The following is a 115,343-nucleotide window of genomic DNA, read 5'->3' as shown; positions in this document are numbered from 1 at the left end:
TATAGTACCTCGGATACGATGGAATCTGGCCTTATGGTCATATTTCCAGTGGCTTCGGCCATGGGTATTGTTGACGAATTTGAACTGAAGTAGGCACCATAAGGGCAGCCTCGTTTGCATCGGTTTCTGTACTGACAACTAATCCTTCCTGCCCCGGGTTTTGTGCCTTCGGTAATATGTGCCACTCTCCCGATAGTTAAAACACGATCATCATAATTTTCTGAAATACCTTTTTTCAAATGTTCTTCAACACAGTTCAACTCCATAGGCTTTAAGAATACACTATCGGGCAAATGAGGTAGCCCTAAAGCTTCACCACTAACACCAATATGTTTTTCTACATGGGCATACCAGGGCTCAATATCTTTGTAACGTATGGGCCAATCAACCCCAATGCCATCCTTGGCATTGGCTTCAAAATCCAAATCTGACCAACGATAGGTTTGTTTTCCCCATATCAGGGACCGGCCACCTACCTGTGTACCTCTAATCCAATCGAAACGTTTTGCTTCGGCATAATCATATTCCGAATCGTCATTAAAGAAATGCCGGGTAGTCTCATCAAAGCCCCAACGGGATTGTTTTGGGTATTTTGCCTTTATATTTGCAGGGGTCTCCCCGGCATTGGGCAGATCCCAAGGATCAAGGTTCATAGTGGGATAGTCCTGCACGTGTTTTACCATTCTTCCACGTTCCAAAACCAAGGTTTTAAGACCGTTCTCGCATAGCTCCTTTGCAGCCCAGCCGCCACTTATTCCTGTTCCTACTACAATGGCGTCAAAAGTATTTGTATTCGATTCTACTGACATTCTCTTTAATTAAATGTTATATGTATGGACCTGTTACAGTTTAAATTCACTAGTAATAGGTAATTTAATCAATATTTTAATTGTTTATCATACCCGCAAAGAAGTTTGGTATGAAAAGCGTTTCAATATAGCATACAAAATAAAAAAGCGCATCCTGCTCTGTACTGCTATGACGGGTTATACTTTATTTGAATGATGTGGGTTCCTAACTTAATTTCCAAGTTAGGGCTTAAAGAAATCACGCTGCTATTGAAATAGGGTTTTACAGATGAACATAGAATTGCCTGAACTACATATGGTCCTATGTTTTACTCAATTTTTGTTTCCACTATTTCACTGGGCACAAATCCAATCCTATAAGCTTGAGCGATTAGAACACTTCCCGCAGGAACCTCAAATGGTTTTTGATAAACCGACCATACTTTTGGGGTAGTGCCATCCTTATCTATTATTTTATACCCTATAGAAGCTCCATCAGTAGCACATTCAAGTGTTGTTTTATTGTTGGATGAGGTTATGTTGGGTGCTGAAGTTATTGGTTGGGTTTTGGCACCATTCCAAAGATTGGCTATCAATTCTGCTTCAGGAAGGTTGGGCACATCCCCAATTTCATTTAGCCACCGATCCATTTCGGCTCGTAATTCTTCCATTTTTGAACTATAATCCGGGTTTTGTGCCAAATTATGTAATTCATGGGGATCGTTAATGCAATCATACAATTCTTCCGGATCCTTCTGTTCCCTAAACCAAAGTGCTTGTATGCTATCCAAATTCCCTTCATCGCGCAAACGCAACAATTCCTGCATGGTAGGAATCCTTTCCCTATATTCCACTGGTAAATAATATCCTTGTTCCGGCCTATAATTTCTAATATACTTAAATTGGTCATCGCGAACGGCACGGATGGCATCGGTAAATCCGTCAAAACGATCCGCTGCACCATGAATATATTTGCGCTCGTTTAAAGCCTTATATTCCCCTAAAAACGCCTGTCCTTGCATATAGGGGGGAGGCTCAATTCCTATAAGGGATAAAAGGGTAGGGGCAAAATCTACAAAACTGAGCAGTTGGGTATCTTTTGTCCCTGCAAGTTGTTTTTTTGGAAACCTTATGATCATTGGGGTGTTTAAACCGGAATCATAGATCAACCGCTTTTCCCTGGGCAGGGGTCCGCCATGGTCACCATAGAAAAAGATGATAGTATTTTCCAATAGCCCCTCCTCCTCCAACTGCTTTAATACGGCCCCGACCTGCTTGTCCATTTCCGCCACATTATTGTATAGCTTCCACATATCCCTCCGTACTTTGGGAGTATCCGGAAGGTATGGGGGAATATCAAACTCTGTATCTTTTGGCAAATGTATTGGCGTTTCCTCTTCTGCCATACGATTTCCATCCCATTTGTAAGATCTATCCCCCTCGTGATAATGCCTTGTTTCTATATTCCTAAAACCATAGGGCTCAAAAAGTCCCGACTCATGTGTTTCCGTAAAATTGAACACTGAAAAGAAGGGTTGATTTTCATCACGATTGCGCCAATGGGCATAGGGACTACTTTCGTCCCAGGCTGTTTTAGGGGCTTCAAATTGATAATCTTCCTTATAATTATTGGAGCAGTAATAACCGTTCATACGAAGTAGTTCACTAACCATACGGGCTTGAGGTGGGGGTACTGCCCCGTATGAGGGCAACCCGGTAACCTCGGTATAGGACGTGGTGCGCATATGGTTTGCCCCAATACTGGAAGGGTACATCCCCATTATAATGGCAGCCCTACTGGGAGCGCAAACTCCTGAAGTAGAATACAAATTTGGATATACCACACCTTCTGCAGCCAAGCGACTTAAATTAGGTGTCACAATAGTGGAATCACCAAAAGACGGAATGTAGGGTCCCATATCTTCTGTTACCAACCACAAAATATTGGGTTGCTCCCCCAATTGGATCGGGCTTGCTATTGCAATTTCTTTTTCACTATTCTTGGGCCCTGTTTGGCAACCGACCATCAGTATTCCTACCAAGTAAATAATTACTGAAGGCCTAGTATTTGTTTTGAATAAATTCATCTTATCCGTCTGTATTAAGTTCTCAGTTAATTGTTGTTTTAAGTACTATTGGAGCCCAGCTTCGTTTTTAATCCAATCATGAAATTCCAAAATAGGACGAATATTAATGTCCTGCATAAAGCAATCCCCATCCACTTTGGCCACTTTAAATATACCCATTGAATCTCCATGTCCTATGGAGGCTTTATTTTTACCACGTTCATCCTGTTTATAGTTCTGTGGAAGGCTTTTTACTGAAGGTTCATTTATGCCGGTCCACACTATCCATTGCGATAGGGTTCGGCCCAAAAGGGGTATCCATTCATTATATTTCAATTTTTTTATGGGAAGGTCGATATCAATTTGTCCAAAAGGATTAGGACTGGTATTGGAGATTAAAAAAGCTACATCTATAGTTGTTGTTAAATACTGCACAGCATACTCGTTTAATGGTTGGCAAGCTTAAATGTTCGTTGCCTAGGTTCTTGTGCTGTTGGAAAATCGATTGGGATGACTTGCGATACCTTACCCGATGCAGCCCATTCCGTTCCCCGCAAAAAGGAAACGATAAACCCAACATTTTCAAAAGAATCGGTATCGTGGCCCAAAGCGTTGTGAAATATACGTCCCTTGCCATATTTTATGGTCATAAGCACAGGTTCTTGACGGTCCGTAGGGGCATTTTCACTTAAGTCCTTACCGGTGGCCAATACCGTCATATTTTCGGCCGGACCACGTAATTTGGCATAACATTCATCAATACCGGTCATCCACACCTTGGGCATACCCTTGGTTATTGGATGGTCTATATGTTGAACGGTAACTGGAAAATGGTGTCTGTCCCCATGGGCACCGGCCGCTCCCTCGCTTGTGTCGATCACCTTATTGCCCACATTGTCATAATAAACATAAGGGCCGTCTTTTTCGGTCCTATCTCCCCAACCCCCTAAGCCTATCATCTTATTATAGGCCTCCCATTCTGGAAAGGAGTTGTTGGCGGCATGGACACTTACAAATCCGCCTCCATTTTGTATATAGACTTCGAACGATTTTTGGGTTTCCATGGGCCATGGAGCTGCCTTCCATCCGAAGTTGGATATGACCACATCATACTTTTCAAAATCAGGACTAAATGCCGGGTCTGTTTTGGGTTGTTCCAATATTTCACTTTTTCCAGTTTTTGCAAGGGGTAAATAATCCGTTTCCCGTTCTGCCTTCCACAGGTATTGGGTACGTTGGATATCAACCTCAAAAAGGCCTGTTTCTTCTAGATATTGCTTCATCATAATGGTAGATTTGGGCCAAACAAGATGATTGTTTTGACCGTCAACGATAAGCACTTTCATTTTACTTTGTGCGGTAATCGATAGAGATAATAGTAGTAGGAGGTAAGTGAGGTATAATTTCATGGCATTGCTAATATATTAGGGTTATAAGGTAATGTTTGTTCAATGATCTTTGGAATTTTCAATAAAGTACAACAATATTTTTTTAATATCATTAACGGTGCCCAAAGTAAGACCGCCATTGGTGGCCCCTGTAATCCAATACAATACCATACCGGCATCTGAACAGTCCCACTTTCCTTTTTGAAATGTAACGACATCGTCAACCTCTGCAATTTTTCCTTGTATCCAGACCCATTGCACTCTAGGATCCGGGTGGTTTTTTGCCCAATCCCATTCCGGTAATGCTACTTTTAAGTTTGTGTTTTGGTCCGGGATGCGAACTTCTTCAACCCCAAAATCCAATATTTGCTGCCACGTATAAAAATCACCGGCATCATCATTTGCCGGGTGATGTGTTATCACTTTTACATATTTGTGTTTGGATTTTTTCGATGCTGCCAATGCCATTCCAATAATATCCGGCTCACCAGCTTCAATAATCCATAAGGGATCTTCTTTGGAAGAAGCATTAATGGCTGCACTCAGATCCTTAACAGTTTTCTCTTTTTGCCATTTTGCATCCAAGAAAGTTAGTCCATCAAAACCACCCCAGCGTCTAGCGGTTACATCGCAGGCAGCTTGCATCAATGCATGTCTTTCCTTTTCAGCCGCTTCTGAAATCCTGTTGTCACCTGCCAAATCACAACTGTGTGAATAATGAACCAGTCTATTTTCCAGTCCCGAAGCCCGTAGTAAAGCAATTGAAACTGCGGTTCCGCCAAGGTCATCCGGGTCTGGCGAATTGCCATCGGCCACAATGGCAATACGTCCCATTGGAGGTTTAATGGTTAATTTTGTTATTTCCGTTTCTTCAGGAGATGGGTCAAATGGTGTTTGCTGTACTTCTTTTCCTTTCCCCACGGGAGTGAAAATTATTCCAGACCAGCGGCCTCTTGCCCACTCTTTACCATCCTCACTTCCAATTATCGACTTTACTGAAATTTTGTCTCCTTTTTTTAGGCTAACGTTTTCCCACAATGCATTATAATTTTTACCCTCTTCAAATATTTTCTTGGCCAATGGAGGGGAATATGACCCTAGTTCTTTGTCATTAATGCGTATCGTAAACTTTGATCGTCCATCATTTTCACCTACGGCAACCAACAAAATGTCATAATTGGCACTTTTAAAATTAAAGGTGGTAGTTGTTTGGGCTTCTTTATTTTTTTCTGGTTCTATGGCGAGCCATTTACCGTCTGCATCCCTATAAAAACCGGTTTCACCAATTGGAAAATCATCCACAGGTAGTGTCTTGTTCTCTAAAACGGTGGAGGAAATGGTCTGGAAGTAAGTTGTCACGGGTAACGAAGCTGACACTGCGGTCCCTTGTTCTTTTGGGATATAATCAATGTCGTTTGTCATGAGAAATTTGTCAAATACAAAACCGTCCTCACGCATACTAAACTGAATATCGTGTATACCACTTTTCTCGATGTTCAAATAAATTTTATTAGGTACCCCACAATGCACGTCTTTTGTTCTTTGCTTACTTTCCCAAGTCCATTTATTCTTGCCTTCGCACCATTGCATTCTTTGCCCATGGACAGGCCACTCATTATTTAATCCGACATGTATGCTGTTATCTTCGCTACCCGTACTGAATGCCCTTGCCCAAATATAATAACGCCCTGGATTATTTATTTTTACTTTATAATGAACTATGGCTGCTTTTCCTGGGTCATTGGAGAAGTTTTCCCCATGTATCAGTTTATCAGAATGGTTGATCCTGGTATCGGGCAATATTTCAATATAAGCATTATTGCTGGCACTATTTAAAGGATTTTCCTCAACATCTTGACCCAGCTGTGGGGATTCCAATTTTGAAGTTCTGTACCATTGTCTCTTTTCATAATTACTTTGCTTGTAAAAGTATTCTGCTTCAATAATTACGAGGCCTTCTTTTTCTTCATAATTATTTTCTTCACCTACAACGGGTTGCGTAAATTCGGATTTTTGGGCGTTTAAGACTAAACTAGTTGCACTCAGAACTGTAGTTAATATGAACAGGGTTTTAGTTTTCATCTTTCAAAAGTATGTCTCATTATATAAAATTCATTCAAAGGAGGCGAGGTAAAAATGGATTTGGGAAAGTTATTCCAACTTTGCGTATTATCTATCCTGTACCATCCAGTTTCGGTTTTGCAAAGGAAAAAATACACTTCCAGTGCTGTGATAAATAGAAGACAAAATCTATTAGCTTATCCCTGTCGCCATGGTTAAAAGTTCAACCTGTGCATCTCCAAAACGTACATGATATATAGTGTCTTAATATTATCTTGGAGGTCGAATAGGCCATTTGACCTTAATTGAATAGGGTGAAAAAAATGGGGCAAAATAACTTTTTGCCCCACCTCACCAACTAATTCAAACTAACCAAAAATTTATATTTCCAAACCGAATAATGCTTGGGAAACATTATTATTTGTACCTCCTAACGATATCCATTGTTCGTTGGGTCAGCATCCAATAAAGCCGGATTTAATTCCAGTTCTTGCAAGGGAATGGGCAATAATACATGATACGGTTTAATGTTTTCATTTGGTTTCCAGAATCGGTATTCTAGATTTTGTACAACATTCAAGAGAATCCCCCATCTAATTAAATCATATCTTCTAAAGCATTCACCAGCCAGTTCCCATTTACGTTCGTCATAAATGGCTTCCCTAAACTCTTGCTGACTAAGACCAACCAGTTCCCACTCTGCTTGGGTATTATATGCACGTTGTCTAATGGGGTGAATATACTGATATGCGTTAGCCGGACCATTAATTTCGTTTTCACATTCTGCAGCCATTAAATAAACATCGGCCAAACGAAAAACAAGTCTGTTGTCCGAATGGTTGAATCGCGGGGAGTTATTCACATCCAAATTCCAAAATTTGGGCATATAAGGAAAATTCAATTCAAAGCCTAAATAGGTGTCCGCAATATTCAAAGGCCTCCTTAAGTCGTTCAAGGGAAACTTTTCAGCAAAATCCTTAGAAGCTACTTGGAGACCGGTTCCATTAAATGCTTCACCTCGTTCATTTAGTGCTGCCGCCAAGGCACTTCGTTCACTTGAGTTCTTGGGCTCATCCCTTAAACGGGGGCTAAACATACTAGGTCTCCAGTTACCATTACCAAATGCGGCCGGCAGTGTGCCGTCTTCACGAACCGTACCTTCTTCAAACTGACTTCTGATATCTTTTGCAAAATCCAAGGACCAAATAATCTCGGAATTATATTCATTGGAAGGATCAAATACTTCCGCATAGGTTGGTAAAAGTGAATGTGGGGATTGATTTATAATTTGTATGCATTTGTCCAATCCAGGCTGCCACTTTTTTTGCTGCATATAAATTTTAGCTTCTATTATTGCCGCTGCCCATTTGGAAGCCCTACCACTTTGATTCCCAGTATAAGAATCCTGCAAATTGGCTTGGGCAAATTGTAGGTCTGCCAAAACACCATTTACTATAGTTTCCTTATCGGTTCTTCCCAGTACCCTAACTTCATCTATTGTTAGTGGTTCTGTATAATAGGGAGCTGCACCCCAAAGGTTGGTGATATGCCAATAACACAAAGCACGTATAAATGTAGTTTCGGCAATAATATCTATTTGTGCATCCTGACTTATAGCGGTATTGCCAGTAACCCTATCTATTATAATATTTGCACTGAAAATGATTCTATAAAGATCCTTCCAAGTATCTGAAACACTCATTTTTTGAACGGATACATCTGCCAAAGCCTCGTTCATTGAATAATTTCCTATGGGTTCTACGAAATTTGCAGAACGGTTAGGTTCAATAATGTCAGCTCCATTGTCATAAAAGTGGTCAAGTCCTACCTGTCCATAAATGGAATTATTCTTTAAAATACCATATATACCATTTACCGCTTGTCTTGCGTCATTTTCTGAAGCAAAAAAGGTTTCTGGGGCAATAAGGGCTCTAGGTTCTTCTTCCAAAAACTTCTCACAACCAAGGAAGGAGAAAATCATCAAAATGTATAAAAATATGTTTCTTGTTTTCATCTGTGTTTTTATTAAAAGGTTACGTTTAGACCAACTGTCAACACTCGTGGATTAGGATATTCACCATCAGAATAACCTTGAGCTATATTACCTAAGCCATTTCTTCCGAAATTACTTGTTTCTGGATCTATCAATCTAAAATTGGAGAATAGCAGTAAATTACTTCCGGAAATATATAGACTCATGTTTTTTACACTGTCTCCCCAACCCATTTTTTCTACAGGAAAATTATAGGCTATTCTTGCTGTTTTAAGGCGTAAATGCGATCCGTCCTCTACATATTCCGAGTTACTAGGAGTGTTTGTTACGGAATCTGCCCCTGCCCTGGGAATGTCAGAAGTAGGGTTGTCTAGAGTCCAGCGATTTCGTAAATCTCCAAATTTTGTAGTTTCCCCTCTATTAAAATAATGGTTCCGAGTTCTTAAATTGAACACTTCATTTCCCGTAGTACCTTGAAAGTAAAATGAAAAGTCCAAATTCTTATAGGAAAAGGAATTTTCGAAGCCATAGATCAGATCTGGTGTGGGATCTCCTAGAACAACATTATCTTCTGTAGATATTATCCCATCTCCGTTTAAATCCTCAAACCTGGATCCACCTACTACTTGGGGATCCGTTAAACCTGAAGCGTCGATCTCTTCTTGACTCTTCCACGTTCCCAAATACCTAACTCCTGTAAAGACAGGTACAGGTTCACCTACAATTAAGCGCGTGTTCCCCGAACCCAATATTGCATCTACAGTAACATCAATAAAATCTACCCCGCCAAGATCTAATATTTTGTTCTTGTTGGACGACAATGTTAAAGTGGTTTTCCAGTTAAAGTTGGCATTGGATATATTGGTTGAGTTTACTAAAAGCTCCCATCCTTTATTTTCTAAGGATCCAACGTTTTGCAATTGGCTGGTAAACCCTGTTTGCCTAGGGATGGTAACATCCAATAACAGGTCATTGGTCTCTTTTTGGTAATAGTTGAATTCCGTAAAAAGCTTACCGCCAAACATGGATGCTTCCAATGCTATATCCAGAGAAGTAGTTGTTTCCCATTTTAATTTAGGATTTGAAGGTCTTCCCAATGTTAAACCTGGTACTTCAGCACCATTGAGAGAAGTGTTGGCCTCTGTGAGTAAACCTAGCGTCCTGTAAGGCCCAATGGCTTGATTACCGGATTTACCGTAGCTGGCACGAAGTTTTAAATCGTGAAAAAAGCTCTGGTCCTGCATAAAGGCCTCTTCGCTGATTTTCCAAGCTCCTGCTATGGACGGGTAGAATTCATATTTGTTGCCTTCTGCAAATACCGAACTACCATCTGTTCTACCTACCAAGGTAAGTAGGTATTTGTCCTTATAACTATAATTTAGCCTTCCAAAAAACGATGCTACTTGAAAGCCGTCATAGTCACTACTTACTACTGATCTGGTAGGGTCAGAAAAACCCAGGTTGTTAAAACCTGTAGCATCACTGGTAATACCAAAAGCTTCTGCTTCTGCAACTTCTGTATATACTTTTTGAAATGAAGCACCAGCAAGTGCCGTCACGTTATGATTTTCACCCAAATCCGATTGATATTGTACAGTATTTTCATTGTTCCAACCAGTGCTGGCAACGGTGCGTACACTAGCCCTGCCAAGGTCGCCTACTTCCAATAGATCCGGACTTTGGCTAGAGATAAATCTGTTTTGTTTGATGTTGTTAAATTCCGGACTAAATGTTGATCGTATCATCCACTTCTTCCATGGACTATACTCTAAATAAACCGTTGCCAATAAATTATTGGTGAATGTCTCATTCGTATTCAACTGTGCATTTGCTATTGGATTGGACCATGGTGCACCAATAACTTCATCAAATCCATTAAATGTGCCATCTTCATTATAAATTGGTTGTGTTGGAAGGTTGGCGAAAACATTTCCAAAACCAACAACACCGTTATCTTGATTGATTCTGGAATAGTTGATACGGAAACCTGTTTTCAATTTATCACTTAACCTCAGATCCAAGTTTGATCTGAAAATATATTTTTCAATACCAGAACTTATGATTAGTCCATCTTGGTTGAAATAGTTTAATGAATTGTAATAATTGACATTGCCGTTTTCTGAAGTACCGGCTATAGAAACATCTGCATTATAAATTGGTGATGGACCCATTAACAACTCATACCAATCGTTGTTGGGATAGGTAGATGGATCATTGGGAAATGGTAATGCCGCAGATCTAAACTGTGCACTTTCGTTTGTGAAAGCTATTTGTTCTGCTTGAGAGAGCATATCTGGTTGCTCTGGTACCATTTGCATACTGGTGTACAGGTTTACACTTACCTGAGGTTTTCCCACCCCGGCACCGGCACCATTTTTGGTGGTTACCAGAACTACACCATTCGCACCTCTGGAACCGTAAATGGCAATAGAAGAGGCATCTTTCAATATTTCTATGGATTTAATGTCGTTGGCGTTAATGTTGTTCAAGTTGAAATTGGTTCCAACAACAATACCATCAATGACCCAGAGTGGTTCGTTACTTCCTGTAATGGAATTACCACCCCTTACCCTAATAACTGTACCTGCGCCTGGCGCACCACTAGTTTGTGTTACTTGAACACCGGCAGCCCTACCCTGTAAAACCTGATCCACCCTAGAAGATGGAACTTGGGTAATATCTTCAGAGCTTACGGAGGCTACAGAACCTGTTAGGTCGGATTTCCGCTGGGTACCATAACCAATTACCACCACTTCGTCCAAGGCTTGAGTGTCTTCAAGTAGGGTAACGTTTACTGTGGCCCTATTACCAACGGTCTCTTCTAGGGTCTGATATCCTAGGTAAGAGAATACGAGAATTCTGGCGCCATCAGTAAGGTTTATAGAATAATTGCCATCAAAATCGGTGACAACCCCATTTGTGGTCCCCTTCTGAACGATATTCACCCCAGGTATCGGCATGCCGTCCGATGCCTTTACCGTACCCGAAACACCGGGGTCTTGGGCTATTGCAGAATAGCTGTAAAGGCTTAACGCAAATAGTGCGAAAAGCAACTTCGATTGTTTTAAAATCTTTTTTTTCATGTTTTATGAGTTTAGTTTAGTAATTATTGATCTAGATAAATTTGGTGGATTTGTCAGTAAGAACTATTGTAGTCCAAACGCCTTTGTCTAGAATCGTCAATGGATTTTAACCTTTGATTTACAACAAGATTAAAGTCTAAAATTTGGAGGCCTATCCTGTACTGTGCTGTTAATTTCCGGTTTTGTACGATTTTACTCTTTTAATGAATTTTTGTCCACCTAAGATTTAATGCCATGTTTATATTAGGTTATTTTATGATGTAAGAAAACGATTGATTGTTCAGTATCGAAACTTGATATGTGACGGAAATATGTAGGTTTTGTTCGCGATAGAATTATGGTCTTTGATTTTTAAAGTAAAAACGTAAAAGCGCGTTGAAATACTCACTACATCTATTGGCTTATAACAAGCCCTGAAAATTTTGAAGGATAAACAAATTTCAATGGAACACTGTGCAGAAAGTTATTCTGGTTCGGTAACGTATTAATAATTAAAGGTGTGCTGTTTTCTATGTTCCATAAATTTAGAGACATTAATGGATTTCTCTACTGGACACTTGAAATATTCAAAAAACCCAGGGCTAGTTTACGGTTACCACTTTATAACTTTCTATCATTGTTGGACCGCGCAATTTTTTAATTTGGGACTTGTCAATTGTAATAGACAGTAAATATGGAAATAAACCTTTGAGTATACAGATAATTGGGCCAAGGCGGAAGCATTAGAACGTTATGCAAATGAAATTTAAAACCAAACTGTTTCAAACAATCAAATAAATATAAATTCCATTCAGTACTTGTAATGAATAAAAAAAAGTGATAAACAGGTTGAATTCTCTAACCGTCATAAATCGGTCAAAGCAGCAAAGCCGCCGCATCGTCAAGTACGGTACTGCCCAATTCTTTTAAATATACTTGGGTAGTAGTTAAGTCTTTATGCCCCAGTGATTCGCCGATAACATCTGTAGCTACTCCTTTTTGTTTTAAACAATTGGCAAAACTATGTCGGGCCACATAGCTGGACAAGGATTTGTTTATCCCACAGAGGCTGGCTATTTCCTTTAAGTCTCGATTATATTTGGCTAGGGTCTTCTTTTTGCGATTATCAATTTGGGCCGGAGTTAGACCATCCTTTAAAAGTATGGGAAACACGTATTTAGTAGGCAACGAATGTTGTTTATAATAATTGAGGATTTCTTGTACTGGCGGAAGGATAGTAATAACAAACCTGCCCTTGGTTTTATTTCGAATATAAGAAATGGTGGTTGCATCAACATCTTGCCATTTGAGAACCATCATATCCGTATAATTCATTCCTCGGGTATAAAAGCTGAACACAAAATAATTTTTGGCATCCTCTAAATGTGGATATTGGGAAGTGTCAAAGTTGATGATTTTAGTTACCTGATCAAAGTCCAATGCCTTTTTGATACCCTGACCCTTTAGTTTTGATATCTTATAGGTTTTGAATGGATGGTTGGTGTCTTTTATGATGTTCCGTTCAATTGCCTTATTGTACAACGCTCTTAATGTGCGTTGTTTTATACTGATTCCGCCATCTGTTCCACCTCGAGAGCGGAGCCATGCTTCATATTTATTTAAGAAGGTATTTGTAATTTCCTGAAACCTTATTTTTTTAAATTTGCAAAACTGTTTTATAGATTTCATGGTTTCTTCATACATGGTAGCATTTCCCATCCTACCTGCCAGTTTCATTTCTGAGATTATCTCCTCCCAAAAAGGAAATACATAATCATTTTCCGGATTGTTATCTACTCGGAAACGTTTACTAAAATCGTCAAGATTAAAATACTCTTTTTCCATCTGAAGATCGGAATATACTTTTAAGGCACGATCCTTAAATTTGAGCAACAATCTATTATTTTGAATGTAATTTGAATTCTTGCTGTTAAAACAACCGGAAGAATAATTCCACTCAAGTTCGGTTGATCTAAATATGGTGTAAAAATATTTTGTTTTTCTATTTTTGGTCACCCTTAGACATACTGGAAAGGTGCCATCAGAAAATACTTTTTTTCTTAAAACTGTTTTGATACTTGCCATAACAATTCAATAATGGGTACAACATAGGTACAACAAATGGACACTTAAAGTTATATATAATGAAACTGGTTGCAAAACATAAAAACATAAAATACTGATAATCAGATTATAAGAAAATAAATAGTGTTATATGAAAAGGCAATTTAATCGCCTGTCACGCAGGGGGTCGCGGGTTCGAGTCCCGTCCGGACCGCTTAGTAAACAAAGGCCTTCAAGAGATTGAAGGCTTTTTTTTTTCGCCTTAAAATTACTAATTACGCGCACTTTCGGCTCACTTTTTTGGCATATTGTGGAAATAAAATATTATGACAATGTACATAAATAATTAATATTCAATTAGTTATTGTGATTATTGGAATGAGTTGAAGTTGGATTTCAGAAATTTAAAAGCAAGGGGTCATTAGTTTTAACTCTGTCTTTATTAAAAATGAAAAAATATCTCATTTTTTCATTTGGACCATGATTTAAAGTGTTATCATTTCAAATGATATCTTTTGGGTTCGTTTTATTTCAAAGTGTAATTCTGTTGGAAAAGAATGTTTTTGCAGTTTAGGGCATTGTGATTTATGTATGGTAATCTAATACTACCATGAATGTAGACCTGCAATCAATATTGCAAAGATTGTCGGACAATATTCAGAAGAAGCGAATCTAAATTTGAGGACTACGTTTAAGGATTATACATTTTTTCAATGGTCCAAGGATTACAATTTCACTTCTAAATGAAATTCCAAGAGGAAAACCGTTAATCTTAAAAAATGCCTTAATTTTATAACCGGGTATTTTGAACTAAATGGTTTTTGAATTTTCTTGTTAATTTGTCATTAAATTTCAGTCGGTTATTTTCACCGTTTTCTAATGTTTAAATTATTCTAATTTATAAATAGGCTTGATTCAGTTAATAGGGCTGTTGAGTTTACTCCATAAATCAGTTATCGTGTAATGAAAGTAAAAAAGGAAAAAGAAGAAAATAAAGGGTCCAAACATAGTGTTCCCAATTTGGAGCGGGCCCTTAAAATATTGGAGTTGCTTACGAAATATCCTGAAGGGTTGAATATTACGGATATAAGCAATCATTTGGATATACCTATGAATAGTACATTTAGGATAACTTCTACCTTGTTGGATTTTGGGTATCTTTATAGGAACGAGGGCTCAAAGGCTTTTACAATTACCGGTAAATTGTTGTCGCTAGGATATTCTGTGTTGAATGAGCAAACCTTAATTGAAAAATCTATCGATGTTATGCGATTATTAAGAGATGATATTAAGGAAACGGTATTGTTGGGAATAATGGTCAATCATGAGGGAATAGTATTGGAATTAATACCAGGTTTGCATTCTATAAAATTTTGGGTAGATATTGGTACCGTTTTTCCTTCGAATGTTGCGGCCCCTAGTAAAGCTATGATTGCCTTTATGCCACCTAATCAGCAGAAGGAAATATTGGATAAAATGGATTTTAAGAAGTATACAAAGCAGACAATTACCAACATTTCTGACTATAAAAAGATATTAAAAGAAGTTCGAACCATTGGTTTTTCTACGGACAGGGGAGAGGAAGTTACCGGAGTCCATTGTATCGGAGCTCCAATTTTTAATAGAAATGGTTCCCCTATCGCGGCAATATGGGTTACTGGCCCCGAGGAAAGGTTACCGGAAAAATCATTTAATGCAATAGGTGTGAAAGTTAAGGAGCATGCTAAGTTGATATCGGAGCGTTTTGGCTTTTATTCTGAGTTATAACTAGGGAATTAGAATATATTCTATTTAGGTAAAAGGAGTTTTCAGACTTGAGAAAACTCCTTTTTTTATTTTCTTAATTTAAACCCCATTATTTTAAGGTATAATTTGTTTTTTATTAAAATATTAAAGTTTTATCAGTAACTACTTGTTTGTAAAATTAATTATTCTATATTTGGAATAAATAACCATATATAGAATAATATGAAAAATAAAATGTTACATGTTTTTGCCTTGTTGTTCCTGTGCAGTAGCTTGGCAAATAGAGTCCATGGAAAGGTCGGAGGGAATCCTTTGTTGGAGCCTGATTATTTATCAAATAGTCAGATAGTTGTTACGGGACAGGTGTTTTCAAAAGCTGATGGTAGCCTGCTCCCAGGAGTGAACATTGTTGAGAAAGGAACTACCAACGGAGTTGTGACCGACTTTGATGGTAACTTTTCCATTAATGTCAATGATGGTAATGCGGTTTTGGTAATTTCCTATATTGGCCATGCAACTTTGGAAGTTCCTATAAACGGAAAGACATCAGTGACCGTTTCTTTAGTAGAGAGTGCTACAGGGTTGGATGAGGTCATAGTGTTGGGCTATGGTTCGGCCAAAAAAAGTGATTTAACGGGTTCGGTTGGTCAAGTGAGTGGTGCCGAATTGACAAAGTCTTCAGGAGCAGTACTTCAACAGGCATTGCAAGGAAAAGTGGCCGGTGCTCAAATTACTCAAACAAGCGGTTCACCGGGAGCTGATTTACGAGTAAGAATCAGGGGCAGTAACTCTGTCTATTACGGGAATGATCCATTGTATGTTATAGATGGGGTCCCTGTGTCGGACGGATCACTTTCGTATATCAACCCGAATGATGTAGAATCAATATCTGTACTTAAGGATGCTTCAGCCACAGCTATTTACGGAGCTAGAGGGGCTAATGGCGTTGTCATGGTAACAACCAAAAAAGGTAAGGAAGGAGCTACTGAGGTAAGTATTGATTATTACTCTGGTGTTCAAACTGTGGCCAAAACACTCGATGTGCTAAATGCTGAAGAATGGGCTACCACTGCAAGATTATTTTGGACTCGGTTTCGTAATGGAGGTCTGCTTAGCCGTGCATTTTCAGAGGAAGAAATAGCCAACATGGGTGAAGGAACCAATTGGCAGGATGAAATTTATAGAACTGCGCCAATCCAAAATTATGATATAAGCGTGCGTGGAGGAAATGACAAAACGAAATTTTTTGTGTCGGGAAATTATTTCGACCAACAGGGAATTGCCATAAACTCCAGGTTCCAGAAAGGAACTTTAAGGGTAAATTTGGATCACACCATTAATGAGAAATTCTCAATTGGTCTACACTTAACACCTAGTTTTATTGTAAATAAACCTATAGATTCTGATATCATTTATCAGGGAATTGTTCAAAACCCTGTACTACCTGTAAGAAAAGATGATGGTTCATATACGTCACAAGCTCAAATTTGGAGGACAACCGGTGTTTATATGTCCCCAGAGCATCAAAATCCAGTACAAATGGCATATGAAAGAAAAAATATAGTCGAGCGTAGTCGTTTATTAAGTGATTTGTCCATAAATTATAATATACTTACTGGTCTAAGTTATAAGTCAACATTTGGCTTATATCTTGACAATAGGACGGGTAGTTCCTTTACTCCTTCATATTTTGAATCTGAAATAACTAGAGGGTCAAATGGTTCGGCGAATCGTAATCAAACTAGCAAATTCAATTGGCTACATGAGAGTGTTTTAAATTATAATAAAGATTTTAGCAATCATCATTTAGATGTTACTGCAGGATTCTCCGCCCAATCGGACAGGGATGATTATTTTTCTACTACCACATGGGAGTTTGCAAATAATAGTACCGGTTATTACAATTTAGGTGCAGGCAATGAGCCTCAGAACCCAAGTTCATATAGGAATCGGTCCTCATTAACTTCAGTACTTGGTAGGGTGAATTATAGTTTTGATCAAAAATATCTATTAACTGTTTCAGGGAGGTATGACGGGTCAAGTAGATTTGGAGGTAATAATCAGTTCGGGTTTTTTCCATCCGCCGCTTTGGCATGGAGGGTAAATCAAGAATCTTTTTTAGAAGATGTGGAGTTTATAAGTAATATGAAATTAAGGGTAAGCGCGGGACGAACAGGTAATCAAAGCATTCCACTCTATCAAAATGTTCAAACCTATGGTATAGGTTCACCAGTAATTTTTGGAAATGCTGAATATACTAGCATAGTACCAGGTTCCTTAGTAAACAATGATTTACGTTGGGAAAAAACTGATCAATTTGATTTAGGATTGGATTTAGGATTTTTTGGTTGGGACAGCAATTTCGATTTCACTGTAGACTATTATTATAAGAAGACTACGGATCTTTTATTAAATGTCCAAATTCCTAGGCAAGGCGGGTATTCATCACTTTTGAAAAATATCGGAAGTGTGGAGAACCAAGGACTGGAATTGTCAACAGGTTTGGATCTTAATTTGGGAGAGGTACGTTGGAACATAAACGGGAACATCTCCTTTAATAGAAACAAGGTCCTTCAGCTTTCTGGTTCAGATAAATATTTTGGAAGTAGTATTAACCAGCGTAGAGTTGGGGTTGTTCAGAAAAATGGAGGTGCTGCCAGTGTTGTAATGGAAGGGCAGCCTTTAGGCGTTTTTTGGGGCAATATTTTTGACGGATTATGGCAAACCCAAGAAGAGTATGATAATGGACATATGGCCAATGATTCCAATTCAGGACCCGGCTTTGAAAACTGGCGGGATATCGATGGGAATGGTGTCTTTGAAGAGGGTATAGATGAAACGGTTATAGGCGATCCAAATCCGGATTACACCTTTTCTCTTTCAAGTGATTTAATGTATAAGGATTTTGATTTTGGGTTTTCTTTTTATGGTACTCAGGGGAATGACATTCTAAATGCCTATAAAATTGAAGGGCTATCTCAGGTGAACAATCAAAATGTAATCTCCTTGCTAAAGGAGGCTTGGAACGGCCCAGGTACCGGCAACCTAATTCCGATTGTAGATAGACCAGCCGGTCGTAGTGGAACATATCCAAATAGGGCGGCAACTAATTACATAGAGGACGGATCTTTTATCCGATTGCAAAATGTCACCTTGGGCTATACCTTTAAGAATTTGAGCTTTTTGAAAAATGCAAGACTTTATGTCACTGGGGAAAACCTATTTGTAGTGACCGGTTATTCAGGATATGACCCTGAAGTCAATTCAAGAGGAAATGACAATACTGTGCTAGGCGTAGATGATGGTGTATATCCTAAAGCTAGAACAATTCGAATTGGTGCACAATTAAAATTCTAATATTAAAATTATGAAAAATATTTATAAAACAATCTTAGGTTTATCCATAATTACATTAATTAATTACTCCTGTTCCGATTTTCTAGATGAGGCTCCTTTTTCTAGTATTAGTAGTGAAAATTTCTATAATACCAAAGACGATGCCAGTGCGGGTTTAAATGCCGTATATGCAGGATTTAGAAGTTATTATGGTTCGGATATTTTCCAACATGGTGACGTTTCAGCCAATTTAGCTTCTAGCGGAGAGGGTACCGGCGGTATTAATGAATTGGATATTAATCCTACTCAATTTCAGGGTACTTGGGGCAATCTATATAGAACGATAAATTATGCAAATACATTGATCGAGAATATAGCGCCAATAGAAATGGATGAAAATTTAAAAACGCGGTATATTTCTGAAGCCAAGGTACTTAGGGCTATGACGTATTTTATTTTGGTTCAGTCTTTTGGCGATGTACCATTGATAACTAGGCCTACAACGGACGAAGAAAACAATTATCTTCCGAGAACTGATAAGGAGCAAATTTATAATTTTATTATCGGGGATATGACCGAGTATATGGAGCATTTGCCAACGGAATATTCTTCAAGTGATATAGGTAGGGTGACAAAAGGAGCCGTCCAGTCTCTTTTAGCAAGGATTCATTTATTTCGCAAGGATTTTCCAGCGGCTAGGGATATGGCTTTAGAGGTGATCAATTCAGAAATTTACGGTTTGGAAACCAGTTTAATGGATCTATATGATGTTGATAAAGAGAATGGAAAAGAGCATATTTTTTCTATTCAATATACAGCCGGGACTAGGGTGCCGAGTACTCTTACACAGATTTACGCCTCTAGAAACCCCGTTATTATTACCGGAGGAATTGGTCAACTGGCAGGAGCATCAATAGCAGCGGAACGGGATTTTTATGAAAGTTTCCCCGATCATTATCGAAAGAAGGTTATTTTGCTTGACTCTATTCCCGATCCTTTTTGGCCACAAATTATTCCAGAAAATGGGTCTGGAACTGGAAAGTTACAGGTGGGCCCAAGTTGTATGAAATTTTACGACCCCAATTTGGAAGCTATTTCGGACGGAGACGCCAATTGGCCGGTTATTCGATATGCTGAGGTTGTATTAATTTTTGCAGAGGCTGAAAATGAAGTCAATGGCCCAACTACTGACGCTTATGATGCCATAAATTCTATCCGAAAAAGAGCCAGGGATTCCAATGGGGATGGTATAGATGACCCGAACGATTTACTTGAGTTACCTGATTTGGAGGGTCTTTCTAAAGATCAATTTAGGGAAGCCGTATGGAGGGAACGGGAATTGGAACTTTGTTTTGAAGGGCATCAGCGTTGGGATTTGTTAAGACAAGAACGCTTTATTGAGGCAATGACTTCAAATGGCAAGAATGTTCAGGAAAAACATAAATTGTTTCCTATTCCTATGCTGGAAATTGCGGCCAATCCAAATTTGACACAAAATCCAGGTTACTAAACCTTTTTATAGATTAATTTGAAATATTGTCCTGGCCAAGTTATTTTCTTCCAGGCCAGGACATTATCTATGATTAGATATATAGGACTTTTCCATTTGGTGTGCAACATTGTAAGTGTTTATTTGACCCGACTTTTGGTTCCGATCGGTCCTAATTATAGTTTAAAATAAAATATACACCTAAAAGGATAGGTTTTGGGAATGGCAATCTTATTGGAAATATTGGATCTGCCTTTTAGAAATTCTTACTTCCAGTTATTTTTTGAGCTGGAGTAAATGGTATAATAAGACAAATGAAAAAATTTGATAGAGAATTCATTGTTGCGGAGCATGACCATAGGCATAATAGAATTATTCATTTTGCCAATGGCAGGTTGATAAAATCATTTAGTGTAGACCTTCCACTCGACATGGATTTGTTGCGGAATGGAAATCTATTACTTAGTTCCAATAGGGCCATTATTGAAATCGATAAAAATTGGGAAGAAGTCTGGAAATTGGAGTCTGCCCGTCTAGCCTTTTTTTCTTGTCACGAAATGCGGAACGGAAATATCTTATTTGGTGATGCGTCCAAAGCCATGATTTTAGAAGTTGATCGAAACAAAAAAGTAATTAGATCCTTCGATTTTCCATATGTGAAGGAACCTTGTGATTACTTGTATGCTTTTAGACTAATACGTGAGGTAGCCGATAACAGAATTTTAATTGCATGTTATAGTTTGAAAAAGTTGGCCGTATTTGACTGGGACGGGAAAGTTCATTGGGAATGTGATTTGCCAGGGAGTCCTTATATGCCGGTTCAACTCGGCAATAGTAATATTTTGGTCAGTCTCGGTGAAAATGGAAAAATAGTAGAGATTAATAGCTCTAAGGAAATAGTTTGGGAGTATGATATGGTAAGGGATAATCAGCTGTCGTTAGGGTGGATTGCCGGTATTTCGGTTTTGGAGAATGGGAATATAGTCTATTCTGATTCAAAATATGATCGACTAATAGAAATAACCCATGATAAAGGTTTAGTGAGTATTTATAAAGATAGAAATGTACTCCTTCATCCTTCGACCCATATTATTTTGTAGCATGGTATAAGTGGTTGAATACGCTTAAAATTTCATAACTAAATGGATGGTTCTAAAAATGAAATATTGATATGAAGACGTTCGCTTTATTAATTATAATGTGGATTATGGGGATTTGGCAGCTACATTGTCAATATTATGATGTCTCTATAAAGCCGGTTAAACAGGATTTATACATTTCTGCCAAATATCGCATATGGATTCCAGAACCGGTAAGAAAAATACGAGGTATAATTATCCGGCAACATGGATGTGGTATAAACGCAAAGGACAATGGTCTTAACCATGCAAATGATCTGCAATGGCAAGCCTTGGCCAAAAAATATAATATGGCCTTACTCGGAACAGAATTAATTGGAAAGGAGGCCTGCTCGGAATGGTTCAATATTGAGGGCGGTTCTGGAAAGGCTTTATTAAAGGCCCTAAAAAAGTTGGCTAAAATTAGTAATCATTCAGAATTGGAGGAGGTGCCCTGGGCTCTGTGGGGACATTCGGGCGGAGCTTATTGGTGTACGGATATATTATTTGAATATCCTGAGAAGGTGTTATGTGCTATTCCTCGATCAGGAGGCCTGGCGTTTACCAAGCTTTGGAATCCTTTGGTTAAACAGGTGCCAGTTTTGTGGATGGCGGGTGAAAATGATCTTGTGGACGGATTTGATTATGTTCGGGAAATGACCAAGAAATCTTTTTACTCCTATAGACGGTATGGTGCCATTTGGAGTATAGCTATCGATCCAAAAGCCGATCACGGAAATAGGAAGGGTAGGAGTTTTGCCATTCGATGGATGGACGCTGTTCTTAGTATGAGATTGTCCAATAATGGGAACAATCCGATCCAATTGGATTCTCATGGTCATTGGCTGGGTAATTTGGAAACTAATGAAATTAAGACAGCTCTTGAAGTCAAAAATGAACTTTCTGATTGGGGCTGGTTACCTAATGAAGATATAGCCAAAAACTGGCAAGAATTTGTTCAAACAGGTTGGGTATCAGATAGTACCCCACCACCTATTCCCTTGCAGTTAAAAATAGAAAGATCGGAAGGCAGGTGTATTTTGAGCTGGAAGTCGGAAATAGACATTGAGAGTGGAATAAAGCAATTCAATATCTATAGAGATAATGAATTGATGGGAATTGTTCATGGTCAAGAACATAATTTCCATGATGCACCTGAACCGGTGGATATTAAATTTGAATTTATTCATGATTTAGAAAATAAAGATGGCCAAATAACCATAGAATCAGAGAATTTTCAAGGAATAAAGGGCTTTAGGAGCCAAGGGGTTTATGACCAACATAACTAATTGCATTATGTCCATAAAACTGGCACTCTTATTTAAGCATCATTTTAATCCTTTTGAATTGGAATCAAAATATTTATATTCTATATTTGGAATTATTATCTATATATAGAATTACATAAAAATTACGAATGCCTTTACTGCAGATGGGAGCAAAGATACAAGTCAATCGAGAGTGAGAAATTTAAAAGGCAACAGCTAAGGGCATATTTAGAGATATACAATTAAGTAATAATTAAGGTAAATAGAAAATAAAATGACTCACATAAAGAATTTAATGGTTATGGTAAAAGGGATTCTCCCAAAGTCCGATACTAAAAAAATATCATATTTTGGTTGGGCCAAGGTCTTGGCCCTGTATGTAACATTAAGCTTGCTTACTGCCTGTCAAAGTGGACAGGAATTGCATACACTTTATGTCGCTCCTGGCGGGGACGACAATGGTAAGGGAATATCTATGGATAACCCCCTTCGAACATTGGAAAAGGCTTTGGAAATAATTCAGATCGGTTCTTCAATGGAGGGTTACGGTTCATTTGAAATTGTACTAGGTGAAGGTAGATACGAACTATCCAAATCTATAGTCATTGATAATGGACATAATCTTAAATCTTTAAGGATAAAGGCCTATAAGGACGAGGAAGTCATTCTTAGTGGGGGCAGAATTATAGACGGCACATGGATATCCAGAGGTGATAATATTTGGGAAATACCCTTTCAGGGGCAGACCAATCAAGTGTTTGTCGAGAACAAAAGAATGATCAGGGCCCGCTGGCCAAATCTTGACGAATATCTACACCCTGAGGAGGTAGACGTAGCTAAAAAATGGATGTCCTTTGCCGATTCTATTCCTGTGGATTTTAAGGTAACGGACCAAACGGAACTATTAGCTACCGGTGCCTGGCATTTTATTAGACAGAAACTGCAAAATATTGATTCAGAAAGCAATTCGATCACTACGAACACTGAGATAGGTCCGGAATGCAGTAGTACCAAGGTTAAGACATTTGATAGGATTTATTTTGAAAATAATATAGATTTTTTGGATAGTGAAGGAGAGTGGTTCCTGAATGAAGATACCAAAGTTTTGTCTCTTTTTACCTCTTCCAATCCAAATGATACCGTGTTTCACTACCCTGTTCTGGAAACACTTTTTGAAATTAAAGGAGACAAATCAAAACCAATGACCAATATTACTTTTGAAGGACTAACCTTTCAATATACTACTTGGAAGTTCCCTGATGAAGAGCGCAAAGGAATACAAGCTGGATTTTGGGGCACTCGGATCGGGGAACCTGTATTCTCACCAGTTGCAGCCATAATGATGTCCTATGCCGAGAACTGTGAAATAGTTGATTGCAATTTTGTCAATTTAGGTGAAGGGGCCATAGCATTGGAGAACGGTGTAAGCCATATGAATATCGAAAACAATACTTTTCAGGATATTGGTTCGAATGTAATTCAAATAGGAAGAATTAGTAATTATATAGGCGAGGGCCATCCGCTTCACCTAGATTATAAGGATGAACAGGATGCCCCTGCATTCAATTCGGTGATCAACAATCATTTAAAAAATATTGCTACTGTTGATAAAGGAGGAGTGGGGGTATTGATTGCCTATTCCAACAATAATAAAATAAAAAATAATTTGATTGAGGAAGCCCCATATACGGGTATCAGTGTTGGCTGGAGATGGGGGGATGACGGTTTATTGACCAATGCCCATCATAATGAAATATCATATAATGAAATTAGAAAATGTATGCAATACCTCAGTGATGGTGGTGCAATATATACGGTAAGCAATCAGCCAGGTACCGTAATCAATAACAATTGGATCTATGACATTGGAGGCGGTGAATTTATGGCCGAAGGTATCTATGCCGATGAAGGGAGTGGAAGTATGGTTATAAGCCATAATTATGTCCATGATATTCAAGATCATGATTATAAAGGGCATCGAAACCTTTGGGAAACAATGACCGTTGAGAACAATGGATGTGATCAATGTGTGAATACGCTCACAAAAAGGGACGAAAGAGTGAAATATTCTGATTTTCCGGATAATAAACCCTCAAATACGAATATTTATGGAGTGCAAAACAAAAAATAAAAACTCCGGTACCATTTTGTTATGTTGGCCAATTGCAATATTAATATTAGTAGTATTAGGTTCAACTATAATGTACGGTCAGCATAATGATAGGCCCAATGTAATATTAATTTTTGCGGATGATTTGGGATGGGGAGATTTGGGAATTTACGGGCATCGTCAATTAAAAACTCCGGCATTGGACCAATTGGCCAAGGAAGGAAAATTGTTTACCCAGTTCTATGTAAATAGTCCTGTTTGTTCACCAAGTAGGGCTTCGCTAATGACTGGTAGATTCCCTGCGGAGTTAGGTATTCATGGACATTTCGCTACTCTTGAATCCAATAGAGATCGTGGAATGCCCAATTTTTTAGATCCAAATATAAAATCAATAACCAAAATCTTTAAGGACAATGGTTACGCCGTGGGTCATTTTGGTAAATGGCATCTAGGTCATAGTCCAGATTCTCCATTGCCAACGGAATACGGAATAGATGTCGCCAAAACAAATACCAGTAATAGTAGGGATGATTTTAAATTATGGTACCCTTCTAAGAGATCTATGGCTACAAAATTGATACTGGATGAAGCTACAGGGTTTATAGAGGAGAATAAGGAGGGGCCTTTTTATGTTAATGCTTGGTTGGTGGATCCACATGCAATACTCAATCCTTCGGAAAGGCAAATGAAGAATTATGAATCCTTGTCCCCCAATTCATATGCAAAAAAGCATTATGGACAAAAGGTGAAATTTCATGGTGCGCCCCAAATTTACTATGCAACTGTTACCGAGATGGATCGACAGATCGGAATTTTCCTGGACAAGCTCGATGCCTTGGGATTGAAGGACAATACGATCGTAATTTTTACAAGCGATAATGGTCCGGAAGTAATGCAGATATCAAATGCGGCACATAGTGCTGCTGGGAGTCCAGGTCCATTTCGAGGTTTCAAGCGGAGCTTGTACGAAGGAGGGATCCGAGTTCCATTATTGGTTAGGTGGCCAAACCATATAAAGGAGAATACGGTAGATAGTATTTCAGTCGTTAGTTCGGTTGATTTTATGCCAACACTTGTCACAATGTGCGGTCTATCAAGTAACAATTTGGAATTGGATGGAGAGGATATGTCAAGTGCTTTGTTGACAAATCATAAGAAGCGGGCCAAACCTTTATTTTGGGAATGGAGGTTTGGAATTTTTGGCAGGCCTTTGGATAAAAGTCCTATGCTGGCGATGAGGAGGGATAGGTGGAAATTATTAATGAATCCGGACAAGAGTAGGGTTGAGTTATACGATCTTATCAATGATCCGTCCGAGCTTGATAATAAAGTGATGGATGAACCCGACTTGACCAAGATTATGTCTACTGAACTTCTTTCCTGGAAATCAAAATTGCCGGACGGCCCTTCGGATAAAAATGCCGGAACCAATATGTATAACTGGCCAAAATAAAATTGTAAATAAAAATAAATTAGTATATGAAAATAGGCCTAGGTTGGTGGGGTTTTAGGGAATTGCCCTTTGAGGAACACTTGAACATTTGTAATCAATTTGGATTTAAGATTTTGGAAATAGGTATAGGTGATGAGTTGCCTTCAACTTTTTCAATAGGATTGGATGAAACGGTAATAGGAAAAAGTATGTCGCTCGCGAGTCGATTTGGGATTAAGTTGCCCTATGCAACAGTGGAAAATGATTTTACCCTGACCAATTTGGAAGACCATAATAATATGATCGAACATGTTTACAACGCTATAGAACAAGCAGCATTATTTAAGGTATCGCATATTAGGTTATTTGTTGGATTTATGCCAGCTGAAGATATTACCAATAAAATATATTTTCAAGTAATCGATGCTATGAAAAGGTGCAGCCAAATCTGCAGAGAATATGATATTTCCATTTCTATTGAAACCCATGGGAGAATTATTCATAAAAATGGTATCGCCTTCCATTATAATACGATGAGTACCGATCCCAAATTTCTTGAAAGGCTGATGAGGGATCTGCCAGGTAATGTCGGCTTTAATTATGATCCCGGTAATATAAAGGCAGTGCGACCTGCGGATAAAACTTACTGCTTGGATATAATCAATGAACGAATAAATTATTGCCACCTAAAAGACTGGAAAAGGAAACAGGGCGGTTGGGAAGCAGTGGCTATTGGGGATGGTGATTTGGACTATACTCGAATTTTCGAAAAAATGAAATTCGACGGCATATACTTAATTGAATATGAACCTGTTCAAGATCTAAAAAATGGTATAAGTCGAAGTTTAAATTACCTTGATAATATTGGAGTCAATTACATAATGTAATTAGAGATCGAGTATTATGAAAGCAGGAGTTTGATGGTAATTTGGATAATCGAGGGGCTAGGAGTTTCAGTCCCCAAGTGTATTTTAAAAACATGGTGACAAGGTAGCCATTAACTATTTAAAGAATCGTTCAGAAGCCAGGCAAGTTATATCATCCATAGAAAAATGGGGTATAGCAAGGCTAAGTGCCTATGGCATAACAGAGGAAATTAAAAGGGATTGTTTAAATATAGAATTGATTGTAAACAATGCGAATGGCCACTAGCTATTATCAATATAGAAAGTTAAATATGGAATGACAATTGTTAGAGTAATTGATTTTTTTGTAATGGCGCTTATTTCACATTTAAACAAGTTAGAGAATAAACAAGTATATACAACTGAAATACAATGCTATGGAAAAAAATCTGACTTGAGATACTCTGGGATAGGCCGAAACAAAATTAATAATATGTTATAATTATGGAAATATCAAATTCATTAGTATGGTATAAGCTATTTAAGCATCCAAGGTATGGAACATGGGATTTTCATATTAGGGAACCTAATGTGTATAGAAATTGATAAGGGCTCATTTATATTTTGATTTCAAAAATTTATACTAATTATTTAATATTATTACTTATGTCCAATTTAAACCGCTGCGGAGTTTTTATAAGTATTCTCATAATTGGGTCTTTTACCATAAGTTCTTGTAAACAAAAGGATGAAAAATCCTTAATACATTATGATGAACTTTCCGATCAAGAAAAAAGGCTACCACAAAACGCAATGGCATCAATGAATGTGGCAAAAAATTTGAAGATGAATTTGTTCTCGTCGGAACCTACGATTACGAATCCTACAAATATGGCTATTGATGCCAATGGCAGGATTTGGATTTGTGAGGGGCGAAACTATAGAAATTTTCGAAACCCTAAAAACCCTTATGAGAAAAAGGGCGACCGCATTATGATTTTGGAAGATACAAATCAAGATGGGGTGGCGGATACCTCCAAAGTATTCTATCAAGGGGAGGATATCAATTCTGCACTAGGGATATTGGTATTGGGGAACAAGGTTATAGTCTCCGTGAGCCCAAATATTTTTGTCTTTACCGATGAAGATGGTGATGATGTGCCCGATTCTAAGGAAATTATGTTTAGCGGTATAGCTGGTATAAATCATGACCATGGTGCACATGCTTTTATTTTTGGCCCTGATGGACGATTGTATTTCAATTATGGGAATGAGGCGAAGCATCTTTTAAGTAAGGAAGGGGATACAATATTGGATATACATGGTCAGAAAATCAAAAATTCTGGACGGCCATATTGGGAGGGTATGGTATTTCGGTCGGAACTGGACGGATCCAATGTTGAAGTGTTAGGACATAATTTTCGGAATCCTTACGAACTTGCAATAGATTCATACGGTGGGCTTTGGCAGTCGGATAATGATGATGACGGTAATCGAGGTGTACGAATTAATTTCCTAATGGAATACGGGAACTATGGCTTTAGAGATAAGATTACGGGGGCCGGCTGGCAGAAACGTAGAGCTGGATGGAGTGATTCCATTCCCAAAAGACACTGGCATCAAAATGACCCAGGTACGGTACCCAATCTTTTGCAAACAGGCTCAGGGTCTCCATGTGGAATGATTGTATATGAGGGTGATATGTTGCCTGGTAAATTTAAAAATCAGTTGATTCATGCTGAGCCTGGTCACAATGTTGTTCGTTCCTATATTATCGAGAATAATGGAGCTGGGCACAAGGCCCATATCGAAAACATTATAACAAGCAAGGACAATTGGTTTCGACCCGATGATGTTGCAGTTGCACCTGATGGCTCCCTCTTCATATCGGATTGGTATGATGGTGGGGTTGGTGGGCATATGGCAGATGATGTTGCTCGAGGCAGAGTTTATCGCCTGTCTACTATGGATAATTACATCCCATACAAGCTTGAGTTGTCTACAGCGGAAGGAGCGGCAAAAAATTTGATTTCTCCTAATATGGACGTTTTTTACCAATCATGGCAAAAGCTTCATTCAATGGGAGAGTTAGTGGAACCCTATTTAAGCGAATTAATCAAAAAAGATGGAATTGCAAAAGCAAGGGCTTTATGGTTAGGTGCAAAAATACCTTCCAAGTGTCTAAAATATATTGATATGGCATTATCAGATAAGGATCCAAAATTTCGTATGCAGGGAATCCGGATGGCCAAGTATGTGGCAATTGATAAGTTGACGGACTTTATTGTTAAAGTAGTAAATGATTCTTCGGCACAGGTACGAAGGGAGGCTGCAATTGCACTAAAATATATAGGGACTAAGGATGCAGCCAGACTTTGGGCCGATTTGGCCGTCCAACACCAGGCGGGTGATCGCTGGGAATTAGAGGCGTTAGGTATAGGGGCGGATATTTATAGTGATTTATATTTTGGAGCCTGGAAGAACAAAGTTGGCGATAATTGGCATAACCAGGCTGGAAAAGATATCGTATGGCGGGTAAATGCAGAAGCCACTGTACCTCTATTAATAAAACTAATAAAGGACAAGAACATTTCCCCAGATATAATACCATCATATTTTCGGGCCTTCCACTTCAAAACTCATCCGAAAAAAAACCAACTGCTCCTTTCCCTATTAACTTTGAATCACCCCCATAGAAAATTAATACAGACGTATGCAGTTGGTGAATTGGACGAGGCATTTGTAAAGAATTCCTCAGTGTACACCCGGTCCGTTAAAAAGATTTTACCTCATATCGAAGGTACCCCAGAGTGGTTGAGGGCTATAAAAAACTTAAAGGTAAAGGGTCAAGAGAAGGCATTGTTTCAATTGACAATTAGCGATACCGATATAGAAATACGCAAAGAGGCAGCTGCTATGCTCTTTGATGTTGGTGGCAGTAATTATGTTACAGAATATTTTAGATCTAATGGGTCCGATTTGTCTAAACTTCAATTGATGGATGTTTTAGGAGGAGTGGGCCAAGGGACTGCAATCGACTTTTTGGAAAAGTGTCTATTGGAAAATAAATTCTCTACTTCATTAATGCGTAAGGTTGTAGAATCACTTGGCAATACTGGAAATGGCCAAGCAAAATTATATGATCTTTTGGTAAACGGTATGATCAAAGATGAATATAAAATTACTGCCGTCCTCAAGCTTATGACAAGTAGAAATGATGAAATCAGGAAAAGCGCTCCCAATTATTTGGCACCCATCGGGGAGAACAGTATTGACATATTGGCTCTGGAACAAAAGGAGGGTGATGCTGATACAGGTAAATTGGTCTATAATACCTATTGTGCCTCTTGCCATGTGGCAGATGGGGCTGGTATTGATTTCGGACCAGGTTTGTCAGATATTGGGAACAAACTTTCTAAAAGCTTTTTATATTCCTCAATAGTCTATCCAAGTGCTGGTATCAATTTTGGATATGAAGGATACAATATCAAATTAAAGGATGGTAGTGCACTTATGGGATATATTATAGGAAGATCAGAAAATACCATTACTTTAAAAATGATGGGGGCCTCAATAAAGGAAATATCTCTAAAGGATATTGAAAACATGGAGGAAATGGATAAATCTCTTATGCCGGAAGGTTTGGATAGGGTAATGGAGGAAAAGGATTTGATAAACTTAGTAGCTTATTTGGAAACCTTGAAAATACAAGAGTAGGCAAAACAAAAACTTATCAAAAACAAATATTGCTCATAAGTATGAATACAGAAGATTATACTATGCGGTAATTAGTAATAGTATGGAATTTTGTGCTATACCATCAATGGGAGTTTATAAATATGAATTTTAAAAGTGTTCTATTAATTTAATCTGAGCATTCTAAAATGTCATACTCCAGAAGTTATGTTATTAAATTGTTACTGGTTTAATATTATATAGGTCACTATACTTTGTTTGCCTATAAAGCATGTCAATTATGACATTAAAAATATATAAGCTCATGAAAAATCTAAATGAAAAAGTGGTATTGGTCACCGGAGCCTCCAAGGGACTTGGTGCTTCGATAGCCAAATGTGTGGCAAATAACGGTGCTAGAGTAGCCCTTAACTATTTAAAAGATCATTCAAAGGCCGCTCAGGTTGTTTCCGAAATCGAAAAAAAAGGAGGGATGGTAAAATCATATGCCTATGATATAACTGAGGAAACTGCCGTAATCAAAATGGTAGAGGGAATAGAAAGGGATTTTGGGGAAATTGATGTAATCGTAAACAATGCAACGGGCCCACAACATATGATTAAATTAGAAAATCAAATATGGGATGACTATTTAGGACAATTAGATTTTTTTGTAAAGGCTCCGCTGCTTTTACTTAAAGCCAATCTTGATAAGATGAAGCAAAGGAGGGCAGGAAGAATTATTAATATTGGCAGTGAGGTGGTAGAGTTAGGGAGTAAGGAATTTGGACATTATGTTGCAGCTAAAGGTGCCATGCTCGCACTAACTCGTAGCTGGGCAACGGAATTGGGTCCATTTGGGATAACATGCAATTTGGTTGCACCAGGATGGATCCCTGTAGAGAGGCACTTAGGGACATCCGAAGAGGATTACAACTTATATAAAGCTAATTTGCCTCTTGGTCATCAAGGTTCCCCAGATGATATTGGACAGGTAGTAGCATTCTTGGCCAGCGAATCCTCAAAGTTTATTACAGGTCAAAAAATAGCAGTTAATGGTGGAAAAACTTTTTTATGATTATGGTTCAAGCATAGTTCTTGACAAGCTTGATTATTTATTAATAAACTTATTATTAAAATATATTATTTAGATATGACAAAATTATTATCGAACAAAACGGCTATTGTAACTGGGGGTTCCAATGGATATGGATATGGAATTGCCAAAAAATTAAAGGAAGCCGGAGCAAATGTGTGGATTACCGGCAGGAGTATAGAAAAACTTAAAACTGCCGCATCTGAATTGAATATAAATTATAAAAGAGCGGATGTAACTAGTCCAGAAGATTGGGATGAATTAGTAAAAGCCATTATTGAGAAACATGGTCAATTGGATATTCTTATAAATAATGCGGGGGGTGGAATTGCTATTGCGGATATTACAGCGCAATCCGATTTGGATATTAAATCATCAGTTGAATTAAATTTACTAGGGGCAATATATGGTAGCAAAAGAGCTGCCGACCTTATGGTAAAACAGAAATCGGGTACAATTATAAATATATCTTCCATTTGCTCCACCCAGGCATGGCCAGGATTCAGTATATATGCGGCAGCAAAGGCCGGATTGGAACAGTTTAGTAGGTCATTGTATGTGGACTTAAGACCACATAGCGTTCGAGCAATGTGCATTACTCCATCCTGGGGCAACACTTCTTTTAATGAGGCTACCGGTCTACAAGGATTTGATGAAGAAGTAGCGAAAAAAGCTATTCAGCCGGACGACATGGGAAAAGTGGTGGTGGATGCATGCTTATTACCTGATCATTTGATTATCCCGGAGCTTACAATAATGCCAATGGTTCAAGAAATTATCCCTTATTAAAACAAAAAGTATATGTTCGATTACGATGTTGTTATTATTGGGGCAGGAAGTGGTGGAATTGGAGCCGCACTGTCAGCTGGAAAGTATGGGCTTCGAACCCTTCTTTTGGAAAAAAACAATGAGATAGGAGGTAATGCGGCTGTTAGTGGTGTTTCTGTATGGGAAATGGGCGCAGGGGGTACAGGAGTTCCCTTTGATATTTACAAAAGAATGAAGAAGGTTCATAATGCTGTGGGTATATATGAATTCAACCGTCATTGCGCATGGAAAAACGAATCAGGTGAATCACAGTTTCCTGCCGGGGCAGATCTTACAATATCTCCGAATTTTAAATATGTTGATAGCCTACGCCGATTTGGATCGGGCTCTTTAGCTACAAGTGAGAATTTCGTTCGAAAGTACTGGCATGGCGTGCCATTTGAACCTATTATTTATCAGCATATTGTTGAAGAAATGCTAAAAGAGTATCCGAATATCGAATTGTTAAAAAACACATCATTTGTAAAAGCCGAATATATAAATGGTAAAGTAATTTCTATTAAACTATCCAATAAAAAGGATATAAGAGCAGAATATTATATAGATGCCACAGATGATGGTTATTTAAGTAGGGCTTGTGGGGGCCAAACTCTTTTCGGTCAGGAATCAAGGAGTATGTTCAAAGAACCTAGTGCACCATTAAGCCCCACTAAAAAACTAAATGGTGTCAGTCTTATTTTTAGAATTTCTCCAGCAGATAAAAATGAGGTACAACCTTTACCAGATGATATTTCATCAGAATGCTGGTGGACATCAAAATTTCCACTTACTAGTTTGGTACAATATCCAAATGGAGATTACAATGTTAATATGTTGCCAACTATGTCCGGGGACGAGTTTTTTAATTGGGTTGATACCGAAGTATCTGCTTATGAGGAATGCTTAAGGAGAAGTTTGGCTCACTGGCACAATCTACAAACTAATTATCCAATTTTCCAATCCTTTAAAATAACCTCTCGTTTTATTTCACTGGGAGTTAGGGAAACACACCGTGTATTTGGTGAGTATGTCCTTACTGAAAATGACTTGGTTAAAGGGCTAAAACAACAGGGTCATCCTGATATTATAGCTATCTCTGACCACCCCATGGATGTTCACGAAGAAGGTAGGTCTGGATGTACGGAATTGGATTTCCCTTATGGGATACCTTACCGCTGTTTGATTCCTAAGGGATTTAAAAATGTACTAATGGCCTCGAGGGCGGCAAGTTTTAGTTCATTAGCTGCGTCAAGTTGTAGGTTGTCTAGAACTATGATGCAATTGGGGCAAGCGGCAGGTACTGCAATTTATCTGGCCAATAGGGATAAAGTGAATGTAATGGCAATTGCACCTGAAGAACTTCGTTCGGAATTAAGGAAAAATCACGTTCAGTTGGAGTGGCCAATGTCCAATGATTTAAGGGAATATTTAGAAAAAGAATAGTTATAAAAAAATAGATTTTGCAGACAAATTTAAACGGATTCGATTTTACGGTTATATTTTTTTATTTACTGGGGTTAATAATTTTGGGCTTTTGGGTCGGTAGTAATCGAAAAAGTTCAGAAGATTATTTTCTTGCAGGAAGGGATTTAAATTGGAAAATTATTGGCTTATCTATTTTTGGGACCAATATAAGTCCGATGATGTTAATAAGTTCTTCTGGGGTTGCCTATGCCTATGGGATGGTGGCAAACAATTTTGAATGGCTAGCCTTCATTTTCCTTATTCTTATGGCAATGGTTTTTCTTCCTCATTATTTGTCAACGCGAATTAGTACCATGCCTGAATTTATTTATAAAAGGTTTGGGGCTCCTAGTAGAAATATTCTTTCGTGGATAATCTTTGTGCAAATTACCATAGGGGTAGGAGCGGTATTGTTTGCAGGGTCAATATTAATGGGCCAATTAATGCAATGGCCGCTATGGTTGTCATTGCTTTTAATGACATTCATCTCCGCAAGTTTTACAATTACGGGTGGTTTGAAAGCAGTAGCTATTACTGATGCTTTTCAATCAATATTAATGATAGTGGCATGTGCAATATTGACTGGGGTTGGCATCAATGAGATTGGTGGTTTTGGAAAATTGTATGATTTAGTTCCAGAGGATCATTGGAAATTGTTTAGGCCGGCGGATGATTCGGCCTATCCTTGGCCAGCTATTGTATTTGGGTATCCTGTGATGGCTATTTGGTATTGGTGTACCAATCAAACAATTGTACAGCGGGCACTGGGGGCAAAAAACCTTGAGGAGGCACAAAAGGGTATATTATTTACAGGGTACTTGAAAATTTTAGTGCCGGTTATATTTTTTCTTCCGGGCATAATCTGTTTGGCATTACACCCTGATTTAAAGGATTCCGATGACGCCTTTATGACAATGGTGGACAATTATTTGCCTAACGGAATGATAGGATTAATAGTAGCCATGTTGATGGCAGCCCTTATAAGTACTGTCAACTCAATGTTAAATTCGGCAAGCACTATTTTTACCTTGGATATATATCAGAAGAAAATTAATAGGGGAGCTAGTGACAATCAATTAAAGAAAATGGGACAATTAGTTACCGGTCTGGTTGCTTTTGTTGCAATTTTCATAGCATATGGTCTTGATTCGGTAGACGGAATGAATCTTTTTGATCTTATTAATTCTATTTTCTCTTTTTTAAGTCCTTCATTGGCAGCTGTCTTTATGTTGGGTATATGCTGGAAAGGTGCTACACCCAAAGCAGCATTTTATACGCTTATAATTGGTAATATTCCTAGTGTTATAATTGGATTTTGTTATTTGTCGGGTTGGCCTTCCAAGGAATACTGGCCTCACTTTTTATTAATTACCTTTTATCTTTTTGCCTTCTTAATGGTGTTTATGATTGTTATATCACTATTCACAAAAAAGACTTCACCATCGTCTCCATTACCTACTTTATTAGAGGCCTACGCATCTTTTGGTAAAAAGAATAATAGAAATATATGGATTGGATGGGCTGTGTTATCATTAATCATGATTGGTTTGTATCTCTTTTTTGAATTGATATTATGAAAATTAGGTTCTGGGAATTGAACATAGATATAATTGCTTACCAAGCTTTAAAAACAAAACAATTAAACGAACCAAAATTAACCATTGAAGAGTGATGGATCGGAAAGACATTTTAAATAATTTAAGAAATTTAAAAGAAATATCAGTATTGATTGTCGGGGCTGGAATTAATGGTGCAGGACTCTATCGGGAACTTACACTTCAGGGTGTTCCTACCATATTGATAGATAAGAATGATTTTTCTTCAGGTGCAAGTGCTGCATCCTCTCGGATGATTCATGGGGGCCTTCGTTATCTAGAGAATAATGAAGTAAAACTTGTTAAGGAGAGTCTTTCGGAACGGAATAGATTAATACTCAATGCTGCCCATTATGTTAAACCATTGCCGACTACGATACCCATATTTAGTTGGCTTTCAGGAACCATTAGTGCTGTACCAAAATTTTTTGGTAGGCCTACACGGAATGTTGGTCGTGGAGCTTTAATTGTCAAATTGGGTTTAAGCCTATACGATTTTTATACACGAAAGCAACGAATATTACCAACACATAATTTTACATCAAGAAAAAAAGCACTAAAAAATAGGCCGGAGTTACATCCGAATATTGTTGGTACAGCAACTTATTTTGACGCATGGATTTCATATCCCGAACGCTTGTGTCTAGAACTGATAAAGGACTCTAATTCAATAGGGAACAATTCGTTGGCTGTTAATTATATGGGTTTAGAGAACTGTAATTATGACTCCGTAGTTGTAAAGGATACTATTACGGGGGAATGTATAACTCTAAAACCAGAAATTGTTGTTAATGCCACAGGTGCTTGGATTGATATAACAAATAGGACATTAGGGAAAAAATCCCATTATATAGGGGGTACAAAAGGTTCTCATTTGGTTATAGACAATGTGGAGCTTACAAAGGCTACACAAGGTCAAATGCTATTTTATGAAAATGAGGATGGTCGAATTTGTATACTTTTTCCATTTCAAGGGAAGGTGTTAGTTGGTTCAACAGATATTAAAATTGATAATCCAGAGGAGGCGATCTGTCATAAAGATGAGGTAGCATATATGTTAAATGCCGTGAAGCAGATCTTTCCTAAAATTGAAATTCCAAATTCTGATATAGTATTTCAATTTTGTGGAGTTAGACCATTGCCTAATTCTAATGCAGATGTCACAGCACGGATAAGTCGCAATCATAGTATAGAAATTATACCAGCTTCAAAAACCAATAAGTTTCCTATTTATAATTTGGTTGGAGGAAAATGGACAACATTCAGGGCTTTTTCAGAAAAGACAGCTGATGAAATCTTGAAAGTCTTGAATTTTTCAAGAAAAATAGATACCTGGGATATTTCGATTGGAGGGGGGAAGAATTTTCCTAAAAATAAAACAGAAAGAAACAACTGGCTTGATAAAATACAAAGTCAAACAGGGCTGTCAGTTCGTAAACTAGAGAAACTTTTGGAACGTTACGGGACAGAGGCCGAAGCAGTAGCTTCATTTATGGTTAAAGATAATGATCAACCTCTTGATTTTCACACGGAGTACACCTTTAGGGAAATGATGTATTTAGTTAAAAATGAATATGTAGTCCATTTGGATGATCTTATCCTAAGACGAACCACAATTGCTTTAAAAGGTGAGCTGACTTATTCACTACTAAAAGAAATAGGATCCATTCTGGGAAAATTGAATAATTGGTCAGAAAATACTTTGGAAGAAGAAATAAATAGAACTTTAGAAATATTAAGCCGTAATCACAATTTAAAATTAAAATAAGAAATATTATGTATATATCTCCTAAGGTCAGATTAAAGAGGATGTTCAACAAGTCAGGAAAATGTTTGGACGTTGCTATAGATCACGGAATTTTTAATGAATTTAGCTTTTTGGATGGGCTCGAAAATGTCGAAAAAGTTATTGGGCAACTAGTGTTGGCTGGTCCGGATGCTATTCAAACCAATTATGGTCAAAGCGATATTTTACAGAATATCCCGGGCAAGAATAAACCAGCTTTAGTAATGAGGGTGGATGTAGGGAACCCTTATAATCCTGAAATACATAAGGTTATGTATAGTGCTCTTCAAAATGAAAATGAACCTTTACTTGAAGCTCTCCGAATGGATGCTGCTTGTGTTGTCTGCAATTTATTGCTTCTTCCCGGGGAACCAGATTTACATCGCCTAAGCATAAAAAATATTAGTAGAATCAGATCGGAATGTGATAAATACGGAATGCCATTAATGATTGAACCTTTGGTTATGAAGAGTAATAATAGTAGAGGGGGGTATCAAGTAGATGGTAATAAGAAATTAATAGTTCCTCTTGTGAGACAAGCACGAGAGTTAGGAGCGGATATTATAAAAGCGGATCCAACAGAACACGTGGAAGATTATCATGAGGTAGTGGAGGCTGCTCGTTGTCCTGTACTGGTGCGAGGTGGGGGAAAGGAAGAATTAAAAGAGATTTTTAAAAAAACTTATGGATTTCTTCAACAAGGAACCAAGGGATTGGTTTATGGAAGAAATATATATCAACATCCTAATCCAGCTCAAATTGTAAAGGCTTTTATGGCCATGATTCATAAGGATGCAACACCAGAGGAAGCAATGGAAATTTATAATAACAATATAGAAAAAGCATAGTATGAGTACTTTAAAAATTAAGATTCCCGAGTTTGTACCCTCCTTATTCGGGTGCAAATGGAGGGTTTCGCAAGCAGATAACTATCAAAACGTTTATAATCCATCTACCGAAGAGGTTATTAGTAAAACTCCGATGGGTAGTTCTGAAGACGTGGAAGTAGCTGTGGAATGTGCCAAAAATGCATTTAAAACATGGTCTGAAACTCCTGCAACTCGGCGTGCCGACATTTTATTTAAATATCGCTCCTTATTGGAAGATAGATTCGAGGAGCTAAGTGAATTGATTTCTCTGGAAAATGGCAAGACTTTGGATGAGGCTAGGGGCGATATGCGAAGAGGCTTCGAAGTAGTAGAATTTGCATGTGGTATAGCGCATCTTAGTAAAGGTGAAAGTTTAGGGCAAGTGGCCAACAATATAGATGGCGTTACAATGAGGGAACCATTAGGTGTTTGTGTAGGCATAAGTCCATTTAACTTTCCAGCAATGGTACCTATGTGGATGTTTCCTTTAGCCATAGCTTGTGGCAATACATTTATACTAAAGCCTAGTGAAAAGGTCCCTCTAACTGTTGTAAGACTAGGGGAAATTTTTATGGAGGCAGGTTTACCTGATGGAGTTTTGAATATTGTACATGGCGGAAAGGAAATTGTTGATGCCTTTTGTACACATCCTAAAATTGCGGCAATTAGTTTTGTTGGATCCTCCCATATTGCCAAATATGTTTATTCCTTGGGAACAAGTCATGGCAAGCGGGTGCAAGCTGGGGGTGCTGCAAAGAATGTTCTACTGGTTATGCCAGATGCGGAGCAAGATGCTACCCTAAGGGCAATTATGGGGTCGGCATTTGGTTGCGCAGGTCAACGCTGCATGGCCGGTTCATTACTTATGGGAGTTGGTGAAAGTGCCGAATCATTAAAAGAAGGCGTTGTCAGGGCAATGGATGAACTTGTTTTAGGGGATCCATTACGCAATGAAGCTACTCAAATGGGGCCAGTGATAGATTTTAATAGTAAGGAACGGATTACGAATATTATAGAAAATACAAAAAGGACGGGTGCCAAATTAGTAAGGGACGGTCGAAATGGAATTCCAGAGAAAGGTTTTTTTGTCGGCCCCACCTTATTTGAACATGTTACACCGAATATGTCAATTTTCAGTGAGGAAATTTTTGGACCCGTGTTGTCAATGCTGAACCCCAAAAACATAGATGAAGCGATTCAATGGCTCAACGGTTTAAATTATGGAAACGGAGCTACTATTTTCACAAGTAATGGTGGTGCGGCCAGAAAGTTTACCGGGGATATTAAGTGTGGTATGGTAGGAGTCAATGTCGGTGTACCGGCACCAATGTCATTATTTCCTTTTTCTGGTTGGAATGATTCCTTTTACGTAGATCTTCATATGCAAGGTACGGAAGGGATAATGTTTTACACTCGTCAAAAAGTAGTGCTTTCAAGGTGGGATAATATGTATCAAAGAAAATCAGGTTGGTAAAGGAATTGAAAATGATAAATACTTTTAGTACTGCTAATAGAATAATTTCAGGGGCGGGTGCGAGTGGTCACATTTTGGAGGAAGTAAACCGAATAGGGGCAACAAGGGTTCTTTTTATTACGGATTCCTTTATAGAGAATATTGGTTTGATTGACAAATTATCTGCTGGATTTAAAGAGGCAGGAATATCAAGGGAAACCTTTAGCAAGGTGCAACCCAATCCTACAGTCCATAATGTTGAGGAAGGATTACGTATACTTATCGAATCTAAAGCAGATATGCTTATAGCTGTTGGTGGTGGCAGCCCTATTGATGCTGCCAAGGCAATAGCGATTGCTATTAACAATAAACCTCCCCTTTCACAATATATGGGTTACCAAAAAATCCCGAAACCAGGAATCCCAGTAATAGCAATACCGACCACAGCTGGAACTGGAAGTGAGGTTACTAAGGTTACGGTGATATCAGATACGGAAACTGATGTAAAGATGATGATTTTTGACGATTATTTATTGCCTGAGGTAGCATTAATTGATTATGAACTAACACTTACGATGCCTGCTGCTCTTACTGCTCATGTCGGTATTGATACGTTAACTCATGGGATAGAGGCTTATGTATCAAAAAAATCTTGCGCAATGACCGATGCCCTTGCTCTTTCTTGCATCCGTCTGGTAGCTGAAAATTTAGAAATTGCTTGGAACGATTTAAATAATAAAACTGCGAGAGAAGGTATGGCAATGGCTGCCTGTCATGGAGGAATGGCGTTTACGAATAGTAGTGTTTGCTTGATTCATGGTATGAGCCGCCCTTTAGGAGTACAATTTCATTTACCACATGGTCTTTCCAATGCGGTTCTATTGCCCACGGTAACAAAGTTTTCAATATCCGGAGCAGCACATAAATATGCTCAAATAGCCAGAGCAATGGGGATGGCCAAAAATACAGATACTGATGAAGCTGCCAATCTAGACTTGATCATAGGTTTAGAAGCATTGAATCGGCGCTTAAAAGTACCTCGATTAAGGGATTGCAAGGGGATCGAGAAAGCAAAATTTCATGAAGTACTCCATAAAATGGCCGATGATGCCTTAGCTTCTGGAAGTCCGCAGAATAATCCTATTGTTCCTAGCAAAGATGAAATAATAAAACTCTATCAGGAAGCTTGGTAAACTAAGTGATCATCGTAAAAGAATAATTTTAAAGATATGAAAAAGTTTCTTTTGGGTATAGATAACGGTAACACCGTTTGTAAAGCGGTTATTTTTGACTTTACTGGATGTTTGGTTGCACAGTATTCCCAAAAGATAAGAACTATTTATCCTGTACCAGGTTATAGTGAAAGAAACTTGAACGAGCTTTGGAAGGTAAACGCAGAGACAATTAGACAAGTCATTCAAAAGTCCGAAATACATCCAAAACAGATTGCATGTGTAGGTTCAACAGGTCATGGAAATGGGTTATATATTTTGGATAAAAAAGGACAACCATTAAAAGGGATACAATCATTGGATTCGAGAGCACAGGCTATATGTGAGCAATGGAATAAAAATGGCTTGGATAAAAAGGTTCGACTCTATACCTATCAAAAATTTTGGGCATCCCAAACCAATACTTTATTAAAGTGGATACAACAATTTGAACCGGAATTATATCAAGAGATTGGTTCAGTATTGCTTTGTAAAGATTTTATCAATTATTGTCTTACCGGTGTGATAGGCTCTGATTATACAGATATGGGCGCAACTAATTTGTTGGATATTAATAAGGTAGCATACAATTCGGAGATTTTTGATCTTTATGGAATAAATGATATAATTTCTAAATTACCACAATTACAAAGCTGTACTAAAGTTTTGGGTAAAGTGTCAAAAAAAGGGGCAGCCTATACTGGATTGTTAGATGGAACGCCTGTGGTAACTGGCATGTTGGATGTAGACGCCTGTATGGTAGGGTCTGGGGTAATAAAAACGGGACAGGCAAGTGCTATCGTGGGCAGTTGGAGTGTTAATACTGTTGTTACCGATTCTCCAGTTCTTAATAGTGATTTGGCAATGTCAACTACCTTTGCAGTTCCGAACCTGTGGAAATCAGTTGAGGCAAGCGCAACATCAGTTTCTAATTTAGAATGGTTTATAAGGGAATTCTGTTATAAAGAACAGCTGGAGGCCCAAAAAAGAGGTGTATCGGTTTACGTTGTATGTGATGAGTTGGTTAATACCGTTTTGGATGATAAGAGACCATTAATTTTTCATCCTTATTTGCACGGGTCGGGAGATAGTGGAAATGCAAGAGCAGGATTTTATGGGCTTGCTGGTTGGCATAGCAAAGCGGATATGTTAAATGCAATTTATAAAGGTATTGTATTAGGTCATTTAGAACATATAGATAAATTGAAGCGTGGCGGCTCTGACTTTGAAAAGATTAGACTTACCGGGGGAGGATCTAGGAGTCCGGTATTATGTCAGATGTTTGCCGATGCATTAAATATGATAGTTGAAGTACCCCAAAGTCTAGAAACCGGAACTTGGGGCGTTGCCATGGCCGCAGGAATTGGAGTGGGTGCTTTTATGAATTTTGAAACAGCTAGCGATTCAACCGTAATAATTGGAAAAGTATATATCCCAAATAACCAAAATGCTTCATCATTTGTGACTCTTTATCAAGAGTACAAACATCTTCAGAATAATTTGAGTGAGTTTTGGTCTCAAAGAGGGAGTCTAAGAAAATAGAACGTTTAGCATCATTCAGCCCCAGTTCAATTATAATAAAAAGGGGTTGAAAGTTTGGTGTATTCAATAACTAATTACTTCGTGATATAGTTCATTCGCTCAACTGGTTAGATTAAGATGAATAGCTTAAGAAACAATTATCTGATTCGCCTCATCCAACACTGTATTTGTGAAGCTTTTCAAATAGATTTCCGTTGTCCTTAGGGAATTATGGCCCAACCCTTCACTGATTATTTCTGTTGATATTCCCATAAATTTGGCAATGGTGGCCCAGGAATGACGTATATAATAGGTCGTAAATTCACCCTCTATCCCTGCATCCTTTGCAATGATCTTAAGACGTTCGTTCATTCTCCTCCTTTGCGATTTGTACTTTTGAAAATGCTTGGTGCTGCCGTCATAGTTAGTAGGAAGCAAATAATCTTCAGGTCGTTTTCCCTTAAGGTAGAACTTCAAGATGTCTTCCAGACTTTCGGTAATCCTGACCGAGAAGGGGTCGCCCGTTTTGCTCCTTCCATATAGAAGACGGTCGCCCTCGATATTCTTTACCTTGAGCTTGACCAGATCTATAAAGTTCATTCCCCTGCAGTAGAACATGATCAGGGCATAGTTTTTGGCGTGCCAAAGTGGGCTTTCCTGCTCGTATTCCAAATTCTTTAGATCCATGATCTTGACCTTTGCCACGGCCTTCTTTTTGGTCCTTGCCTTCGAAGGCGACCTATAATGATCGAACGGATTTTTTATCGGAACAAATTGGTCTTCTTTGATGGCACTATTGTAAATGGACCGGATCGCCCTCATATACATGCCAATTGTATTCTTCGAATTTCCCTTCTTCAGTTGTTGGGCCTCGAAGTCCCTGAGAAATGTAAGGGTAATATCGTACAGCATCATATCCTTTCCATTATTGAATTTGGTCATGGCATCCACGCCGCTTTGGTACCATTGTGCCGTTCCGGGAATGTTCGCTGCCCGTTTTCTTTTTATCAGCACACTTCCCCATTGGGATAGGGAAATATTGTTGTCAACCTTCTTTTTTATCTCAAAATCCTGTTCGGTATCCCATCTTACCTTGATATGGTCCAGAAGGAGGTCGACATCCAACTGGTCGATACTATCGCCAAGTTCGTATACCACTTGTTTAGCCCAATGGAACTTATCTCCAAGTTCGGCGTTAATCTTTTGGCAGTCCAGCCCATTGTTTGCTGCTGAAGATCTGCGCAGTAGATGGTTTTTTGAATCCCATCCGGCGGGGGAGGTGTAGTGGCCAAGTCGGAGCATTCGGTTCTTTTTGTGGAAGACTTTAAGGACTATGGGATACAGCCCGGTATTCCTGCTTTTGGATTTCTTCCTTGTATCGAGTATCAGACTTACCTTGGCCATGGATTTATTGGTATTATAAGTAAAAGGTAAGAAATAAAAACGCTCACTTTACGCGCACTTTTCCTTGATGTCAAATGGCTACAAATGACTACAAATTAGGCCATAATGATTTAAAGTATTGATATTCAGGTAGATATTATGTGTGTATAACATGTTTTGATGTAAGGTCTAATAGACTGTCACGCAGGGGGTCGCGGGTTCGAGTCCCGTCCGGACCGCTAAAAGCCTTCAACGCAAGTTGAGGGCTTTTTTCATTTTGGGGGACGAATCTGGGGATGAATAAGGGATCAAGTTGAGTTCGTTTTGTGTTCCTAAACAGAAATACATTACATTTTAATGGGTTTTTTAGGTATTAGTCTACGTTTTAAATAAATTGACGATTGTTTTTATTCAGCCCTAATTTATGCGCAGATTTATTATTGCCGTGACTACCTTTATTTCAATTGTGTTGCTTTCTTGTACAAATGATTCTGAATCCGAGAAAATACCTGATGTTACAGCTCCTACAGTAGCTTTTTCAATAGCAGGTATGCCAAATACGCCAGAAGATGGAATAGTGGTGGTAAGCACTTTATTCGTTGTCAATGTGGAAGCAAAGGATGAAGGAGGAATCGCTAAAGTGGAGGCGTTTATAAACGATGAAAAAGTAGGTGAGGAGTCGAAACCACCTTACAGTATTACCATTGATTTGACGTCTTTCGTTTCAAAGGTCGGTAAAACAGAAGGTTTTGATGATTACATTCTTAAGATTATAGTGACGGACAGCAGCGGTAATTCTTCCTCGAAGGATCAAAATATACGTATTGATGCTCAACTACCTTCTATTACCAATGTTTCCATAACAAATGGCTTAATTATTGGAGGTGGTACAAATCCTGTGACATTTGATGTTAGGGATAATGAAGAACTTTCTTCAGTATTGGTGTATATGAATGATGTAATCATTGCAAATATCAATGATAAGAACTATGAATTAAATATTGACACCGCAAATCTTAATGAGGGGGATAACAACTTTAAAATTGAGGTAAAGGATATTGCCGGAAACATAGGTAATCATAGTGTGCAGTTTATTGTTGATAATTCTGGGCCTGAAATAACTCTCGAAGCTATACAGGATGGGCAATTGATTGATCAACTTACAACTCTTGATCCCTCCATACTCGATGCATATTCCGATATACGTTTGGTCGAAATATTCTACGACGACAGAACAATCTTTTCCACAGATGAAGTACTAAATGTGAAATTTGACTTTAACCCGGAAAACTATCCAGCTGGAGAAGCTATTCTAAAAATAAAGGCTGTTGACATCTTGGGCAATGCAAATGAAGTGCTTTTGAATGTTAATGTTTTGAGATTATTATTTACTTTGAACATACCTGAAGGATATCTAAGTCCAAATATTTCTATTAATCATTTTTTGTTTGCTTCTGAGTTGGACGGTAATTTGATTGATATGAAGGAAATTATCTTCGAGACGCGAGTGGTAAAACTATATGCTACTGGCGAATTTGAATTGGGAAGGGATTTCACAATTACCTTCGCTTCTTTAGGAAGAAATGGAGTGGCCTCATACCTAAATAGTTTTTCCCATATTAATCGTCAGAACCTTAATGAAATGACATTAGTAGTACCCAACCGATATTCGGGTTCTAGTTCAAGTATTGTTAGTGTAAATGGTTTTTCAGACTCGACCCAACTGTTTGGTTATGGACGCGATTATCATTTTTCCAGTACCCAGTCAGGAGAAAGGCAAATCCAAAGTTTTGTTCCTTCAAACCATATGGCTGAATCTGGTCCTATTTACATTTATGGTTTTAATCCATTGAACAATTTTTATAACTATCGGCTTCTGGATAGGCCGATCCCTGCCAATTTGGAAATTAATTTCTCGGATTTAAGTGTAGAAAACTTAGTGGAAAAGGAGTTAAGGACCAATCCCGAGGAGTTCATCAATAGCGACCGTTATTTTACATTATACGGATTTCGCAACCAACAGGATTTAGACAACGATTTATACCATAACATATGGTCTTATGGTTATGGACAATATATACGTTCTCCTTTTTATTATAAGTTAAATACGGAATTCTATGAATATGCTTATGAATTAAATATTGGAAATTATAGAGAGAAAGGAATAGGTTTGCCTAAGGACATTATAGTAGTTCCCAATTGGTCAATTGATTACACTTTTGAGAATAAAATAGTCTCGTTGACAAAATCTGGGACTGGGCATATAGTAGGGAGTATTTATTTGGAAGGAGGATATGATGTAAGCGCCCCATATGAATGGAACGTGTTTTTCGATAGTAACAAGGACGGAAATATAGCATTGCCAAAAATCCCTGTTGTACTGCAAAATTATCCTATTTACAATCATTACCAGAACAATTATTTAGAAGTTGTAAGCGTGGGATTGAGGAAATATGATAATATGGAAACCTATGAATCATTTTTGGAGCAAACTTTAAAAGGGAATAAGGCTTTTCAAAAATCATGTCCTCCATATCAAAGTATATTTACAGGAGAAAGACCCCAATCATTTTCAAGTCCGGGCTATTTTTATACTTGGTGGTAGAAATACGGGAAAGCGTTCTTAAAATTGGATTATTACCTCTATTCTTTTATCATTGGAAATTGTACGTTCCCAATTAATTCCTAATTCTCCTCAAATTATAGACTTTGTATATTTCTTTAGGTACCGGGGCCGATTCCTATTTTGGCTCGGCAACTTGAATTAAAACACCGTTTAAATTCCTGTATGAAATTCATAAAGTAGACCATTCTTTTTCTTGCCAATTCTGACTTGTGCGTAGATTACAAATTTTAGTCGGTTGGAATATTCTGTAATATCGAGTGGATAATAAATCTTACTTGCCTTATTATTTCATGGATAATACTTGATTTGGAGTATAGTCAATTTGCGGATTTACCAATATTTTTAATTTCAATTTTTGGTAACCCCGTTTTCTCTGTTTCTTATTTTTTCGAAGAATTCAATTATATTTAGGCAAGACAGGCTAAGAATTGAAAATCCTTTCCTTAATTTTTTCATTCCCTCTTAAAGGAAACCAAGGTGCTGCAATAGGAAATTCCGTTGGTAAATATTGAAAAAGTACCAGCATTTGAAGTAATTGTCATGGATTTGTTTTGCTATGGAAAGGTAAATTTGTGAAACATGCCATCACTTATAAAGATTATATGAATATCAAGGACCAAAAAAGAACCGAGGACTTAAGGGATAAACTAAATGTTTTTTGGAAATTATCAGGCCAAAAGATTTTAGCAATAGATAAGAATTACGATACTTCCAAGGGCTCCCCTGTGTTTACGATCAATGGAAAATACACGACTAGGGGCTGGACGGAATGGACACAAGGCTTTCAGTACGGTTGCGCCGCATTGCAATTTGATGTGACTGGCAGGGAGGAATTCCTAACAATGGCCCGTAGACATACCTTAGATAAAATGGCCTCGCATGTAAGCCATTTTGGAGTACACGACCACGGTTTTAATAATGTGAGTACGTATGGGAATTTACTCCGAATAATGAACGAGGGTAGAATTCCTGAACGGGAATGGGAACGTAATTTTTACGAGTTGGCCCTTAAGGTTTCCGGGGCGGTCCAGGCTAAAAGATGGACGCCCATTAAGAATGGAGGGTTTATGTATTCCTTTAACGGCCCCCATTCCTTGTTCGTGGATACTATTAGGACGGTTAGGGTCCTAATGGTGGCCCACAAACTGGGTCATGGACTAATGGGGGAAAACGATGAAAGAATTAGTCTCCTTCACAGAGGGGTGATACATGCCCTGGCCACGGCCAAATATTCAGTTTATTACGGCGAAGGAAGGGATAGTTATGATACCGAAAGTAGAACGGTCCATGAATGTGTTTTTAATACCAATGACGGAAATTTTCGTTGTCCTAACTCACAACAGGGCTATACTGGTTATAGTACTTGGACCCGGGGCCTAAGTTGGGCCATGTTGGGCTTCGCAGAGGAATTGGAGTTTTTGGAAACTGTAGGGGACGACGAATTGGATGGCTTGGGAAGTAGAGAGGAAATTGAGGCAATATTTTTGAAAGCGGCCAAGGCAACTTGCGATTGTTTTATTGCCAAGACCGCTTCGGATGGAATTCCTTATTGGGATACTGGTGCCCCATTGCTATACAAATTGGGGGATGATTATTTGGAGAAACGCTCCAACCCCTATAATACCTTTGAACCCGTAGATAGCTCGGCAGCCGTTATAGGTGCGCAAGGCTTATTGCGATTGGGGAAATATTTGTTGGACAAGGGCGATAAAGAGGGCGAAAAATATATTCAGGCCGGACTCCTTAGCTCGGAGTCTATTTTTAGCGAGCCTTATTTGAGTACCGATCTTAACCACCAAGGTCTGATATTGCACTCTATATACCATAGGCCCAACGGCTGGGACCATGTTCCTGCAGGAAGTACAATACCCAATGGTGAATCCAGTATGTGGGGAGATTACCACGCCATGGAACTGGGCTTGTACCTGCAAAGGTTAATGGACGATCAGAAATACTATACGTTTTTTGGAAGCACTGAAAGGGCATAAATATGGCAGATCTATCTAAAATGTGCATGCATACCATAACCACCAAGCCTTGGAAATTGACTCAGGCTGTGGAGCATTACGCCGAATCTGGGGTAAGGGGAGTTTCGGTATGGCAGGATAGCGCCCAGGAATTGGGACCTTTAAAAAGTGGAGATCTTATACGGGAAAATAACTTGGAAGTAGTGTCCTATGTGAGGGGAGGTTTCTTTCCCCATTCCAGCAAGGCAAAAAGAGACAAGGCCATTCATGATAATAAAAAAATGATCGACGAGGCTGCCGAACTGGGAGCTCCTATGCTAGTTCTGGTCTGTGGAGCGGAACCCAATTTAGATCTTGAGGAATCGCGTAAGCAAATTCAAGGAGGAATAGAAGATATTGTTCATTATGCCGCAGAAAACAAGGTGCAATTGACCATAGAGCCCCTTCATCCAATGTATGCCGATACCAGATCGGCCATAAACACCTTGAGACAAGCGAATGTCATGGCAGAAGCTATAGCTTCCGAATGGGTAGGAGTTGCGGTAGACGTCTACCATCTGTGGTGGGATCCCGACCTGGAAAAAGAGATCTATAGATGTCAGGAACATGGCAATTTTTCCGCTTTCCATATTTGTGATTGGAACGTTCCGACTACTGACCTTTTGTTAGATCGAGGTTTAATGGGGGAGGGATGCATTAAATTGGATCAAATAAAAAAATGGGTGATAAAATCGGGTTTTGAAGGTTTTCACGAAGTGGAAATATTTTCTGAAAAATTTTGGAAGCAGGACCAAAAGAAATTTATGGATAAGATTGTTAAAAGCTATTCCGATTATTGGAGAAGCTAGGTTTAAAATTTATTGAAATTAAAATTGGGAATTATGAAAGTACATAAGGTAGGCATTATCATGAATGGGGTTACGGGAAGAATGGGTACCAATCAGCATTTAATGCGTTCCATGGTGGAGATAATCAAGCAGGGTGGTGTAAAGGTCAATGAAGCCGAAGTTATAATGCCCGATCCAGTTTTGGTAGGGAGGAACATGGCAAAATTGGAACATCTAAAGTCCATATCCGGGGTAGAAAAGCTTACGACGGATCTTGACAGTGTACTGAGCGATCCCTACTATCAGGTGTATTTTGATTCCCAAACTACCGGAAGAAGGGCGCCTGCCGTTAAAAAGGCCATTAAGGCAGGAAAACATATTTACTGCGAAAAACCCGTGGGGATATCTACCGAAGAGGTATTGGAACTATACCAACTATGTAAACAGAAAAGCCTTAAGAACGGTGTGGTTCAGGATAAGTTATGGCTTCCTGGGATGCTGAAAATTAAAAGACTCAAAGAGCAAGGGTTTTTTGGGGAGATTCTTTCCGTTCGTGGGGAATTTGGATATTGGGTATTCGAAGGGAATTCCATTGCGGCCCAGCGACCGAGTTGGAACTATGTTAAGGAGAAAGATGGAGGTATCATAGTAGATATGTTATGCCATTGGCGGTATGTACTGGATAATCTTTTTGGTAAGGTTAAAGCGGTTTCCTGCTACGGGGCAACACATATTCCAGAACGCGTGGATGAAAATGGAGATAGCTACCAATGTACAGCCGATGATTCGGCATACGCCACTTTTGAATTGGAAGGTGGGGTAATAGCCAATTTTAATTCTTCCTGGACGGTCAGGGTACGAAGGGACGATCTTTTGACCCTTCAGGTGGATGGTACTAAGGGGTCCGCTGTGGCAGGCCTCCGTGATTGTTATATACAGCATTATGGGAGTACACCAAAACCGGTTTGGAACCCCGATATTAAACAGCCTATAGATTTTTATGAGGATTGGAGCCTGGTGCCAAAACAAGAGGATTATGATAATGCCTTTAAGGTGCAGTGGGAATTGTTCTTAAAACATATTGTAAAGGACGAGCCCTTTCCATGGTCTATACTAGAGGGGGCAAAAGGTGTTCAATTGGCCGAAAAAGGCTTGGAAAGCTGGGCAAAAAGAGCTTGGGTAGATATCCCGGAATTATAATCATACACTTAGTAAGTTTATTATATGAAAGCGAAAAAATCAGCCTTGGTTACCGGAGGTAGTAGAGGAATAGGACTTAGTATTGCGAAATATCTGGCAAAAGCTGGTTTTAATATTGCTATCAATGGCATGAGGCCCACAACAGAGGTAACTAGTGTATTGGAAGAGTTGCGGGATTTTGGGGTTGAAGCAATTTATTGTCGCGGCAATGTAGGGGATAGTGAAGATAGGTTGCGAATAATACAACAAATTCAAAACAATTTTGGACAGTTGAACGTCCTGGTCAATAATGCTGGGGTCGCCCCTTTGGAAAGGAAGGACATCCTTGAAACCACTGAGGAAAGTTTTGATAGGGTTTTGGGGATCAACCTAAAAGGTTCTTTTTTTATGACCCAAATGGTGTCCAATGGGATGATAGCGCATCAAAAGATCGATCCTGACTTTCGTGGATGTATCATAAACATTTCTTCGGTTTCTGCCACCATGGCTTCCGTTAATCGTGGGGAATATTGTATCTCGAAAGCTGGATTGAGTATGGTGACCCAATTGTTCGCTGTGAGGCTCGGGGACTTTAATATTCCCGTATACGAAGTACGTCCTGGAATAATTAAGACCGATATGACAGCAGGGGTGCAGGCCAAGTACGATAAATTGTTCGAAGAAGGTATTGCCGTTCAGAGGAGGTGGGGAGAACCTAATGACGTGGGTAAAGTAGTTGCTACCTTGGCAAAAGGAGATTTTGCGTATTCCACTGGACAGGTAGTTTTGGTGGATGGGGGACTATCCATAGGACGCCTATAAAACTATAGGTTTCTTTGGGATTTTCTATAGCTTTCAAAATTGTTTAAATCTGCAGGGCATTTGGATGAACTGCATTAATTAGGGCTTTTTGGCCCCTAAAAATAACCTATCATGAAATCTACCAAAGAAAAATTATGGCTGTTATGTTGCATTTCGGCCTTTTTGATTATCGCATTTGGTCTTAGCCCTTTGGCACTGGCAAGCGATACTTTTGATCCAAAACTGTTTGGAATGCCTTACGTGCTTTGGGTTAGTATAACTTTAAGCATCCTCCTTATTCTATTAACCGTTCTCGGAACTTTGGTGCATCCCGGAAGTGATAATTCTACGGAAGAATGATAACAATCTTTATAGTAATAGCAATAGTTTATTTAGGGGTGCTGGTCACTTTCTCCCTTATTACCAGACAGAAGAATAAAGATTCTACTTCCTATTTTTTGGCAGGTTCCAAGGTGGGCTCCGTACTTGGTATTTTTACTTTGGCGGCCACCCTTTTTAGTACGTTTACCATGATCGGAATGCCCGATTTTTTTAGGACCCATGGGGTAGGTTCATGGATATTTTTGGCCTTTTCTGATGCAGCAATGGTCTTTGGGATTATTTCAGTGGGATATTATCTTAGAAAAAAAGCCAGGCGCAAAGATTTCAGGGGGCTTTCGGGCCTAATGGTACAATGTTATAAAAACAAATTTGCCGGCTATATCACTTTTGTGGGCGCCTTTATTTTTTTGGTTCCCTACGTAGCTATACAGATTAGGGGCATTGCTATTTTTTTGAACGCCACGTTTCCCCAGGCGATGCCTATATGGGGATGGGCTATTTTAATAGTTCTTATTGTGTTGATTTATAGTGAGGTGGGAGGGTTGAAGGCCATTATTTATAGCGATATGCTACAGGGGATTATTTTATTATTGGTCATTAGCGTCATTGCCTATAACTGTGTTTCCTATTTTGGAAATATGGAGAATTTATTTGCGAAAGTGGAAGAGGTAAATGAAAAGCTGCTATCGGTGCCTGGCCCCAATGGTTTGTTCACTACCCAATTCCTTATAGCTTCGCTTATTGCCATTACCATGATCCCTTTTACCCAGCCACAGGTGGTGACCAGGATCATCATTATGAAAAATTATAGATCGTTGTTCAGAATGGCCATAGGATTGGGCATTTTTGCCTTGATCATTATTTTTGCCACCTTGTGTATAGGAATGTATGGGGCGGTAAATTATCCCGACCTGGATACGGCCCAATTTATTCATGCCGTCATAATTACGGACCAATCAAATTTGGTGGCCGCCTTTGCCGTTCTGGGATTAATAGCTGCGGCACTTTCCACTTCTGATTCACAAATTTTTGCATTGGGCGGGGAACTGAGGTCCCTTTTGACAGGGGAGGATAAAAAAATGCTGGGCATAACACGGGTGGCTATAGTCTTCTTTGCAATGGTGGTCTTTGCTTTTTCCCTATTGGCATCCAATGAGCTTGTGCTATTGGCCCGTACGAGTTTTACGGGTACGGCTTTAATGGCGCCTATGATATTTACGGCCCTCTTCAGTACCAGAAAATTGAAAATGGTAATGCCCGTATTTACCCTGCTGTCGATGTTGCTCTTTATAGGCTCGCTATTGAACATTATCCCTAATATGGTTTTGGGGCTTCGCTTGGATTTGATGTTGATGCTACTTTTGGCCTTGCTTGGCCTTTTCACCTACCATTTTTCTCCAAAGGGAGACCTGGACAGCGGAAAAGTCTAGTTTGCCATGGCTTTAAAAAGAATATAAAGAGGGTAAGGTTCACTTCCTGTCTTTCCTTGAATTAGTAAAAATACTATAGGGCAATTACCTGCACCTTTCAGTTTTTTTTGGTATACCAACCATGTTTCTCCTAAAAAATCTTAAATTTCATAAAGAATTAGTCGCGTTTTCTAATATTTTTAAGTGGGAATGAACAAAACACCCTTGTACTCAATTGAAGGAGAAAAGGAATTGGATGGTATTTTTAGGCTTTATCGGTTTAAGGACCAAAATACGACGAATACACCCCTTCCCCATGTTCCCTTTCCTACCAATCATCCCCATAGACATAATTTTTTTGAAATCTGTATTTTTATAGAAGGATCTGGGAACCATATTCTGGATTTTGAGAATTATGAAATTTCTTCCAAAAGTATCCATGTCATCTCGCCAGGACGTACACATCTTATGAATATAGAGAATTATTGTAATGGGTATATTCTGGCTTTTAACAGGGAATTTCAAGCGTTCTATTACCGACAGACCCCCAACATCCTTAACAGTACCTTCTTTTTACATAGGGATATTCCGCCAATTTTGAGCCCAGGGGAGTGCCAGTTTGAAGAACTACTTGGGGTGTTGACCAAGATAAAGGAAGAATTGGCAAAAGGCACCAAGGATGTACACCTGATCATAAGGTCCTATCTTAATATTTTTCTATTAAAGTTGGAAGAGCTATTTGTAGATAAAATTTTCGTCAAGGGAAGTCCAGTGGTGAACGAATTGTTTGTTGAGTTTAGGGATTTGGTAGAGGAAAATTATGGCCGCGTCAGGCAGGTAAAGGAATATGCGTGCATGCTGCACATTACGCCTATAAAACTCAATCGTATTTGTGTCAAATTTTCGGGAAAGAATGCCGGTGACTACATCTTGGATAGGATAGTGTTGGAAGCAAAGAGACAGTTGATTTTCACCAGTATGTCCAATAAAGAAATAGCATTTACCTTAAATTATGACGACCCTTCCTATTTTAGTAGACTTTTTAGGAAGAAGACCGGTATGTCCCCATCTGAATTTCGCAAAGAAACATTATGTAAGTGGGGCCGAAAAAAGGTTTTGGATATTTAAATAAAGCTGGTGTTTTTCCATTTGGTTTTATGGTTCAAATCTTTTGTTTGTTTCGTACTTTGTAGAAAAAGGCTTCCATTTTAAAGTCATGGAACAAGTTCTAATAGCCCGAATTCTCTTGGTATGACCGGTACCTAAATATGGGAGGAGGTCATTACTGCAACCGCACCATTCGCTCCTCTGGAACCGTAAATGGCAATGGAAGAGGCATCTTTTAATATTTCTAAGGATTCCGCTCAATAACTGCGCTATAATGCATTACCGTTTAAACGGTGTAAGCTTTTAGTGCCTTTTACGCGCGAATTATTTATTTCTCTTTTTTTTCCGTTCAGTAATTTATGTTTTGAAATTATCTTGAATCATGACCATTGGATGTGTTTATGCAAAGATTTTTGTTGATCTAAACAAAAAAACTTGGAAATGGCGCTACTGAGCTTTGTCTACTGGATAAAACGGTTTTTCAATTACCCCTTCATCACTAAACAAGGAAGATTTATCAACATCCTGAAGCAAAGTTGTAATGAGACCCATTTTGTTATTGATCAAGACACTATCCTGTACTAATCTTATACCGTGACTATAATCTGCGTAGGTATTACTATGACCAGCATAGACAGGTTGGATAGGGGTTCCATTTTGGTAATGCCAGCCATAGATCACGACCGGCTTGGGCGAACTTTCATAGATTTTGTTCGAAATTACAACATCCTTTTTATGTCCGGCCACCAAATCTCCCAAAGGAGCCTGTAAAAGGGCTTCTTTCCTTTGTTTTTTGAGTAGCAAATTATGTTCCCACATAACCGGAATTGTGGTCATTTGGGGACTAGGGGGAATGGGGGTGGGGGCCATTTTTAGTGAGGCGTTGCTCCATATTTGATCTACCATATGTTTGGTTGGAAGGCTGAAACCAATGGCCTTCGCTATTTTCTGGGCCAAAATTGGGGTCATGGGCACCAGGAAATAATCGATATCCGAGCCAATAGCCAAATAATCCGGAAGTACAAAATAAGTTACAACATAAGTGGAATCCTTGATGCTTTTTGAAAATGTAATGGGTTTCAAATCCCGTAAAAAATTGGGCACATTTCCGTTCAAAACCTCTTGGTAAATCTGTTTTTCCCTGTCGTCAATGTTTAGGGCTTCAATCTGATTTTTGAAAGTGCTACCGGAAATAGCATCGTTGGCACGAGGGGGAAGGGGTAGTTTTTGAGCCTTCAGTATACCCAAAAAGGCCAATGCTAAAAATAAAAACATGACGGCAGACTTGTTTAATGCCAAATAAAGATTTTTGTTCATTTCTCGATATTCTATATTTACGAGTGTATTTTCTCTAATTTTTTAGGTTCCAAAACCTCTTACATATTTCAAGTTTGATCGATTTAAATGTTCGCGAACTCTTGCCTTGCCATTATCGATTATTTTGGAACATTTTGTAATAATAGGTGGCAGCGGCCAAATCTTCCAAGGCATGTCCAACCGACTTAAACATCGTAATTTCCACATCGTTCTTCCTGCCATGTTTTTTTTGGGAAGTGAGTTCAAACAAATCGGCCTTGATATCCCTCTCTTTCAAAACTCCACTTTTTAATGGAATAACAATGTCCCCACTTTCTTTTAAACCGCCTTGATAAGTATCTACAAACACCTCCGCTTTAGTAACCGTTTCATCATCAGCCTCCCGCATATCTACCTTATATGCTCCTACTAAATCCACATGTTGCCCGGGTTTTAGATGTTTTCCCAGAACGAGGGGAGTTTTGGATAAGGTGGCCGAGGATATGATATCGACTTCAGAAATTTTATCCTCAATCGCTTTTATGGGTTGAATATGGAAGGGTGCATTCTTTAGTTGCTCGCATATGCCCATGGCCTTGGAATAATCCCTTCCCCATATATAGACCGTTTTTATAGGGCGTACACTGGCATGGGCCAAGATTAAATTGGGAGCAAGGGCTCCAGTGCCAACCATTAATAGGGAATTGGAATTTTTCCTTGATAAATATTGTGATGCCAAAGCAGAGGCAGCGGCCGTTCTTTTTACGGTTAAGCTCTTGGCCTCCAAAAGTCCCAGGATACCGCCCTTTAGTGCATCCAGATATATATACACACCCTGAATGGCCGGAAGGTTAAACTGGCCATTTTTAGGACTCACAGTGGCGATTTTTACTCCTGCCTGTTTTCCCGGTTTCCAAGCAGGCATCAATAACAGGGTGGAATCCTCTTTTACTTCGGGATTGGGAAAATCGTGATGATGTCTCATGGGCACCATGGTATCCTGGTCGGAAAATGCATCCTTTAGTACATTGATAAGACTTGGAAAATGGGTGTTTTGCTCTATAAAACCAGCCGGAATTTGGGTTATATTATCCATTTGGCCAAAGTTATAAAAATATGGGAGAGTTCAGGAAGGTTATTGCTCGCCATGCGCGTTATTGGATAGGTAGGAAACGGCCTTGGAAATTTTCAGTGCCAATGCTCCTTTCGCAATTGGATCAGCTTATTGGGGACTAAAATTTACAATGATTTTATTGTCAATATTTTAGATAACCAGTAAAATTTGCGCTGTGTTAAGTTGGTACTGGTTATAAAGGCCTTGCCTGCCAAATTGGATAGTTCCCCCGAATACCTTTTCGGCAAGCTGGCCAATATGTTTTTAATATTTGATTAATTCTGACGATAAGGAGTATGGTCTTAATTATAAACCATTGGCCCGTTATCTTGTTTCAGAGGACAAATCTAATTTGATAAAAAGAGAATCCCTTGCGGAAAACCGCAATGGATCGATTTCTATTCCTGGGGAGTTGGAATTAACTTTAAAGGGGTTTTATTGGTGGCATCATTTAGGCCGTTGGAATCAATTGGTTTTTTGGGATTACTTTTCGATTAACGGGCCGTTCAAAACAAACTTTGCTTTAGTCTCACCAGCTTATAAAAGCATACAGAACCTTCATTGCCATCTGCCGGACCAATATGGGTTTTAAGTTCATTGCCGATGAAATATCATAATCATCCTCTAAAAATAATTTGAAGGCACTTAATTATTTAAACAAATTTGATTAGCTTAGGAGGTGTTGTTTGGTTTGTGAATCAGATATTTAAGTCACTTTGATAAAAGATTAAGTCTGACTTCCAATGGCAACTGAAATAGGGACGTGATTCGTCTACAGATTCATGGTCTTATAGTTATAGCTTATAATAGATGTAATCTTCTTGGTACCGAAAAGGAAATATAAAGAAATGGCAGTTCTCCTCCGCTTAAAAATCATTTTGCTTATGTTACTGGTTTCGGGCATTTTGTTGCAATGCAGCAAGAACCTACCACCTGGAGACCCCGATAGTGGGGGATTGGTGCTTCCTGAAGGTTTTGAGGCGGTAGTGGTAGTGGACAGTATAGGATCTGCTCGGCATCTTGCGGTTAATGACAATGGTGATATATATATTAAAATGCGATTTGCCCATGAGGAAGGCGAAAATATTGGTCTCCGCGATAACAATAATGATGGAAAAGCGGACCAAATAGAACGGTTCGGGGTATTTGATCAGCGTGGTTATTACGCCACAGGAATGCGGATATACAAGGATTATTTATACTACAGTACCGCCAGTACGGTATATAGGCAAAAGTTGACAAGGGGCAAGTTAGTGCCGGAAAGTGAGCCGGAAGTTATGCTTACGGATGATTACCAAAATTCCCCTTTTGGCTACTCCCATATTGCCAAGCCACTAACTTTTGATGGAAATGGACATATGTATGTTCCCTTTGGTTCCCCTGGAGATGTTTGTCAATCAAAAGAACAGAATAGAATGCCAGGCGCATTGGGACAGGATCCATGTCCGGAGTTGGAATGGCATGCCGGGATATGGCAATTTGACGCCAATAAGCCCGGTCAGACTCAGAAAGATGGATACCGCTATGCTACCGGAATTAGGAGTGTAGTGGGAATGGATTGGAACCCTTACGATAATACCTTGTATGTCTTACAACATGGCCGTGACAACCTGAACCGTAACTGGCCCGAATACTTTTCGCCTTGGCAAAGTGCTATGCTGCCCTCCGAAGAGTTTCTTAGGGTGAAGGAAGGTACCGATGCCGGGTGGCCTTATTACTTTTACGATCATATGCAGGGCAAAAAATTACTCAATCCCGAATATGGGGGGGATGGCAAAAAGGAAGGCGATGGGGCCAAATACGAGCAACCTATAATTGGTTTTCCAGGTCATTGGGCGCCAAACGACCTGCATTTCTATCAAGGGAACCAATTCCCTGAGCACTACAAAAATGGAGCCTTTATTGCCTTTCATGGTTCCACTATCAGAGCTCCTTTTCCGCAGGCCGGTTATTTTATAGGTTTTGTTCCATTTAAGGATGGAAAGGCTGGGGAATGGGAAGTTTTTGCCGATGGCTTTACACAGGTCGATAAAATTGTAGATACCGATGATGCAGGATACAGGCCCATGGGTATTGCCATGGGACCCGATGGGTCATTGTATATAAGCGAAAGTGAACATGGCAAAATTTGGCGGGTAATGTACAAAGGGGACAAGAAGAATTTTGGTAAGGATCAACTTCGGTCTATGGACGAACGCAAAAAATTACCGCATATCAAAACACCGGATGAAATTAAGGATGATCTTACTCCACTGCGGGCAGAAGCCGGGGCAATATTATATAACAAATACTGTGGAGCCTGCCATATGGCCAACGGTATGGGAGACGGTAGTAGATTTCCGCCCATCGCTGGTTCCGAATGGGTCCAGGGGGACCAAAAAAGACTTATAGATGTTGTATTGAGTGGATTAAGCGGACCTATAGAGGTAAATGGAAAAACGTATGACGGCGTGATGCCGCCCGTAGACTACTTGGAAGATGAGGAAATTGCCCAGATACTGACTTATATCAGGAAGGAATTTGGCGATAATTCCTCTCCCGTTGGCTCCTATTACGTAAAACAGGGCAGGTACTTAGCAAGGAAGAAAAAAGAGGCTTTAGAGGCTGGGAAGTAGATGTTTTGCATATGCTTACTAGGTCTACAAGATTAATTTTTTAAACGGACTTTTAGTTTGTAAAAGAAGAATTCAATCGGTCTTTCAATAAACTTTAATTGCAATCAAGTTGTATAGTGTAATTGGATGACCTTCATGGTTAATAATTAGTAAAGGTTTGAAATTGATTTTAGCATATATCCAGAGCTTGGATTAACTTTAGAGCCAAACCGATCAACCATTTGAAATGAAAAAAGCCATTTTCTTTCTTTTTATAATTCCAATGCTGTCAATAGGTCAAAACAAGGATCTAAGATCCAAACAATATGCAAATCCCATTGTCACATACATAGATAAGCCTTTTGAGCAGGAATATCATGATGCATTTAATGTTTCCGGTTACAGTGAGGAGGCCAATAATGTTAGGGCCATTCAGCCCGATTTGGAGGGAAGCATCTGGATTGCCACCAAAAATGGCATCTACCAAAAGGAAGTCGGTTCAAGGGAATGGAGGATAGTAATTGGCGGGGATAACCAAGGCCCGGCCTATGACGTGGCAATGGACAACGATCAAAATGTTTGGATGGCTACTTGGAATGGGGTCTATAGGAGTGGAGCAAGGGAAATCCAAAAAATGGAAGGTCCTAAACCGCCCATTGCCAAACTGCTATCGGCAAAAGAGGGGGTTTATGCCTTGGGGCCATATGGAATATGGTTGTACCGGGATCAAAAATGGGAGAAAAAGGATTTCAATACTGCAAGAAGTATTCGCACCGTATTGTCCGACAATAAGGGCGGACTTTGGATAGGTACAGACGTGGGGCTTTACCACTGTGCGGATGAAAAAACTACGGCATTTCAAGGAAACGACGATTTAATCAGTGCCTATGTCAAGGGAATGGATTTTGACCAAGATGGAAATCTATGGATAGGGGGATTAGGTGGGGTGTCCATTAGAAATAAAACTGCAAAAATTGGAGAAAAAACGCCTGAAGATGGGATAACCAATGCCAATGTAAATGCTGTGGCAAAGGGACCAGACGGCAGGATGTGGGTGGGAACCCAATTCGGGATAACCAGATTTGTACCGGGAGAAAAAGAGTATTCCGTTAGAGTGGGCAGGCGTTGGTTGGTATCTGATGAGGTGAGGGATATTGCATTCGACCAACAGGGAAATGCTTGGGTTGCCACTGCTAATGGAGTAAGTGCCATTAAGCACAGACAAATGACCCTTGAAGACAAGGCGGACTATTTTTATGATAAACTGTTAAGGCGCCATGTTCGGGAGCCTTGGATAATAGCCCGTTCCAAATTAGCGGTGCCTGGCGATACCACGACCATACAACCCGAGGACGACGATAATGATGGGGAGTTTACCTCCAATTATCTGGCCATGGAATCTTTTAGGTATGCAACGACCAAAAATCCGGAAGCCAAGGAAAGAGCCAGAAAGGCCTTCGATTTCTTACATTTTTTAAGGGAAGTAACCGGTGGGGATGGTTTTTTTGCAAGGACCATAATTCCAGTTTCATGGGAGCAATCCCATGATATGAACCGCACTTACACCGAGCGTGAATTGGCCGAGGAAATAATTGAAAATCCCAGACAGAAGCCGGTAGAAAAACGTTGGCATGTTTCCAAGGATGGTAAATGGAAATGGAAAGGCGATACTAGTAGCGATGAGATTTCCGGGCATTTATTCGGCTATTATTGTTACTATAACTTGGTGGCCGATGATAAGGAAAAAAAGCGGATAGCGGATCATTTCAGCAAAATTATGGACCATCTCATAGAGAACGATTTTAACCTAGTGGATGTGGATGGGACCCATACCAAATGGGGCGTTTGGTCTCCGACCATTCTGAACCACAATCCCGATTGGGCTCCGGAAAGGGCGTTGAACTCTTTAGAGTTGCTCGCTTTTTTGAAGTTTGCCCATTACATTACCAAAAAAGAAAAGTATCAAAAGGAATATTTGCAATTGATAAGGGAAGAAGGGTATTTGGAAAACGCAAAAACCTTGCATAACACCAACCCTTCCTGGGAGACTTATTTTGATATCTTTTTGTCCTTATACATGTATCCCACCTTAATCAACTATGAAGAAGATCCAGAACTGAAGAGGGTGTATCAGGACCATTTGGAGCAATGGTTCAATAAGCATAAAAAAGCTAAGAGTCCGATGATCAATTTTACGTATAATCTATTGGCAGGAGGAAATGAGGAACTGGATAATTCCATTGCGTTTTTAAAGGATGCTCCCTTGGAATTGGTTGATTGGTATGTTGACAATGCACAAAGGGAAGACCTTAAGGTAGTGCGGCAACCTATTCTTGAAGAGTTGCAGACAGCCTTGCGCCCACCAAGTGAGTACCGAACTATGAGGTGGGATCAAAACCCTTATGTTGCGGTTAGTGGCGACCCGTCTCAGGAAAAAGAACCTGTTTATTGGCTACTACCGTACTGGCTGGGACGTTATTTAAACTTGATATCGGCGGAAAAGTAAAACTTAGGACAATCAAAAGCGTTTGTTATAGTTTTATCAATAAGGGAAAAGACTTGTTATTTGGCTAAAACCCTACAAGGTCAGTTCATAATTACGATTGAAATAATGGCCATCGCAATGTGATGTTCCAAAAATGAAGGCTTCTCCGGGTTATGTATTTTGCCTTAAATAAAGTACATTTTGTTTAAAATAGATAAATGAGTATACCTAACTTATGCGGTCGAGCCTTTCTTTGGGTTTAATGGCAATTTTTAGGAATTTTAAGCTTTAAAATAAAACATCATGAAGACGAAATTCATTGGAGCTGTTCTTGGTTCTGTGCTATTAATGGCAATCTCAGGTTGTAAGTATAAGACTGAAGAAAAATCAGTGGTCAATCTGGAAAGACCTAATATCCTTTTTATTATGTCCGACGACCATACCGCCCAGGCATGGGGGATTTATGGGGGCATACTCAAGGATTATGTGCACAATCCCAATATAAAGCGGTTGGCGGCCGAGGGTTGTGTCCTGGAGAATTGTTTGGTCTCCAATTCCATTTGTACTCCAAGTAGGGCAACGATACTTACTGGCCAATACAGTCACATTAATGGAGTTACCACTTTGGGTGCGGGCCTGTCTCCCGAACATAACAATATAGCAAAAGAGCTGCAAAAGGGTGGTTATTCTACCTCTGTTATTGGTAAATGGCATTTAAAACAAGAGCCGGCAGGATTTGATTATTATGCCGTATTGCCAGGGCAGGGGGATTACTGGAACCCAAGATTGAAAACTGCCGACAATTGGGAAGACTACTACGGTGGAGGTAAGGTAGTGGAAGGTTTCAGTACCGATATCATTGCGGATAAAACCATGGAGTGGATAGAAAATAGGGACAAATCCAAACCCTTTATGGCCATGTGCCATTTTAAGGCAACACATGAACCTTATGATTACCCAGAACGCTTTAGTCATTTATATCGCGATGAATTAATTCCTGTTCCGGATTCCTTCTACGATCAAGGAGCCGAAACTACTGGGCGGGTCTTTAAAGGGCAATCTATAGACAACCTACAAAAACGCTATTTGGCTGCCACTGCCGATCCGGAATTGAGAAAGGATTATATGGCCTATCCAGAATTACCATTTTCAGTTGAGGGCCTTAGCGCAGATGAAGCAAGAATGAAGACCTATCAGAAATTTGTAAAGGATTTTATGCGTTGCGGAGCTGCCATTGATGACAATATAGGGAGGTTGTTGGATTATTTGGACAAATCTGGATTGGCAGAAAATACCATCGTTATTTATACGGCAGATCAGGGTTATTTCTTAGGGGAACACGGTTGGTTCGACAAGCGTTTGATCTATGAGGAATCCATTCACATGCCCTTTGTTATAAGATACCCAAAAGAAATTCCCGCCGGAACTAGAAATTCCGATATCATAGAGAATGCGGATTTCTCGGCCCTGTTCGCGGATTATGCCGGGATACAGTATCCGGAAACCATGCAAGGGCATAGTTTTCGTGATAACTTAAAGGGAAATACCCCCGCGGATTGGCGCAAACATGGCTACTATAGGTATTGGGACCATAGCAAAGACCGACCTGGCCATTTCGGAATTAGGGGAGAGCGCTACAAACTTGCGTTTTATTATGGAAACGGACTCAAGGTAAATGAATATACCAAGGAAGAACAACCCGATAAATATTGGGAATTCTTTGATTTGCAAAAGGACCCCAAAGAACTTCATAATGCATATTCCGATTCGGAATATCAGGATATTATTGCCGAAATGAAAGAGGAGATATTAAGGCAAAGGGAAGCCTTGGGGGATACCGATTCGGATAATCCGGAAATACATCAAATTATTGCTGACCATTGGGAAAGTTAGGAAAAAGGGGATGCATTAATTAAGAATTGAACAATATTGATTAAAAGATAAACAGATGTAAAGAAGTAATGAACTTATTTTTCATTCCTTCGATATACATGTATTCATGTAACCTATAAATCATTAATTTCCTTTATTGATTATAGGCTTCTTACAATCCCAAAAAAGAAAAGAATTGGGTCTTATGACTTTCGCCGATAGGGATACGCGTATCGTTGATTACGATCCGGTTCCTTTGTATGGATCTAATTACGTTAACGTTGACCACGAAAGATTTATGTACCCTTATGAACTGGTAACTGGGCAGTTTTTCCATTATATCCTTAAAGCTTAAAAGCGTTAAGATGGTCTTATTGGTACCGGCAATATGAATTTTTAAATAATCCTTTAGTCCTTGGATGTATTCTATATCATCCAAATTTATTTTTACATTCTCGTGTTCAGATTTTACAAAAATAAATTTCTGGATATCGTTGTTTCTGCCAAATGAGGGGAAAATATTGGCCTCCGTTGGTTTTACCTTTTGCGCCAAAATTTCTTTGGTTCTTGAAATGGCCTTTATAAACCTATGATAGGGAATTGGCTTTACCAAGTAATCGACTGCATTGAGTTCAAAACCTTCTACGGCATATTGCGTATAGGCCGTGGTAAAAATAAATAACGGCCGGTTCTCCAGAGCGTTTATAAATTCCAGGCCACTAATTTGTGGCATTTCAATATCACAAAAAATGACATCAACTTTTTTTTCCTTTATGACCGTTATGGCATCCAAAGGATTGGTATAGGTCCCTACTACTTCGGTAAAATCTATTTTTTTGCAATAGTCTGCCAAAACATCTATAGCCAAGGGCTCATCATCAATGATTATGCAATTCATAGTTTTTTAAATTTAAAGTTAAATTCACCTCGTAGGACTTTCCGTCGTTATTAATCTGCAATACATGCGAATTCGGGTACAAATAGTTCAATCTATTTTTTACGTTTTCAAGACCCACCCCACTACTTTTGGTTTTTGCCCTATAAGTACCTATTGTGTTGATCACCTGTAGATGTATGGACTCTTGGTTTACCAAAAGGTTTATTTTTACAAAGGTTTTTCCATTATAATCGGTGCCATATTTAAAGGCGTTTTCAATGAAGGAGATAAATAATAGCGGTGGTACGAATTTTCCCCTTTCTTCGCCAGATATTTTTAGAAAGACATCCTCCCCATCAGATAGTCTGAGCCGTTGCAAGGCCACGTAACTTTTAATGTATTCCAGTTCTTTTCCTAAAGGTACCAGTTTTTTGTCTGCCTCGTAGAGCATATATCGCATAAGTTCGGATAAATTGATGACCGCTTCGGAGGTGTCCGGGGATTGTTTAACCGAAAGTGAATAAATGGTGTTTAAAGAATTAAAAAGAAAATGTGGACTTAATTGCGTCTTTAAAAATTGAAGTTCTGACTGTATTTTTTCTTTTTCCACCAATTTCCTCAGATCTTCGTTTTTCTGCCATTCCGTATACACCTTTAACATCGTGCTGAAAATATAGGTTACGGCAAAGATAAATGTGCTCATCATAAAAAGCCTGAATCCTCCGGGGCCATTCCCACCTCGCTGTCGCATATGAGCTTCCAGCCTTGGAAAGTCGTTGGGCGGTAATGGCGGGAAAGCAATACTTGTGAAAAGGCCAATGGTTAAAAGGACTGTTACAGACAATAGAATATAGTGCCACATACGGCCCTTTAGTAATATTTTCGGCACCAGATAATAGTAATTAAGGTAGAAGAGTGCCATGGCAGAGAGTAATTTTGCCATGAGGCTATAGGGCAGGGTTCTTGATTCGGTGAGAAAGGGATAAAATAATAGTCCACAGAGCGTAAGCCAAAGTAGGGCGTGAACAAGCCATTGCGGAACATTTTTTTTGTCAAGAACCATGTACTGCCCTAATATAGGTTAAACTCTGGAATCTGTAATTCCTTCAGTTCGGAAATTGTTAAAATAGGACTCTCTTTTTTTAGTATTTTGGTGATAACCTTATTTGCCGTACGGTCCGCATTCTTGGCTGTAGCAAACGGCCGATTGCCTTCCAAAATTGGAATGTATTCCTGTCTTATGAGTACTTTATCCTCCAAAAGTATTTGATATCCGTAACCATCTCCAACCTCAAATATTTCGGAATGCAGCGGTGTTTTGCTTTTTGTGGTGCCATAGGAGAAATCTGTGAACCTTAAAAATAATAATCCGGTTACTACTGCAATTAGAGTATATGCAACTAGAATTCTTTTCATATATTTTTAATTTTAAAAGAGCTATGCCGTTTAGCATAGCTCTCTTTGAAAATCAATAAGTAAACAAAATCAAAATCACTAGTCTTCGTCATCGTATTCGTCATAGGGCAAAAATTCCTCCAAATCATCCAAGTACAGGCTGCCAGTGCGTCCTAGCCCTATAAATGCCCTTACGTTGTTGGAGAATACCACTGCATCCTGTCTGGATGTTCTTTCAAAATCAGTTTTGGATTCCCAAGTATCGGTACTAGGGTCATATTCCCAAATAGATTGTAAGGTTCCCCCATAAGTTCCAGTGGCTATATAGCCATGGTCATTTAGGGTAAAACCTAATGCATTGCTTCGAACAATGGAGTAATCGTCCTCTTCGTCAAGATCCAATTTCTGTGTCCAACTTTCTGTGGCTGGATCAAAAGTCCAAAAATCATTCAAATAAATACCATTGGAAACCCCGGTTCCCATATATACCGTATCACCTATGGTAAAGGTGGTTGCAGCCCTTCTTTTGTCTCCACCAAAGCCTACTAACTCGGACCAGCTATCGGAAGATGGGTCGTATTTCCAAAAGTCCTTCCTATCGTTGTCACCGTCAAAACCCGTACCGAAATAGCCATAGCCGTTTATACCAAATGCAATAGCACTTCTCCTTGGGGTAGATGGGAACGGGGCAATTGCCGTCCATGTATTGGTGCTTGGGTCGTAAGAATAAAAATCAGACAGTTCGTCCAGGCCATCATAACCAGATCCTATATATCCTTTGTCATTTATGGCAAAGCCTACAGCGGCATTCCTTGCTGTTCCTGGGAAATCGGCTTTTTGGGACCAATAGTCACCATCCATATCATAGGCCCATAAGGAAGTTAGGTAATCATCCCCGTCATACCCTACGCCACTATATCCAATGTTTCCAATGGTGAAATAGGCACTACCACTACGGGGACTTCCATCAAATACAGATTTATCTATCCAGTTTCCTAAATCTTCCTCTTCATCGTCGCTAGAGCAACTGGCCATTAAGCAAAGTGTTAAGCTAGCCATAGTTAACATTCTAATGTGGTTTACCCTTTCCTTCATGTTATAAATGTATTTCATTAGTTGTTTTTTTTTCAAAACTAGATGCCGAACCTCGGGTTTAAAACTTAAATAGATAAAGTAAGCTATTTAACATATGAAAACGGCTATTTTATCTACCAATGGCAGACCCTTTTTAATAGCTAAAATCCCCTATTTGGTCTTATAAGTTTGTGGATTGGTCTATTGGCGTTTTTAGGCTTGGGAAACGCATCTACTTTTGGTATCAAATAATGAACAAATGAGAAAACTCCTAGGACTTTTAGCTTTGCTGACATTAGTGGTTTCATGTAGCGATGATACTATCAATGATTCCGATTTTGTGGCCGGCGGGACATTTACCAACAGTAATATACGGGTAGTGCAAATTGATACTATGAACGTAGAAACCTATACCATGAAGTTTGATAGTCTCGTAACTTCACAAGCCGGCCGTATGTTGATAGGTAAATATTTGGATCCAGTTTTTGGGGCCGTGAAAAGTGCAAGTTATGTGGAATTGTTGCCCAACAGTTATTCTATCGATTCAGAGGCGGAATATGACAGTATCGGCTTCTTTCTTACATATGACGCTTATTACTACAATGACACTCTTAAAAGCAACACCATCCATATTAAGGAGTTAAGTGAACTTCTAGAGCCAGCGGATGGGAGCAATTTTTACAATACCAGCAAGGTGGCATATTCCGAGGAAGATTTAGGTTCCATAACCTACACTCCAAGGCCTCTTGGAACCGATTCTTTATTTATAAAACTGAGCGACACTTTAGGGCTCGGTATTTTTGATCAATTACAACAAAAGGATATTACCAATACCGAGGAATTTAAGGATTACTTTCATGGGCTAACCTTTCAACCGGGCGAAGACGACGATGGGTCCATAGTGGGGTTTGATTTTTCTACAAGTGTAATGAGAATGTATTATAGCATTCCCGGAGCGGATAGTCGAACACTATTTACAGCAAATTTTGCCATAAACACCGCCAGTAGTCCAATACCATTCTTCAACAAGATGTCGGTAGTTGAAACCAATGAATATTTAACTAAAATTACAGATTCGGAGGTTGTTCCCAATACTTCCGTAACGGGCAATCAAAGTTTTGTGCAATCCGGTATTGGATATACCACCAAAATAGAACTTACGAATCTAAAAACGCTATTCGATATTCCGGGACAGGGCACCCTGTTAAATGCTGTTCTAAAAATTAAACCGGTAGCCGGATCTTATAGTGATGAACTGGCCTTAAGGGATAATTTATCGGTGTATATAGTGGATCAAAACAACGATTTATCGGAACAATTGGTGGGAACGGATAATGCTGCCATACAAGCCACTTTAAACCTTGATGGTCAAGAATTCAATGATATTTATTACGAAATACCCTTGACAACCTACATTGAAGGAATATTGACGACGGAAAGGGATGCCGACTATGCAATTGTTCTTTTGCCAGAGGATTATAACAGTACTGTAGACCGTTTTGTTTTAATGGGAACAGAGGGCTCTGACCAAGGTGTAAAATTGGAACTTACCTATGCAATATATGATGAAGATGAATAAATTACCTTTTTTGGCCCTGTTTCTAACATTTATATCCGCAATTCCTGTTTTGGGGCAATCCGAAGGGCTTACAAGTTCCCCTTATTCCCTATATGGTCTAGGTGTAATAAATCAGACCAGTATTGGGCGGACCAATGGGATGGGATACTCCGGAATAGCGTTGAAATCGGATACGGAAATTAACAATTTAAATCCTGCCAATTTTGCCTTGATACCCCAAAATTCATTTTTTTATGATGTAGGTATAAGAGGGAAATACAACGATTATAGCAATAGGATATACAACGAATCCAAAACCACGTTCAACTTTTCCAATTTGGCCCTTGCCTTCCGGATAGCCGAAAGACTGGGGGCAGGTATTGCCCTTATTCCTTATACCGATGTTGGTTATACCCTGGTAGGGGTAAAAACCAATATTGAGGGATCTGAAGAATCCTTCGAAAGTAATGTCAATGGACTTGGGGGTATGAGCGATCTTAATTTCAACCTGGGGTATGGAATTACTGATAATTTAAGGTTTGGGGCCAGTTTTTCCGTATTATTTGGAAAAATTGAGGAAGAAGAATCCTTTCAGGTTTACGGTAGTGCCCTGGTCTCCACCGAGGATACCAATTACAGTGGTGCCCGTGTTGGTCTTGGATTGCAATACGACCTTACAAACAAAATCACCATTGGAAGTACGGTACAACTACCCACAAGTCTTAAGGGTAATGTAAGGCGTTCTGTAATTAAAAGTCTTGGCGGGGTTGAAATAGAGGTGGAAGAGGATGAAAGTGATACTGTTTCCGACTTCAATATGCCATTGGAACTTGGTGTTGGGTTAAGTGCCAACTTCCTGAAATCCTTTACCATAAATGCCGATTATAAAAAGAATTACTGGAGTGATACCGAACAGTCCGAGAATATTGGTACATACGTTGATCAGGATATCTATGCCGTAGGTTTGGAATTCGTTAGAAATGCTGCCAGTTATAAATTTAATCAGCGTATTCGCTATAGAACGGGGTTCAACTATGATACTGGGTATTTGTCCCTTAACGATGAGAAAATAGAAGGTTATAATTTTACTGCCGGTATTGGTTTGCCTATTGGCCGGGGTAATAATTCTATGCTCAATTTATCTTATTCCTATGGATCCACAGGATTAATAGAAAATATACTCGTCAAGGAAAATTACCATGTACTGACCTTGAATTTAAGTTTGGAGGACCTGTGGTTTAAAAAACGTAAGACCAACTAATACTAGGTCATTATAAAATTTATCCAAAACTAGTGGAATTGATTTGTTGTTAGAAAGCTAGCTTCCATAATGTTCATGGACAATTCGGCTTGTTTTATACTTATGTTGTTTTCCAAATTGTAGTCAAACCACGCTTCCAACCTCCAAATTTGGAATTAAATGAAATAGATTGAAACGTGGATTCCCTAGGTCAATCCCCATATTTTATCGATGATTTTTAAGGGAAATGGTCCTACCTGTCTATATTTCAAGGATTTGACCTATAGTGGAAGAAATATAAGATGAAGCCATCCGGGCAACAAAAAGTAAACATGGAATTTGAGCCAATACTTGCTAGGCGACCGATATATGTTTTAGCGATGAAAAAAAATAACGTATTTTTCGGGAATAATGGCATCTTTAGAACAAGCTCTAGTTTCTGTTGGATATTTATTTACCCTTCAAAGAATAGGGATCGATGATATTGAAGAGCGTTGATGGGCCATTGCACGTTGCGATAACCGGAATATAAAAAAAGAGCAATTTAAGCTTGATGACAAATATGGGGCTACCCGAAAAATTTATTAGTTGTGATTGGGGCACCTCCAATTTTAGACTGCGTTTGGTGGAAACGCAGTCCTTAAAGATACTATCGGAAATCAGGACCGATATGGGGATTAAAAAATGCTATCATGCATACAAACAGCAAAAGAAACTATCCCAGCAGGCCTTTTTTGCCGATTATTTATTGCCTCAGCTGGAAAAGTTGGGTGTACCGGAAGCTGGAATGGGTTTTTTGGTGGCTTCGGGCATGTTGTCTTCATCCATTGGCATGCAGGAGTTGGATTATTGTAAATTCCCTATTTCCTTTACAGGGGAAGGTCTAATTAGCAATTTAATTGCTATAGGTCCTAATTTGAACCTTCTTTTAGTTTCTGGAGCAAGGACCAATAACGATGTAATGCGGGGGGAAGAAATCCAGGCTATTGGGCTTTCGGATTACCTGCCAAAGAGTGGAAAGGGAATTCTTTTGTTGCCAGGAACGCACAGCAAACACATCCAATTCAACGATGGGCGGTTTATGGATTTTACCACTTATATGACCGGGGAATTATTTGAGGTTATAGGCAAGCACAGTATTTTGTCGGCTTCCATGGAAGAATCACCATGGAGCCCTTTATATAAGGACATCTTTTTGAAAGGAGTACAAAAAGGGGTCGATAACCAACAGATGGCATCTTTTTTTTCCATTAGGGCAGATAGCTTGATACATAAATCCTCCAATGTCGAAAACTATTATTTCCTTTCCGGGATGTTGATAGGAGCGGAGTTGTCCCATTTGAAAAGTAGAAGTGAAACGGTGTACCTTTCGGTAACGGGAATACAAAACGAATTGTACCAATTGGCTTTGAAGTCCTTTCTGGAGGGGAGCAGAATCGTATGTTTCGAGCCACGAATTATAGAAACAGCCCTGCTGCTAGGGCAGCGTAAAATTTTGGAAACACATGTCAAATAAAGTAGCATTTTCGTGGGAGCTCTATAATAAGGCACCTATTGTGGGTATAGTAAGGGGGGTGTCCATGGACGTAATGCCGGATATTGCCAAGGCGTATTTAGGGGCGGGCCTTCATACCATAGAGATAACCATGAACACGCCGGGAGCTGTCCAAATGATATCCATGCTCCGAAGCGAATTTCAAGAACTTAATGTGGGTGCCGGTACGGTCTGCAATATGGAGGATTATAAAGAGGCCGTTGCTGCGGGAGCCCAGTTTATTGTGACCCCTATCATTGATGAGGTCGTTATTAAAACGGCTGTAGCACAAGGGGTACCTATTTTTCCGGGAGCATACTCCCCAACGGAAATATATAAGGCTTGGAGTTTAGGGGCATCGGCTGTAAAAATATTCCCGGCCAGCCAGCTTGGGGTACGGTTTATAAAGGACATAGCGGCTCCACTTAACGACATTAAGCTTTTGCCGACAGGCGGAGTTTCTTTGGAAAATATCAAATCTTTTTTTGAGGCTGGTGTTGTGGGCGTTGGCATGGGTAGTTCCCTCTTCAACAAAAAGCTGATAGAGGAAGGAAATTTTGAAGGCCTTGAGGAGCATTTCGCCAAGATAAAAGAAGAAGTAAAGGGGTTTTAAATTCAATTGAATATATTTAACAAAATCAATTCCATTTTTATCATGAAACGACCTGTTAATTATTTAATGTTCAGTATTCTATGGGTGCTAGTGGTTGGGTGTAAGAATCAACCCAAAAATGCCAATTTGGCAAGCGCGCCACAACAAATTCATAAAGAAGCTCTAAAACTTTTGGTAGGTACTTTTGCCGAAGGGGATGATCAGGGAATTTATCAGGTCGATTTTAACCCTGAAACTGGGGAATTGTTCAATAGTCGCCGTGTGGCTATAGAGAACAAGCCAGGTTATCTTTATCTATCCAAAGATGGGAATAGGGTCTATTCTTCCAATGGTACCAAACCAGGGAGTGTATCGGCATTTCAATGGAACAAAGATAAAACTGCCCTGGACAAATTGTCCAATTTTTCCAGTATAGGGGATGGAGCCTGCTATGTTGGGGTAAGTCCCGAGGAGCACCTTCTTGCTGCCGCTAATTATAGTTCCGGAAGTATAGTAATATATCCTTTGGAGGAAAAAGGCGGTATGATAGATGATCCCCAAGGGGTACAGCACAGCGGAAGTGGTCCACATCCCAACCAAAAATCCGCCCACGCCCACTGCGTGCAATTTTCCCAAAACGGAAAGTTTTTATATGCCGTAGATTTGGGTATTGATCAAATTCTGACCTATCCGATAAATTCGGATAACAAATTGGGGGAAGCGCAAGTGGCTTTACAGCTGGATCCCGGCGATGGGCCAAGACACCTTATATTCCACCCAACTGAAAACAAGGTGTTTATTATAAATGAATTGTCCAGCACAGTTGTGTCGGCCACTGTGGATGAAGAGAACGGCGTTTTTACAAAAATTGATAAAAAGAGTACCCTCCCAGAAGATTACCAAGAACCCAATGCTTGTGCCGATATTCATATTAGCAAGGATGGCAAATTCCTATATGCTTCCAACAGGGGGCATAATAGTATTGCTGTTTATTCGGTATCCGAAGTCGGAGATCTAGAACTTCTTGGCATAGAAAATGTGCAAGGGGATTGGCCCCGTAATTTTGCCTTATCGCCAGATGGCAATTTTCTTTTGGTAGCCAACCAGAAATCGGATAATATTATTGTTTTTAGGGTAGATAAGCAGACAGGACTTCTTAAATATACCGGAAATCAGTTAGGTCTTTCGCAACCGGTTTGTTTAAAGTTTTAGGTAATTAACCCACCTATTATTACCAATCTTAAATGAAATCGATTTGAATTTTCAGCGTATGGTTGTTCATGAAATTTAAGTTTGCAAAAAGGTTTGGATTAAAAATATTTATACGCGTAGTATCTTACGGGCTGCTACAATCAAAATCAGTAAATTAATTAAATAGAGTATGAAGATTATCAAAAAGAGTTTGTTCCATTCCGCACTGGTAGTTTTGCTTATGCTTGGATGTAAATCCAAGGCAGAAAAAGAGGTCGCTGTTGTGGAAAGTTCTAAAAAACCCAACATTGTATTTATTTATATGGATGATCTTGGCTATGGCGATATGAGCGCCTATGGTGCCACCGAGATCAGCACTCCAAATATGGATGCCCTGGCAACGGGAGGAGTGCAGTTTACCAATGGCTATGCCACCTCTGCCACCTGTACACCAAGTAGATATGCCATATTAACCGGTAGGTATCCCTGGCGCAATAAGGACGCCAAAATATTACCTGGAACTGCTCCCTTGATTATTGACACTACCCAAATTACAGTGCCCAAAATGCTGCAGGAGAAAGGCTATGCCACCGGTATTGTAGGGAAATGGCACTTGGGACTTGGTAGCGGCATGGTAAACTGGAACGAACGGGTATCGCCTGGTCCCAATGAAGTGGGTTTCGATTATTCTTATATTTTAGCTGCAACACAGGATAGGGTGCCAACAGTGTATATAGCCGACGGATATGTAGACGGATTGGATCCCAACGACCCCATAGAAGTTAGTTATAAGGAAAATTTTGAGGGCGAACCAACAGGATTGGACAACCCGGAACTGACTACGATGAAATGGCATCATGGGCACAACAACAGTATAGTGAATGGAGTACCGCGAATAGGCTTTATGAAAGGTGGGGAGGCCGCCAAATGGAGCGATGTGGATATGGCGGACCATTTTCTGGCCAAAGCCCAACAGTATGTAAAAGAGCATAAAAACAAACCTTTCTTTTTATATTATGCCTTGCAACAGCCGCATGTACCCCGTACCCCCCATCCGCGTTTTACAGGGAAGTCGGGTATGGGTCCTAGGGGAGATGTTATTCTGGAAGCTGATTGGATGATAGGAGAGTTTATGAAAACCTTGGATGAGGAGGGAATATTGGAGAATACATTGATTTTTTTCTCTAGTGATAACGGCCCTGTGGTCAATGATGGCTATTATGACGATGCCGTAGAGAAATTGGGCAACCATACCCCGGCAGGAATATTAAGGGGTGGTAAGTACAGCTTGTTCGAGGCAGGTACCAAAGTGCCCTTTATTACCTATTGGAAAGGCACCATTGCTCCAGGAAAATCCAATGCCATGGTGTGCCAAGTGGATTTGCTCACTTCAATCGCCGCTTTGGTCGGAAGTGATAAAACAGGTGAGGATAGTGAGAACCTTTTGGATGAATTTTTGGGCAAATCCCAAAACGGGAGGGATCAATTGGTGTTGGAAGCCACCTCAAGAACGGCCTTCAGAAAAGGAAAATGGGCTATGATTCCCCCTTATAAGGGACCCGCGGTTATTAAGTCGGTCAATATAGAAATTGGAAATTCAGAGGAATATCAGCTATATGATTTGGAGAACGACCCAAGTCAAAAGGATAATTTGGCCAAATCCAATCCGGATAAACTTCAGGAATTGGTTGCGGATTTCGAAAAGATTCGGGGCACTGGTACAGGGGAAATAGAAGACTTGGAGTTGAAATAGACCATTTGTTAATGGTTGGAGAATAATGAAAGGTTAGCATCAAATATGTTCCTTGGTTGCTTTTTTGTTAGCCTAGTTTAGTATTGTGTTGAAATTTTATAAACAAATATATCCAATGAATTTAAGGCTACTAGTTTTAGTTTTCACTATTATAGGGTGCTTGCTTCTTGGTTGTGCAGACATAAAAGAAGAAGTACAGTCTAAACCGATTTCAGCAACCAGGCCCAACATAATACTTTTTGTGGCCGATGACCACGGAACAGATGCTTTGGGTGCCTATGGAAATAATGTAATTAAGACGCCTAACCTGGATCAATTGGCTAGGGAAGGCGTGCGTTTCAATAATGCCTACTGTACCTCTGCCAGTTGTGCCGCCAGTAGATCGGTTATTTTAACTGGACTCTATGGGCATGCAACTGGGTCATATGGTCATGTGCATGATTACCATCATTTTAGTACCTATGATAAAATAAAATCTTTGCCAGTGTTATTGGAGAAAGAGGGTTATGCCACAGCTAGGATAGGCAAGTACCACGTGGCTCCCGAATCGGTGTACCATTTTCAGGCGGAGCTAAAGGCCAACCCAAGAAACACTGTGGAAATGGCTGAGCAATGTATGGGTGTATTGAATTCGGAAAAGCCATTTTTTCTTTATTTTTGTACAGATGACCCACATCGTGCGGCCTCGACCAACCCTGGACAGTGGGACGCACCGAACAGTTTCGGAAATAAGGTAGATGGCTATCCTGGTGTAGAAACTATCACCTATGATCCAGCTGAAGTTGTGGTACCGGATTTTTTGCCAGATACCAAGGAAAGCAGGGAAGAAATTGCGCAATACTATCAAAGTGTCTCTAGGATAGATCAAGGTTTTGGGAGGTTGATGCAGATGCTCAAGGAGTCGGGCAAGGCAGACAACACTATTGTTATTTATATATCCGACAACGGAATGGCTTTTCCAGGGGCCAAGACCACCCTTTATGAGCCTGGTATGAAACTGCCCTGTATTATTAAGGACCCTAACTCTACATTGAAGAATGCGACTTCGGATGCTATGATTTCTTGGGTAGATTTGACTCCCACTATCTTGGATATGGCGAAAGTGGATATAAAGGAAAAATCCTTTCATGGACGTTCATTTAAAGATGTATTGAATGTAAAGGAACCTAAAGGATGGGATCAAATATACGCCTCCCATACCTTTCATGAAATCACTATGTATTACCCCATGAGGGTGGTGCGGGATAAGAATTACAAACTTATAAGAAACATAGCATGGAGAATGGAATATCCCTTTGCCTCGGACTTATGGGCGGCATCGACCTGGCAGGAAGTGTATCGTGGCAACAAGGAGTTTTACGGAAAAAGAAGGCTTCAAGATTACCTATTTCGCCCTGAATTTGAATTATTCGATTTGAAAAAAGATCCAGATGAAATGTTTAATTTGGCCAACGACCCAAACTATAAGGGAGTCATGGATAAAATGATCAAAAAAATGAAGGACTTTCAAATTAAAACCCGTGACCCCTGGTTAATTACCTGGGATCATGATAGCTCTCTTCAAGGAACGGGGATAAATTTATAATGTATCGGTATTGACTAAATAAGGTCAATGTATATCAATGGCTTATTACTTTCAATCCACCTTTATCAAAGATTCTACTGAACAAAGCCTACACTATTGGATCTTATAATAGGGAATTGAATACCGATCCTGCAACGATGTTGGGATCTTTTGTTTATTTCAAAAATGTTTACCGATGTATAATAGCAACTAGCCACCTAAGCAATTATGTTTGCACCAGGAATGTATCGGGATTTCAGGGTTAATTTGTATGTCTAAGTCTTAGTGGGGCCCTCCTGTTATTTGTTGTTTTTTTACCATAGATTCCGATAATGTTTACAAGTAAATCTATAATTGGTTATTTTTGACTACAATTAAGGCTGATTTGCTAATGGTGGTAAAAGTGAAGGTAATTGTATTTTGTGTAGTCCTATTCGTGTGTATTCCCAAATTGGAGGGGCAATCCCATGTTGGGGATACGCTAACAACATGGAAAACGTTGGCATATGATGGGGCAAGTGCCTTTGGTGGATTAAAACATGCCTACTCCAGGCCGTTTCATTGGGGAAAAGCAGATTTTTTAAAGGCAGGTGGCATTGTCTTGGGTACAGCTGCCTTATTTACTTTTGATGAGGAAAGTTCCAACTGGTTTCAGAGGCAGGAAGAGGATGTGCCCGGAGTTCTTAAGGAAACGGGTTATTATCTCGGAAAACCTTTGTACAACTATTCCCTAAATGGCGGAGTGTATTTAATAGGTCTTTTAACGAAGAATGAAGATTGGAGAAAAACAGGGGTGCTCTTAATTTCATCGGCCACAACAGTTGGACTGATACAGACCGTGAGTAAAACTTTAGTAGGGAGGGCCAGGCCCATTACCAATGTTGGAAAAGCAAGTTTTGAACCTTTTAGTAACGAGGCTGCCTATCACAGTTTTCCTTCAGGGCACACCATATTGGCATTTACTACCTTCTATGCCATAGGTAAACAATTTGAAAATCCTTGGGCCAAGGGCGGATTTTACACTTTGGGGCTTCTTTCCCCTGTATCGAGATTATGGAGTGGCGCCCACTGGTTGACCGATGTGGCGCTGAGTATAGCGGTAAGTGTTGTGGTGGTCGATTCTATTGATAAGTATCTAGAGAAGGAAAGGTATCCTGTAGAGTTTTCCAAGGACAGGATTAGCTGGAAACTTCAAGTCGGACCGGGAACTATTGGGTTGAGGGGGACTTTTTAGTTTTTTAAAAGGCGTATTCTTTTTTTTTATGAAAAGATGGTGTCTGTTGGTTTTGTATATTACCATTTATTTAAACGCCAACTTTAATCTGCCATGTAAAAAATATGAAGTTCATAAATCAGGTTTTTTATGGCCTATCCTTATTAGGGATAGTGATTTTTAGCGTAATGTGTAAAGACGAACATAAAAAGGGATTGACCCAAAAAATTGAAAAAGTGAGTATTGAAAAAAGCGAATTTGGGACTACGCCAGATGGCGGGAAGGTAGACCGCTATACCCTTAAAAATAGTACAGGAATGACGGTGGATATAATAACCTATGGTGGAATTATTCTTTCCATCAAAGTTCCAAACAAGGAAGGTATTTCGGAAGATGTGGTTTTAGGGTATAACAACCTAGATCAATACATGGAGAGTAGCCCGTATTTTGGTGCAATTATAGGCAGATATGGAAACAGGATAGCCAAAGGAAAATTTTCTTTGGACGGAATGGAATATAGTTTGGACGTTAATAATGGAGAAAACCATTTGCATGGAGGTATTAAGGGTTTTGATAAAGTGATTTGGAAGGCATCCGAGGAAACGGGCGAAAATTATGCGGCCTTAAAATTGGTTTATTTGAGCAAGGATATGGAGGAAGGATATCCCGGGAACTTGAATACCACGGTTACCTACACCCTTAAGGATGACAATTCTTTGGATATGTACTATGAGGCAGCCACAGATAAGAAAACAATAGTAAACCTTACCAATCACAGTTATTTTAATCTGTCAGGGGATTTTTCCAAAACTGTTCTTGATCAGGTCCTTAGTTTGAATGCGGATAAATATCTTCCGGTAGACAATACCCTAATTCCCACAGGGGAAATTGCTGATGTGGAAAACACTCCGTTCAATTTTAGGGAACCAACACCCATCGGAAGCAGGATAGAGGCGGACGATGATCAATTAAAGAAGGGCGGCGGTTATGATCACTGCTGGGTTTTAAACGGTAGGGACAAAGGACATCGATTGGCTGGAACCGCTTATGATCCGGAAAGTGGCCGGGTTTTGGAAGTGTTCACTACTGAACCGGGAGTACAGTTTTATTCTGGTAATTTTCTGGATGGTACCCTTCCTGCCAAGCAGGGGGGGACCTATAAAAAAAGAAGTGGCTTTTGTTTGGAGACCCAGCACTATCCCGATTCTCCTAATCAATTGGATTTTCCATCGGTGGTTCTGAATCCGGGGGAAAAGTATAGCTCAAAAACCACCTTTAAATTCACAACTAAATAATGTAGTAATAAAGGTTTTATACTTGGCAATGCGTTCTTTTGTTCGGGTGATGATGATTTGGGTAATAAAGAAAAGAAAGGGGAAGTGCATAAAGGCATTTTCCCCTTTATTAATTATTAATAGGTTCTCTTTTTAATGATTTTGTAGGTGATGAGTGCTAAGGCTATGAGCAGACAAAAAACTATTGAGATAAATGGATTATTGTCTATAATTTTTACTATTGGGCTCACTATTTCCATATTGTTAATGAATTTCAGATTATCTAAAAATAGACCAAGGTTAAACGATTTTTTTTCTTAGATATTTTATCTAAACAAAGGTTGCTTTAAAACTTCTTAAATAAATTGAAAAACCCTCCCAAACTTTGTTAAAACTTGTTGGTACAGGGACTATGACAAATTACGGGAGTGGCGGGAAGGATAGCCATTAAGGCAAGTGAAAATGAGACCATTGCTATTGTGGCCCGACTATAGGGTAACAAAAAAATTGGTGCTTTTGGTTCGATCGTAACTTAGTTCAGCAACCTATTTCCTTTATCTTTTTTAATGACCTTGGAAACCAATTTAAATAGGCGCAATTTAAGTTCCCTGTATTGAACAGAGTACCTAGCCATTTCGGAATTCAACTCCCAATGGGTTTCTGTATATGCTTTTTCCATTTTCAACTGGTCTATTTCATCCATCATGATCTCCAATTGGTTCTCATGGGCTTGGACCTTTTTCATCAGTACGATTAGCTCTTTTTCGGAAGAGGCGATGGCTCCTATTATTTCCTTACTTTCGTTGAACACGGACGAATCCGTTAATTGTAAGGTGTAAGATTTTACCAAATCGTTTAAGAACAATTGTTCGTCCCTTATGAATTTTAATTCCGACATCCACTTTAGACTAGCCTCGTGCATTTCGTTGGGATCCAACCACTCCATCATTCTTTTTTTATTTATTGCAGCGCTCATAATGTTGTGTTTTAGATTAAATACATGATTCTTTAGATTTTGACGTTCCCAATATTTAACAGCTTAATATGTGATACTAAAAGTTGGGAATGGATAAAAAATGGTCGGTAGTTGTAAATTTATATACCTGCAACCTTAAAGTTAAGAAATTGAAAAGCGCAGCTAAATGATATTAGTCATTTTTAGGGATTGATCTCAACTTTTTTCTTACTTGTCAATGGACTTCCTTATTACCCGTGTCTTGGAAAGGTTTTGGCGATTATTTTAGTTGGTGCTGCACAAGAAGAGAATAAAATATCCATAATTTTTATATTCTCTTTCTAATCAAGAAATGTAGTTAATTAATGGAAAATCAATAAATTAGATAGATTTTGAGCAGTATTAACAAATTCTTACCGTTTCATAATTTACCGCATTGGGTAAGTATTTTTAATTTTGACCTACTAATGATAAGAAATCCCAAGTAGTAAGTAATGGGTATTATTTGGAATACTTAAATGAAATACAGGATGAAATACCTTTCAAGATTTAAATTTCTCCCCTTTTACGCTATTTCCTTACTCCCGATGTGGGCTCTTTACAGGGTCTCGGATCTTATGTATTTTTTGGTATATCACATTGTGGGCTACCGAAAAAAGGTGGTGTTCAATAATCTTAGAAACTCATTTCCTTCCAAGAGTGACAATGAAATAGAACAAATAGCCAAAGATTTCTACAGGCATTTCTGTGATATTGTTTTGGAATCGTTTAAAAGGTTGACCATAGGGGAGAAGGAAATAAAAAAGCGCCTGCTGATTAAGAATCCGGAATTGATACAGCAATATGTAAACGACCAACGCAGTATTCTCATGTACACAGGGCATCAAGGCAATTGGGAGTGGTTGGTTTTTTTGCCATTGATGTTTCCCTATAGTTCCAATACGTTTTACAAACCTATCAAAAACAAGTATTTTGATGAGTTGTTCAAAAACATGCGGGAACGTTTTGGTGTACATTGTGTAGAATCGGACAAGGGATTTAGGACCATAATAGATAATCATCAAAGGAAAGTACTTACCTTAAATTGTATGATCGGCGATCAAAGTCCAACTAAAAGGAGTTCCAAATATTGGTACAACTTTTTAAATCAGGAAACCGCCTTTTTTGTTGGTGCCGATAAGATTGCCAAAAAAACAGATCAGGTTGTTCTATTTCCGTTCTTCAAAAAATTAAAAAGAGGTTATTACGAATTGGAGTTTCGGATCATTGAGGATCACCCACAATTAAGAAACAATTTTGAAATTTTAGAGAAATACGCCCAACAATTGGAACAGGCCATCATTAGCGCCCCAGAATTGTGGTTGTGGAGCCATAGACGATGGAAACTGAAAAGGGAGGACTTTCCGTTTGTAGATAAATTGGAATATGTTACCAAATAAGGAAGTGTCCAGCCCTCGGATAAACCTCCTAATTACAAATTAGGTTATATAAGCAATTGTTTTTATTCGTACATATCATTCAAATTGGCATGGTGCAGCTCTACAAAAAAATCTGCAATGCCATCTGTCACTGCTGTAAAGAAGTTGGCTCCATTTACCGGGTTGGCTAATTTCGGATTCCCAACTCCTGTATCCTTTGTTACCGCTGTCCATTTACGTTGAGCGGAAACCCAACCCGTTTTTAATCCATTTATTTTGAAAGTTTTGGCGTTTCCATCTCCAGCTTGGTCCAAAGGCAATACCAAATCTGGGGTTAGGTGCATTACTACGGCTGTTTCCAATTCCCCGGCATGATCGCCTGGTTCGGTAAAAAATTGAGACCCATCTTTTACCTGCCACCAATTTAGGGAGCAAACAAAGACAGTGGGATATATTATGCTCAGTTCCCTGATAATTTGCTTGAAATTATTGCCTCCGTGTCCGTTTACGATAACCAATTTATGGATACTGTTGGCTTCCAAGACCTGAACCAAATCTTTTAAAACTGCCATTTGTGTACTTGGGTTCATGTTTAAGCATAGATCAACATCTATTTGTCCCGTATTTACGCCAAAAGGGATAGTTGGCAGAACAATGGTTTTAGCACCTTGGGACCAGGCAATTTCGGCCGATGCTACAGCGGCGTGCTCTGCCAAAATGTTGTCAGTGCCATAAGGCATATGGTAATTGTGCGCCTCGGTGGCACCCCAAGGTAAAATGGCAACGGTATAATCTTGCTCTCGAACAGTTTTCCAATTGGTTTCGGCAAGTATATAGGGTCTTGGCTCTGGCTTCATAATAAGATGGCTAAAGTTTTGATTGGTATTTTATGCTATGCATTTTGTTTTATTTTCCAGAATAAAGCAATGGGAAAAACTTGCCTTCCATCTTATTTCCTTTTGGAACTTTGGGAACTCCGGCCAAGAGCTCATCGTCGGTATTGCTTACTGTGCCATCGGCAAATACATTAAGGACAAATGCCCGCCTACTTCTTTCCGACTTGTTTTCATAGGAACCATGTACCATAAGAGGATGATGAAAGGTTGCATAGCCTTTTTTTAGCTCAATGGGCGTAGGCTTAAACTCTTTTTTTTGATCCTCGCTAAGATATTTCATGAGTCCGTCCATATCACCGGCAAGGGAAGGGGCATCCAAAAGACCCCATTTATGGCTTTTAGGGATATAATGGAGACAACCGTTTTCTGTATTGGCATCATCCAATCCCGTCCAACAGGTAAGATGTTGCATGGCTATTGTCCTGGTCCAATAGGAGTAGTCCTGATGCCAGGCTACTACACCACCATGGAGGGCAGGCTTACAAAATAATTGGTCGTGCCAAAATCTAACGGATTTGCTTTCCAACAATTGGTGGGCTGCCATTATAAAGGCAGGGTTCCAAAGAACGTCATGAAATCCAGGAGTAATACGCCAATGTCCAAGGGAATGGAATAAAACCGAATTAGGGTCTTGGGATTCGTTACTGTGAAATTCATAGAACAAATGATTCCCGGGATGATTGGGGTCCATAATTGCTGCCAATTCTTGGTTTAATCTATCCACTTGCCATTCCTCCAATAGTTTTATTCCGGATAGATATCCAAATTCATGAAAGTGTGCCACCTGTTCATCGGATAATTTGTATTGCTCCCATTCCGCCGCTGATTTTGGCAGTTGGAACATGTCCGAAACAGGATGGTCATAATCGGCTAAGTCCTTTATTACTAACATATTTCTATGATTAAATGTTATTTCTTTGGTTTTTTGTAGGTGTCTTTTCCATCAGTCAACCAATTCAATGAAAAGCTTACAAAGGCATTTTCGGTATGGTCGTCCTTTTCAAAAATTAAACCTATATCACCATTGTCCAATATGGTCATGGACGAGTAGGCCGATTCCCCTTTATAAATTGTTTTTCCCTCGGACCAGGTTTGACCTTCATCGTAGCTAATACGAACAGTTAAGTTAACACGATCTTTGTCACTTTTAGGATTGGAGAATAATAATCTATTTTTTTTATAACCATCCTTTATGGCGGTATATCGGACAATACTGGCATTGCATCCTGGATCTATCAAGGTAGGTTCGGGTCGGGTTTTCCAACTATTTCCCTCATCACTGGAAATATGTACAAACCTTTTACCCTCTTTATTCGCCCTGGCGTTGATCATCCAATCCCCATTGGCCAACTCTACAATCTTGGATTCGTCAGCAGGACTCACAGGAGTATCGATAAAGAACCAGGATTTTCCATGGTCCTTACTGCCAAAAACATGCATCCCACTATTAAGATTTGCCATACAGTGCAATAGGGTGCCGGATCGGGTCTGAATGCCACGGCCAGAGGTGATAAATTTAAAATCGTTATGCCATTCCTTTTTGGCAATTTGAGTGGTAATATCTTCGGGTTCGCTCCACGTTTTGCCGTTGTCCTTACTTTTTATAACATGTAAGTAATAAACATCTTTTTCATGATCCAAATCCATATAGTTATAAAACAGAAATATTTCCTTGGTGATGTTGTCCACGATCATGGAAGGGTCAGAAGCTGATTTTCCGCTAGGAAAATCTATTATTTTTTCTATTTCCGACCAAGTTTTACCATTATCGGTACTTTTTCGAATCACAATATTAATGTCCTTGCTCCATTGTAAATCGCCACAGGATGGTACCCGTTCATCAATGGCCGCAATAAGGTCGCCGTTGGGAGCGGTGACCAAGGCAGGTATACGGTAGCAGGAGATGTTGGGGTTATTGGACGAGTTGAACAGATCTTGGTAAGTTATAATTTCCTTTGAAATTTGGAAGTTCTTGTTCTGCCCAAATAAAGCGGTTACCATAATGAGGCAAATAATAGCAGATGTTTTTTTCATTGCAGAAACGTTTTTTAAGGCAACTTTAAATGGATTCATATTTAATTATTTAAAGATATTTTTAAAATATCACATTTGCTAATTTGGTGATTGCATATTCCATTTTGCATGTTCATGGTACTGCTTGGCAGTTCTTTGTTAAGATTGCATATTTGAATGTTTTCAAAAATCAGTTTGTCCACAACCTTTTTTGAACGTTTTACAACAAAAATTCGCTAAGGTTTGGATAAGATTTTAGATTTATGCGGACCAACAAAAACCAACATTTATGAAAAAAGTACTCGCTACCTTTGTTATTGCTCTTTTAAGTATAGGATTATATGCCCAACAAGGTATGAAACTCGGAATCCATGGAGGGCTACCATTAGATGAATTCGAAGATGATCTTAGTCTGGTGGCAGGAGTTGATCTGGGATATCGATGGGGTCTAAGTGAAATTATAGACCTAGGGGTAATGGTAGGTTTCGTAAATGGCTTTCCTGAAAAATATGATAGGGACCTTTTTTCCGAGGATTTGCCCAATATTCAATTTGTACCCCTTGCCGCTTCTGTTAGATTTTGGACATCCAATTCCTTCTCTATTGGGGGTGATATTGGTCAGGCCATCGGAATAAACGACGGTAATGACGGTGGATTATATTATAGACCAACAATAGGTTATTTAATGGGCGCCCAGACAGAAGTAAATTTTTCCTATACCGGAATAGCGTTGGATGGTGCCACTTGGTCCACCCTTACCCTTGGCGTCCTCTATACATTCGATTTTTAAGGGCTTCTATAAAGGGAATAATATAGACTTCCTGAAAGCCAATAAGTTATCCGCTAAGGTTATTTTTTGGCCCTTATTCTTCATGGAATGATTCCTTAATTACTCTGGTTAAATTAAATTGGGCCACTTTACGCCTCTTCAAAATAAATAGGTCTGGGTGTTACAATGTTAAGTTAGTGTTAGCTTAGCAAAAAAGTGCACATCATTTAACTTGTATAAATTGCAACCAATCTGTTTTTTGTAGTAAACATCACTTTAAATGCGGTAGAATGAACTAATTAGCGCTATGAATTCAAAATATTTTTCGCTTGCTATAACTTAAATTCAATCTATCCTATACCTTTATATGTTGCCCGTGTAAGATGTTGGTACATGGCAACCATGTGTTTGTTATTAAAACGTAAAGCCAAAGTAAAATCATAAAACCGTCTCATTTTCGTACTTGTATTTATTTAGTTTTGCCGAGAATAACCAAACATTGATTAATCGGCAGCGTAATTTTAGGTCATAGACAACAGACTCCTTTAATTATTTTTTGGAAGAATGTAGCATAATCCAAAATGGTCACCTTGGTTTCTAGGCTTGTTCCTTACATAGAAATGTAGCTTTAAAGTGGGTTGTCTTAGGCTAGGATACCGAATTTGGACTACGGCAGATAGGTTGGTAAGAAAATTCTTCTTAATGGAAACAATGCAAACCTTTGCATTGTTTTTACGGCCATAAAAATTCCGATATCGTTAATTTAGTGTTAAATTGGTTACGACAAAACTAATTTAAACCATAAAAATATGAAGAAACTGAAATTTTTGATGTTTGTCTTATTGGTAGGCACATCCCTAACGTCATGGGCGCAGACCACAGTAAGTGGTACAGTGTCCGATGAACAGAATATTCCTTTACCAGGTGCAACTGTGGTGGTAAAAGGAACTTCAAATGGAACTACGACCGATTTTGATGGTAATTTCGCCATCCAGGTATCGGATGAAAATGCAATTTTGGTTGTATCCTTTTTAGGATATGCTACCAAGGAGTTTCCGCTTAACGGTCAAACCAATGTGAGTGTATCCTTGCAGGAAGACTCATCATTGTTGGATGAGGTGGTAGTAGTAGGTTACGGCGTTCAAAAGAAATCTGATGTAACCGGATCTATCGCTTCCGTTAAAAGTGAAGATTTTAACAAAGGAGTAGTGGCCAATCCCGGTCAGCTTTTGCAAGGTAAAGTGTCGGGTGTCAATGTAACTTCGGTAAGTGGGGAGCCAGGTGCATCCCAAAACATTATTATTCGTGGATTGGGGAGTCTCCGATCAGGAACTACACCGCTATTTGTCATTGATGGTTTTGTTATAGACAATAGTGGTACTGGAGTAGCTTCCAATCCCTTAAATTTTATCAATCCTCAGGATATAGCCTCGATGGATGTGTTGAAGGATGCTTCCGCAGCTGCCATTTATGGAGCGCGCGCCGCCAATGGGGTTATTGTTATCACTACCAAAAAAGGAAGGGACGGCAAATCTGAAATGAATTTATCCATTTCTACTGCAATGGCCACTTTGGCCAATAAAATGGATGTCTTTAGCGCCGATGAATTTAGGCAACAGGTTCCTGCTGTAGGAGGTGTTTTATTGGATGGAGGTGCTAATACGGATTGGCAAGATGAACTGACTAGAACGGCCATTTCCAAGAATGTTAACTTTGCTATGAGTGGCGGGGCCGCAGATAAATTTTCCTATTACGTATCCACTGGGGTCGATGATCAAAAAGGGATTTTTAATACCAGTTCCTTAAAAAGATATTCAGGAAGGGTAAATCTGACCCAGAAAGCATTGGACGGACGTTTTAATGTTGATTTGAATCTGACGGCTTCAAGAACAGTAAATGATAGGCCTAATATTGGTGATATGACAGTGGATATGCTACAATTGAACCCTACAATTCCACTTTATACCAACGGGGAACCCACCTTGTTCGATGATAGATTGAATCCCGCGGTACGTAACCAAATTTATAGTGATGTTTCCAACAGCAACCGTATCTTGGCAAATATTGCCCCTTCTTTAGAAATTTTTAAAGGGTTGACCTATAGGGCCAATCTTGGGGTAGATTATTCGGCAACGGATAGGGATGTACAGACAAATCCGTATCCTATACTGGAAAGCTTGGTAGAAGGTACACTTGGTTCTTACTATACCAATAATAGGAATTCCTTGGTAGAGAATACATTGACCTATACCTATAATGAGGGCGTTCATAATTTTACCTTGTTAGCGGGACATTCCTATCAGGAAATATATGTTCAGCAAAAACATTTCGATCTTAGGGGCTTCGCAACCAATGATATTGATCCTAAATTTCAGGATCAGATCAGTAGCCAAGAGAATCCTACGAGCCTGAACAGTTATGCATTTAAGAATGAACTTCAATCTTTCTTTGGTAGGCTTAATTACGGGTATGCGGACAAATATCTGCTTACAGCCACCATGCGTGCCGATGGTTCTTCAAAATTTGGCGCCAACAACAAATATGGATATTTTCCATCCGTAGCATTGGGCTGGAATATTAGTAAGGAAGACATATTGGCCGATAGCGACGTTATCAATAATCTAAAACTTCGTGCTAGTTGGGGACAAACAGGTAACCAGGAAGGGATAGATAATAAAGTAAGTTTGGCAAGTTATATAGACAGTAAGGCGGACAATGATACTTATCCTCTTGATCCAAATGCAAGTACTATAGATGATTATCCATTTGGTACTGTTCCTGCCCGAACGGCAAATCCCGATCTTAAATGGGAAGTTTCCACACAGACCAATATTGGATTGGATTTTGGTCTCTTCAATAGTAAATTGACGGGTACCTTGGACTATTTTCACAAAGTTACCAGTGATGTGGTACTACTTGCCAATAGGATAGATCCCATTCAGCCCACTTCAAAAATCTGGACCAATATTCCGGATATGGAAATTATAAATTCGGGTGTTGAAGTGGCACTGGATTATAGAATAATGCTCTCGGAGGACTTCATGTTTAATTTGGGAGGTAATATGAGTTTTACTGAAAATACAGTTGAAAACTCCCAATTTGAGGTGATTACTACTGGTGCCGCCCAAGGTGCCGGGCAAACTGGTGCCACTATTAATGGGTATCTGAACAACGAACCTGTAGGTGCATTCTATATGAAGGAATTTATTGGTATAGGTGCTGATGGCCGTAATCAATTTAGGGACGTCAATGGTGACGGTGAAATTTTGGATAATGACCGTGTCGTTGTCGGAAGTGCCCTGCCGGATATCATATATGCGTTTTATTTTAAATTCAATTATAAAGATTTTGATTTAGGTCTTAACTTTAATGGAGTTTCTGGGAATAAAATCTTTAACCATACGGCTATGTCCCTATTTTCAAAAGGACAGTTGAGCAGAAACCTGAATACGACAGATTTTGCAGTAGAATTTCCGAACGAGGACAACAGCAACTCCAATGAAGTGTCTACCCGCTATTTAGAGGATGGTAGCTTCCTTCGCTTAAACAATGCCACCCTAGGGTATAACCTAAAACCTCAAAATCTTGGTTTAGGAGATTTGATAAGTAATGTCAGATTTACTCTAACGGGCCAGAACTTATTTGTGGTTACAGATTATTCCGGGTTTGATCCGGAGATCAACACGGGAAGCACCATAGACGGGATTCAAACTTTTGGGATAGACCGGTTTACATATCCTTCTCCAAGAACATTGCTTTTTGGCTTAAACGTATCATTCTAATAAAAAAAATGCTAGTAATGAAAAATAAACTCATAATTACAATATTGGTGTATTGTTCCTTGTTGAACTGGAACTGTACGGACCTAAAAGAGGAATTATTCGATGAAACCCTAACGGGTGCCCAGGCCGAAGTGATTAGCGGAGCAATTGCACCTGCCTACGGCTACGTTTCATGGACCTGGAGGCATACCAATTACTATGGTCTTCAGCTGATTGCCTCGGATGAGGCCATTCTTCCTTACAGGGGAGGAACCGACTGGTTTGATGGGGGTAAATTTTTAGCCACACATTCGCACACCTACACCCCGAGTAATGATTTGATTTCCAGTAGCTGGAACGAACTTACTACCAATATTTCAAGAACATTGGCGGCCATTGAGGTGTTGACTCCATTGGCAGATGAAGGCAATGCGGAAGCGGCGGGAGCCTTGTACGAAATGAAGGCACTTAGGGCCTACCTAAATTTGTTGATGCTGGATAGTTGGGGAATGGTATTAAAAAAGGAAGCCTCCAATCAGCTTTCAGAAGTGTTAAGGACCCAGGACGCCATAGATTATATACAAAATGAATTGTTGTCCGTGGTAGACGTTATTAACACAGATAAAGGACCGGGAAGGATGACCCAGGCCGCAGTTTGGGGCTTTTTGGCAAGGTTGCACCTAAATGCAGCTGTATATAGGGACCCATATGGCACACCAAATTTTACGGATGCGGATATGGATAAGGTTATAGAGTACACAAATAACATTATCAATTCAGGAGATTTTTCACTATCGCCAGAATATTTTGATCTTTTCAATGACGATAACAATAGTAACTCCGAGATCATATTTGCCTTGGATCAACGTGGGGTTTTGAGAAACGAGGAAAGCCGTTGGTCTTATTGGTCTATTGCAGGATCCGTATGGGGAAGATTGGAATATCCCAGTTCTGATGGTACAGATGGTCCAGCTATAACTTCAGATTTTTATCAGACTTGGGTAGATGCCTATGAGGATGTGGATCCTGCAGATGCAGATGCCAGATTCTATCAGCAAAACCAGCAGATTCCTGCAGAGTTGATGGATTTAACTGGGCTCTCCCCTTTGAATGATGAAGATCATTATTATTGTGCGGATGTTGCTACCTACGAAATGAATAGAGGTATCTTACGTGGTGTACAATGGGGTCCCAGAAAGGATTCCGGGGGTTCGTTTTATACATGTGATGATGGGGTAAGGATATATCCCGTTAAACAAATTAAAGGAAATGGTCCTGATAGGGATGTGGGATATGTTAATCATACCGAAGAAATAAACTTCACCAATGAAGGGTCGTTGCACAATACAGGATATCGTGTCTCCAAGTATCAATTTAGCCGTACTTCTCCAAATGCCAATAATTTTAGTAGTATAGATCTTGTAATGATGAGATTGGCTGAAATATATCTAATGCGGGCAGAAGCAAAATTGAGAAAGAATGATGCTTCAGGGGCCTTAACCGATGTGAACTTTGTGCGGTCTTCAAGAACATCGCGCCCAGATCAGACTCCGGCCTCTTTGACATCCATTGATTTGGATATAATGTTTCGTGAGCGAGGTTTTGAATTGTACTGGGAAGGCTTTAGACGCGGGGATCAAATACGATTTGGCAAATACGAGGATTCCTGGACTGAAAAGACAGATTCCGATGTAAACAAAAGGGTATTTCCTATACCACAGAGTGCAGTGGATGCAGCTTCAGGTATTGACGGTTTTCTTCAACAGAACCCAGGTTATTAGAAAAATATAATAGATTAAATTTTAATTTAGGGCAGACAATATATTGTCTGCCCTAATCTTTTATGGGTTGATATTGGCTTAATCATCAATGTTGCTATATTTCATATCTGATTTTTTTGTCGAGTACATTTTACCTATTTCCATATAGAAATTTTGTTGTACTTTGTCTTTAATGTTCAATTCCATAATTTGTACTTATTATTGTAATTAGAGTAGGTTGGAGCCCACAGGGCTGCATTTTATAATCAATATGAATATGATAAGGGAAGTAAGGATTGTAAAAAGTGACTTATTATGAAGAAAGGGCGCGTTACCATTAAGGACATAGCACGAGAGCTCAAAATAGCCCCCTCAACCGTGTCCAGGGCATTGAACGATCATCCAGCTATCAAAAAAGAAACCAAGGATGCTGTAAAGGCGCTGGCGGAGGCATTGGATTATCAGCCCAATCTTTTAGCGTTGAACCTGTTGCAGAAAAAGTCCAATACCATTGGGGTGATCGTGCCAGAAATTACAGGACATTTTTTTTCCGCAATAATTACTGGGATACAGGATGTGATCGTGGATTCCGAATACAACATTATGATTTGTTTGTCCAACGAATCCTACGAGGAAGAGTTGACCATTGTAAAGAGGTTGTCCAAGATCCAGATAGATGGGGTCTTGGTAGCACCTTCATCCGAGACCAAGGATTTTGATCATTTCCGTAGGCTTCAAAAGAGTGGTATACCCGTAGTGGTTTTTGATAGGGACTGTCCAGGGCTTGAGGCGGATAAAGTGTTGGTAGATGATTATTTTGGGGCGTTCCAGGCTGTAGAGTACCTCATAGGTACGGGCTGTAAAAACATAGCGCACCTTGGCGGGCCTTTAAACCTTAGTACTACAGAACAAAGGCTACAGGGATATTTGGATGCTCTTGAAAAAAATAAGGTTCCCATAAATAGTGATTATATTGTTCATATTCCGGGGTTTGCACATAAAGACGCTGTAAAGGCCACTAAAAAATTATTGGATCTCCAGATTTGTCCGGACGCCATTTTTGCCTACAATGATAAAATCGCCATTTCTGCTATTCATATTGCCAAAAAAATGGGTCTGAAAATTCCGGAGGACGTCTCTGTTTTAGGATTTGATGATGAACCCCATTCTTCTTTTATGACGCCCCCATTATCTACCGTTTGGCAACCGGTATATAGTATGGGTATGCTCTCGGCCAGGATTTTATTGAGCCATTTAAAAAACAAGAATAACGTTTTGGAATTTAGAAAGGAAGTCTTTAAACCAGAACTGGTTATAAGGGCTTCTTCGCGTTAAGGTTTATTGGAATTCACGGACCATTGAAAATGTATGGAAATATATTGTATAGTTATGATATGGACGTTCCCACCTTTGGTGTGTTTGAAACACAACCTATGCCTTGCTGCAATTATAGTCCTATGTTAATTGTTTTGTTATGGTAAGAAATAATGCTGTCAGGGATGTATAAGGGAAACCGAGATTAACTTTCTAGACTGGAATTTTTCACCTTTTAAATAATAATTTATTGATAAGGTAGTGCTTTAGGGATTCCTGCATATGTACCTATCTTAAAATGCAATTCTTTGTCTTGGAAATAGGGAACAGTTATTGGAACGTCAAAATCAAGCATCCGATTGGACCACTGCAGTTTGTATACCAGCTGTGTAGAGCATTGGGCAATTCTTGCCTTGTATTCAGGATAATGGCAAGTTAATTCATCTTTATGTTGAATGTACTTAAATTCGTTTAAGGTTTGATGAAAAGACAGCCGTTAAATTTTTTGAAGTTTACAAAGATCTTTACTCTGATCTAGTTCATTTGTCTCCCTCCCTAGTTTGACCCATTATTGAACTAATTTGTTTACGCAAATATTACCTATCGGCAAAATGTACTTAACAATAACTTAGTAATATTGGCAGTACAGATTTTAAACAGAATTGAAACCTATTTTTATATTCTAAATATCAACCAACTAAAATCAATAAAAATGAAATCTAAGTACTTTAATATTAGGATATTCTTAATTCTATTGTTAACCGGTATGTTTGGTTCTTTCCATTTGGCTTATTCCCAGTCTCAAAACAAGGGGTTAATTAGGGGCACGGTAAAGGATCTGGATTCACAAAATCCTTTGCCCGGCGCAAATATTAGAATTGTAGGTACATATACTGGTACAACTACGAATTTTGACGGTGAATATTCCCTTGCCGTTAACGCCGGTAACTTGGAAATTGAAGTGAGTTATATCGGTGAAAAGACAAAGACTATTAACGTGGAGATTAATGCAGGGGAAACCAAAGTGGTCAATTTTGAACTCGAAATGGAAGCGACCCAATTAAACGAAATAATCTTGGCAGGCTCCTTGGATGGACAAATAAAGGCACTGAACCAACAAAAATCTGCCGATAACCTGAAAAATGTTGTTTCTTCAGATCAAATGGGAAAATTTCCCGATCAGAATTCAGCGGAATCCCTTCAAAGGGTAACAGGGGTGAACCTTCAGCGCGATGAAGGTGATGGCCGTTTTATATTAGTGCGTGGATTGGCTCCACAATTCACCAACATTAGCATAAATGGTGAACAAATTCCTTCGCCTGAGGGGGATTCCCGATTTGTGGCATTGGATGCCATACCTTCCAATCAGTTGGCGTCAATAGAAATAACAAAATCCATTACTCCAGATATGGATGGGGATGCAGTGGGAGGTTCTGTCAACCTAAAAACCCCAACAGCCTATAAAAAACAATTGGAGGTTTCCGGTTCCCTAGGTGGCGAGTACAACAATTCTTCGGAGAAGACCACTGCTCAAGGGAATGTTACCCTGAGCAAACGAACCAATAATGACAAGTTTGGGTTTATAGTTGGGGGTAGTTATGCCCCTAGTGAAAAATTTTCGGAGAGATATACTTTTGATGGTTGGGATAAGGACAATCCGGAAGGATTGGATGAGTTGGAAATTACCAGTTATGAGGTTTCAAGAAAGCGCATAGGGGCCAATGCTACATTGGATTATAAATTCAGTGACAAAAGTCAGATCTATTTCAGGACATTATATAGTGAATTGAGGGAAGTGGAGCAAAGAAGAAGGCTTAAATTGGAATCTGAGGAAGATGATGATGTCTTGGAATACGGAATTTCCAAGGAACTCAAATATCGTCCAGAGAATCAGGGAGTATACAGCTTCAACCTTGGAGGAAACTATTCTGGCGCCAAGGTAATATTGGATTATGAAATAGCCTATTCAGAGGCATTTCAGAAAACTGAGGCAAACGAAAAATCTGTGTTTGAAAACGCAGAGGATGTAACATGGAGCCTGAACATTTCCGATCGTTTTAGTCCAAAGCTCAATAGTTTTACCTATGATGGGCAAAATGCCCAGGTAGGCAATGCAGCTCTTTTGGGATTGGATGAGTGGGAAAATGAGGTAACAACTGCAAAAGACCATAATACGACCGCTAAAATAAATGCCGCTTTTCCGTTGCATATATCTGAAAACCAGGGCGAGCTTAAAATGGGGGGCAAGCTTAGGTTTAAGGACAAACGTTTTATAGTAGATAAATTTGAGAGTTATGGGTATGAAGGAGATGATGATCTTTTTTTGAGCGATTTTGCAGATAACCATGTTTATTCCAGTTTTATGGATGGGGAATTCAATCAAGAGGTAGGACCTTTCACTGATAGAAATGAATTCAATACCTATTTCAACAATAATATAGGGGATTTCGAGTCCGATTTTATTAAAGCGGCCGAGGAAAAGGCCTTACAAGAATACAAGGCAACGGAAAATGTGTTTGCCGGTTATGTTCAGGCAAAAATACAATTGAACAGACTTATGCTTCTGGCTGGGGTAAGGTATGAAAAAACAAATTTTGATTATGCCTCAGGACAATGGGACGAGGATACAGAGGAAGCAATAGCGGTAAGTGGGACCAATGACTATGGATTTCTATTGCCTATGTTTCATCTAAAATACAACATAAGCGATAACGATATTTTGCGTGCCTCCATCACTAAATCCTATTCCAGACCTAATTTCCAAGATCTTGTTCAGGGAGCAACTTTTAACGGGGAAGAGGCATCAATTTTTAATCCGGATCTTAAACCGGTAAGGGCTACGAATCTCGATATTTATGGGGAGCACTATTTTGGTACTTTGGGACTATTGTCTGGAGGCGTTTTTTATAAAAAATTAAATGATTTTATTTACCAGCAAACTACGGATCAGACCTTTAGGGGTATTCCGGACGTAGAGGTTACCCAATCCGTTAATGGTGATGATGCCTCCCTATTGGGTTTTGAAATTGGATATCAACAAAATTTAAGCTTTTTGCCGGGCGTTCTAAAGGGGCTTGTAGTGTATTTAAATTATACCCACACGGCATCGGAAGCCAATGTGGCCAATTTTGCACAAGGTGCAGATCTAAGTGAGATAGACTTGCCCGGGCAAGCGGACAATATTGGTAATGCTGCCCTCGCCTATAATATTGGTGGGTTTAAGGCAAGATTGTCATTCAATTATAATGGGTCTTATATCAATGAGTTTGATGGTGGGGATATAATCAATGTGGAAAGTAGACATCAGTGGGACTTTTCCATGAGCCAAACCTTTAGTAAAAATAAATTAACGGCTTTTCTGGAGTTGGTTAACCTAACCGATGAGGACGAAAGGGAATTTTACAATACCAAAAATACGCCCAGTTTTAGGACAAGATATGGTTCTTGGGGTAGGTTGGGTATAAGGTTTAATTTCTAACCATATTATCTGCCATTTTAATTTGTCATTCAATGAAAAGCATATGGAATAAGGTTGGAGCGATATTTCTACTGTTCCTTGTTGGTTATGGTTGTGTTGCAACAAAATTAGATGGCAAGGAGGAGCCTTTGGGCGATAGCTACAAAGTAACAGATAATCTATTGGTTTTGAAGGATGCTTTACACTTTCTAGTAATTGGGGATTGGGGAAGAAAAGGGGATTACAACCAGCAATTGGTGGCCGATAGAATGGAAGAAGCAGCCAAAACATTGGATGCGGAATTTGTCATTGCCTTGGGAGATAATTTTTACCCCAATGGTGTTGCAAGTATAGACGACCCCAATTGGGGGGCTTCCTTTGAAAATATTTATACAGGATACCATCTGGAAATTCCGTGGTATGTTGTGCTGGGCAATCACGATTATAGGGGAAACCCCCAGGCCCAAATAGACTACACCAACAAAAGCCAGAGGTGGCACATGCCATCACGATATTATGAGTACGGCTTTAAAGATGAAGACACTGGATTGAATGTGCAATTTTTGTTTTTGGATACCTGTCCGCTTGAAAGGAAATATTATACGGAAGAGACCTATGTTAATGTTAAGTCACAGGATTCTACGCAACAGATAAAATGGATAGATAGTATTATGACCGTTAAGCCAATAGCGGACTGGACAATTTTTTCGGGCCATCATCCATTATATTCCGGGGGTAAACGAATGGAGGACACGGAACAAATAAGAAATTCACTGCAACCCATTTTGCAGAGGAGTAATGCAGATGTATATTTTGCCGGACATGAGCATGATTTGCAACATATTAAGCCCAAAGGAAAGACCCATCATTTTATTTCAGGAGCAGGTTCTGAAGTTAGGGCAACGGGCATGATAGATGGTATATCCAGGTTTGCCGCCTCTGTTCAGGGGTTTATGGCGGTTTCTATAACCAAAGGTAATATGTTGGTACAAGTCATAAATTATAAGGGCAATGTAATCTACACCACGGAAATAAAAAAGGAGTGAAGTTTAATTAGTTATGTCAGTGACCAAGAGGCTAGATGTATGTCTAGCCTTTTTTTTCGTAATTATGATATATAAGGGTAGAAAAATTTTATACTTTTCTAGATATCATAAAATAAAAATAACAGGTAACCAGCTAGTATGAAATTATTAATTATCGAGGACGAACAGGAGGTTCAGGATGACTTAATCGAATTCCTTAAAGGGGAAAATTTTTTATGCGAGGCCGTATCCACAGCTTCAATGGCCAAAGAAAAAGTATATATGCATGAATACGACACTATTATTTTAGATATTGGCCTTCCCGATGGCACTGGCCTTGAAGTTTTGGAATATCTTAAAAAAATAAATAGAGATACAGGTGTCATTATTCTAAGTGCCCATGGAGCAATTGATGACAAAATCTCTGCCTTGGATCTAGGAGCTGATGATTATCTTACTAAACCTTTCGATTTTAACGAACTAAATGCCAGAATAAAATCAATAATTAGAAGAAAACAGTTTCACGGCAATAATACTATAGACTTTGGAGACATTAGAATAAATACTGTTTCCCATGAAGTTGCAGTAAACAATACAAACATTGCCCTAACCCAAAAAGAGTATCAAATGTTACTTTATTTTATAAGTAATGAAAATCGGGTCATAACCAAGGAATCGATAGTTGAGCATTTATGGGGAGATGATACCGATATGTTCGATTCTTTCGATTTTATTTATGGCCATATAAAAAACCTCAGAAAAAAAATAATCAATGCAGGTGGTAACGATTATCTCTCTACTATTTATGGCGTAGGGTACAAATTCCAAAAAGTTTGAAATTATTAGTTAAAACATCGCTCTATTATGCTTTGGCTTCGTTGCTCTTTTTTGCCGTTGCCGGTTTTATTATCCTCATTAATTTTAATAATGTTATTGATAATGATATTAATGATTTTCTCGTAAATAGGGAAGAAATTGCCACGACACAATTGGTCAATGATGTTCCTCTAGAAGCATTGAACAACTATGAGCAAATTATTAAGATCACCAAGAACAAAGAGGAAGTTGATAATTTAATATTCTCAGATACCATAGTATATGATATCATAGATGACGAATTCCACGCCTATAGAAAATTAAATGTCATTCGTAAAATAGGTGCCGTTTATTATGATATCTCCATCTTCAAGTCCTTGATCGAATCTAATCTCTTGGTTGTAGAGATATTAAAGCCCATGTTATTGGTTTTTTTAGGGTTGTTGTCTTTTCTTTTGCTTGGTAACCTTTTTATTTCAAGAGGTTTGTGGAGGCCGTTCAAGGAAACACTTGTCACCCTTAAGAATTATGAACTGGGAAGTACTCGGTCTATAGATTTCAGCAGGACTAATACTCAAGAATTCAACCAGCTCAACAGTATGTTGAACACAATGATTAAAAAAATTCATTATGATTACCTCAATCTTAAAGAATTTACCGAGAATGCCGCGCATGAGATCCAGACGCCTTTGGCCATAATCCGTAACAAATGTGAAATTCTTCTGCAGTCTGAAAGCCTTACCGAGGTAGAGTTAAAGCCGTTAAAATCAATATACAATAGTTGCCTGCGGTTATCCAAGATAAATCACGGTCTAACCTTATTGGCTAAAATTGAATCCGGTGCATATGATAATTCAGAGAAAATAGATGTTACTGAAGTAGTTAGGAACCAAGTTCAGCACTATATAGAAGTAATTGAGCTTAATGGGTTTAAGATTACAACGGAATTAAGTCATCCTATTCACTTTGAGATTAATCCTGATCTTGTAGTGATTTTAGTGTCAAATTTGATAAGAAACGCCATTAAACATAATAATACAAATGGCATTATACATATAATTACTATGCCAAATTGTATTAGGTTTTCAAATAGCGGAAATCAAGCCACAATAGATGTCAATCAGTTTAAAAGGTTTAATAGATCAAATAAAAATTCGCTGGGCTTGGGGCTATCAATTATTAATAAAATATGTTCGGCATACCATATTCGGTTAGAGTATTGCTATGAAAACGGACTACACAATTTTGTCTTATACTTTTGATTTTATAGACAGATTCTCTACAGAATTAACCCATAAGTTTACCTAACATAAAATATGAGGCAGTTAATTTTAATAGTATTTATAGGGTTTATGGTTTGCTCATGTAACAAGGAAACCGTTCCTAGGGAGGTGCAAATTAAATTCTTGGAAATTGAGCCTTCTGCCCACAATATTGAATGGAGTTTGAAAAGAGAACTATACAGGTTGCATTATACCCTGGAAGGTTTTAACTACACTTCTTATTTTGATAAAGATGGGAACTGGCTTGAAACGGAATTGGAAATAGATAAAACCGAACTTCCAGTGGCCATATCAAAAACGATAGCTGAAAAATTAAGTGATTATTCAATAATAGATATAGAGTTGGTGAAAACAGCGGATAATCAAATATTTTATGAAATAGATCTAAAAAAAGGAGATAAAATTTACGATATACTTTTTAACGATTCAGGAAAAATATTAAGAAAAAAGATATAACATTATGAAGTTTACACACCCAACAGTTGGTCTCTTAGGTTTAATAGGTGCAGTTTTAATTAGTGCTTGCGAGTCAAAACCAAAGATTGCAGAGAACGCCATAAAACCAAAAATAACAACACAGGTCACAAAACATGATACTGACGATGCAGCCATATGGATAAATGAGGAAGAACCTTCCCAAAGCTTAATTCTGGGAACGGATAAAAACGAGGACGGTGCCTTGTATGTTTACGACTTAAAAGGCAATATCATTGAAGATAAAACGGTTAGGGGGTTAAAACGTCCCAACAATGTGGATATAGAAGAGTTTGAACTGGGGGAGGAAGAATTTTCCATTGCGGTGGTTACGGAACGGCTTACCAATAAAATAAGAATATTTAGGCTTCCAGAAATGACACCTTTGGACAATGGGGGCATTGAGGTTTTTGAAGGTGAAGATCAAAGGGACCCTATGGGGATTTCACTATATAAAAATACGGAAGACAAGGTCTACGCCTTTGTAGGAAGAAAATCTGGACCGCTGGATGGGTATATTTGGCAATATGAATTAAAAGGGGATGAGAACGGAAATATCATTGCCGAAAAAGTACGGGCTTTTGGAAAATATAGTGGGAAAAAGGAAATTGAAGCTATAGTAGTGGATGATGAACTGGGTTATGTGTATTATTCCGATGAAGGTGTAGGGGTACGTAAATATTTCGCTGATGTTGGGAAGGGAGATGAGGAGTTGGCAATTTTTGCCACAGAAGGTTTTGCTGGAGACCATGAGGGGATAAGTATTTACACAACGGATATTGGTACCGGTTATATAATTGTTTCCGATCAACAGGCCAATAAATTTCAAATATTCTCCAGGGAAGGAAGTGCAGATAATCCTCACCAACATTTATTGGTAAAATCTATAGATGTTTCAACAATGGAGAGTGATGGCTCCGAAGTTACCAATGCATCCTTGGGCGATTTGTTTCCAAAGGGAATGTTTGTGGCTATGTCAGATGACAGGACCTTTCAACTTTACGCTTGGGAAGATATTGCCGGTGACGATTTAATGATTGCCCCGGATGGTCTGCCTCAACATACCAAAAATGCCATACAACCTAAGTATATAACGGAAAAAGTAGTTTTTGATACGGATGACCCGGCTATCTGGGTAAATAAAAATGATCCCGCCCAAAGTTTAATAATTGGTACGGACAAAGAAGATGGCGGAGGTTTATACGTTTTTGATTTGCAAGGAAAAATCATAAAAGATAAAGTTATTCCCAATCTTCAAAGGCCAAATAATGTAGATATTGCATATGGCTACATCCTAAATGGAAAGCCCATAGATATTGCTGTAACTACGGAAAGAAGTAAAAATCAATTAAGGGTTTTTAGTGTGCCCGATATGAAGCCTATTGATGGTGGTGGTTTGGCTGTTTTTGAGGACAGGGATAAGAAAGACCCTATGGGAGTTGCCTTGTTTAAAAATCCCAAAGACGGATTGGTATATGCAATAGTTGGTCCCAAAGATGGACCGTCTAAGGGGTACCTATGTCAGTACCGAATAGATAATGACGGTAAAGGAAAGGTGAAGCTAACTAAAATTAGGGATTTTGGCAACTATAGTGGTATTAAAGAAATTGAGGCTATTGCCGTAGATAATGAATTGGGCTATGTGTATTGTTCGGACGAGGCTTTTGGGGTTCGTAAATACTACGCGGACCCCTCAAAAGGGGATGAAGAATTGGCCTTATTTGGAACAAAGGAGTTTGGCAGGGACATAGAAGGTATAAGTATCTACAAGAATGCTGATGGAACTGGATATATATTGATATCCGATCAGCAACGGAACACTTTCAATATTTTTTCAAGGGAAGGTTCGGAAGCTAATCCACATAATCACAATTTTATTAAATCGGTAGAGTTGATGACCCTGGAAAGTGATGGTTCCGATGTTACCTCTGTAGGTTTGGGCGATGAATTTCCAAAGGGCATGTTTGTAGGAATGTCTACGGATAAAACTTTTCATATATACGATTGGCGTGATATAGTAGGGGACGATTTAAAATAATCAATTGATATAAATACTGTTAAACTTCATTGAATCATGCGTGGTATTACTAAACACCTAATATTTACAATTTTATCCTGCCTCATTTCAGTATACAGTTTTTCGCAACAACCCCAAGCAAAAACAAAGCTTATTGTTGGCGTTATTGTGGATCAAATGAGAGCGGAGTATCTGTACAGATTTCAAGATAAATTTTCCGATGATGGCTTTAAGCGCTTAATGAATGATGGATTTGTATGTAGAAATACACATTACAATTACATTCCCACCAAAACAGCTCCTGGGCATGCATCGGTGTATACGGGTACTACCCCAAAGTACCATGGTATCATAGCCAATGAATGGTATGACAGGACAATAAAGCAGGAAATTAATAATGTAGACGATCTTAGTACACAAACAATAGGGGGAGAGGGCTCTAATGGACAACGTTCTCCTCGCAAAATGTTATCGACGACAATTACCGATGAATTGCAGTTGTCAAATGATGGCAAATCTAAGGTGATAAGCATTTCCTTAAAGGATAGGGGTGCCATTTTACCAGGCGGACATATGTCCGATGGGTCATATTGGTACGATGCAGAAACTGGAAACTTTATAACTAGTACGTATTACAAGCAAGAACTTCCTGCATGGGTTGAAAAATTCAATAAACAAAGGCATGTGAAATCGTTGTTGAAAAGTGGTTGGCATACTTTGCTACCTATTGGCAGCTACACGGAGAGCACGAGTGATGAGCAAGCCTATGAAAAAGTCTTTCACCATAAAAATAATGCCGCCTTCCCTTATGAGTTCAGAAAACTGTCGGATGAAGATCAATTTAACCTTTTTCAAGAAACACCATTTGGAAATACAATAGTGGCAATGCTGGCTCATGCCGCGCTTGAACATGAAAAATTAGGAAAAGGTGATGAAACCGATTTTCTGGCAATTAGTTTTTCGAGTACGGATAAAGTTGGACATGCATTTGGTCCCAATTCCATTGAAATAGAGGATACCTATTTAAGATTGGATCAAGATATAGCGTCCTTGTTACATAAATTGGATGCCCATATGGGTAAAGGAAACTACACTTTCTTTTTAACGGCAGATCATGCTGCCTCAGATGTGCCACAATATCTTATTAATAATAAAGTCCCTGCCGGTTATTACAGTACCAAAAACATAGTAACCAAAGTAAATGCAAGGCTGGGGGCATTGTTCAAGATAGACGGCTTGGTGGAAAACATGTCCAATGGGCAATTGTTTTTGGACATGGATAAAATAGAGGCCAATCAACTTAATTACAATGATGTTTTGGAGGAGAGTAAAAGGGAGCTTTATTCTGTAGAAGGTGTTTTTCAGGTTTTGCTTCGCAATGATCTAGAAAAGTTGGAATATACATTTGATGAGAAAGGAATGGTTCAACGCGGTTTTCATTTAAAACGCTCCGGTGACATTGTGGTGTTATTTAATCCTTCTTGGACTGAAGATAGAAAGTATGGTACCGAACATGGATCAGGGTTTAGCTACGATACCCATGTGCCCTTGTTATGGTTTGGCAATAATATTCCCAAAGGTGTCTCTACTCAAAAATATAGTATTACGGATATAGCTCCTACCATATCTATGTTGTTGGGCATAAAATTTCCGAATGCCTGTACTGGTATGCCTATCGGGGAGTTGTTAAAGGAGTAGGTAAAAGTTGGTTTATATGTTGTTGTACTAAAGGGCAATATACATTAGTTGGGCAATAAGGTTTTTCTATCCGTAATTGCTCGGTAAAAATATGAGACCTCTTAATGTATTCCAAAATCAATTGATAAGGGAATTTTGCACATAATGCAAACCTTTGCATGTTTTTTTAGCATTAATTGTTTTCCAAAGGGCAATTTTTATTGTTTATTTATAGTAGTTTGATTCTTTGGCGCTTTTAATATTTGAATTTTTATGCACTTATCACCGGAGATATTTTTTAAGAACTGTTATGGTAGGTATGCCATTCCAGCTGTCAATGTTTTTACCATGGAGCAGGTCCTCGGACTTTTTAGCTCAGGGGAAAAGGCCAAGGCACCTTTTATAGTACAAATAACACCGGCGGCACGGAATTATGCCGGTCCGGAAATGCTCATAGCTATGATTAATGCAGCTGCGAAAATATTTCCCAAGGCGATGTATGCCGTTCATATGGATCATGGGATAGAGGCACATGCTTTTGATGCCATACGATCCAACGATTATAAATCTGTTATGATCGATGCCTCCCACGACAGTTTTAAGGATAATGTAAAAAGAACTAAGGCCGTAGTGGTGGAGGCTCATAAAAAAAACATTTTTGTAGAGGCCGAACTCGGAGTGTTGAGTGGGGTGGAAGATGATTTGTCCATAGACGAAAAACATGCCAGATACACCCAGCCCTCGGAGGTACAGGAGTTTGTGGAATTGACCGGGTGCGATAGCTTGGCAGTCGCGGTAGGTACCAGCCATGGAGCTTACAAATTTTCGGGTGGAGATGGTATTCAGTTTGCCATATTGGAGGAGATCCAACGTAGACTGCCAGAATTCCCTATAGTGTTACATGGTGGCTCTGCCGTTAATAAGGAAGAAATTGAACGGATCAACAAGGCGAGGGGCCAATTGATGGAGGGGGCCTCAGGGGTTTCCCCGGAAGAGATTGTGAAATCCATAGCGTATGGGGTGTGCAAGATCAATATCGCTACGGATACTAGGCTGCTATGGACTCGGGTGCACCGTGAATTTTTTAGGGATACCCCTGAACTTTTTGATCCGGTAATACCAGGGAAAACCTATATGAGGGAATACGAAAAATTTATGCTGGAAAAGTTTGAGCTCCTGGGTGCCACAAACAAAGCAATCGACATGAACGTTTAAGTTAAAATATTATGGAGCATACATCACATTTACAAATAAAACCAAAATCCAAAACAGGAATATACCATCAGATTACAACCAAATCTGCCAACTGGGAATACCTCAATTTTGAGGCCAGGCTAATGTCCAAAGGTGAAATCTGGGAGCATGAAACCAAGGATAACGAATTGGTAATCGTCCTTTTGAGCGGTAACTTTAAAGTGGAAAGCAATCACGGCAATTGGGAAACCAAAAATGGAAGAAAGGATGTCTTTAGTGGAGTGGCCCATACATTGTACCTTCCACGGAATAGCAAATTTACATTGACATCATTGAGTGATTCCTTGGATATAGGCTATGGTTGGTGCAAGGTAGAAGAAGATTTTCCTGCAAAATTCGTAACCCCGGAAGATACCCCGGTAGTTATTTTTGGAGGTGACAATGCCACTAGGCAATTCAATGATCTGGTGCCTCCAGGTTTTGGTTGTAGTAAAATAGTTGTTCGGGAGGTATATACCCCTTCGGGCAATTGGAGTTCCTTTCCGGCCCACAAGCACGATGAACGTAAAGTAGACGCTGTAGGAACCGTTTTGGAGCCTATCCAAGAGGAAACGTATTTCTATAAGTTTCAAAAACCGGAGGCATATGCCATTCAGCAGGTCTATACTAAGGATAGGTCCTTGGATGAAATTGTAAGGCCTAGACATAATGATGTGGTGTTGATACCCAAGGGTTTTCATCCAGTGGTGGCAGAACACGGATTTCATTGCTACTATCTTAATTTTTTGGCCGGTACAGACCAATGCTTGGCCAATACCACAGACCCGGATCATGAATGGATTTATGATTCCTGGACCTCAAAAGACAAAAGATTGCCCTTGGTAACAGCGGAAATGAATAAACAATAATTGGAAATGAGCAATAAAAAGTTTGATGTAATCACGTTTGGAAGGTCTAGTATAGATCTTTATTCCCAGGATATTGGAGCCCCATTCAATGATATTAAGGGCTTTGATGCCTTTGTAGGCGGTTCACCACTTAACATAGCCGTGGGCTGTGCCAGACTGGGAGTCAATGCCAGTTTACTGACCGCAGTGGGCAATGATAAAGTGGGAGAGTTTATCCTGAACTTCTTGAACAAGGAAGGGGTAAATACCCATTCTATCCCAGTAAAAAATGGCACTAGGAGTAGTGCAGTGGTCTTGGGAATAGAGCCTCCGGATAAATTTCCTTTAGTGTATTACAGGGATAATGCGGCAGATAGTCAGGTGGATATTGATGATGTGGATAAAGCCAATGTTCCGGACTACAAAATATTGTTGATCAATGGTACTGCATTAAATATAGAACCTACTAGAAGTGCCACATTTTATGCCACCGAAATAGCCAATAGAAATGATGTGGACGTGGTACTGGATCTCGATTTTAGAGCAGATCAATGGCACGATTATAGGGCTTTTGGATTAACCGTAAGGGCCATTCTTCCTCGGGTAAAGATGGCCATTGGTACCGAAGAGGAGATTCTTGCCGCTACGCTTATCGATTCCTCCCAAGTGACCATTAAGGAACAACAAATTTCGGCACCCGAAATAAAGGGCGATATTGATGAATCCATTGCACAGTTGCTTTCCTCAGGCATAGAGACCCTGATCGTGAAACGTGGGGAGAAGGGGGCTAGTATTTACCAAAAGGATGGTACTAGGGAGGACGTTCCGGGATTTCCGGTTGAGGTTTTAAATGTACTTGGCGCGGGAGACGCCTTCGCCAGCGGGTTTTTATACGGAGTCCTTCAAGGCTGGGATTTAAAAAAGGCTTGTAGAATGGGCAATGCCAGCGGTGCCCAGGTAGTGACCAAAAAAGGTTGTGCCAATTTTATGCCTACTTTGGAAGAATCCATGGACTTTATAAATCAAAAGGGCGGATTTTAATTTTATAAGCGATGAAATGCCCATTAAAGGCTTTATCAAGCCTCCCGATAGCAATCGGGGCGATATGTTCTCAGGGCATTCCATCTGACCTATTAAAACAAATAAAGAAGAACGGATGAAAACAAAAAGACTTACAGTGGCCCAAGCCACAATTGCCTATCTGAAGAACCAGTATGTGGAACGCGATGGCGTTCAGAACAAATTTTTTGCTGGTTGCTTGGGTATTTTAGGCCACGGGAACGTAGCAGGAATAGGACAGGCATTGCATCAAAACTTGGATTTTCCATATTATGTGGCCAGGAACGAACAGGGCATGGTACATACGGCTGCCGCTTTTGCCCGGGTAAAGAATAGGTTGCAGACATTTGTTTGTACCTCTTCAATAGGCCCCGGTGCAACCAATATGATTACCGGTGCTGCAGCGGCCACTATAAATAGGATTCCAGTTCTTTTGATTCCAGGGGATATATTTGCCACCAGACAGGTAGCTCCGGTATTGCAGCAGTTGGAGTCTAATGTAACACAAGATATATCGGTAAATGATTGCTTTAAGCCCGTATCCAAATACTGGGACAGGATCAATAGGCCGGAACAATTGATTACCTCCTTGCCAGAGGTAATGCGAGTATTGACTTCCCAGGCCGAAACAGGGGCGGTTACCTTATCCATCCCGCAGGATGTTCAGGCGGAAGCCTACGATTTTCCTGTGGAAATGTTCCAGAAACGCGTTTGGCATGTGGGTAGGACTATGCCCGATAAAACCCTTTTGTCCAGGGCAATCCAACAAATAAGGGAAAGCAAAAGACCAATGATCATTTCGGGAGGTGGAACTATCTATAGCGATGCAACCGCAATATTAAAAAAACTGGTCAATAGAACGGGAATCCCCGTTGCCGAAAGTTTCGCAGGAAAAGGCTCTTTGGATTATAACGAACCTCAGAACTTGGGGGCAGCAGGGGTAACAGGAACCCCTGGGGCCATAGAAATTGCGAAGGAGGCCGATCTGGTCATTGGGATAGGTACCAGATATAGCGATTTTACTACCATCTCCAAGTCAGCTTTCCAAGACCCCAATGTTCGGTTTATCAATATAAACATTACGGAATTCGATTCCTTTAAACATGGGGCATTGCCATTGATAGGGGATGCCAGGGCAATTTTGGAAACCTTGGACAAAGAACTGTCCAATTTTGAAGTGAATGGCGACTATCGGAAGAAAGTGGAAAACTTTAATAAGAGCTGGGATCAATTTGTATCGGATATATATGCCGAAAAGAATGAAGTTCCTGCATTTCAAGGGGAAGTGATAGGAGCCGTAAATTCCTTTTCCAACCCAGAGGATATAGTGCTTTGTGCTGCAGGTAGTCTGCCTGGAGACCTACATAAATTATGGCGTACACGAAACCCGAAAGGCTTCCATCTGGAGTATGGTTATTCCTGTATGGGATATGAAATTGCCGGTGGACTGGGGGCAAAAATGGCCCGTCCTGATAGCGAGATATATGTAATGGTTGGTGACGGAAGTTATCTTATGATGTCCCAAGAGATTGTGACAGCAATCCAGGAAAAGCAGAAAATGACCATTATTCTTTTGAACAATGATGGCTATTCCAGTATAGGAAGTTTGTCCAGTTCCCTTGGAAGCGAGGGCTTTGGAACATATTATCGATATAGAAATGAGGAAACGGACCAATTGGATGGAGGATTATTGCCCATAGATTATGCCGCCAATGCTGCAAGCATGGGTGCCCATGTCATTAAAGCTTCCAATGTAAAGGAATTGAAGGCAGCTTTGGAAAAAGCCAAGACTATAGACAAAACTACCGTAATATATATTGAGGTAGACCGAAAAAAAGCGGTGCCCGGATTTGCATGGTGGGATGTGGCCGTAGCCGAAGTATCCGAGAAAGATGCCGTGAAGAATTCATTGAAGACCTCTCTGGAGAATAAAAAGACCCAGAAATACTATTTATAGACCATAACCAACCAGCCTTATGAACTCTGATCTCATCATTATTTTAACGTCGTTCCTGATTTTTACGGGAGGAGTTGCCTTTTTTACTTGGTACAGTCTTAGAAAAACTAACCTAACGTCATCCGACGGTTATTTCTTAGGAGGTAGAAGTCTGACCGGAATCGTTATTGCAGGTTCCATGTTGCTGACCAATATTTCCTCGGAACACCTCATAGGGATGAACGGGAATTCCTATGTCAATGGTTTTATTGTTATAGCCTGGGAAGTTACTTCCTCGATTGCGCTGGTAATTGCTGCCATTTTCTTTGTTCCCAAATATTTAAAAATGGGACTCACCACCATACCCCAGTTTTTGGAAAGTAGGTTTGATGGGATGACAAGAACCATGGTAGCTGCTATTCTTATCTTTTCCTTTGTAGTTACTTTACTTCCAATCGTTTTGTATTCCGGAGCTATTGGTATTGAAAGTCTCTTTGGGGTTTCCGAGGCCCTAGGGGTGGGTAAATCCGAAGGACTATGGATCACAGTGGTTATTATTGGGGTCATAGGGTCTATATATGCCATCTTTGGAGGTTTAAAGGCCGTGGCCTATTCCGATACCATTAATGGTTTTGGACTTTTATTGGGAGGTTTGTTAATACCAGTATTGGCGTTGATGGCCATAGGAGATAACAACATCTGGGACGGGTTGGTAAAGGTATATGATTATGCCCCCGAGAAATTCAATGTGGTAGGGGCCAGGGACTCGGTTTTACCGTTCGAAGTTTTGTTTACAGGTTTGATCATTAATCAGCTCTATTTCTGGGGTATGAACCAAACGATTATTCAAAGGGCCTTGGGGGCGAAAAATTTGAAGGAGGCCCAAAAGGGACTATTGATAACCGGGCTTTTTAAGATCCTGATTCCCTTAATAATTGTTTTGCCTGGGGTAATCTGTTATTATTATTTTCAGGATACCTACTTTGATCAGCAAGACACCGTATATCCTCAACTAGTAAAGAAAGTCCTGCCAATTTGGTTGATAGGCTTTTTTGCAGCCGTAATCATGGGAGCGGTTTTGAGTACTTTTAATTCTGTCTTGAATTCGGTGGCTACCTTGTTCAGTATGGACATTTATAAAAAACATATTGCCAAAAATGTCAGTGACACCAAATTGGTAAAGATTGGAAAGGTGACTTCCGCGGTATTGGCGGTGGCGGCTATTTTTGCGGCTCCCATGGTGGCCAATGCGTCGGACGGACTATATCAATTGCTACAAGAGCTTAACGGAATATTTTTTATTCCCATAGCCTCTATTTTATTGGCAGGTTTCTTTATGAAAAAAGTTTCCGCAACAGGAGCTAAAGTGGCCCTAATATTTGGGCTCTGTTTTTATATTTTCATGACCTGGGGCTACACTAGCCACGGTATCCATTTTGTACATCTCTGGGGGATAGAATTCGTGCTGAATGTAGCCATAATGTATTCGGTGTCCTATTTCTATCCTAATGACAACTTGTATGAAATTACCGATGTGGGTGCAGTGAACCTAAAAGCATGGAAATACACCATTCCTATGTCCATTGGTTTGTGTGCCGTTACTGTATTAATATATGTATTGCTCTGGAACAACCAGTAGCACTGCGATGATCATAATTATTAAATTATTAAAAAATGGAAATTCTAAAAAATTATATCAATGGAGCTTGGATACCAAGCACATCCAAAGAAACAATAGACATTGTAAATCCGGCCACACAGGAAGTTCTGGCCAAGGTTCCCTATGGGAAAGAAACCCAGAAAGATGTTGATCTGGCTGTTGAGGCAGCTTCAATGGCATATAAGGAATGGAGCAAGGTACCTGTTATGAAAAGGGTTCAAGTGCTATATCGCTTAAAGTCCCTAATGGAAGAAAATACCGAAGTACTAGCCGAAATTATCACCAACGAATCGGGGAAAACTTATGGAGAGTCTGTTGGGGAAATTCAAAGGGCAATAGAAAATATTGAAGTGGCCTGTGGGACGCCTATGTTAATGGCGGGAGATGTAATAGAGGATATTGCTACGGGTATAGACGAGATGATGATAAGGCAGCCCATAGGTGTGGCGGCCTGTATAACTCCGTTCAACTTTCCAAGTATGATTGTTTTTTGGTTTTTGCCCTATGCCATTGCTACAGGCAATGCCTTTGTGGTGAAGCCATCCGAGAAGGTGCCGTTGACCATGATGAAGATCTTTGAGTTTATAGATCAGTTGGATATCCCAAAGGGACTTGTTAGCCTAGTGCACGGAGGTAAGGATTCTGTAGACGCTATTTTGGAACATCCTACGATCAAGGCGGTGAGCTTTGTTGGTAGTACCCCTGTGGCTAGATATATTTATTCCAAAGGTACGGCAAACGGAAAACGTGTCCAGGCCCAAGGGGGCGCTAAAAACCCAGTGGTAATCCTGCCCGACGCGGATATAGAAATGTCTACCAAAATCATAGCTGATTCCGTATATGGATGTGCAGGCCAAAGATGTTTGGCCGCATCCACAATAATCACTGTAGATGATCAAAAAAGACAGATCAAGGATGCCCTATACGAAACCGTTAAATCCCGAACTACCGGATATGGACTTGATAGGGAGGTAAATATGGGGCCTGTTATTACTCCAGAAAGCAAGGCAAGAATAACTGGATTGATACAAAAAGGATTGGATGAAGGTGCAAAAGTGCTATTGGATGGCCGAAATGCTTCCATTGCAGGTTATGAGAAAGGAAACTTTCTTAACCCTACCATTTTGGAGGACGTTGCCCTGGATAAGGAATTGATTAAGACGGAAATTTTTGGTCCGGTGATGAGTCTAATATCCATGAAAAATATAGATGATGCCCTAAAATTTGTCAATAGTGGCAATTATGGAAATATGGCCTGTTTGTTTACTGGAAGTGGCGCCAATGCCAGAAGGTTTAGAAATGAGGCCGATGCCGGGAATATTGGCATCAATATAGGTGTGGCGGCCCCCATGGCCCAATTCCCGTTTAGTGGTTGGAAGGATAGCTTCTTTGGCGACCTGCACGGTCAGGGCAAACATGCTATCGAATTCTTCACCCAGACCAAGGTAATTATAGAAAGATGGCCGAACATTTGGTCAAGAAAATTTTAATCGGATCGTAACATGATGAAAATCGCAAATGCTCCATGCTCATGGGGCGCCTTGGAATTTGACCTGGAAGAAAAATCCGAAGAGATCGGTTTTGAACAGGTTCTGGATGAAATAAAGGAGACAGGATATATCGGTACCGAATTGGGAGACTGGGGTTATATGCCCACCACCCCGAGCTTGCTAAAAGCGGAGTTGGATAAAAGGCATTTGGATCTTTTGGGAGCCTTTGTGCCAGTTGCCTTGGCCAAAGCAGCCAATCATGATGCAGGAGTTGTTTCCGCATTGAAGGTGGCCGAACTTATGTACAAAGCCGGATTTGAAAATTCTTTTATTGTACTGGCGGACGATAATGGGACCGTTCCCGAACGTACCAAGAATGCAGGTAGGATCACCGCAGCCATGGGACTCTCGGAAGACCAATGGAAAGTTTATGCGGTAGGTGCCGAAAAGATAGCCAAGGCAGTGAAGGATGCCTATGGTATTAGGACAGTATTCCACCATCATTGTGCAGGATATGTAGAAACGCCGGAAGAAATAGATAAGCTTATGGCCTTGACCGATCCGGAATTGTTGGGATTGTGTTTGGATATGGGGCATTATGCTTTTGGAGGGGGTGATCCTGTAAAGGCCCTAAAAAAGTATGGCAAAAGAATATGGCATGTCCATTTTAAGGATTATAGTCCAGAATCGGCCAAGGCATCCCGGGAGGCGGACGGGGATTATTTTGATGCCATTAAACGTGGGGTGTTTTGTGAGTTGGGAAAAGGATCGGTAGATTTTCAGTCCATTGTAAAATTACTGGAAGAAATGAAATACAACGATTGGATTGTTGTGGAGCAGGATATTCTACCTGGAATGGGAAATCCCAAAATATGCGCAAAGGCCAATCGGGACTTTATAAAATCCCTAGGGCTATAGACCATTTAAAATTCATGAAACAATTATAAAGAAATATATCTATGTCTAAAGTTAAATTCGCCGTAGCGGGATTGGGAAGGATAGGAAAGATCCATTTGGAAAACCTGCTTCAAATGGACCATGTGGAAGTGGTAGCCGTAATGGATCCTATGGAAGAATGTAGGAAATATGCTCAAGAAAGGAAGATACCCCATATTGTCAATACATATGAGGAACTATTGGTCGTTGCCCCCTTCGATTCCGTGGTCATCTGTTCCCCAACCGACACCCATGCGGATTATGTTGAAATGGCGGCCAAAGCGGGTATCCACGTTTTCTGTGAAAAACCTTTGGACCTATCCATGCAACGCGTAGTTGAGGTCTTAAAAGTGGTCAAAGAAGCGAATATTAAATTAATGCTGGGCTTCAATAGAAGGTTTGATAAAGAATTTAGAAAAGTTCATAATTTGGTAAAGGAAGGTGCCGTAGGGCAGCCCCACCTGGTAAAAATTACCAGTCGGGATCCAGGAGCACCACCGGTAAGCTATATTAAACAATCCGGAGGTCTCTTTTTGGATATGACCATACATGATTTTGATATGGCCAGATTTGTGGTAGGCAAGGAAGTTGAGGAGGTCTATGCCAAGGGAGCCGTTTTAGTGGATCCAGCGATCGGCGAAGCCGGGGATATTGATACTGCTGTAGTTACCTTGACCTATACGGACGGAACTATGGCCGTTATAGATAATAGTAGGGAGGCTGCTTATGGTTATGACCAAAGAATAGAAGTTTTCGGATCCAATGGAATGGCGCAGGCAGACAATAATTATGAAGATTCCCATCGCTTGTATACCAACAAGGGAATCTCAGGGTCCTTGCCCCTGCATTTCTTTTTGGAAAGGTATGCGGCAGCATACAGATCAGAAATGGCTAGTTATGTGGGCAGTCTAAAAAATGGGGATGCTATGGCGGTCGATGGCACAGATGGGCTCCGCTCCCTACAAATTGGCCTGGCAGCCATAAAATCATTAAAGGAAAAAAGACCTGTAAAAATTGCGGAAATTGGCAATTAGCCTCCGGAATAATAGGAAAATCATAAATCAAATTTTTTAGGCATAGTAAAGAAATTTGATTCTTGGTTAAATTGTAATTTTTTGTTAAATTGGGATGAATTTGTTTTGTCAATGGATCGGATGTTGTTGGATAAGGTAAACGAATTGGATGCTATAACCTATAAATTTATATGAGAAGGATGGTGGGGAGGAAATTTTAGGGGGGTACATTGACCGTACTACATAAAGTAGAAACTGTATGTAGTTGAATTGGTATCGACGGAAATTTTAACCCAATTATAAGTTGAAGAAAGGTCAGCCTAATATCAACAATGAGCTTTTTCTTTCCCTTTTGGAAAAGGGGGAGAAGTGTGCTTTTGAGACCTTGTTCAGACTCTACTATACCAAGCTGGTAAAAATTTCGAAGGGATATCTGGTCTACCAAGAAGAGGCCGAAAGTATAGTACAGAACGTTTTTCTCAAATTATGGGAAAATAAGGCCTCCTTGGGAGAAGTTACCAATATAAATAGTTATTTATATACTATGACCAAGAATTTGTGCTTGGACCAATTGAAGCACGAAAAGATTAAAAAGAAATACATAGATAATAACTATCGCATAAGATCTGAAATTCAACATAAATTTATTCATGATGAAACGGCCTCCCTCTTACTTGAAAATGAATTGGAAAGCAAAATTATTCAGGGAATAGAATTATTGCCGGAAAAATGTAGAAACATTTTCAAAAAGAGCCGACTAGAGGGCTTGAAACGTAGTGAAATAGCCACCGAGATGGGTATTTCACATAAAACGGTAGATAATCACATGGCCAGTGCCCTGAGGCATATGAGATTCCATTTAAGGGAATTTATCACTTTATCCCAATAAAATTTTTTTACATCACTAGGGGTAAATCTTTTTTGAATCGTCTATATAATAGAACACTGGACGATGCTAGATCAAAAATTATATGAATACCTAAACGGTACTGCGACTTCAAAAGTGGAAAAGGAAGTACAGGACTGGATTGTTTCTTCGGATCAAAACGCCAAAAGATTCTTTGAGATAAAAGCCAAATACGTGGCAACTACCATGGAAGAAGAGCATGTAGATCTAGATCCTTTCTTTCATGATATTGTGAATCCCAAAAATCCAGCCCATCGAAATAGTGCTCGTCTTCCCCTAATATTTTTAAAATCAGCCGCCGTTTTGGCCATTCTAGTAGGACTGGGCTATATTTTTAGGGATACCATAGTTGACTCGGCCAAGAAGCCCATTATTCCTGGAGATGCTATTATTTTACAATTGGAAAATGGGAATATTGAGGTAATCTCTGAAGGTGGGGCTACTAAGGTGGTAGATACAGAGGGCAATGTTTTGGGGTCACAACAAGGGTCGCAATTAATTTATAAAAATAATGGGACTTCAACAGAGGAGTTGATATACAATACCCTTAAAGTCCCGTATGGAAAAAGATTTGATTTAATGCTATCCGATGGTACCCAGGTAACACTTAATTCGGGTACCTCCCTCAAATACCCGGTACAATTCCTAAAAACAAAAAACCGACAGGTTTTCTTGGATGGGGAAGCTTTTTTTAATGTAGCCAAGGATTCGGCACATGCCTTTATTGTTAATACAAATCAACTAAATGTTCGGGTATTGGGAACGAAATTTAATTTATCCTCCTACCCTGAGGATGAATTTGTAAATACCACACTTTTGGAAGGTTCGGTTGCTGTTTACAATAAACAGGATACATTTGATTCTTCCAATGCTTCATTATTGGAACCTGGATATAAAGCGGAATGGAATAAGTACAATAGACAAATTCTGGTAGAAGAAGCGGATATAGATATGCATACCGATTGGTTGAATGGGAAAATCATATTGAGGCATGTACCCTTTAAGAATATCGTGAAAAAATTGGAAAGGCACTATAACGTGGAGATCGTAAACAACAATCCAAAACTTGATGAAGAATTGTTTACGGCAAGTTTTGATGTTGAAACCATAGATCAAGTGTTCAAGACTTTTAACCTAACCTATCAAATGGATTACAGGATCAACGACAGACAAATAATTATCAACTAACTAACTTAACAAAACTACTGCCAATGAAATAGACTTTCTAAAATTTAGACAGATCACAATATTTGCCCAACCTATATTTTGAGGCTTTGGGACAAAAAAAATCGGAAAGTGCGCCAACACTTCCCGATGAAATGTGATTAAATTAATTAACCACTTAAAAAACACTGCAAAAATATGAAAAACCTGATCATGCCGGGGAGGAAATTCCGATTTCGGCTACAATATGATTTGAAGATGAAACTTACTACATTATTATTATTGATTGTTTCGCTTTTTCAAATTCATGCCAACGAAACTTATGGTCAAAAGACCAAAATTACTTTGAATCTTGAAAATGTAAGCATCGAAAATGTATTGAACAAAATTGAGTCGCTTACAGAATTCAAATTCATGTATAATGACAAGGAGGTGGATTATAAAAAAATTGTCTCCGTGAACGCAGATAAAGAATTGGTTACTACCATTCTGGATAGAATTTTTTCCGAAATGCGCATTGCCTATGAAGTACTGGACAAACAAATAGTACTTAAGCCTGAAAAAAATATTCTTCCCCAAACAAAGGAACAAGAAAAAAAGGTGGAAGTGTTTCAGCCCTTTAAGGTCAGTGGTACCATTTTGGATAGTGATGGCAGTCCTTTGCCCGGGGCCAATGTTCTGGAAAAAGGTACTACCAATGGTACCCAATCCGATTTTGATGGAAATTTCATCTTGGATGTAAATGGGCCAAACGCTGTTCTAGTCGTATCCTATATAGGGTTTACTACCACGGAAATGGCCGTGAATGGGCAGACAGATGTCTCTGTAACCTTGGAGGAAAGTGCCACAGGACTAAGTGAAGTGGTCGTAACGGCCTTGGGTATAAAAAGGGAAAAGAAGTCCTTGGGGTATGCATCACAGGAGCTGGACGGCGAACAGGTATCCGCTGCCA

The 115,343-nt window shown here is 39.4% G+C and carries 80 protein-coding genes and 1 pseudogene (1 of these 81 running past the window's edge); 61 read left to right on the top strand and 20 right to left on the bottom strand.

Going from position 1 to position 115,343, the window contains the following annotated elements; translation table 11 throughout:
• The 8 genes from B9Y87_RS14495 to B9Y87_RS14460 form a co-directional block, all read right to left on the bottom strand.
• On the bottom strand, positions 1–809 hold the 5' end (the start) of the coding sequence (locus B9Y87_RS14495) for a GMC oxidoreductase (RefSeq protein ID WP_085499697.1). The gene continues 892 nt to the left of window position 1, outside the view; 809 of the gene's 1,701 nt are visible here — the first part of the coding sequence; it begins with the start codon at positions 807–809; its stop codon lies beyond the left edge, outside the window.
• Positions 810–1,117: 308 nt separating this feature from the next.
• Positions 1,118–2,875, bottom strand: coding sequence for a sulfatase-like hydrolase/transferase (locus B9Y87_RS14490; RefSeq protein WP_085499696.1), 1,758 nt, complete (start codon positions 2,873–2,875; stop codon positions 1,118–1,120).
• Positions 2,876–2,920: 45 nt separating this feature from the next.
• On the bottom strand, positions 2,921–3,289 hold the full coding sequence (locus tag B9Y87_RS14485) for a hypothetical protein (protein ID WP_085499695.1): 369 nt from the start codon (positions 3,287–3,289) through the stop codon (positions 2,921–2,923).
• Positions 3,290–3,300: 11 nt separating this feature from the next.
• Complete coding sequence (locus B9Y87_RS14480) at positions 3,301–4,263, bottom strand: ThuA domain-containing protein (RefSeq protein ID WP_085499694.1); 963 nt, start codon at positions 4,261–4,263, stop codon at positions 3,301–3,303.
• A 39-nt stretch (positions 4,264–4,302) separates the two neighbouring features.
• Positions 4,303–6,324 (bottom strand): hypothetical protein, encoded by a 2,022-nt coding sequence (locus B9Y87_RS21965; RefSeq protein ID WP_176225641.1) that lies wholly within the window; start codon positions 6,322–6,324, stop codon positions 4,303–4,305.
• A gap of 409 nt (positions 6,325–6,733) precedes the next feature.
• The gene (locus B9Y87_RS14470; RefSeq protein ID WP_085499693.1) at positions 6,734–8,317 is read right to left on the bottom strand and encodes a RagB/SusD family nutrient uptake outer membrane protein; all 1,584 of its coding nucleotides are present in this window, start codon (positions 8,315–8,317) and stop codon (positions 6,734–6,736) included.
• Between the two features lie 11 nt (positions 8,318–8,328).
• Positions 8,329–11,379 (bottom strand): SusC/RagA family TonB-linked outer membrane protein, encoded by a 3,051-nt coding sequence (locus B9Y87_RS14465; RefSeq protein ID WP_085499692.1) that lies wholly within the window; start codon positions 11,377–11,379, stop codon positions 8,329–8,331.
• An 855-nt stretch (positions 11,380–12,234) separates the two neighbouring features.
• Positions 12,235–13,443: a site-specific integrase gene (locus tag B9Y87_RS14460; protein WP_085499691.1), complete on the bottom strand. Its 1,209-nt coding sequence runs from the start codon at positions 13,441–13,443 to the stop codon at positions 12,235–12,237.
• A 942-nt stretch (positions 13,444–14,385) separates the two neighbouring features.
• Here B9Y87_RS14460 and B9Y87_RS14455 point away from each other — a divergent pair.
• From B9Y87_RS14455 to B9Y87_RS14370, 18 genes are all read left to right on the top strand, one after another.
• Positions 14,386–15,189: an IclR family transcriptional regulator gene (locus tag B9Y87_RS14455; RefSeq protein ID WP_085499690.1), complete on the top strand. Its 804-nt coding sequence runs from the start codon at positions 14,386–14,388 to the stop codon at positions 15,187–15,189.
• 201 nt (positions 15,190–15,390) lie between these two features.
• Complete coding sequence (locus B9Y87_RS14450; RefSeq protein WP_085499689.1) at positions 15,391–18,525, top strand: SusC/RagA family TonB-linked outer membrane protein; 3,135 nt, start codon at positions 15,391–15,393, stop codon at positions 18,523–18,525.
• A gap of 10 nt (positions 18,526–18,535) precedes the next feature.
• Positions 18,536–20,014 (top strand): RagB/SusD family nutrient uptake outer membrane protein, encoded by a 1,479-nt coding sequence (locus B9Y87_RS14445; RefSeq protein WP_085499688.1) that lies wholly within the window; start codon positions 18,536–18,538, stop codon positions 20,012–20,014.
• A 293-nt stretch (positions 20,015–20,307) separates the two neighbouring features.
• Positions 20,308–21,093: an NHL repeat-containing protein gene (locus B9Y87_RS14440; protein ID WP_085499687.1), complete on the top strand. Its 786-nt coding sequence runs from the start codon at positions 20,308–20,310 to the stop codon at positions 21,091–21,093.
• 71 nt (positions 21,094–21,164) lie between these two features.
• Entirely contained in the window at positions 21,165–22,400 is a 1,236-nt protein-coding gene (locus tag B9Y87_RS14435; protein WP_139827247.1) for an alpha/beta hydrolase, read from the top strand.
• Between the two features lie 253 nt (positions 22,401–22,653).
• Positions 22,654–24,510: a right-handed parallel beta-helix repeat-containing protein gene (locus B9Y87_RS14430; protein WP_085499685.1), complete on the top strand. Its 1,857-nt coding sequence runs from the start codon at positions 22,654–22,656 to the stop codon at positions 24,508–24,510.
• A gap of 70 nt (positions 24,511–24,580) precedes the next feature.
• Complete coding sequence (locus tag B9Y87_RS14425; protein ID WP_176225640.1) at positions 24,581–25,942, top strand: sulfatase family protein; 1,362 nt, start codon at positions 24,581–24,583, stop codon at positions 25,940–25,942.
• Positions 25,943–25,968: 26 nt separating this feature from the next.
• Entirely contained in the window at positions 25,969–26,808 is an 840-nt protein-coding gene (locus B9Y87_RS14420; protein WP_085499683.1) for a sugar phosphate isomerase/epimerase family protein, read from the top strand.
• Between the two features lie 624 nt (positions 26,809–27,432).
• Positions 27,433–30,483 carry a PVC-type heme-binding CxxCH protein gene (locus tag B9Y87_RS14415; protein WP_085499682.1) on the top strand — a complete coding sequence of 1,017 codons (3,051 nt, stop codon included), beginning with the start codon at positions 27,433–27,435 and terminating at the stop codon, positions 30,481–30,483.
• A gap of 283 nt (positions 30,484–30,766) precedes the next feature.
• Complete coding sequence (locus B9Y87_RS14410) at positions 30,767–31,519, top strand: SDR family oxidoreductase (protein ID WP_085499888.1); 753 nt, start codon at positions 30,767–30,769, stop codon at positions 31,517–31,519.
• A gap of 75 nt (positions 31,520–31,594) precedes the next feature.
• Entirely contained in the window at positions 31,595–32,326 is a 732-nt protein-coding gene (locus B9Y87_RS14405) for an SDR family oxidoreductase (protein ID WP_085499681.1), read from the top strand.
• A gap of 12 nt (positions 32,327–32,338) precedes the next feature.
• Positions 32,339–33,787, top strand: a complete 1,449-nt coding sequence (locus tag B9Y87_RS14400) for an FAD-dependent oxidoreductase (protein WP_085499680.1) — start codon at positions 32,339–32,341, stop codon at positions 33,785–33,787.
• A 17-nt stretch (positions 33,788–33,804) separates the two neighbouring features.
• Entirely contained in the window at positions 33,805–35,385 is a 1,581-nt protein-coding gene (locus B9Y87_RS14395) for a sodium:solute symporter family transporter (RefSeq protein WP_176225639.1), read from the top strand.
• A 94-nt stretch (positions 35,386–35,479) separates the two neighbouring features.
• Positions 35,480–37,171, top strand: a complete 1,692-nt coding sequence (locus tag B9Y87_RS14390) for a glycerol-3-phosphate dehydrogenase/oxidase (RefSeq protein ID WP_085499678.1) — start codon at positions 35,480–35,482, stop codon at positions 37,169–37,171.
• A 41-nt stretch (positions 37,172–37,212) separates the two neighbouring features.
• Positions 37,213–38,037, top strand: coding sequence for a class I fructose-bisphosphate aldolase (locus B9Y87_RS14385; protein ID WP_217807525.1), 825 nt, complete (start codon positions 37,213–37,215; stop codon positions 38,035–38,037).
• A gap of 1 nt (position 38,038) precedes the next feature.
• A complete protein-coding gene (locus B9Y87_RS14380; protein ID WP_085499676.1) occupies positions 38,039–39,532 on the top strand; it encodes a CoA-acylating methylmalonate-semialdehyde dehydrogenase in 1,494 nt (497 codons plus the stop codon).
• A gap of 11 nt (positions 39,533–39,543) precedes the next feature.
• Positions 39,544–40,704, top strand: coding sequence for an iron-containing alcohol dehydrogenase (locus B9Y87_RS14375; RefSeq protein ID WP_085499675.1), 1,161 nt, complete (start codon positions 39,544–39,546; stop codon positions 40,702–40,704).
• Positions 40,705–40,740: 36 nt separating this feature from the next.
• The gene (locus tag B9Y87_RS14370) at positions 40,741–42,264 is read left to right on the top strand and encodes an FGGY-family carbohydrate kinase (protein ID WP_085499674.1); all 1,524 of its coding nucleotides are present in this window, start codon (positions 40,741–40,743) and stop codon (positions 42,262–42,264) included.
• A 126-nt stretch (positions 42,265–42,390) separates the two neighbouring features.
• Here B9Y87_RS14370 and B9Y87_RS14365 read toward each other — a convergent pair whose 3' ends face one another.
• The gene (locus B9Y87_RS14365) at positions 42,391–43,647 is read right to left on the bottom strand and encodes a tyrosine-type recombinase/integrase (protein WP_085499673.1); all 1,257 of its coding nucleotides are present in this window, start codon (positions 43,645–43,647) and stop codon (positions 42,391–42,393) included.
• Between the two features lie 403 nt (positions 43,648–44,050).
• On the opposite strand from B9Y87_RS14365, the gene B9Y87_RS14360 reads away from it, so the two are divergent.
• The 8 genes from B9Y87_RS14360 (at position 44,051) to B9Y87_RS14325 (ending at position 53,905) form a co-directional block, all read left to right on the top strand.
• Positions 44,051–46,231 carry an Ig-like domain-containing protein gene (locus B9Y87_RS14360; RefSeq protein ID WP_085499672.1) on the top strand — a complete coding sequence of 727 codons (2,181 nt, stop codon included), beginning with the start codon at positions 44,051–44,053 and terminating at the stop codon, positions 46,229–46,231.
• Between the two features lie 623 nt (positions 46,232–46,854).
• Entirely contained in the window at positions 46,855–48,240 is a 1,386-nt protein-coding gene (locus tag B9Y87_RS14355; protein WP_085499887.1) for a glycoside hydrolase family 88 protein, read from the top strand.
• A 2-nt stretch (positions 48,241–48,242) separates the two neighbouring features.
• Positions 48,243–49,067, top strand: coding sequence for a sugar phosphate isomerase/epimerase family protein (locus tag B9Y87_RS14350; protein ID WP_085499671.1), 825 nt, complete (start codon positions 48,243–48,245; stop codon positions 49,065–49,067).
• A 33-nt stretch (positions 49,068–49,100) separates the two neighbouring features.
• Positions 49,101–50,246, top strand: a complete 1,146-nt coding sequence (locus B9Y87_RS14345; RefSeq protein WP_085499886.1) for a Gfo/Idh/MocA family protein — start codon at positions 49,101–49,103, stop codon at positions 50,244–50,246.
• A gap of 24 nt (positions 50,247–50,270) precedes the next feature.
• The gene (locus B9Y87_RS14340; protein WP_085499670.1) at positions 50,271–51,047 is read left to right on the top strand and encodes a 3-ketoacyl-ACP reductase; all 777 of its coding nucleotides are present in this window, start codon (positions 50,271–50,273) and stop codon (positions 51,045–51,047) included.
• A gap of 111 nt (positions 51,048–51,158) precedes the next feature.
• Positions 51,159–51,386 carry a hypothetical protein gene (locus tag B9Y87_RS14335; RefSeq protein ID WP_085499669.1) on the top strand — a complete coding sequence of 76 codons (228 nt, stop codon included), beginning with the start codon at positions 51,159–51,161 and terminating at the stop codon, positions 51,384–51,386.
• Positions 51,383–52,798: a sodium:solute symporter family protein gene (locus B9Y87_RS14330; RefSeq protein ID WP_085499668.1), complete on the top strand. Its 1,416-nt coding sequence runs from the start codon at positions 51,383–51,385 to the stop codon at positions 52,796–52,798. Before B9Y87_RS14335 ends, B9Y87_RS14330 begins: the two co-directional genes overlap by 4 nt.
• A gap of 189 nt (positions 52,799–52,987) precedes the next feature.
• Positions 52,988–53,905 carry an AraC family transcriptional regulator gene (locus B9Y87_RS14325; RefSeq protein WP_085499667.1) on the top strand — a complete coding sequence of 306 codons (918 nt, stop codon included), beginning with the start codon at positions 52,988–52,990 and terminating at the stop codon, positions 53,903–53,905.
• 143 nt (positions 53,906–54,048) lie between these two features.
• Here the strand turns inward: B9Y87_RS14325 and B9Y87_RS22420 are convergent.
• The 3 genes and pseudogenes from B9Y87_RS22420 to B9Y87_RS14310 all read right to left on the bottom strand — a co-directional run.
• Positions 54,049–54,138, bottom strand: a pseudogene (locus B9Y87_RS22420) (hypothetical protein); the annotation flags it as partial.
• Positions 54,139–54,331: 193 nt separating this feature from the next.
• A complete protein-coding gene (locus B9Y87_RS14315; protein ID WP_085499666.1) occupies positions 54,332–55,201 on the bottom strand; it encodes a hypothetical protein in 870 nt (289 codons plus the stop codon).
• A gap of 112 nt (positions 55,202–55,313) precedes the next feature.
• Positions 55,314–56,276 carry a bifunctional Delta(1)-pyrroline-2-carboxylate/Delta(1)-piperideine-2-carboxylate reductase gene (locus B9Y87_RS14310; protein ID WP_085499665.1) on the bottom strand — a complete coding sequence of 321 codons (963 nt, stop codon included), beginning with the start codon at positions 56,274–56,276 and terminating at the stop codon, positions 55,314–55,316.
• Between the two features lie 902 nt (positions 56,277–57,178).
• On the opposite strand from B9Y87_RS14310, the gene B9Y87_RS14300 reads away from it, so the two are divergent.
• The 3 genes from B9Y87_RS14300 (at position 57,179) to B9Y87_RS14290 (ending at position 63,266) form a co-directional block, all read left to right on the top strand.
• Positions 57,179–58,909, top strand: coding sequence for a PQQ-dependent sugar dehydrogenase (locus tag B9Y87_RS14300; RefSeq protein WP_245808718.1), 1,731 nt, complete (start codon positions 57,179–57,181; stop codon positions 58,907–58,909).
• 226 nt (positions 58,910–59,135) lie between these two features.
• Positions 59,136–61,394 (top strand): ligand-binding sensor domain-containing protein, encoded by a 2,259-nt coding sequence (locus B9Y87_RS14295; protein WP_085499662.1) that lies wholly within the window; start codon positions 59,136–59,138, stop codon positions 61,392–61,394.
• A gap of 282 nt (positions 61,395–61,676) precedes the next feature.
• The gene (locus B9Y87_RS14290; RefSeq protein WP_085499661.1) at positions 61,677–63,266 is read left to right on the top strand and encodes a sulfatase family protein; all 1,590 of its coding nucleotides are present in this window, start codon (positions 61,677–61,679) and stop codon (positions 63,264–63,266) included.
• Between the two features lie 151 nt (positions 63,267–63,417).
• Here B9Y87_RS14290 and B9Y87_RS14285 read toward each other — a convergent pair whose 3' ends face one another.
• The 4 genes from B9Y87_RS14285 to B9Y87_RS14270 all read right to left on the bottom strand — a co-directional run bounded on the left by B9Y87_RS14285 (position 63,418) and on the right by B9Y87_RS14270 (position 66,630).
• On the bottom strand, positions 63,418–64,143 hold the full coding sequence (locus tag B9Y87_RS14285) for a LytR/AlgR family response regulator transcription factor (protein WP_085499660.1): 726 nt from the start codon (positions 64,141–64,143) through the stop codon (positions 63,418–63,420).
• Positions 64,124–65,185 (bottom strand): sensor histidine kinase, encoded by a 1,062-nt coding sequence (locus B9Y87_RS14280; protein WP_085499659.1) that lies wholly within the window; start codon positions 65,183–65,185, stop codon positions 64,124–64,126. Before B9Y87_RS14280 ends, B9Y87_RS14285 begins: the two co-directional genes overlap by 20 nt.
• Before the next feature lie 8 nt (positions 65,186–65,193).
• Entirely contained in the window at positions 65,194–65,538 is a 345-nt protein-coding gene (locus B9Y87_RS14275) for a DUF4907 domain-containing protein (protein WP_085499658.1), read from the bottom strand.
• A gap of 78 nt (positions 65,539–65,616) precedes the next feature.
• Positions 65,617–66,630, bottom strand: a complete 1,014-nt coding sequence (locus B9Y87_RS14270; RefSeq protein ID WP_245808717.1) for a Kelch repeat-containing protein — start codon at positions 66,628–66,630, stop codon at positions 65,617–65,619.
• 220 nt (positions 66,631–66,850) lie between these two features.
• On the opposite strand from B9Y87_RS14270, the gene B9Y87_RS14265 reads away from it, so the two are divergent.
• From B9Y87_RS14265 to B9Y87_RS14220, 9 genes are all read left to right on the top strand, one after another.
• Positions 66,851–68,170, top strand: a complete 1,320-nt coding sequence (locus B9Y87_RS14265; protein WP_085499656.1) for a DUF4270 family protein — start codon at positions 66,851–66,853, stop codon at positions 68,168–68,170.
• Complete coding sequence (locus B9Y87_RS14260; RefSeq protein WP_245808716.1) at positions 68,163–69,410, top strand: BamG family beta-barrel-assembly machinery protein; 1,248 nt, start codon at positions 68,163–68,165, stop codon at positions 69,408–69,410. Before B9Y87_RS14265 ends, B9Y87_RS14260 begins: the two co-directional genes overlap by 8 nt.
• A 532-nt stretch (positions 69,411–69,942) precedes the next feature.
• Positions 69,943–70,905: a 2-dehydro-3-deoxygalactonokinase gene (locus B9Y87_RS14250; protein ID WP_085499653.1), complete on the top strand. Its 963-nt coding sequence runs from the start codon at positions 69,943–69,945 to the stop codon at positions 70,903–70,905.
• Positions 70,895–71,536: a bifunctional 4-hydroxy-2-oxoglutarate aldolase/2-dehydro-3-deoxy-phosphogluconate aldolase gene (locus B9Y87_RS14245; protein ID WP_085499652.1), complete on the top strand. Its 642-nt coding sequence runs from the start codon at positions 70,895–70,897 to the stop codon at positions 71,534–71,536. The genes B9Y87_RS14250 and B9Y87_RS14245 overlap by 11 nt, the downstream gene beginning before the upstream one ends.
• 42 nt (positions 71,537–71,578) lie before the next feature.
• Positions 71,579–72,727, top strand: coding sequence for a lactonase family protein (locus B9Y87_RS14240; protein ID WP_085499651.1), 1,149 nt, complete (start codon positions 71,579–71,581; stop codon positions 72,725–72,727).
• A gap of 169 nt (positions 72,728–72,896) precedes the next feature.
• On the top strand, positions 72,897–74,459 hold the full coding sequence (locus B9Y87_RS14235; RefSeq protein ID WP_085499650.1) for a sulfatase family protein: 1,563 nt from the start codon (positions 72,897–72,899) through the stop codon (positions 74,457–74,459).
• 115 nt (positions 74,460–74,574) lie between these two features.
• Positions 74,575–76,044, top strand: a complete 1,470-nt coding sequence (locus B9Y87_RS14230; protein WP_085499649.1) for a sulfatase family protein — start codon at positions 74,575–74,577, stop codon at positions 76,042–76,044.
• Between the two features lie 343 nt (positions 76,045–76,387).
• Positions 76,388–77,257 (top strand): phosphatase PAP2 family protein, encoded by an 870-nt coding sequence (locus B9Y87_RS14225; RefSeq protein ID WP_245808715.1) that lies wholly within the window; start codon positions 76,388–76,390, stop codon positions 77,255–77,257.
• Positions 77,258–77,361: 104 nt separating this feature from the next.
• Positions 77,362–78,531, top strand: coding sequence for an aldose epimerase family protein (locus B9Y87_RS14220; protein ID WP_085499647.1), 1,170 nt, complete (start codon positions 77,362–77,364; stop codon positions 78,529–78,531).
• A 511-nt stretch (positions 78,532–79,042) separates the two neighbouring features.
• Here the strand turns inward: B9Y87_RS14220 and B9Y87_RS14215 are convergent.
• On the bottom strand, positions 79,043–79,486 hold the full coding sequence (locus B9Y87_RS14215) for a hypothetical protein (protein ID WP_085499646.1): 444 nt from the start codon (positions 79,484–79,486) through the stop codon (positions 79,043–79,045).
• Positions 79,487–79,995: 509 nt separating this feature from the next.
• Here B9Y87_RS14215 and B9Y87_RS14210 point away from each other — a divergent pair.
• On the top strand, positions 79,996–80,904 hold the full coding sequence (locus B9Y87_RS14210; RefSeq protein WP_176225637.1) for a lysophospholipid acyltransferase family protein: 909 nt from the start codon (positions 79,996–79,998) through the stop codon (positions 80,902–80,904).
• Positions 80,905–80,966: 62 nt separating this feature from the next.
• On the opposite strand, the gene B9Y87_RS14205 is transcribed toward B9Y87_RS14210, so the two are convergent.
• Genes B9Y87_RS14205 through B9Y87_RS14195 form a run of 3 tightly spaced genes read right to left on the bottom strand, consistent with a single transcriptional unit; the run spans position 80,967 to position 83,852 of the window.
• Positions 80,967–81,740, bottom strand: a complete 774-nt coding sequence (locus tag B9Y87_RS14205) for a creatininase family protein (RefSeq protein WP_085499644.1) — start codon at positions 81,738–81,740, stop codon at positions 80,967–80,969.
• A gap of 49 nt (positions 81,741–81,789) precedes the next feature.
• Positions 81,790–82,671 carry a phytanoyl-CoA dioxygenase family protein gene (locus tag B9Y87_RS14200; protein ID WP_085499643.1) on the bottom strand — a complete coding sequence of 294 codons (882 nt, stop codon included), beginning with the start codon at positions 82,669–82,671 and terminating at the stop codon, positions 81,790–81,792.
• Between the two features lie 17 nt (positions 82,672–82,688).
• A complete protein-coding gene (locus B9Y87_RS14195) occupies positions 82,689–83,852 on the bottom strand; it encodes a sialidase family protein (RefSeq protein WP_245808714.1) in 1,164 nt (387 codons plus the stop codon).
• A 229-nt stretch (positions 83,853–84,081) separates the two neighbouring features.
• Here B9Y87_RS14195 and B9Y87_RS14190 point away from each other — a divergent pair, with 229 nt between their 5' ends.
• The 22 genes from B9Y87_RS14190 to B9Y87_RS14080 form a co-directional block, all read left to right on the top strand.
• Positions 84,082–84,582 carry a hypothetical protein gene (locus B9Y87_RS14190; RefSeq protein ID WP_085499642.1) on the top strand — a complete coding sequence of 167 codons (501 nt, stop codon included), beginning with the start codon at positions 84,082–84,084 and terminating at the stop codon, positions 84,580–84,582.
• A gap of 788 nt (positions 84,583–85,370) precedes the next feature.
• Complete coding sequence (locus B9Y87_RS14185; RefSeq protein ID WP_139827244.1) at positions 85,371–88,343, top strand: SusC/RagA family TonB-linked outer membrane protein; 2,973 nt, start codon at positions 85,371–85,373, stop codon at positions 88,341–88,343.
• A gap of 17 nt (positions 88,344–88,360) precedes the next feature.
• Positions 88,361–90,103: a RagB/SusD family nutrient uptake outer membrane protein gene (locus tag B9Y87_RS14180; RefSeq protein WP_085499882.1), complete on the top strand. Its 1,743-nt coding sequence runs from the start codon at positions 88,361–88,363 to the stop codon at positions 90,101–90,103.
• A 294-nt stretch (positions 90,104–90,397) separates the two neighbouring features.
• Complete coding sequence (locus B9Y87_RS14175) at positions 90,398–91,417, top strand: LacI family DNA-binding transcriptional regulator (RefSeq protein ID WP_085499641.1); 1,020 nt, start codon at positions 90,398–90,400, stop codon at positions 91,415–91,417.
• Between the two features lie 691 nt (positions 91,418–92,108).
• A complete protein-coding gene (locus B9Y87_RS14170; protein WP_085499640.1) occupies positions 92,109–94,874 on the top strand; it encodes a TonB-dependent receptor in 2,766 nt (921 codons plus the stop codon).
• Positions 94,875–94,906: 32 nt separating this feature from the next.
• Positions 94,907–95,899, top strand: a complete 993-nt coding sequence (locus B9Y87_RS14165) for a purple acid phosphatase family protein (RefSeq protein ID WP_085499639.1) — start codon at positions 94,907–94,909, stop codon at positions 95,897–95,899.
• 138 nt (positions 95,900–96,037) lie between these two features.
• The gene (locus tag B9Y87_RS14160; RefSeq protein WP_085499638.1) at positions 96,038–96,715 is read left to right on the top strand and encodes a response regulator transcription factor; all 678 of its coding nucleotides are present in this window, start codon (positions 96,038–96,040) and stop codon (positions 96,713–96,715) included.
• A complete protein-coding gene (locus B9Y87_RS14155) occupies positions 96,712–97,956 on the top strand; it encodes a sensor histidine kinase (protein ID WP_085499637.1) in 1,245 nt (414 codons plus the stop codon). The genes B9Y87_RS14160 and B9Y87_RS14155 overlap by 4 nt, the downstream gene beginning before the upstream one ends.
• A 54-nt stretch (positions 97,957–98,010) precedes the next feature.
• On the top strand, positions 98,011–98,433 hold the full coding sequence (locus tag B9Y87_RS14150) for a PepSY-like domain-containing protein (protein WP_085499636.1): 423 nt from the start codon (positions 98,011–98,013) through the stop codon (positions 98,431–98,433).
• 4 nt (positions 98,434–98,437) lie between these two features.
• Positions 98,438–100,489, top strand: a complete 2,052-nt coding sequence (locus B9Y87_RS22210; protein WP_245808713.1) for a phytase — start codon at positions 98,438–98,440, stop codon at positions 100,487–100,489.
• A 36-nt stretch (positions 100,490–100,525) separates the two neighbouring features.
• Positions 100,526–102,166: an alkaline phosphatase PafA gene (gene pafA, locus B9Y87_RS14135; RefSeq protein ID WP_085499635.1), complete on the top strand. Its 1,641-nt coding sequence runs from the start codon at positions 100,526–100,528 to the stop codon at positions 102,164–102,166.
• 252 nt (positions 102,167–102,418) lie between these two features.
• Entirely contained in the window at positions 102,419–103,360 is a 942-nt protein-coding gene (locus B9Y87_RS14130; RefSeq protein ID WP_085499634.1) for a class II fructose-bisphosphate aldolase, read from the top strand.
• 11 nt (positions 103,361–103,371) lie between these two features.
• The gene (gene iolB, locus B9Y87_RS14125) at positions 103,372–104,247 is read left to right on the top strand and encodes a 5-deoxy-glucuronate isomerase (protein WP_085499633.1); all 876 of its coding nucleotides are present in this window, start codon (positions 103,372–103,374) and stop codon (positions 104,245–104,247) included.
• Between the two features lie 6 nt (positions 104,248–104,253).
• The gene (gene iolC, locus B9Y87_RS14120; RefSeq protein WP_085499632.1) at positions 104,254–105,267 is read left to right on the top strand and encodes a 5-dehydro-2-deoxygluconokinase; all 1,014 of its coding nucleotides are present in this window, start codon (positions 104,254–104,256) and stop codon (positions 105,265–105,267) included.
• A 115-nt stretch (positions 105,268–105,382) separates the two neighbouring features.
• Positions 105,383–107,242 carry a 3D-(3,5/4)-trihydroxycyclohexane-1,2-dione acylhydrolase (decyclizing) gene (iolD, locus tag B9Y87_RS14115; protein WP_085499631.1) on the top strand — a complete coding sequence of 620 codons (1,860 nt, stop codon included), beginning with the start codon at positions 105,383–105,385 and terminating at the stop codon, positions 107,240–107,242.
• 19 nt (positions 107,243–107,261) lie between these two features.
• Positions 107,262–108,860 carry a solute:sodium symporter family transporter gene (locus B9Y87_RS14110; RefSeq protein WP_085499630.1) on the top strand — a complete coding sequence of 533 codons (1,599 nt, stop codon included), beginning with the start codon at positions 107,262–107,264 and terminating at the stop codon, positions 108,858–108,860.
• Between the two features lie 35 nt (positions 108,861–108,895).
• Positions 108,896–110,371 (top strand): CoA-acylating methylmalonate-semialdehyde dehydrogenase, encoded by a 1,476-nt coding sequence (locus B9Y87_RS14105; RefSeq protein ID WP_085499629.1) that lies wholly within the window; start codon positions 108,896–108,898, stop codon positions 110,369–110,371.
• Between the two features lie 12 nt (positions 110,372–110,383).
• Complete coding sequence (locus B9Y87_RS14100) at positions 110,384–111,289, top strand: sugar phosphate isomerase/epimerase family protein (protein WP_085499628.1); 906 nt, start codon at positions 110,384–110,386, stop codon at positions 111,287–111,289.
• A 41-nt stretch (positions 111,290–111,330) separates the two neighbouring features.
• On the top strand, positions 111,331–112,341 hold the full coding sequence (gene iolG, locus B9Y87_RS14095; protein WP_085499627.1) for an inositol 2-dehydrogenase: 1,011 nt from the start codon (positions 111,331–111,333) through the stop codon (positions 112,339–112,341).
• A gap of 283 nt (positions 112,342–112,624) precedes the next feature.
• Positions 112,625–113,209 (top strand): RNA polymerase sigma-70 factor, encoded by a 585-nt coding sequence (locus B9Y87_RS14090; protein ID WP_139827243.1) that lies wholly within the window; start codon positions 112,625–112,627, stop codon positions 113,207–113,209.
• A 63-nt stretch (positions 113,210–113,272) separates the two neighbouring features.
• A complete protein-coding gene (locus B9Y87_RS14085; protein WP_085499626.1) occupies positions 113,273–114,415 on the top strand; it encodes a FecR family protein in 1,143 nt (380 codons plus the stop codon).
• 234 nt (positions 114,416–114,649) lie between these two features.
• Positions 114,650–115,343: carboxypeptidase-like regulatory domain-containing protein (locus tag B9Y87_RS14080; protein ID WP_217807524.1), on the top strand; the 694-nt coding region annotated here is incomplete at its 3' end.

The organism is Arenibacter troitsensis (genome assembly GCF_900177645.1).
Classification (GTDB): domain Bacteria; phylum Bacteroidota; class Bacteroidia; order Flavobacteriales; family Flavobacteriaceae; genus Arenibacter; species Arenibacter troitsensis.
This window is presented reverse-complemented; position numbering and strand designations above follow the sequence as displayed.

Excerpts from the sequence above, each read along its gene's own strand:
- B9Y87_RS14410 (WP_085499888.1), top strand. The coding sequence starts at position 30,767 with ATGAAAAATCTAAATGAAAAAGTGGTATTGGTCACCGGAGCCTCCAAG.
- B9Y87_RS14230 (WP_085499649.1), top strand. The coding sequence starts at position 74,575 with ATGAATTTAAGGCTACTAGTTTTAGTTTTCACTATTATAGGGTGCTTG.
- B9Y87_RS14100 (WP_085499628.1), top strand. The coding sequence starts at position 110,384 with ATGATGAAAATCGCAAATGCTCCATGCTCATGGGGCGCCTTGGAATTT.
- iolG (WP_085499627.1), top strand. The coding sequence starts at position 111,331 with ATGTCTAAAGTTAAATTCGCCGTAGCGGGATTGGGAAGGATAGGAAAG.
- B9Y87_RS14205 (WP_085499644.1), bottom strand. The coding sequence starts at position 81,740 with ATGAAGCCAGAGCCAAGACCCTATATACTTGCCGAAACCAATTGGAAA.
- B9Y87_RS14370 (WP_085499674.1), top strand. The coding sequence starts at position 40,741 with ATGAAAAAGTTTCTTTTGGGTATAGATAACGGTAACACCGTTTGTAAA.
- B9Y87_RS14405 (WP_085499681.1), top strand. The coding sequence starts at position 31,595 with ATGACAAAATTATTATCGAACAAAACGGCTATTGTAACTGGGGGTTCC.
- B9Y87_RS14385 (WP_217807525.1), top strand. The coding sequence starts at position 37,213 with ATGTTCAACAAGTCAGGAAAATGTTTGGACGTTGCTATAGATCACGGA.
- B9Y87_RS14355 (WP_085499887.1), top strand. The coding sequence starts at position 46,855 with ATGAATATCAAGGACCAAAAAAGAACCGAGGACTTAAGGGATAAACTA.
- B9Y87_RS14335 (WP_085499669.1), top strand. The coding sequence starts at position 51,159 with ATGAAATCTACCAAAGAAAAATTATGGCTGTTATGTTGCATTTCGGCC.
- B9Y87_RS21965 (WP_176225641.1), bottom strand. The coding sequence starts at position 6,324 with ATGAAAACTAAAACCCTGTTCATATTAACTACAGTTCTGAGTGCAACT.
- B9Y87_RS14085 (WP_085499626.1), top strand. The coding sequence starts at position 113,273 with ATGCTAGATCAAAAATTATATGAATACCTAAACGGTACTGCGACTTCA.
- B9Y87_RS14265 (WP_085499656.1), top strand. The coding sequence starts at position 66,851 with ATGAGAAAACTCCTAGGACTTTTAGCTTTGCTGACATTAGTGGTTTCA.
- B9Y87_RS14325 (WP_085499667.1), top strand. The coding sequence starts at position 52,988 with ATGAACAAAACACCCTTGTACTCAATTGAAGGAGAAAAGGAATTGGAT.
- B9Y87_RS14185 (WP_139827244.1), top strand. The coding sequence starts at position 85,371 with ATGAAGAAACTGAAATTTTTGATGTTTGTCTTATTGGTAGGCACATCC.
- B9Y87_RS14150 (WP_085499636.1), top strand. The coding sequence starts at position 98,011 with ATGAGGCAGTTAATTTTAATAGTATTTATAGGGTTTATGGTTTGCTCA.
- B9Y87_RS14380 (WP_085499676.1), top strand. The coding sequence starts at position 38,039 with ATGAGTACTTTAAAAATTAAGATTCCCGAGTTTGTACCCTCCTTATTC.
- B9Y87_RS14110 (WP_085499630.1), top strand. The coding sequence starts at position 107,262 with ATGAACTCTGATCTCATCATTATTTTAACGTCGTTCCTGATTTTTACG.
- B9Y87_RS14160 (WP_085499638.1), top strand. The coding sequence starts at position 96,038 with ATGAAATTATTAATTATCGAGGACGAACAGGAGGTTCAGGATGACTTA.
- B9Y87_RS14400 (WP_085499680.1), top strand. The coding sequence starts at position 32,339 with ATGTTCGATTACGATGTTGTTATTATTGGGGCAGGAAGTGGTGGAATT.
- B9Y87_RS14315 (WP_085499666.1), bottom strand. The coding sequence starts at position 55,201 with ATGAACAAAAATCTTTATTTGGCATTAAACAAGTCTGCCGTCATGTTT.
- B9Y87_RS14215 (WP_085499646.1), bottom strand. The coding sequence starts at position 79,486 with ATGAGCGCTGCAATAAATAAAAAAAGAATGATGGAGTGGTTGGATCCC.
- B9Y87_RS14210 (WP_176225637.1), top strand. The coding sequence starts at position 79,996 with ATGAAATACCTTTCAAGATTTAAATTTCTCCCCTTTTACGCTATTTCC.
- B9Y87_RS14365 (WP_085499673.1), bottom strand. The coding sequence starts at position 43,647 with ATGGCCAAGGTAAGTCTGATACTCGATACAAGGAAGAAATCCAAAAGC.
- B9Y87_RS14415 (WP_085499682.1), top strand. The coding sequence starts at position 27,433 with ATGTCCAATTTAAACCGCTGCGGAGTTTTTATAAGTATTCTCATAATT.
- B9Y87_RS14425 (WP_176225640.1), top strand. The coding sequence starts at position 24,581 with ATGTACGGTCAGCATAATGATAGGCCCAATGTAATATTAATTTTTGCG.
- B9Y87_RS14270 (WP_245808717.1), bottom strand. The coding sequence starts at position 66,630 with ATGAAATACATTTATAACATGAAGGAAAGGGTAAACCACATTAGAATG.
- B9Y87_RS14285 (WP_085499660.1), bottom strand. The coding sequence starts at position 64,143 with ATGAATTGCATAATCATTGATGATGAGCCCTTGGCTATAGATGTTTTG.
- B9Y87_RS14460 (WP_085499691.1), bottom strand. The coding sequence starts at position 13,443 with ATGGCAAGTATCAAAACAGTTTTAAGAAAAAAAGTATTTTCTGATGGC.
- B9Y87_RS14340 (WP_085499670.1), top strand. The coding sequence starts at position 50,271 with ATGAAAGCGAAAAAATCAGCCTTGGTTACCGGAGGTAGTAGAGGAATA.
- B9Y87_RS14480 (WP_085499694.1), bottom strand. The coding sequence starts at position 4,263 with ATGAAATTATACCTCACTTACCTCCTACTACTATTATCTCTATCGATT.
- B9Y87_RS14345 (WP_085499886.1), top strand. The coding sequence starts at position 49,101 with ATGAAAGTACATAAGGTAGGCATTATCATGAATGGGGTTACGGGAAGA.
- B9Y87_RS14450 (WP_085499689.1), top strand. The coding sequence starts at position 15,391 with ATGAAAAATAAAATGTTACATGTTTTTGCCTTGTTGTTCCTGTGCAGT.
- B9Y87_RS14275 (WP_085499658.1), bottom strand. The coding sequence starts at position 65,538 with ATGAAAAGAATTCTAGTTGCATATACTCTAATTGCAGTAGTAACCGGA.
- B9Y87_RS14235 (WP_085499650.1), top strand. The coding sequence starts at position 72,897 with ATGAAGATTATCAAAAAGAGTTTGTTCCATTCCGCACTGGTAGTTTTG.
- B9Y87_RS14455 (WP_085499690.1), top strand. The coding sequence starts at position 14,386 with ATGAAAGTAAAAAAGGAAAAAGAAGAAAATAAAGGGTCCAAACATAGT.
- B9Y87_RS14350 (WP_085499671.1), top strand. The coding sequence starts at position 48,243 with ATGGCAGATCTATCTAAAATGTGCATGCATACCATAACCACCAAGCCT.
- B9Y87_RS14190 (WP_085499642.1), top strand. The coding sequence starts at position 84,082 with ATGAAAAAAGTACTCGCTACCTTTGTTATTGCTCTTTTAAGTATAGGA.
- B9Y87_RS14390 (WP_085499678.1), top strand. The coding sequence starts at position 35,480 with ATGGATCGGAAAGACATTTTAAATAATTTAAGAAATTTAAAAGAAATA.
- B9Y87_RS14245 (WP_085499652.1), top strand. The coding sequence starts at position 70,895 with ATGTCAAATAAAGTAGCATTTTCGTGGGAGCTCTATAATAAGGCACCT.
- B9Y87_RS22210 (WP_245808713.1), top strand. The coding sequence starts at position 98,438 with ATGAAGTTTACACACCCAACAGTTGGTCTCTTAGGTTTAATAGGTGCA.
- B9Y87_RS14435 (WP_139827247.1), top strand. The coding sequence starts at position 21,165 with ATGAAGACGTTCGCTTTATTAATTATAATGTGGATTATGGGGATTTGG.
- B9Y87_RS14250 (WP_085499653.1), top strand. The coding sequence starts at position 69,943 with ATGACAAATATGGGGCTACCCGAAAAATTTATTAGTTGTGATTGGGGC.
- B9Y87_RS14360 (WP_085499672.1), top strand. The coding sequence starts at position 44,051 with ATGCGCAGATTTATTATTGCCGTGACTACCTTTATTTCAATTGTGTTG.
- iolB (WP_085499633.1), top strand. The coding sequence starts at position 103,372 with ATGGAGCATACATCACATTTACAAATAAAACCAAAATCCAAAACAGGA.
- B9Y87_RS14470 (WP_085499693.1), bottom strand. The coding sequence starts at position 8,317 with ATGAAAACAAGAAACATATTTTTATACATTTTGATGATTTTCTCCTTC.
- B9Y87_RS14260 (WP_245808716.1), top strand. The coding sequence starts at position 68,163 with ATGAATAAATTACCTTTTTTGGCCCTGTTTCTAACATTTATATCCGCA.
- B9Y87_RS14445 (WP_085499688.1), top strand. The coding sequence starts at position 18,536 with ATGAAAAATATTTATAAAACAATCTTAGGTTTATCCATAATTACATTA.
- B9Y87_RS14310 (WP_085499665.1), bottom strand. The coding sequence starts at position 56,276 with ATGGATAATATAACCCAAATTCCGGCTGGTTTTATAGAGCAAAACACC.
- B9Y87_RS14295 (WP_085499662.1), top strand. The coding sequence starts at position 59,136 with ATGAAAAAAGCCATTTTCTTTCTTTTTATAATTCCAATGCTGTCAATA.
- B9Y87_RS14330 (WP_085499668.1), top strand. The coding sequence starts at position 51,383 with ATGATAACAATCTTTATAGTAATAGCAATAGTTTATTTAGGGGTGCTG.
- B9Y87_RS14465 (WP_085499692.1), bottom strand. The coding sequence starts at position 11,379 with ATGAAAAAAAAGATTTTAAAACAATCGAAGTTGCTTTTCGCACTATTT.
- iolC (WP_085499632.1), top strand. The coding sequence starts at position 104,254 with ATGAGCAATAAAAAGTTTGATGTAATCACGTTTGGAAGGTCTAGTATA.
- B9Y87_RS14240 (WP_085499651.1), top strand. The coding sequence starts at position 71,579 with ATGAAACGACCTGTTAATTATTTAATGTTCAGTATTCTATGGGTGCTA.
- B9Y87_RS14290 (WP_085499661.1), top strand. The coding sequence starts at position 61,677 with ATGAAGACGAAATTCATTGGAGCTGTTCTTGGTTCTGTGCTATTAATG.
- B9Y87_RS14430 (WP_085499685.1), top strand. The coding sequence starts at position 22,654 with ATGACTCACATAAAGAATTTAATGGTTATGGTAAAAGGGATTCTCCCA.
- pafA (WP_085499635.1), top strand. The coding sequence starts at position 100,526 with ATGCGTGGTATTACTAAACACCTAATATTTACAATTTTATCCTGCCTC.
- B9Y87_RS14170 (WP_085499640.1), top strand. The coding sequence starts at position 92,109 with ATGAAATCTAAGTACTTTAATATTAGGATATTCTTAATTCTATTGTTA.
- B9Y87_RS14220 (WP_085499647.1), top strand. The coding sequence starts at position 77,362 with ATGAAGTTCATAAATCAGGTTTTTTATGGCCTATCCTTATTAGGGATA.
- B9Y87_RS14105 (WP_085499629.1), top strand. The coding sequence starts at position 108,896 with ATGGAAATTCTAAAAAATTATATCAATGGAGCTTGGATACCAAGCACA.
- B9Y87_RS14300 (WP_245808718.1), top strand. The coding sequence starts at position 57,179 with ATGTTACTGGTTTCGGGCATTTTGTTGCAATGCAGCAAGAACCTACCA.
- B9Y87_RS14420 (WP_085499683.1), top strand. The coding sequence starts at position 25,969 with ATGAAAATAGGCCTAGGTTGGTGGGGTTTTAGGGAATTGCCCTTTGAG.
- B9Y87_RS14180 (WP_085499882.1), top strand. The coding sequence starts at position 88,361 with ATGAAAAATAAACTCATAATTACAATATTGGTGTATTGTTCCTTGTTG.
- B9Y87_RS14440 (WP_085499687.1), top strand. The coding sequence starts at position 20,308 with ATGAAAAAATTTGATAGAGAATTCATTGTTGCGGAGCATGACCATAGG.
- B9Y87_RS14130 (WP_085499634.1), top strand. The coding sequence starts at position 102,419 with ATGCACTTATCACCGGAGATATTTTTTAAGAACTGTTATGGTAGGTAT.
- B9Y87_RS14280 (WP_085499659.1), bottom strand. The coding sequence starts at position 65,185 with ATGGTTCTTGACAAAAAAAATGTTCCGCAATGGCTTGTTCACGCCCTA.
- B9Y87_RS14200 (WP_085499643.1), bottom strand. The coding sequence starts at position 82,671 with ATGTTAGTAATAAAGGACTTAGCCGATTATGACCATCCTGTTTCGGAC.
- B9Y87_RS14165 (WP_085499639.1), top strand. The coding sequence starts at position 94,907 with ATGAAAAGCATATGGAATAAGGTTGGAGCGATATTTCTACTGTTCCTT.
- B9Y87_RS14375 (WP_085499675.1), top strand. The coding sequence starts at position 39,544 with ATGATAAATACTTTTAGTACTGCTAATAGAATAATTTCAGGGGCGGGT.
- B9Y87_RS14175 (WP_085499641.1), top strand. The coding sequence starts at position 90,398 with ATGAAGAAAGGGCGCGTTACCATTAAGGACATAGCACGAGAGCTCAAA.
- iolD (WP_085499631.1), top strand. The coding sequence starts at position 105,383 with ATGAAAACAAAAAGACTTACAGTGGCCCAAGCCACAATTGCCTATCTG.
- B9Y87_RS14490 (WP_085499696.1), bottom strand. The coding sequence starts at position 2,875 with ATGAATTTATTCAAAACAAATACTAGGCCTTCAGTAATTATTTACTTG.
- B9Y87_RS14195 (WP_245808714.1), bottom strand. The coding sequence starts at position 83,852 with ATGAATCCATTTAAAGTTGCCTTAAAAAACGTTTCTGCAATGAAAAAA.